Below are 87,898 nucleotides of genomic sequence, written 5' to 3'. Positions count from 1 at the left end.
TCGACTGAAGACCCTCAAGGGCCTCACGCCCTTTGAATACATCTGCAAAATCTGGACAAAAGAGCCCGAACGATTCAGGCTCGATCCAACCCATCAAACCTTGGGACTAAACAGCTAGGGCGATTCCTATTTTGAGAGAATCGTAGGATTCCCAAAGCCGGATGTTTGTGATTCATGTGTGGACGGCCCCCGTTGAGCAAGAAGATTCTAACAATGGCAATACTGAAGCGGTCAGGTTCATTCATGTGTTCGGCCTGTTTTTGTGCGGCCTCAGGCCGCTGGCCATGATGGTGTCGGTGGATCGGGCCCTCATCAAGCTGCCGCGCTGCGATGCGCGTTGAATCACTCAGGTTCTCCCGATCCCCGGCTTGACCGGATCTGCATCACTGATGTCGTTCTCTCCTGCCCAAACTGGATGTTATTTCGCGCGACCGTCGTTACCCTCGAGCCATTGACGGCGTCGCGCGGTAGTTTTCCTCACGCGCCATCACCGCCCAGGCGATCCGCGCTACCTTGTTGGCGACAGCGACTGTGACCAGCCGTGCCGGCTTACGCTCGAGCAACTGGTTCGCCCAGGTGCTGACGGTCGTCGCTTTTCGCCGCGTGTATCGGATGACCGCCGTGGCGCCGACGACGAGGAGATGCCGTAAATAGCGATCTCCCATCTTCGAGATGCCTCCCATTCTATCTTTGCCACCGGAGGAATGTTGTTTTGGAACAAGGCCGAGCCAAGCAGCGAATTGACGACCGGAGCGGAAGACTTTTGCGTCGACGACGGTGGCAGCGAGGGCGCTCGCCGTGATGAAGCCGATTCCGGGAATAGTTGAAAGCCGCCGGCAGACCTGGTTCGTGCGATACCACGCCAGAAGCTCGATCTCGATCTTCCGGATTTGTGCGCCAAGCCCTTCGATCGTTCGGGCGAGGAGGATAAGAACCTGTCGCGCCATCGCGGGGAGCGGCCCATCGCCCTTGTCGAGAGCTTCGATTAGACCACGGACATGGGCCCGGCCCTTCGGTGCGACGACGCCATACTCGGCCAGATGCGCCCGCATCGCGCTGATTTGTGCTGTGCGCTGCCGAACCAAGAGGTGGCGAGCCCGATGAAGCATCAGAATGCTCTGGGCATCCGCCGATTTGACAGCCACGAACCGCATTGTCGGTCGCGTCACCGCCTCGCAGATCGCTTCCGCGTCGGCCGCATCGTTCTTGTTGCGCTTGACGTAGGCCTTTACGTAAGCCAGCGGCATCAACTTGACCACATGCCCGAGTGCAATCAGCTCCCGCGCCCAATGGTGCGCCGTCGCGCAGGCCTCCATGCCGATGAGGCACGGCTGCATATCGCGAAGCAACGGGATAAGCTGATCGCGCCGAACTTTTCGACGGAGCACCGCGTTTCCAGCATTATCGACGCCGTGAACTTGAAAGACGTTCTTGGCGATATCCAATCCAATCGTGATAACTTGCATGCGGACGGTTCCTTCCCTCTGATGGTCCTTTGACAACGCCATCTTGGCACATTGCGATGCCGCTGGGTCGGGGGCCGTCCACCCCATCAAGATGCTGGCTGGATTGGAGGCCAGCATCTGATGACGCGAGCGCTTTCAAATGATCTTCGTGAGCGTGCAGTAGCGGCGGTTGGCGACGGGGAGACCTGCCGTGCGGTTGCCTCGCGCTTTGGCGTTGCGGTTTCCTCTGTAGTGAAGTGGTCGCAGCGTTACCGTGCCACTGGCTCGGTGGCGCCGGGCAAGATGGGCGGACATCGCAAGCGCGTCCTTGAGCCGCATCGGGCCTTCATTATGGAGCGGCTTAATCAGACCTCTGAACTGACGCTGCGTCGGCTGAAGGACGAGCTGGATGCTCGCGGGGTCAAGGTCTCGCACAATACGGTGTGGCTGTTCCTGCGCCGCGAAGGCCTGAGCTTCAAAAAAAACTCTGTTCGCCCTTGAGCAGGCGCGTGCCGATATTGCCCGCAGGCGCCAGCGATGGCGCTCTTGGCAAAGCGGTCTCGATCCACAGTGCCTGGTCTTCATCGATGAGACCTGGATCAAGACCAACATGGCTCCACTGCGAGGTTGGGGGCCGAAAGGCAAACGGCTGCGCGGCTTGGCTCCACACGGCCACTGGCGCACGCTGACCTTCCTCGGTGCACTACGCTGGGACCGGCTCGCAGCACCTTGCGTCTTCGACGGACCGATCAACGGCCAATGCTTCCGTGCTTATGTCGAGCAGCAGCTCATCACCGTGCTGAAGCCCGGCGACATCGTGGTCATGGATAACCTGGGAAGCCATAAGTCGGCGGCCATCAGGCAGACGATCAAAGCTGCCGGCGCCAGGCTTTGGTATCTGCCGCCCTACTCGCCGGACCTCAATCCGTGTATGGATGGCTCCTGCGGGTCAAGGGTATCGGATCGGGTTTGGTGAACAGGTCGGTTGCGGCCATGTATACGGCGTCTGAATGTGCAACGGGATCGCTGCGCGCCCTGATGAATATCCGCTTGGAGAACAGGTCCCACTCAATCGAGCGCGCTCGAGGCGCTTCGGATTGATCGGGGTGTCCTGGTTCTTCGTCTCCGTTTGTTCGCCATCACCTCACTTTGCCCTGACCATTCCGAGAGCCTGTCAGGCTGACTGCGGCTCGTAACGCGATCCGTCCCTCAGGACGGCGAATATTGTTCGTGCCATGCGATGCGCCAAAGCGACGGCGACGATCTTCGTCTTCTTTCGCATCAGCATGCCCGATAGCCAGTCCGAGCTCGGCTCGCGCTTGAGTCTGCATCTGAGCATGATCTGCGCCATGGCGCCCAGATACAGCAAGCGTCGGATATAACGATTGCCCATCTTCGAGATCCGGCCCACCCTCTGCTTGCCTCCGGTGGAGTGCGGCTTGGGAGTGAGGCCGAGCCAGGCGGCATAGTCCCTTGCGCTGCCGAAATTGTCGACATCCGGCGTCGTCGCCGCGATGATCGTCGCCGACAGCATCCCCACACCTGGGATTGTGGCTAGACGCTGGCTTGTCTCGCTTTGCGCGTAGGTCTCTTCGAGCTCGTCGGTCAGCCGCTCGATCCGCTTGTCCGTCTCGGCCAACTGATCGAAGAGCAAACTCACAGGCATTCGAGCTACTTCCGGCAGTTGATCCAGTTGATCCTTCAGTCGATTGACGTTCTGCGCGCCCTTCGCCGCGATGACGCCGAACTCCGTCATGTGGGCCCGGATCGCGTTGCCGATCTGCGTGCGCTGGCGAACCAGAAAGTCTCGCGTGCGGTGAAGAACCAGAACCGACGAGCAGGCTTCGCTCTTGATGGCGACAAACCGCATGGAGGGGCGTGTCACGGCTTCACAGATGGCGGCCGCATCCGCAGCATCCGTCTTCCCGCGCTTCACGTAAGGCTTCACATAGGAGGGCGGCATCAGCCGGACGTCGTGCCCCATCTCCAGAAGCCTGCGCCCCCAATCGTGAGAACCTGCGCAAGCCTCCATGCCGATCAGGCATCGTGGACGCTTCTGGAAAAACACCAGCAACTGGCTGCGGCGAAGCTGACGGCGTACGAGAACCCGACCGTTCCCATCGACACCATGGATCTGGAAGACACTCTTTGCGAGGTCGATGCCAACTGTGGCAAGTTCTGACATGGATGGCTCCTTTGCTCGGGACGACAACATCCCAACTATGGCGCAATGCGACGCCGGGAGCAGGAGCCATCCACACCATCAATCGAGCAGGCCTTCGCCAAGATCAAACACTGGATGCGACAAGCTCAGAAACGCACCGTCGAGGACACGTGGCGCCACATCGGCCACCTCGTCGAAACCATCGAGGCAGCCGAATGCAAGAACTACTTCGAAAACGCAGGCTACGCTTCCGTCAAAATATGAAACGCTCTAACATCGCGTCCCGCGTCTGTTCGAGGCGCTCGCGCTGGCGCGCGGCGACGGGCGCTATGGCCGGCTGCTCAAGACGCTCGGGCGCGTTCAGCTCCTCATCCTCGACGACTGGGGCCTGTCGGTCCTCAACGCCGCCGAGCGCCGCGACCTCCTGGAAATCCTCGATGATCGCCATGGCCGCGCTTCTACAATCGTCACCAGTCAAATCCCCGTGCAGCACTGGCACGACGTCATCGGCGATCCCACGCTCGGTGATGCGATTCTGGATCGCCTCGTTCACAACGCTCACCGCCTTCAACTCACCGGAGAAAGCATGCGAAAACACAACGCTCGCGCCCACGCTCTTGACGCAGCCGCTAACACCTGAATCAATGAACAGGTCGGTCGAAGCGGCCGCTCATGATCGCGTGAAATACCTGCTCACGATCAAATGAAATGAGCGCTCACCATCGCGTGAAATGGCTGCTCACAATCAGCGAAATGCGCACCTGGAACGGCAGATGGCCAGCTTGCGTCGTGGCATCGCCGGCTGATCGACAGCTGCGCCGAAGGCGTCATCGACAAGACGGAATTCGAACCGCGTATCACCGGCCTGAAGCAACGCCTCTCCCAGCTTCAGGGGCGACACCAGGCGGCGGTGGAGGTGGCCGAGAACGAACACGATCTCTCACTCCTCGTCAGCCGTCTGGAACATTTCTCCGCCAAGGTCACAGCAGGGCTCGCCGGCCTTGAGCGGACAGGCATGCGGCAGATCATCCGCACCATGGTTCGCTGGGTCGAAATCGACGACGCGCACATCGAGATCATCTTCCGGGTTCCCCGCTCGATGGCCCGGCAGGCCCAAAATCACCAAGCGAAATGACCATTTCCAGGCAACATTGTATAGCGGTTGACGACCCAGCGGCGGGGCAGGACCTGGAAGCCCTTCTGGTCGTCGCGACGGATGATCTCGAGGACGAAATCCAGATAGGCGGCTTTGTCCATGAGCTTCAGCCGGTCATAGGCGCTGTCGGCGAACAGATGCTTCACCCAGGGCCAACGCTTGCGGATGCCGTCCAGGACCGCCTGAGCCCTGGCATTGTCGGAGATGTCGGCGGTGGTGAGGTTGACCATCAAGAGCCGCCCATCCGTATCGACGGCAATGTGGCGCTTGCGGCCGACAATCTTCTTGCCGGCGTCGTAACCTCTTGTTTCAGCTTGCGGAGCCTTGACCGACAGGCTTCTCTATTAGGCGGTTTGAAGTCAAGCGCCTTCTAGTCTTTTCCGCTTCTCCGGCTTCTGATGTCTTTCGCGGGGCATTGCTTCTCTCCGGGATCGGCGCTTTGGCCCTACCCTCTATGGGGATTCAGAAGAATGAGGTGGAACAATCTGTCGAGCGCCTTGATTGCCGATGCTGGGGCAATCGAGCCAGCCAATCGACGAACTCACCGCATCCTCGTCCCGCGAAGGACAGCTTTTCACCGGTAGGTGGGACTTGGTGTCGGCTCAGTCTATCGGGGGCGATGTTTATCAATTTTTCAGCCGGCGACCCGCTCCGTCCCGAACGCCACGTCGTCTACTCCATCGCCACCATTCGCATTAGCAGGCTGTTGAAAAAGGGGCTCGCGGTTGGGGTAGCTCCGTGATTCACTCATTTCGCGAGAATGCGGAGGGTGAATCGTGCGCGGCGGCGACAATCGAACTGGCGAGTTGTTCAGCTACGTTGATCTCGAGGCGCGGGTTCGGCGCGATCATCCACTGCGCGCGATCCGTCGGATAGTGAATGAGGCGCTGGCAGCGTTAGAGCGGGACTTCGCGGCGCTGTATTCGCCGATCGGGCGACCTTCGATCCCGCCGGAGAAGCTGCTCAGGGCAATGCTGTTGCAGGCGTTCTATTCGATCCGCTCTGAACGGCTTTTGATGGAGCGGCTGGAATACGATCTTCTGTTCCGCTGGTTCGTCGGCATCGGCGTTGACGACGCGGCCTGGGATCACTCGGTCTTCTCGAAGAACCGCGACCGGCTGCTGGAGGGCGACATCGCGGCGAAGTTCTTGAACGCTGTCCTGGCGCAGCCCAAGGTGAAGAAGCTTCTCTCCACGGATCACTTCTCAGTCGACGGCACCTTGATCGAGGCCTGGGCGTCGATGAAGAGCTTCAAGCGGAAGGACGGCTTGGATGAGCCACCGTCGGGTGGCGGGCGCAATGAGGAGGCGGACTTCCATGGCCAGAAGCGCTCGAACGAGACGCATGCCTCGACCACTGATCGTGATGCTCGGCTGTTCCGCAAGGGGAAAGGCAAGGAGGCCAAGCTCAGCTTCATGGGGCACGGGCTGATGGAGAACCGGCATGGTCTTCTGGTTGATGCCTGCCTGACGCTGGCCGACGGGCATGCCGAACGAGTGGCGGCTCTGCACATGATCGAACCCCGCGCCGAGCGACCGCAAGCCATCACCCTCGGCGCCGACAAGGCCTATGACGCGGAGGACTTCATTAACGAGTTGCGCTCGATGAAGGTGACGCCACACGTGGCGCAGAACACGAACGGGCGCCGTTCCGCTATAGATCGTCGCACGACCCGGCACGTCGGCTATGTCGTCAGCCAGCGCATCCGCAAACGCATCGAGGAGGCGTTCGGCTGGATCAAGGTCATCGCAGGTCAAGAGAAGACGAAGTTCCGCGGTCGCGACCGCGTCGGATGGGCCTTCACCTTCGCGGCTGCCGCCTACAATCTGGTGCGGCTGCCCAANTTGATCGCGGTGCCGACATGAGCGCGCCGGCGGACTGCAAGCTGATTGACCGCTGGCATATCGTCGAGGCCGATCTGTGCGATTGCGGCTATCTCAGCCTCTGCGGTCCCGCCATGGTCACCATCGGGGCCGACAACACCGGTGAGATCGCCTTTGGCGCTCTGCAAGCCAGCCTCGATCTCAACTACGGTCCCTCGATGGTATTCTTCACATGGGCCGGCTTCGACGAAATGGACGAAGCCACTGGTGATGGCTCCGCCGAACTACTCGACGACGGCTCCATCGAGATCACATTCGCCTATCACAATGGCGATGAGGCCATCCTCAAAGCCAAACGGGACACTTCTTCAACAGCCTGNGATCACATTCGCCTATCACAATGGCGATGAGGCCATCCTCAAAGCCAAACGGGACACTTCTTCAACAGCCTGCTAGTGCCAGACTCTGGGCATCTTGTGCATATGGCGACGCATATTGACGTGCTTTGCGGCGACTACCACAAAGTCGTGGTGCGCAATCGGCAGGCGGCTCAGGTGGATCGTTCATATTTCGCTCATGCAGGCGGTGAGAACTTTTACACTGTCTACCGCATCCACAACCTTCACTTTCAAATCTACGGGGCCATGTTTCTTGGTCGCCCTTCGGATGCCTTCGAGGCCGCGAGGGCACTGGCAGAAAACCTGCCGGAGCCGGTGGTGCGTTACATGCCAGAGATGTTTGAAGCCTTCGCGCCGATGAAGTTGCACGTACTTATCCGCTTTGGCCGCTGGTCCTGCATCCTGGAAGAGGCCTTCCCTGACGATGCTGAGCTCTACTCGTTCAGCACCGTCCTGTTGCATTATGCCCGCACCGTAGCTCTGGCCAATCTCGGTAAAATCCCCCAGGCAGAGGAAAGCGCTAGCCTTTTCGCGGCCGCGCGCGATGCAGTGCAACCCGAGCGCATGCTGTTCAACAACCCATGCGCCGATATCCTCGAGGTTGCCGAAGCGATGATGCTGGGGGAGTTGCACTACAAGTCCGGTCGCGTCCATGAAGGCCTGGACTTCCTGCGGCGTGCGGTCGATCTCGACGACAATTTGCTCTATGATGAGCCATGGGGTTGGATGCAGCCGACGAGACACGCGCTTGGCGCATTGCTGATGGATGCCGGACTATATGGCGAAGCTGAGGCTGTCTATCGCGCGGACCTTGGGCTTGATGCGACGTTGCCGCGTCCTTGCCAACACCCACGCAACGTCTGGAGCCTACACGGCCTGCTTGAATGCCTTAGCCGACGTGGTGGCGCGGTAGAATTCATCGAGGTCCGACAGCAGTTGAATCAGGCTCTGGCGCATGCAGAGGTGCCGATCATGGCATCATGTGCCTGCCGGAGCGCATCGCAATAAGTGGCAAGCATCCGCTCGCCACGTTGCAGCCTCCTCAGCGCCATAAGAGCCAGCATCGAACAGCGTCTCGCACGCGTCCATTGCGCGCGCGAATCCGGCCGTCACTCTGGGGCTCAGTGAAGGGGTGATAGCGAGGCAGAGCTTACCCGCATGGGGCACTGGAGCAGCATCTGGCCTAGCGGATGCTCGAGATCGCGGACCTGCACTGCCACGGTTCGACAAGGACTTCGTGCAGGGCATGTCTGCCCTGCAGCCCCGGGTCATCCGTATGCATGCAACCCGCCTCAACGTCCGCTCAGACGTCGTCTGCCGAATGGCGGCTATCCGCCGAGCTCGCCCCGATAGCGGACCGACGGGTTCCGGCCCCAAACCTGCCAGTCCGCAATGCGCCCAACGTCGGCCGTTAAGATCAGGCTCGCCGTTTCCTCAAAGGAGACGTTCGGCTTGGGCGACATGATCTCCGGGTTTGGCCCAAAGCGGGCCTTGGGTGGCCTTTCAGGCCAAGCTCAGCTTGTCCGCTCAGCCGAACGACGGCGTGGCGCAATGTCAAACGGGCAGTGGCACAGGAGAGCATCGAGGGATCAGCGAGCCCCAAGGGCTTACGGCATGGCTTTGCCTTGGGCGCCACCCACTCCGGATTTCCCCTCAATCTGCTCCAGCCTAGTCACCCGCGGCGACGGACATCGCCAATTCCGGTGTGCCGTTGAAGGTCGGCATGGCTCCGACCGCCGACAAGACCGTCGCGATGTTCATGCGCTACATCCACAACGAAGACGACCCGGTCCCGTCGCCGATCGATTGTGACGTCCAACGCGCCGGCAATCATCGTGCCCGCGCCGGAGGCTGCCGAAGCCGCGCCGAGCAAAGGCCGGCGTGGCCTGTCAGCACGGAGACGGCGGAATGAAAGCCCCAAACCCATCGCCACACGTCGGGTATGGTCCGACGCGATGGCCGACCGCACAATCGCGCTCGGTCGCCCCAACATTTCGAACGGGCCGGCAATGTCCAAAAGATTGACGCCTTCATAATCAGGAATTCCAAGTTTCGTTGGAGGCCCTTCCTACTCGGCGACGAGCAATTCCCGGATATTGATCGTTGGATTTCCGACTTCGCTTAGGGCCAGCACACGGTCCTTGCCTTTCGCGCCAAGCACCTCGATGCGTACCTCGAGCTTCTTGCCGGCCACGTCCGAACGATTGGCCCTCAGGTCGACGTTAACGGTCTCGCGTTTCACACAGCTTGGGCATTTTTTGGGTTCGGTCCCTTGAAAAAAGGCGTGCCGCGCAACTCTCTTGCCGTCCGCAAGGAGTTGGACTTCAAAACTGCCGGATATGGCCAGGCGTGCTATGTTTTTCACGCGAATGGAGAGCCTGGCCTTGCGCGGGATGCTGAACGACTGATCGGCCGAGATATTGCCTCGCGCAACCCTGGCCAAGGCGCTGAACAGCGACGCCGCCGGATCCTCATAGGCGTACTGCGACGCGTCGATCGCCTGAGCGGCTGTTTCCGTGAACGGTTTCAGTTCGTTAAAGGGAGCTACATCCAGCCAATCCATGTCCGGGATGCTGAGCGTCTTGCGAAAGTCTTCAAGCGACACGGCTTGGTGGCGCTGCTGCCATGCCCACCACATGCGCTCCCAGTTGCAATGGAAGAGCCAGAAAATCGGATCGAAGGCCGCAATATCGGGTGTTTGCATCGCAGGACCGCACGACACGTGCCCGTCGTCGTGCGCTTGCTCGATCTGCTGGGTAAAGCTTTCAAACGTCGGGGAATCTAGCGCGCCCTTTATGGTCCCCTCGACATCGCGATCGACCATCTCGGCATGGATTTTCTTGGCGGAGTGCCGTTTTGTCGCCGTGCCGGCGGGGTACTGTGGCGCAGCGTCGCGTTGCAAAGTGTAGCTGTCGAACGGCGGCTGAAACATCCACGCTGGCGGCTGACGGACGACGTTCCAATAGGGCAGCTTGATATCCTCGCACCCTGGAACCGACTGGAGACCCGCCTCGAAGCGGTCGATGAAAATGCGGTGCCAGGGATTGTATCGCTCTTCATGATGAAGGCAGTTTACCGGTGTCGGAAACCAATGAATATCAGCGAGCGCAAAATAGCTCTGCGGATGGTCTGGCGAACGCTCCATGATCGTCCGAAAGGCTAGTGCGAGTCTTTCAACTTCTTCCTTCGACATGTTCTCGGCATCGCGTCGGAACGCCCCGCGGGCGGTTGCCGCCAAACTGGACATTGTCTTCAGGACCTTCGCTGGCGCGTTTCCCATCGGAAATCCGCCACTGATCCAGTTCTTGAACGTTTTAACGCGGTTCTGCGACCAACGCCTTTCCGGTTCCGGAGGCATCGATCCGGATTTGGTCTGGGAGTAGATTGAGGTGGCGTTTGCCTTTACCCCGTCGTAGGTAGCGAGATCGACGCCACGCGGCGCCATATGATCCACATCTATGGCTTCAAAGAAAAATTTGATGTGTTCCAGGAAAGTTGGATTGTCGACAACTTTGTCCTCACTGTCCGGCATAGTGCATCCCCCATTTTAGAACTCACAATCAAGCGGCCAGCCCGCGGATTGACACTGTCCGATGCAACTGCCTTGTCGATTTTGGCAGCATTGGATTCCGCAGGACAGGCTTCTAGGCTGCCGATTGCTGGATATTGCCCTCCAGGGCCACTTGCGCTAGCAACGCATGAGGCACAAAGCCAAATCAAAGCCGCAAACGCAGCCGTGGTGCGAACCTCACGCATCACGGTCGCCTCTCAATTAAAAGAAATACAAACAATCCCTCCTGCGTTATTTTGCACGACTTACAAGGGATTTGCAATAGCCTTGTTAAGTATAGATGGTTAAACTGTATTTTACATAATTGGCGTCTGCTGTCGTGGAGACGCATGGGAGGATAAACACCGCCAAAGGGGGCATCCACCTCGGGTAAGATGTGGCCATGGGGCAACGTCCGCTTCGGTGGAGTCGTTCCGAATAACGTCTCTGGTAGCCCTGCTGCTGTGAACCAGCCCGAGCGGAAGGGCACGCCGCTCGGCTGTTCCGAGATCGCGTCTTAGATGCCAAATGATGCCAAATGTTACGATCAACGGGCAATGGTCCGCGATTCCCAGCAGTGGCTCAGGGTTGTCTTTATTCGGTACATTGCCGATATTCTTGCAGTCCGCCTGCCAGTTGGCTGTCGCGATCGGGACAGATGAGAGCATATAGGTGGCGGACGATTTCCGCGGACGTGCTCTGGCGCATTAGGGAGCCTGATCTGAGCTTGCGCCTGTGGACCAGATGGCACTATTTCTATTGCGCAGTATCCAAACTATGCGAGGCGTCGCTTGAGTGTAGAATTCGATCACGGACCACCTGATCCATTTGCGCAACACTTTGCAGCGATGCCGGACTACGCGCCCTTCAAGCAATTCTTCTGGTACGATTGGGGGCCGGTGTTCTACCGCGGCCGGCTCGATGGGTCGGCACGGGTGCTGTGCATCGCGTCTGATCCGGGTGCGACCGAGAGGCTGGTCGGACGGACGCTGGTCGGCGACGCCGGACAGCGCGTTCAGGGATTCCTCGCCAAACTCGGTCTCACTAGATCCTATCTCTGTCTCAATGCCTATGCGCTGGCGCTGATACCGAGCCAAGCCGCTGGCGGCGACGATGTGCTCGATGCGCCTGACCACAAGGCATGGCGGAACGCGCTCTACGACATGGCGAAGACGGCCAGGGTGCAGGCGATCATCGGGTTTGGAGTGCAGGCGCAGCAGGCGGTAACCAAATGGCCGGGCAAAGGCACGACTCCGGTGTTCAAGCTGCCGCATCCGAGCAGCCGTGACCCGGCGGCACTGGCCGATGGCTGGCGCGTGGCGATCACGCAATTGCGCGCACTGGTCACGCCGGACGCCGATGGGGATACTACCCTTCCCAATTACGAGGCGCAGGTGGCGGAAGCCGACTACCGGCCCATCCCGAAGCGCGACCTCCCCTATGGTTTGCCGGCATTCGTCGGCGACGATGCGTGGCTCAGGGCGCAGACTCCGGCAAAGTTTGCGAGCGTCAGCAGGCCGCGGCCGGACGACCGGCATACATTGATCTGGACGGCGCCGAAGACGGTCTGAACCAAAGGAGGGGCGACAATGCAGGCGAGCAAGCGGGCCTATCGCGGGCGTGTGGTGCAGATGGACGCGGCGTTCAGTGTGCTCAAGGACGCGGTGATCTGGATCGAAGGCAACCGGATCAAGGCGGTGCTCGACGCCGCGGCGACGCCACCGCAGGGGTTCGAGCACATGACGCCCATCAACACCGGCGGAACATTCTATCCGGGGCTGATCGAGCTCCACAACCACCTGGGCTACGACATATTGAAGCTTTGGGATGTCCCTAAGCTCTATTGCAATCGCGGCCAGTGGCAAGGCTCGCCTCCCTACCAGGCCGGCGTGAGCGGACCAATGGGCGTGCTGGGCAAGACGCCCGGCGTGGCACCGGCGATTGCCCGCTACACGGAGGCCAAATGCCTAATGGGCGGGACGACTACGTCACAGGGCATCACCCTGTTCAGCGCGCCGGGACTGATGCGACAGTACAGAGGAATAGTTCGGAACGTCGAGGAGAGTCTCGACAGCACACTGCCCGATGCCAAGGCGCGCATCCCGGACTATGCCGCCAAAGACAAAGACAATTTCCTCGGCTACCTGAAGGATTTTCCATGCCTCTTGATGCATCTCAGCGAAGGGATCGATGCGAGCGCGCGCAAGCATTTCCTCGACCTAGAGATTAGTCCCAATGTGTGGGCGATCGCGGCGTCGCTGACCGGAATTCATTGCAACGCGCTGACGCGGAAGGATTTCGACCGGTTGGCCGCAGTGCGCGCAGGTATGGTGTGGTCGCCGCTGTCAAACTTCATGCTCTATGGCCAGACGGCCGACATTAAGTCAGCGCGCGCGGCGGGCGTGCGGATCGGGCTTGGCTCGGATTGGTCGCCGAGCGGTAGCAAGAATTTGCTACACGAGTTGAAGGTGGTACGGGTGGTTAACTCGGTACAGGCGCTCGGGTTTTCCGATCGCGATATCGTCGCGATGGCGACCATTGTGGCGGCGGGCCTATTGCGGTGGGACCGCTATCTCGGCTCGATCGAAGCCGGGAAATATGCCGATCTGGTGTTGGTTAGGGGCAAGGCCGGCGATGCCTATGAGCATCTGCTGAAGGCGGACGAGACCAGAATCGACCTCGTCGTGATCGACGGCTTGCCTCGCTATGCGATCAAGAAACTGACGGCGGGGTTTTCAGGAACAGGGGAGGTGATCAGTTTTGCGGGTGAGACGCGTTATCTCAATCTCGACGATGCCAACGCCGACGAGATCGTCGCGGGACTGTCGCTGAAGGTCGCCACCAAGACGTTGAGTAATGCGATGAAGAACTTGCCGACGTTGGCAAAGAAGCAGGCCAAGTTGCCACCGTCGCCACTGATGACGATGGCAATGGACGGCGCGCGACGGAGGGTGTTCGGACAGGGTCCGACCCCGCGGGCCGACTGGACTCTCGTTCTGGACCAAGACGAGCCGCCGGACGAGAACTTGCGCCCACGCTTCGACAGCGAGGCGCCGCTGCCCGGAACGATCCGGATGTCCGCGATGCCGACGGCCACAAAGGCGCCAGCGGTTTTGAAGCCGCTGGAACTCGATGAACTGACCGTCACGGGCGATCCCGGCTATTATCCAGCGCTTGCGGGCCAGCGCAACATTCCTCAGGCGATCAAGGACGGGTTACAGCCTTAAAGTGGGGACGAGGGGAGAACTGAAATTTCAGGCCGTTTATTGAATAAGGGGCTCTTCGGTCCGGCTAGGGTCTCCGAGCGTCCGCCTTGCAAACGTAAAGGTCCTGTATCCCAATCCCTGTCTTTTTCTTCGCGGCTCAGTTTTAGTCAATCCACTCGAACGTCGGGCAGGCCGTCTCCCCACTAGTCGAGTCGGCGATCGGAGCCTCCATGAGATCGCGTGCGATCGACGTCATTTCGTGCATACCGTTCATGATCGCGGTGTAGAGCGCATTGGGCGTGCCGTTGATCGCTTCGCCGAGTTGCCGCAGCATCATGGTGTATCGGTTGTTGAAGGCGTCGTTCAGCGCCGCTATTCTGGAACCCTTGGGATAATCCGTTGTCCGGGCATTCTGTTTTATCGGATACACCGCAGTATAGTCGACAGGCATCGCGATGCCTGTCGGCGGTTTGCCGGGGTTGTCAGTCTTTGAAAAGTGCCGTTCGAAGAAGATTTCGCTGAAGCGGTAGTAGTGACCCATATCGAGCGGGTGGTCGACGCTAGCCGCGAGCCTATCCTGGGTCCAAGGCCACGCGCCTTCACCTTGGTCCACCACCGTCCTCAGGGCGGCCTTTGCGCTTTCAAGGTCGGTCACAATCCTTATTGTTCCACCACCTCCCCAGAAAAAATCGCTCTCGAGTTGGTGGCTGCGATCGCCGCTAAACAGCTTGCCTGGAAGCGCGGCATCGAGTTCCTCCAACAGAGAGACGATCTCACCATAGAACTCCCCAATGGTGGGTGCGGGGACATCTATCACGTCGTGCAACCATGCCGTCTTGGTAACAGGTTGCTGTGGCTGCTCGATCTTCATGAAAGTAACCATCGATGCCTTGGAAAATCGCTCCAGGTTGATCGGAAACGTCCGGTCAGCGAAGGGTCGGCCCTCAAACGTCATCGTTAGAGGGTATCTCGGACAGTTCGACTTTCCGACGAACGGACGACCGCCGACAGCATTCATGACATTTGCGACCAGGGCCAAATGAAGCATCTCTTCCATCGCGACACCACGGATGAGGTCCGCCGCTACCCGGTTAGAACTTCGTTTAATGCTGAGAAGGGCCACGAGGTATGGGGGCAGGGTTGCCCACTCCAGTTCCAAGGCCAGTTGCAGTCGAGCCAGCAGCGTTCGGTGCTTCTCCTCTCTTTCAGCTTCGTTCACTAGACGCCGCCTCCCGCGTTCAAATGATCCCCGAGCCTGATAGCCAGAGCCGTGAGCGTCAGGGTCGGATTTATTGCGCCGATGTTTGGGAATACAGCATTCGAGATCACATATAGATTGTCGATCCCATGAACTCTCAGATCGGCATCGACCACGCCATCTTGCTCCCTCGAACTCATCCTACAGACGGAGGCAGCGTGATCTGCGCGCCATGACAATGATTTCGTCCCCGTGGGGGGTGCATCCATAGCTTTTAGTATTTCGCCGACCTGCGCTTCGACATCCTTCATTCGTTGGTCAAAGTCAGGGTCTTTGGTGTACTCTACTTGGGTCATTGGTATCCCGACCCGGTTGTACTTGACCTTGCCGTTCGCTTCCTTGGCGACAGTTACCCGATTATAGTGGCGTCCAAAGACCTCGATCATTCCGTGGATTTGAACGCCATTTCGACCTGTGAGCGCCGCGTCGATCTCGGCGCGAGATTGACCCTTCTGAAGGCTATCGGCAAGTCGAAATCCGACGGCGTCTGGGGGTGAGACGAGCACGTATTTTCCGGCAGCTTGCTGGGGTTCGCTGTCAAAGTGCCGCGACACGAGGGTTGGAAAATCCATCTCGGCCTGGAGACGAAGCGGATTGGCAGGCAACAGCCCTTCGAAAGTAAAGTAAGGATGCGTAACGAGATACCGACCCACCAGATCATGGTTATTGCCAAGCCCATTTCGCCAATCATCTGAAACAGAGCGCTGGAGCAGCTTGGCAGACTCGATGGTGCCGGCGGCGACAATCACCCGATCGGCCTCAACATCTTGAGAGGCTCCGGTCTCGCGATCCCAAAATGTTACACCTTTGACCCTACGCTTTCCGTCTGTGATGATGCGATCGACGATGGCGCCGAGCCGCACCGACAGGCCAGGCCAATCGTTCCACTCGATGAAATCATCGAGGTAGTTGCAAGCAGCGTAGCGCGCACCGAAAGGACAATATTTGCAGGTTCCGGTTGTTTGGCACGGAGCATGCCTCGACGGTTCACCCGATACGCCGCGCCTGGCTATCGGCAAATGGCCAAAATCGAAATCAAGCTTCTTGAGTCCATCCGCGATCGGGCGATCCATCAACGTGAAAGGAAACTCGCGAAACGGGTAGTCGCGACTGCGCTTGAGCAGAGGATCGCGAGAATCCCCCGATACTGCCAAATGGTGTTCGGCACGGCAGTAGAATGGTTCAAGCTCATCGTAGTCGAAGGGCCAGTCGATGCCTTCGCCGGTATTCGACCTCAAATGGAAGTCTTCAGGCTTCAGCCGGAACGCCCAGCCACCCCAATGCAGGGTCGATCCTCCGTACGCGAAGACTCTGGCACCATTGAGCGGCATGTCCGTGCCACCCGCACTAGTGTTTTCACCTGGAAAATCGCGCTGTGGATATGGCAGATCAGTGTACTGCTCGTACGGCGTCTGGCGGGTCAGCATGTATTGCTCCCACAAGCCAAAATCCTTGGTCTTGACCCGGACGCCGGCCTCAAGAATGAGCACCGACGCTTGCGTGTTATCTGCAAGAAGCCTCTGAGCGACGGCGGTTGCAGCCACACCGGAGCCGACGATGACAGTACCGACTTTCATCGTTTATCGCTCCCGATATGGGGTTGGCTCCCCATCGATATTCGCGCCGCCAAAATAGCCCCGATAATTGATCGCGCCGAAGGACTTGAATCCTCCGAGAGCCAGTCGGAGAGAGATGAATTCATTCACCACGAACCGCTGTACCGCCTCAAGTCGCGTGGCTGGGATCCCCGATTGGACCACTCGCGGCTTCTGGGCAAAGAGGCGTTCGAGAGCTGCCGCCGGTCCAATGTCTGCGGTCAAGCTTTCAAAATATGCCGCACCGTCGACGTAGTAACCCTCATACACGGGATTCAAGTTTGTCCTGTTCTCAAGGAACGTTTCAAAACGAAGTCGATAGCCGGTGGGCTGGTCCTCAAGGGACCAATGCTCACCGATCGCGACGAAAATCGTCCACAATGTCTCTATTGTTTCCCGTGCGAGCGGCTTCAGGGATCTGCTTAATGGGTGCATCGCGCGACGTTGATACATTTGGATGTCCCATCTAAGAGTTTATGTTGGAATGGGTGTCCAGCGAAGATCGTCCTGCAGCCGGCGCCGGTACGGCGTCATAACCTGTGAAGGTGTCTTGCGTACATATGCTTCGGCGTCAGCGTGATCACCACTTTCAATCAGGTCTCTGAAGTGCCTGAGCACAGCAGTGTATTGCGGCACGACGTTGGGACTACCTTTCAGTCCGGGTTTCAGGTTCGTCCACACCACTGCATCAAGGTTGTGGGCCAGGGCCCATGCCGCAATGGTTTGTGCACCTCGCCCATTTGACGCTCCATCTGCTTTCCGCCACCAACCAATTGAATACTGAATGTTCTCTTCTTTTATGTCCTCGCGCGTGGCCAGAGCATCTATTGCGGCGGCCTGACTATCGACCTTCATCAGCGCCCACAAGGATGTCACCGTCTCCGGAACGTTGGCGATCACGAGAGTTATGCGCTTTCGGCCTGATTCACGCGCAAACTCAATTGGTAGTATCGGGCCGTCCTTTTCCCACTCGCCAGACAATGGCAAGTTTCTTGGGTCCCAAACCAACGACCCCCAACCCAAGCAAGCGATCTTCATCTGCGTCTCAATGCCGTTCGAAGGCTGAACCCCGACCAAATCCAGAAGCCACCGCCATAGTCGGTACCACACCCCTATCATCAACACTCCCAATCAAAGGGACCAGAATGAATAGGAGTAGTCCTTCTTAGGGAGACAGCAAAGGGCGCGGCGTCCAAAACCGCCACCGACCGCCAAAAGCGGATCACCTGTTGGCATCTTAGGACGAAGGCCTATCGCCGTTTGTCCGAGGATGGACGCTACAGTCGTCCCCGAATGGTGGCAATATGGTTGCAATCCTCGCCACCTTGGGAATGGCGCATGCAATCTATCTCCGTTGTAATATATTGATTTTATTGTGCCTTCCCGAGAGATGGGTGACAGTTCATTCCGGAGACATGGGTTACACTTTTGGCCCTTTGCAAGGAGACAAGGTGCCTTGGAAGGAGTGTAACGTCATGGAAGAGCGGCTGAAGTTCGTCGCCCGGCTGCTGGACGGCGAGAAGATGGCGGTGCTTTGCCGGGAGTTCGATATCTCGCGCAAGACCGGTTACAAGATCCTCGCGCGCTACAACGATAGTGGCCTGGAGGGGCTGACGGATCGATCGCGCCGGCCCTATCGCCAGGCCAATCAGCTTTCGTTTCAAATCGAGAAGCTGATTGTGCGCCTCAAGCAAGACAAGCCGACATGGGTTGCGCCGAAGATACGCGAGCGGCTGGCGCGGCTGTACCCCGATGTGCACAGGCCCGCGATCTCGACGGTGCATGCGGTTCTGGATCGGCACGGCATGGTCGAGCACCGCAAGCGGCGGCGCAACAGGGCGACCGGGACAGCGCTTTCAAGCGGCTGTCGCCCCAACGCGCTGTGTTGCGCCGACTACAAGGGCGAGTTCATGCTCGCCGACCGGCGCTATTGCTATCCGCTGACGATCACCGACTTCGCCAGCCGCTATCTCATCGCCAGCGAGGCGCTGTCGACCACCAAGGAAGCCTATGCCTTCACAGTGTTCGAAAGCCTTCTCAAAGAATTCGGCCTGCCCAGCGCGATCCGCACCGACAATGGCGTTCCCTTCGCAAGCCCCAACGCGCTGTTCAACCTCAGTAGGCTGTCGGTCTGGTGGCTGCGCCTGGACATCGACATCAAGCGCATCAAGCCGGGCTGCCCGCAGCACATTCGTGGAAGCTCTTGTACGCCGCCTTCGCGTCCAACTGGAAGTGTTTGTCGCCGATATGTTGGCCAAAGCGGAGCCGGTGGACCATACCGAGCTCCCTGGACAATTTGATCAGATCGCGGATCCTAAGTGGGTCGATGATCCTGGGGCAAACCCATTTGCCTTCCAGTTGGATGGAAGGCTTCGCAAGCTTTCCAGGGAACGTGGATCCGTTCGCATAGCGTCGCTGGAACGAGAACCTCAGTCTCCGGCTCGTTCTGCTTAGCTCACGAACGTCTGAAAAGGGTCGGCAGTGGAACGGCGGCTTGCCGACGCGATTGCCCCGAAAGCTGACGGCCCGCTTCCGGCCCCAAACCAACCGTCATCATCCGCTAACCTTAATAGTGTCCTGGAAAGAAAGTTGACCCCTCCGGGCCTACGACTTGGCGACGAGTTTCGGCGTTTTTCGACGGTCAGTATGATTTCCGGCGGTTGGAGATTTGTATCGGCCTTTGATGAACGGCCGCTGTTTGGTTCAAAGTGGATGGTCGCGTTATTGTATGGACAGCAGGGTTGCGGCGTCCCTCGGTTGAGTTCACCCGCGGGTTTTTGCTCTTGAGTTCATCCAGATAATCGGCCCACCACTGCATCATGTTGATGCGCTCCTCCCAGTGCTCTGCCCGGGCATAGGCGCGCCGAACGTCGTTGTTCTCAATGTGGGCCAGCTGCCGCTCTATCGCGTCCGGATGCCACTCGCCGCATTCGTTCAGCAAAGTTGATGCCGTTGCTCGAAAGCCGTGCGCGGTAGCTTCTTCCTTGCCGTAACCCATACGACGTAGTGCGGCGTTTAGCGTATTGTCGGAAATCGGACGTGAAGCCGATCGAACACTAGGAAACAGCAGCGATCCACCACCAGAAATTTCCCTGAGTGAAGTCAGGACGCTGATCGCCTGCTTTGATAGGGGTATGCGGTGCGGCCGTCGCATTTTCATGCGTGCTTCAGGGATGGTCCACACCGAGCTTTCAAAATCGAACTCTTCCCATTCAGCTACGCGAAGCTCCCCGGGGCGGGGAAACAGCAGCGCCATCAGCATCAGACCGACCCGGGTTGTAGGCTGTCCGTCAAATGCATCGATCGCCCTCAGCAAACCGCCCAAGGCCTTCGGATCGGTAATCGCGGCGCGAGACGTTACCGTCGGACTGATGAGTGCGCCTCTGAGGGCGAAGGTCGGATCTGTCTCGGCGCGTGCGGTCGCGATTGCGTATCGAAACACGCTGCCGATCGTGGAGCGCAGTCGCCTGGCCGACTCGTATCGACCGCGAACCTCCACGCGGCGGAGGGCGGTAAGGATGGTGGCCGGGTCGATCTCCCGAATGCACTTGTCGCCGATTATCGGATAGGCAAAGTCGAGCAGCCATTTGACCTTGCTGATCGTCCGGTCGGCACGTCCCTCCTTCTTTAGTTTGTCAACATATTCGTCCGCTATTGAGCGAAAGGAGTCCTTTGCCGAATCGGCCTTCCGCAAGCTGCGTTCCTTTCCAGGGTCGACGCCAGCTAGCAGAAGCCTTTTAGCGTCATCGCGCGCCTCCCGTGCCTCGGCGAGAGAGATAAGGGGATAGCTGCCCAGCGCGAGCAGTTTCTGCTTGCCGTCAAAGCGGTAGGCGAGCCGCCAGAGGCGAGAGCCCGTGGGCTGTACCCATAGCTGAAGCCCGCCCCCATCAGATAATTTCACGAGCTTGGAAGCAGGGCGGGCATTTCGACATTTCACGTCGGAGAGGGGCATTCGTCAGGTCTCCCTTGGCTGTTTCGATACCATCAGGATGTCGAATACCAACGGAAATACCATCCCCCCGCCTCGTTGGACCAAATGCTCCTGAAGCGCTCCGTGTCCCGCTTAACCGCGCAAATGCGACTGCAAAAGACCAACAATTCCAAGCGGTTGCAGAAGCTGCAGCGTAGAAGGTTCGGTGAAAGGGAGTGCCGGGGGAAGGGGGGATGGTGCCCAGAGGCGGATTCGAACCACCGACACGCGGATTTTCAGTCCGCTGCTCTACCAACTGAGCTATCTGGGCCTCGCCGGCAAACGAGACATCGCCTGACCGGATTTCAGGAAAGCGCCGTGGGGCACCCCTTGAAAGCGCGTGGGTTATAGCACGGGAATCCGGCCTGTCCAGCGCCTAAGCGCTGATTTTCCGGGGCAATTGTCGCAGACAATACCGACGCCGGCAAAGCAGCAATTGCGTAAGGTCGGCGAAGTGGAATTGCGCGGCCGGCACCGCCCAAACCCTACTTCGGCTCGTCGCTCTCGTCCTCGTCATCCCGCGCGGTGATGACATAGGCGCCCTTCAGCCAGCGGTTGAGGTCGATGTCCTTGCAGCGCTTAGAGCAGAACGGATAGGTCTCGCGCGCCGACGGCTTGCCGCATTCGGGGCAGGGGCGCTTCGGGCGCAGTGGTGTGACCTTATCGTCCAGGCTCATGGCCGCGCGGTATGCCAGCTGGTGTGGACCTTGAAGCCTTCGCCCGAAAGCAGCGCCACCGTCTCGTAGAGCGGCAGGCCGACAATGTTGGTGTAGGAGCCGACCAGCTTGACGACGAACGAACCGGCGAGACCCTGGACGGCATAGCCGCCGGCCTTGCCGCGCCATTCGCCGGAGGCGACATAGGCGTCGATCTCCTCGCGTGGAAGCCGCTTGAAGCGTACCCTGGATTCAACCAGCCTTTGGCGCAGCTTGCCGCCCGGCGTAATCAGGCAGATGCCGGAATAGACCCGGTGCGAACGGCCCGAAAGCAGTCCAAGGCAATTGGCGGCGTCGTCCAGCGTCTCGGCCTTGGGCAGGATGCGGCGTCCGACCGCGACCACCGTATCGGCGGCCAGCACGAAACTTGGCGCATAGTCTTCCTCGCTTTTCAGCGAGGCCAGCGCCTTCTCGGCCTTTTCCTTCGACAGCCGCTTGGCCAGCGAGCGCGGATGTTCGGCGCGCAGCGGCGTTTCGTCGACATCGGCTGGCAGCACGCGGTCCGGCTCGATGCCGGCCTGTTGCAACAGTTCGATCCGGCGCGGCGAACCAGAGGCAAGCACGAGCTTCTGCAGGATGCTCATCGCGGTTCGCGCCGGACTGTTACTTGAAACGGTAGGTGATGCGGCCCTTGGTCAGGTCATAGGGCGTCATCTCGACCAGGACCTTGTCGCCGGTCAGCACACGGATGCGGTTCTTGCGCATGCGGCCAGCCGTATGGGCGATGATCTCGTGTTCGTTTTCGAGCTTCACCCGGAACATCGCGTTGGGCAACAATTCCGTCACGACACCCGGAAACTCGAGGACTTCTTCCTTCGGCATTCGATACCTTTGCTTGGATTGCAGTTCCGGCGCCCTGGAGCGCCCAGGCCGGAATTTCGGCGGAACCTATATGATAATCGTGCGCTTGTGAACACGCTTAGATCGCGTCATATGCGACGCGCTCCAAGGTTTCGTTTTATGCATGTCGTTGTCTCAAAACCGGGACCGCTTTTGAGCGACATGCATCAATCCGCCGCGTTTTTTACCTCCGGAAGCAGAAAACGTCGGCTGATGCGCGCTTTCAGCCGTTCTCTCACGTCGCGATAGCTGGCCATGATCTGCTCGCGCCTGCCGCCGACATCGGTCGGATCCGGCATCGGCCAGTATTCGACGTCGACGGCAAGCGAGCGGGTGAGTTCGAGCGCGGCGTGGTGGGCTTCCGGCGCCAGGGTGACGATCAGGTCGAAATAATCGTCCTCGAGATCGTCCATCGAGCGCGGCTGGCGCTCGCCCAGCGTCAGGCCCTCTTCGGCCAGCACCGCGTCGACGAACGGATCGCGCTCGCCCCTGTGCACGCCGGCAGAGGCGACGAAAGTGGCCGGCGGCAGCATGCGCCGCGCCAGCTGCTCGGCCATCGGTGAGCGCACGGCGTTCATGCCGCACAAGAACAGGATCGAGCGGGGCGCCCCAGTCAGGTCTAACCCCGCCAGTGCAGCACGCAGACCAGCGTGAACAGCCGCCGCGCCGTGTCGAAGTCGATGTCGATCTTGCCGGCCAGCCGGTCCATCAACGTCTGCGAGCCTTCATTGTGCAGGCCGCGCCGGCCCATGTCGATCGCCTCGATATGGCTCGGTGTCGAAGAGCGGATGGCGTCGTAATAGCTTTCGCAGATCAGGTAGTAGTCCTTGACGATGCGCCTGAGCGGCGTCAGCGACAGGATATGGGTGACGACATCAGCACCATCCTCGCGGGCGACCGCAAACACCAGCCGGGATTCGGCCAGCGAGAGCTTCAGCCGATAAGGCCCGGCGCCGTCATCATTGACCGGCTGAAAGCTGTTTTCTTCGATCAGGTCGAAGATCGCCACCGCGCGCTCATGTTCGACATCGGGCGTCGAACGGCCGATCGACTCGTCGAGCTCGACATCGATCAGCCTTGCGCGGGTTTGATCGCCGTCCGCCATCGCCGCCTACATGTTCAGCCGGATGGCGACGGAGCGGCCATGCGCGTCGAGGCCTTCCGCCTTGGCCAGCGCAATCGCCGCCGGCGCAAGTGCTCTCAGCTGCTCCGGCCCGAGCTTCAGGATCGAGGTGCGCTTGACGAAATCGAGCACCGACAGGCCCGAAGAGAAGCGCGCCGAACGCGCCGTCGGCAGCACGTGGTTGGAGCCGCCGACATAGTCGCCGATGACTTCGGGCGTATGGCGTCCCAGAAACACAGCACCCGCATTGCGCATCCTGGCCAGGAAGCCCTCGGCATCGTCGATGGCGAGTTCCACATGTTCCGCGGCGATGCGGTCGACCAGCGGCAGCGCGGCCTCGATGGTCTCCACCAGGATCACCGCACCGAAATCGCGCCAGCTGGCAGCCGCCGTCTCGGCGCGCGACAGGCTCTGCAGCTGCCGCTCGACCGCCTGTTCGACGGCCTTGCCGAAGGCCGGATCGTCGGTGATGAGGATCGACTGCGCCGACACGTCATGCTCGGCCTGAGCGAGAAGATCAGCGGCAATCCAGTCGGGATCGTTGCTGCCGTCGGCCACGACCAGCACTTCAGACGGTCCGGCGATCATGTCGATGCCGACCGTGCCGAACACCTGGCGCTTGGCGGCGGCGACATAGGCATTGCCGGGCCCGACGATCTTGGCGACCGGCCGGATCGTTTCGGTGCCATAGGCAAGGGCGGCAATCGCCTGCGCGCCGCCGACGCGGTAAATCTCTGAAACGCCTGCTAGATCGGCGGCCACCAGCACCAGCGGATTGATGATGCCGCCCGGCGCCGGCACGACGATGACGATGCGCTCGACGCCCGCCACCCTGGCCGGCACGGCGTTCATCAGCACCGAGCTTGGATAGCTTGCCGTGCCGCCCGGCACATAGAGCCCGACCGCCTCGATCGCCGTCCAGCGCGAACCCAACTCGACCCCGACGGCATCGGTATAGCGATCGTCCTTGGGCATTTGTCGCCCGTGATGGGATCGGATGCGGTCACGGGCAAATTTCAGCGCCTCGACCGTCTGCGGATCGGCGTCTTTGTAGGCCTGCGCGATGGCGTCCTTCGACACGGCGATGCCGAGGCTATTGAGGTCGGCCTTGTCGAATTTCAGCGTGTAGTCGACCAGGGCAGCGTCGCCCTCGGCACGAACCCGCGCAATGATGGCGCGCACGGCAGTGTCGACGTCCTCCGATACCTCCCGCTTGGTGGTCAGGAAGGCGGCGAAACGCTGCTCGAAACCGGCATCGGACTGGATAAGCGTAATGGCCATCGGCTGCGTCTAGATCGTGATGAGACTTGGTTGAAATCTCATCACGATCTGACCCTTTGTTGGAGCATGATCTCTGGACAAACGATTCCCGTTTTGTCCAACAAAAACCGGCACCCACTTTTTGGGATCATGCTCTACACCCTGTGCACCGGACGCGAGGTCGCTTCCCAGGCGCCGCCTATGTCGGCAAGCCGCGCCTCGATGCATTCGACGTCGAGCATGATCGCGCCGCCGCCGGAAAAGACCAATTCGACGATGCCGGCCGGCTTGCTGATTTCGATAAAGCTGATTGCCAGAAGCGACAGCACCTCGGCCGGCCGATCGCGGGCAATGCCGCTGGTCTTGGCACCGAGCACGCGGTCGAAATGCAACACCGCCTGGCGCCGCTCATTGTGCTGGCTGAACAGCCCGGACTTCGCCTCCCAGACGAAGCGGTTCATGGTCAATATGAAACGCTTGGCCGAAGGCAGGTATTCGAGATCCGAGACCTTCATCACGGCGTCCTGGACGTGAGCCGAGACGATGCTCAGATCCTGATCGTCGAGCGCAATGAGTTTGAGGGCTGCCATGCCGAATGCACACCTGAAAGTTGGTTTCAGCCTTCTGTTAGGCGGTCTTTCCGGTCGGTGCAACCGCGACACAAATTCAACCCGAGGCTAGCGCCTCGGGTTTGAAGTGTTGGCGGTGAATGGAGGCAGCACCAGACGCCTGTCTGTCTGAAGCAACTGCCGTGCGGTCAAGCCGAAATCCGCTCGATCACCGCGCCGCAATTGGAGAGCTTTTCTTCCAGCCGCTCAAAACCGCGGTCGAGGTGGTAGACGCGGTTGACCGTCGTTTCGCCTTCGGCCGCCAGACCGGCGATGACCAGCGACACCGAGGCGCGCAGATCGGTCGCCATCACGGGTGCGCCCTTCAGCTTGGCGACGCCGTCGACGATCGCCGTTTGGCCGGACAGCGTGATGTGGGCGCCGAGCCGGGCCAGTTCCTGCACATGCATGAAGCGGTTTTCAAAGATGGTCTCGGTGATGCGCGACTTGCCCTTGGCCATGGTCATCAGGCCCATGAACTGCGCCTGCAGATCGGTCGGGAAGGCCGGAAAGGGCGCCGTCGTGACGTCGACCGGCGAAATGCCGGCGCCGTTGCGCTTAACGCGAATGCCGGAGTTGGTCGGCGTGATCTCGGTACCGGTCTGGGCAATCACATCCAACGCGGTCTGCAGCAGCTCGGGGCGGGCGCCTTCGAGCACGACATCGCCGCCGGTCATGGCCACAGCCATGGCATAGGTCCCGGTCTCGATGCGGTCGGGGATGACGCGCACGCGCGCGCCCGACAGCGATTCGACGCCATCGATGGTGATGGTTGGAGTGCCGGCGCCGGAAATTTTTGCGCCCATGGCGTTGAGGCATTCGGCGAGGTTGACGATTTCGGGCTCGCAGGCGGCGTTTTCCAGCACCGTCTCGCCCTTGGCGAGCGCCGCCGCCATCATCAGCACATGGGTGGCGCCGACGGAGACTTTCGGGAACACATAGCGATTGCCGACGAGGCGGCCGTTCCTGGTCTTGGCCAGCACATAACCAGTGTCGACATCGATGTCGGCGCCCAGCGCCTGCAGGCCTTCAAGGAACAGGTCGACCGGCCGCGTGCCGATGGCGCAACCGCCGGGAAGCGACACTTTCGCCTCGCCCATGCGGGCCAGCAGCGGGCCGATCACCCAGAACGATGCCCGCATCTTCGACACCAGCTCGTAAGGCGCGGTCGTGTCGACGATGTTGCGGGCCGAGAAATTGATGGTGCGCGAATAGCCCTCATTCTGCTTCTCGCGGCGGCCGTTGACCGAATAGTCGACGCCGTGATTGCCGAGAATGCGGATCAGCTGCTCTACATCGGCCAGATGCGGCACGTTTTCCAGCGTCAGCGTGTCGTCGGTGAGCAGCGAGGCGATCATCAGCGGCAAAGCGGCGTTTTTCGCGCCCGAAATCGGAATGCTTCCGGCGAGCTTGTTGCCGCCGACAATTCTGATGCGATCCATGAGAGAATGTCCCCTCGGCCCGAAAGGCCGGTTTTCGTCAGTTTGCGTATCGGCCCGTCTAGACCATTGGCCGGCTTGGTTCAAGATTCCTGAGCCCGTTGGCCAAGTTGGCCGGCCAGTGTGGCCGATATCGGTCAGTCCTTGTGCATTTTTTCAGCAGCCGCCAGGCCTTCCGGGCGCTGGTCAGCGTCACCGGTGCGCCGCGAACGCGCTTGCGTCTTGCGCTTCATGAGATTGGCGCGCAACTGCTCGGCCAGACGGTCCTTGCGGCTAGTCCCGTCCTTTTTTGCCGGATCAGCCTTTTTCGGTGGATTTGTCTTGTCGTCCATCGTTCCGTCCCGCCCGCGACTGGCAGGGCCTGCCGTTCAAGGGATAGCTAGCATTGTGGCGCCGCCATGTCAGCGAAACTTGTCTGGCAAAGCCTTTCACAGACGCCTTGCGCTTGCCGGTTCTATATGGCAGAAGCCCCGCCATCAGCGGCTGCGGTAGCTCAGTGGTAGAGCACTCCCTTGGTAAGGGAGAGGTCGAGAGTTCAATCCTCTCTCGCAGCACCAGTTCATTCCCTTTGATTTTAAAAAGATGCAGTCGCGAAGTCGGGGTCTCGTTGCGGACCAAAAAAGCCGGCTGACGTAAAAGTGCCAATCCCGCGCATCCAACCGTGGCCCCCTCGCCCGGAAACATTGAGAGAAAGAGGCTCTACGGGGCCGGACGACTGCTCAACAAGTCCGGACCTGTCAACTCATGAACAGGCCGGACTGGCCGTATCCGGCATGCTGAACACTACCGCTCGCACGCTGAAAGCCAGCCGCCTCGTACGCATATCCATGACAAGAACACAGCTCGCCCAAGGACTTGCCACCGGCCGGCCATCATGATGCCATCTCGCTTGCGGAAGATAGCGTCGGGATTTGGGGTAGAGAATGCTCTTTGGGCGAACGGCAGGTGCGACAGGGCGCATGTGCGCGGCACTTGCCGCGGCACTGGTGTGCCTATGCGCGTTTGGCCCCGCTTTGGCTGAAGAGCCGAAGGCGCTGAAAGGCGTCGCGCTCATCATCGGTCAGTCCGACTACCAGCATGTCGGCAAACTGCCCAATCCGGAAAACGACGCCCGCGCCATCGAGGAGATGTTCGACAAGCTCGGCTTCGAGACAAATGTCGCCACCAATCGCGACGCACGCAAATTGCGGCGCGATCTCGAAGGCTTCGTCGACGATGCCGAGGGCGCCGATGTCGCCATCATCTACTATTCCGGCCACGGCATCGAAGCCGGCGGCGAGAATTATCTGGTCCCTGTCGATGCCGATATTTCGGCACTCGACAATGCCGGCGAAAAGTTGGTGCCGCTGTCGTCCATCGTCGCCGAACTGAAGGCCAAGGTGCCGGTCACCATCGTTCTGCTGGACGCCTGCCGCAACGATCCGTTCCCGCCGGGCACGCTCTTGAAGCTGGCGCAGGGCGACGAAGGCAAGCCGATCGGCGCCGGCGGTCTCGGCGAAACGCGCGGCGTGGTTTCCCTGAAAGGCGGCGCCGAGGCCAAGGGCTCGGTCGACGACAGCCTCGGCCAGGTCATCGCCTTTGCCGCCGAGCCCGGCAAGGTTGCGCTGGACGGTCCGGCCGATGGCAACAGCCCCTATGCGGCAGCGATCCTGCGCCACATCGACACGGTGGGCGGCGAGGAATTCGGCACCGTTCTGCGCATGATCGGCGAGGAGGTCTATCTCAAGACCAACGGCCAGCAGCGGCCCTGGGTCAATGAGAGCCTGCGCCGGCTGCTCTATTTCGGCACCCCCGCCGAGGCGCCGAAAGGTGATGAGGGCGAAATCCTCAGGGAGCGACGCCAGCTCCTGCTGACCATCTCGACGCTACCCGATCCGGAGCGCCGCCAGATCGAAACCATATCGCGTGACGGCAAGGTGCCGATGGATGGGCTCTACGCCATGCTGAAGGCGCTCGGGGTCGACATACCCAAGGATCCGGCTGAGCTCGACAAGCTGCTGCGTGGCCAGACCGAACGGCTGAAACACGTGTTGGCTGAACGCGAGACTTTGAAAAACCCGGACCCCGAAATTGCCAGGCTATCGAAACTCGCCGAACAGGCGGTTCAGGAAGGCGCGCTTGAAGCGGCGCAGAAATTCAACGAACAGGCCAAGGCCCGCATCGGCGAACTTTCGTCTACGGTCGACCAGGCCGAGGCCGAGCTGAAGGCAAAGCGGCTGGAATTCGCAAAGGTCTTCGCCAGCAGTGCCAGGACTTATGAAATCTCCTTCAACTTCAAGGAGGCGGCGCAAGATTACGCCAAGGCCTTCGAGCAGGCTGCCAAATGGAGCGACGAAGACGCGTTCTACTACAAGGCGGCAGAGGCCAACGCTCTGTCGGAACAAGGGGACTTCTCCGGCGACAATGCGTATCTCGCCCAGGCCCTGACAGCCTATGAACAGGCATTGACCTATGTCACCCGCGAAAAGTTGCCGCTGCTTTGGGCGGCCACCCAGAACAATATGGGCGCCACGCTTGCTACGTTGGGCGAACGGGAAGCCGGCCGCGAAAACCTCGACAAGGCAGCTGCCGCCTATGAGCAGGCGCTGACCGTCTATACGCATGACGCCTACCCCGACGACTGGGCATCGACCTATGGCAATCTGGGCACGGTCTACTGGCGGCTCGGCCAGCGCGAGAACGGGACGGCGCTTCTGGAGCGGGCTGTCGCGGCCTTCCGCTCGGCGCTCGAGGTGCAGTCGTTGAAGAAACTGCCGCTGGAATGGGCGGCGACGCAGAACAATCTCGGCATCGTGCTGTCCGAAATCGGCGACCGCCAGACCACATCGGACAGTTTCCGCGCGGCGATCGAGGCGCATCGTGCGGCATTGACGGAATACAGCAGGGAGCGCGTACCGCTCGACTGGGCGCTGAGCCAGGTCAATCTGGGGGCAGCGCTCTATCGCCTTGGTGAGCGCGAAAAGGATATCGCGACCATGCAGCAGGCGGTTGCTGCCTATCAGGCGGCGACCGGCGAAATGACCAGGGAACGCGCGCCGGCGCAATGGGCGACAATCCAGAATAATCTGAGCACGGCGCTGGAATCGATCGGAACCATTAACGGCGATGTCGCCACGCTTGAGCAGGCGCGCGACGCCGCCCTGGCATCGCTTACGGTTTGGACGCGCGAGCACGCCGCGGCGAGCTGGGCCAACGGCCAGCTGACGCTCGGCAACGCCTTGCAGCGCCTCGGCGCCAAGCAGAAGAACAAGGAACTGCTGATGCAGGCAGCCACCGCGTACCAGGCCGCTCTGTCCGAATATCCGCGTGAGAAACTGCCGCTTGACTGGGCTTCGCTGCAGCAGAATCTGGGATCGGTCAACGACACGCTCGGCGATCTCGATACGGGAACCGATTACTACATGCAGGCGGTGACCGCGTATCGTCAGGCATGGGAGGTCTATACCGCAACCGCCGCGCCGGGCGAGTTCGCTTCGATTGGTTACAGCCTTGCAGGCACGCTATCGAACTGGGGCGAACGCGCGGGGGACATCTCGATCCTGCGGCAGGCGATCGATGTCTACGGTCAGGTGCTCAGGGTTCGCACCCGCGACAAGGACCCAGTCAATTGGGCCAAGACGGAATTCCGCCTCGGCTGCGCGTTGATGATGTCAGGCAAGCTGGCCTCTGACGATCAACTGCTGCAGCAATCGGTCGACGCGCTGCGGGCGGCGCTCGACGGGCAGACGAAAGGCGGTGATGTCACGGAGATCGGCCAGACGCGGCGCGTGCTCGGCCAGACCCTGTCGATCCTGGGCGACAATACATCCAACCTGGACTTGCTGGCGCAAGCAGCCGACATGCTGGAAGCCGCGCTCCCCGCCTACTCCAAGGACGCCGACCCGGAGGAGTGGGCCAATATCAACTACGACCTCGGCTTTGCCCGCTACAGCCAGGGCCGGATTGGTGGCGACGCCACGTTCTACGCCAAGGCCGTGGAGAGCTTCGAGACGGCAGCGCGGATCTACGACGGTTTTCCCGACCGCATGCAATGGGCGCGCACCAAGGGCGATATCGGCAATGCCTTGCTGATGGCCGCGGACGGCAAGGACGTCGAGTTGCTCACCCGCGCGATTGCCGCCTATGACGCAGCGCTCAGCGTGGTAACGCGCGAGAATGCGCTGGCTGTCTGGGAGAACAATCAGAACAATCTCGCCGGCGGGCTGTCGAGTCTTGGTTACTGGGCGAACGATGTCGGCAAGCTGAAACGAGCCGCTCAGATCTACCGCGACCTCGCCACGGTGCGAACGATCGCCCGCGATCCCGATCTCTGGATCACCAACCAGACCAGTCTCGCGCAGACGCTGAGCATGATCGCGGCCCGCGAGCCTTCGGCTGAATTGTACGAGGAGGCGATTGTCGTCAACCGGGCGCTTGCCGAGCAGCTCGGTCGCGACCGCGATCCCGAACGTTGGGCCAATGCGCGCAACGAGATGGGCTATGCCTTGACCATGGCCGGCCGCGCCGAAAACAATGTCGCGCATTTCGAGGAGGCGGTGTTGGTCCTGCGCGAGGCGATCGTGGTGCAAAAGAAGATCAATTCGGTGCCGGCTGTCGCCTTCACGCAGGACAGCCTGTGCGACGTGCTGGTCGATCTGGGCGCCGCCCACAAGGACAAGGCGATGGCACAGGAAGCGATCGCCGCATGCCAGGACGCGCTCGTCATCTTCCGTGACAAGAAGATGGACGATCTCGCCGCCGGTTCCGAAAAGAACCTCGCCGAGGCACAGGCGTTGCTGGCCGAGTTGCATTAATCCGAGCCCGCGCTCCCGGATGCGGGCGAATGGTGGGCACGCCCAGCGTTCACGCTGTTGCGCAAGCAGATGTCACCGGCTCGCCATGGCATGACAGAGATGCGATGTGGCAGTATCGGCTTGTGCGCCGGTCGCCACCCGTCATTCAGGACGACAGGTAATCATATTCCGTTGGAGCGCCAGATGACCCTATTCACCCGCCGCGGGCTTCTGAAAACGGCTGCGGTTGCCGGCGGTGGCGGCGTCGGGCTGGCAGCAATGACCAGGCTCAGCGGTTGGGCAGCTGTCACACCTGAGCCGGTGGTGCTCAAGACGGCAAAGATCCAGGCCAGGTTCATGGATGCGGGCGAGACCCGGGATGTCCTGACGTATGGTGAATCAGGCATGCCGCCTGTACTGCGGATGAAAAAAGGCGAGCCCTTTGCCGCGCGTCTCGTCAACGCCATCGACGACCCGACGACCATCCATTGGCACGGCATTCGCGTTCCAAACAAGATGGACGGTGTTCCCTTCCTAGTTCAGCCTTACGTCTATACCGGCGATCATTTCGACTACGCCTTCACGCCGCCCGACGCCGGCACGTTCTGGTATCACCCGCATTGCAACACGCTGGAGCAGATGGGCCATGGCCTCACCGGCGTGATCGTGGTCGAAAACCCCAACGATCCCAAATTCGACGCCGAGGCAATCGTCAATCTGCGCGACTGGCGCCTCGGCGACGACGCGCAGTTCATCCAGCAATTCCGGCCGCGCGATGCCGCAAAAACCGGAACCTATGGCACGGTGCGCACCGCCAACTGGCTCGACCAGCCGCAATTCGACGCGCCGGCCGGCGGGTTGGTGCGGCTGCGGGTCGCCATCACCGATGTCACCCGCATCTACGCGTTTCGCGTCGAGGGTGCGGAGGCCGCGGTCATCGCGCTCGACGGCAATCCGGTGCCGCAGCGTTTTGCGCCCGATGCCTTGCTGCTCGGACCGGGGCAGCGCATGGAGCTCGCCATCCGCATGCCTGACCAGGAGGGCGCGATCGTCAGCCTGGGCGACATCAGGGGCACCAAACCCAAGGTCCTCGCCACCTTGCGCGCCACCGGCAGCTCGCTCAAGCGCGACCTGCGCGACCTCGCACCGCTGGAAGCCAACCCGGTGCCGGAGGTGGATCTCGCCAGCGCGAAACACATCGCGCTCTCGCTCAGCGCCACGGCGGAAAACGTGCCGAGCGACAGCATATGCGGCACGCTAGGCTACTCCTTCTGGGCCATCAACAAGGTACCGTGGCCGGGCGACACGCCGGACCCGACCGCGCCTTTGGCCGAGCTGAAGCTCGGCAAAAGCTATGTCATCGACATGGAGAATTTGACGCCGCAATCGCATCCGATGCATATGCACGGCATGAGCTTCAAGGTGCTGTCGTCGTCGACACGCCAGGTTCAGCCGGTCATCTCCGACACCTATCTCATGCAGCCCAACGAGAAGGTTCAGCTCGGTTTCGTCGCGGACAATCCCGGCGACTGGCTGCTGCACTGCCACATCATCGAACATCAGAAAACCGGCATGACGAGCTATATCAGGGTGGTTTGACGCCGAGGCGGGTCAATCAGCCTCTACTGGGGTTGGCCTCACCTGCCGGGCCTGTTGCCGGAGAAATTGCCGCCGTCCGCTGGTTTCGTTGGCAAAGCGGGGCCGTTCCCTGCTATTCCCGCCTGCAATCAAGAAGCCGTGGACACGCTTGCATGACCAATGTCGCCCTGACCGGACTGGCCCGCGATCTCGCCAGGCGCGCCGCCGAGGGCCGCCCGGTGCGCATCGGCGTCATCGGCTCCGGCGAAATGGGCACCGACCTGGTCACGCAAGGCATGCTGATGCCCGGTATCGAGATCTGCGCCATCTCGACGCGGCGTCCGCACACGGCGCGCGACGCCATCCGCATCGCCTATGGCGACGAGGCGATGGCGGTCGAGGCCGACATGGGTTCGAAAGTCACCGCGGCGATCGAGGCCGGGAAAATCGCCATCACCTCGAACGAGATGCTGGTCACCAATCCGCTGATCGACGTCGTGATCGACGCCACCGGCAAGCCTGGTGTCGCCGCCGATTTCGACTTGAAGGCGATGGAGCACGGCAAGCACCTGGTGATGATGAATGTCGAGGCCGACGTCACGATCGGCTGCTACCTCAAGCAGCAGGCAGACCGGCTCGGCGTCGTCTATTCGGTCGGCGCCGGCGACGAGCCGTCGAGCTGCATGGAGCTGATCGAGTTTGCCTCCGCGCTCGGCTACACCATCGTCTCGGCTGGCAAGGGCAAGAACAACCCGCTCAACCACGATGCCGTTCCGGATGACTATCGCGAGGAAGCCCTTCGCCGCAACATGAACCCGCGCATGCTGGTCGAGTTCGTCGACGGCTCGAAAACCATGGTCGAGATGTGCGCCATCGCCAACGCCACCGGGCTGGTGCCCGATGTGCCGGGCATGCACGGGCCCAAGGCCGACCGCGACCAGCTGGCCAAGGTGCTGATACCGCGCGCCGATGGCGGCATCCTGTCGAAGAAGGGTGTTGTCGACTACACGATCGGCAAGGGTGTGGCGCCGGGCGTCTTCGTCATCGTCGAGGCGACGCATCCGCGCATCGTCGAGCGCATGGACGATCTGCATATCGGCCACGGCCCCTATTACAGCTTCTTCCGGCCCTACCATCTGACCTCGCTGGAAGTGCCGCTGACGGCAGCGCGTATCATGCTCTACGGCCGCCCCGACATGGTGCCGCTGCCGAAGCCGGTGGCCGAGGTCTGCGCGGTCGCCAAGCGCGATCTCGCCACGGGCGAGACCTTCGATGCCATCGGCGAGACTTGCTACCGCTCCTGGACCATGACCGTCGAAGAGGCGCGCGCCAATCTGGCAGTGCCGGTCGGCCTGCTCGAAGGCGGCAAGGTGCTGAAGCCGGTCAGGAAGGGCGAGCTCATCACCACCGACAACGCCACACCCGACCGCACGACCGGGCTGTTCGCTTTGCGCAAGCTGCAGGATGAGATGCTGTACGGGAGCTGAGATTGGATGACAGGCCAGTCGGGCTGGCCTTGTCATGACAACTCCCTATGTTGTAGTGGCACCGAACGGAGGCTTCCAGGATGAATCTCCAGATCAGAGACCCGCGCGCCCGTGACCTCGCCCGGCAGCTTGCCGAAAAGCGAAAGATTTCAATGACCGAGGCGGTGATCGAGGCGCTCGAATCCGAGCTTCAGCGCGAACGTGAAAGAGTTCCGCTGGCTGAGCGGCTGGCCGCCATATCGAACGATCTGAAGGCCAAGGCGGGAAGCGGCGGCAGGGATTTGACTAAGGATGAGATCGACGAGATGTGGGGACATTCCTGATGTTCATCGACACCTCGGTGGTGATCGCTGTCCTCGCCGGAGAGGAAGACGCCGCCGATTGGAGCCGCCGGATCGGGCAGGCCTCGATACGGATAACATCTCCGCTGGTCGTGCTCGAAGCGGCGATGCGGCTTTCGTCGAAGTTGGTGGTGGAGCCGCTCTCGCCGAAAGGGCAATAGGAGACTTCCTGCGCGAAGCCGCGATCGAGGTGGTTCCGATCGAAAGAGGTGATGCCAAGCTCGCGATCCAGGCTTTTTCGAACTATGGCAAAGGTCGCGGCCACCCGGCTCAGCTCAATCTCGCTGACTGCCTGTCATATGCCTCGGCAAAAAGCCGTGGGATGCCCTTGCTCTACAAAGGGAAAGACTTTTCCCACACCGATCTGGCCTGATCCTACTGCCCCAGTTCCACGATTCGGCCAGCAGCTTCGTCAGCCGCTCCCGCCCAGCAGGCCAAATGCTGCCGCGCTCGCGCCATGGGCTGTTGACCTGCTCGCGCAACACGCCTGATCATTGCGCTCGTGCTGACGACGCAGACCATCGGCTGCCATTGTATGATCCATTCATACAGTCTGTCTCTTTGATCCGGGTTTTTCAAACGATGCCGAGATGCCAATCTCGATCAGTTGAACCCCCATTGAGGATTGAAATCGTGCAAACCATTTGGACAAGACGCGAGGCGATGAAAACCCTTCTGGCAACGGGCATGGTTGCCATGCTTCAGCCTCTGGCTTTTGCAGCCAAGGCCGCCGCCAAGCTGAAATGGACCCATTTTCAGGCTGACGAGAATGGTTTCCGCCGCACGCCGGTGCTGCTGACCGGGGAAAAAGAAGCCATCCTCCTCGACGGCGGATTTACCCTGTCCGATGGCCGTGCGGTCGCGGATGCGATCAAGGCGACGGGCAAGACCCTGACGACGATCTATGTCAGTTGCAGCGACCCTGACTATTATTTTGGCCTCCGTCCCGTCGCGGATGCTTTCCCCGGCGCCAAGATCATCGCGGCCGGCGCAACGGTTGCGGCCATCAAAGCCAATGTGCAAGCCAAGCTGGATGTCTGGAGCCCACAGCTCAAGGACAATGGACCGAAGGTCCTGGCGGATGTCGTCATTCCCGAGGCTTCCGATATCACCTCACTTGAAATCGAAGGAAACAAGATCGAGATCGTCACCGTCGCCGATCTGAAAGACCGGCGGTATCTCTGGGTGCCCAGCCTTGAAGCGGTGTTCGGCGGCGTGCTGATCTCGTCCGGCGTACATGTCTGGGTTGCCGACGAGCCAACCGTAGACGACCGCAAGAAATGGATTGCCGCGCTCAACGAAATCGCGTCCCGCAAACCAAACATCGTGGTGCCGTCCCATCAGGTAGCCGGTGCACCGGACGGTCTGGCGGCCGTGGAATTCACCCGCGCCTACCTCGAAGCTTTCAATAAGGAAGCCGAAAAAGCGAAATCCAGCGTCGAGCTGATTGCAGCGATGAAGCGGCGCTATCCCGATCTTCTTGACGTCTCGTCCCTGGAACTGGGCGCAAAGGTCGCCAAGGGTGAGATGAAGTGGGGCTGATACGGCCCCGCGAGCGCCTCGGCTACTTCCCCAATTCCACCGACCGCAGCCGCGCGGCTTCCACCGCCTCGGTCAGCAGCTTCGTCAGCCGGTCTTCGCCCATCAGCACGGCAAGGGCGGCTGCCGTGGTTCCGTTGGGGCTGGTCACCTGCTGGCGCAGGACGCCGGGCTTCTCGCCGCTTTCGGCAGCGAGTGCAGCAGCGCCATAGACGGTCTGCATGGCCAGCAGCCTGGCGGTCTCGACCGGCAGCCCGGCCTTCTCGGCTGCAACCGTAAGCGCCTCGATGAAATGGAAGATGTAGGCCGGACCGGACCCCGAAACCGCCGTCACCGCGTCCATCAGGCCTTCGTCGTCGATCGTCGTCACCACACCGCTCGCCGACAGCAGCTCGGCAACGAAACGCCTGATGTCGTCGGTCACCAGCGGGTTGGAATAGACCACCATCATGCCCTTGCCGATCGCGGCCGGCGTGTTGGGCATGCAGCGGATAACAGGCGCGAGATGGCCGAGTATGTGCTCGAAGGTGGCGACCGGCGTGCCCGCGGCGATGCTGACGAAGGTGGTCCTGCCGTCGCCGAAGCGCTTGTAGGCGGCGGCGACGTCGCGGATCACCTGCGGCTTGACGGCGATGACGACGAGGTCGGGCTCTGCGTCGGCGGGGATCCCGTTCGCGTCCGCGGCGACACTGCAACCGAGGTGCTCGGCGCGCTTGCGCAATTCGGCATTGGGCTCGACCACGAACACGGCTTGCGGGGCAAGCTTGCCGGATTTCAGCCAGCCCGCAAGCATGGCGTAACCCATATTGCCGCAACCGGCGAGAACAAGCCTGATCGTCATTGAGAGCCCTCCGAGACAAGGGTTCTCCTTAGACGCTAGCGGGCAGACGGGAAAGCCCCTCAAGGGGTGCTCAGGCCAGCCGGTCAAGGTCGCCGGCGCACCGCGATCGGCCGCAGCGACACTTGCCGCAAGCCAAGCACGCCGAGCACGAAGAACAGCCACACCGGGTCGCCGCGATGGAAGAAGAAGCTTTCCAGGAACGCGTTCAGCGCCGTGAACAGCACCACCATCATGAAGAAGTCACCGAGATAGATGTTCTCCTTGCGCGGCGGGATGCGCATGTAGTCGCGCAGCGGCGCGATCACGAAAGTGTAGACGGCAACGCACAGCGCCGGGATGCCCATCAGCACCGCAATGTCGAGATAGCCGTCATGGCCATGCACGATGGTCCGGATGTCCCAGGCCCGGTCGAAGGGCTGGTCCTGACTGAGCAGCAGCGGCGTGCCCCAGAAACTTTCATAGCCGTAGCCGGTCCAGGGCTTCTTCGCCAGCATCTCGCCGGAGAACTCCCACAGCGTCGTGCGTCCGGTATAGGTGAGGTCGGGGAAATAGGTGGCCGCCAGCTCTTTCACCGGGGGGATGAAGACGATGCCTAAGGTACCGATGGCCGTCGCAATGATCGCCAGTGCAAACAGGATCGGCGTGCCGAACCGCATGCCGATCAGGCCCGGCAGCACGACGATCAGGATCGAGAACGGCACCAGGCCGGCCGTCGTCTTGGAGCCGGTGTGCAGCATGAAGATCATCGCCGCGCCGAAGATCGCCACGCCCCAGAACTTCTGGCCGCGCCGGAAGAGATAGAGGCCGGCGAAGCTGAAGCAGGCCATGATTGGTCCGGCAATGTTCTTGTGGGCGAACACACCACGCCACAGGCCGGCATGTTCGGGCTCCTGCGAATCGGCCGTATGCAGGGCCTCATGCGGAAAGACGATGAGGCCGATATAGGACAGGCCGATAACGACGATCGCGCAGAATATGATGACTTTCGAAAAACTGTCGGCGTCGCGCGGCAGCACCAGGACCGTCGCTATCGTCAGAACGCCAAGCAGCGTGAAGAAGGCCGCGCGCATGGCCGAGGACGGGTCGGTCGCGTTGATGACCGAAAGCATGAAAAAGCCGAGCATCAGGATCCAGGACGGGCTGAGCAGCGAGCGCACCATCTTGGGGTCGGCGAACGTCAGCAGTGAGAAGGTCGAAATGGCGCCGAGCGAACTGAAGCCGAGCTGGTTGACGATGTCGCCGCCGTCGCCGGTCAGTTCCGCGCCTGCCGGCTGAAACGGCCGGAACGACACGATGACGACGGCAAACAACAGCGCGGCAATCGCCGTCGCCACGCCGTCGCGGGTGACGATGCCGCCCAGCAGCAGCTCGTCAGTTCTTCTCAGGCTGCCTGTATTGCTCATTGGCGTATCCGAATTCGGCAAGCACGCGGCCGAGCGAGACATAGACGGGGTAAAGCGCCGTCGACAGCGATCCTGTCCGCGCCAATTTGATTGCGCCGCGCACGGGCGAGGCTATCAGCAGCGCCAGGCTTTTTGCAAACACCTTGGCGCCGGCGAATGGCGTGCCGGCGCGCTTCTTCTTTTCGACCAGCGTCGAGATTACACCGTTGCGTAAGGATCGGGCGCGGATCCAGTCAGCCTCGACGCGCCGGGCCGGAACGCCTTCGCGCACCTTTGCCTCGGCGCACCAGCCAAGCACGAAACCTTTCTGCGCCGAGCGGCTGAGGAAGTCGGAATCGCCGCCGCCCATGAAGTTGAACCGCAGGTCGAGGAAGGGTGGCCCCATGATGGTGAGCACATTGCGCCCGACCAGAAGGTTGCCCGAGGAATAGAGTGCGGCCACGCGCCCGGTCTGGCGATAGGGCGGCGCAAACACCGGGTGCTCGGCCCATTTGGCGTGAGCAGGATCGGTAAACACCGGCACTTGCGGGCCACCGACAATGTCGGCGCCAAGCGTCTCCGCCGTCCTGCACATGCGCTCCAGCCAGTCCGCGTCGGCGATCTCGTCATCGTCGATGACCAGCAGGTGGCGGAAATCCGGAAAATGCAGGATCGCCGTCTGCCAGCCAGCATTGTAGGCACTGCAATTGCCCCGCTCATGCGCGATGATGACCATGCCCTTCATATCGTCGCGTTCGAACAGCGGCACGGCCGCCTGGGCGCCCTCACGCGCCTCGGCCTCGTTTTCGATGACGATGACGGCGAAGCGCCGGCTGGTTTGCTGTGCCTTGAGCGACGCCAGCGTTTCGAGCAGCAGTTGCGGCCGCTTGAAGGTCGGCAGCGTGACGACGGCTTCCATCGTCTCTGCGGCGAGCCCCGGAGAGCGTCCCGCAATCGAAACCGAACCGTCCGATGGCAAAGGGATCATCCGCTCCAGCCGCATGTTTTGAATCTGGCTTTCGATAACACCGCGACGATAACGTTTCGTTAATCACCTTTCGCAGCGGCGCCTGCCGGTCCGCGCCTTTCAGCCGTTGCGTTGCGTGATTTAATCAAGGGTTCACCCAGCTTTGCTAGTGGCTGACGCCTGGATAGGTGAGATGCATCTGCTGTTCGCCACATCGATCGTGCCCGACGGCGCTCTCGCTTCGGGCTATGAGATCGCCAATGCTGCGATCATCGCCGCCTTGCGGCGCGCCGGCGTGCGCGTCACCGTCATTGGCTTCATCTGGCCGGGCAAGGCGCCCAGCGACCCCGAAAACACCTTCGTGCTCGGCGCCGTCGACGTGCGCACGGAAAGCGCCTCGGCGCGGCAGAAGCTCGCCTGGCTTGGCAAGGCGGTGCTGTCAGGGCTCACCTTCGCTTCCGTGAAGCTGCGCGCGGTTTCCGACAGCGAAGTCCGTGCCGCGATCGAGCGCGCCGGTCCCTTCGACGGCTATGTCCTGAATTCGGTGCAGTTCGCCGGCGCCTTTGAAAAACTGTTCGCCGACCGTCCCTCGATTTTCGTCGCCCACAATGTCGAACATGGTTCGGCCAAAGAGAATGCGGCAGCAGCAAACAGTCGCTTCCAGCGCCTGCTGTTTGCCCGCGAGGCCAGGCTGCTCAAGACCATGGAGGAGCGGCTCTGCCGCCGGGCTCGCTTCGTCTTCACGCTGGCCGAGGAAGACCGCGCCGCACTCGGCGTTGCCAGCGACGACCGCTCGGCGGTGCTGCCGCTGGTGACCACTGCCACGGCGCCAAAGCCGGTCAAGCCGCGCCGCATCGATTGCGACGCGGCGCTGATCGGCACCTGGACCTGGCAGCCGAACCGCATCGGCCTCGACTGGTTCCTGGAAAAAGTCGTGCCGCATCTTCGCCGGAGCTTTCGCATCAGGGTCGCCGGCAACATGCCGTCGGATATCACCTCTGCCCATCCCGGTGTCGAATTTGTCGGCCGCGTGCCCGACGCCCAGGATTTCGTGCGCGGCGCCGCCGTCATCCCACTGATCAGAACCGCGGGCAGCGGCGTTCAGCTCAAGACCATCGAAACCTTCGAACTCGGCCTGCCGTCGGTCGCCACCAGCCGTTCGCTGCGCGGCATCGATCATCGCCCGGCAAATTGTTTCGTCACCGACGATCCGGCCGCCTTCGCCGGCGCGCTGGAGGCAGCGGCGGCCGATGTCAGGGATGTCGATGGCAGCGCCTTCCATCGCCGGCAGATCAAGGCACTGGATGCCGCCATCAGGCTCGGCCTGGAAAAGCTCGGGCCGGTGGGGGAGGAGGTGTTTGCATGAACATGCACACCGCCCGCGCCGCCTTCGGGCTCGATACGCTGAAGACGATCCTTGGCATTTCGGTCCTTGCCATCGGCTGGGATGACGCGATCGCGCTGCTCACTCGTCTGATTGCCGAGCGGCGCTTCACCAAGGTCAGTTTTCTCAACGCTCACAACGCCAACATCGCCTCTACCGATCCGGTCTTTGCCGAGGCGCTCGACGATTTCCTCATCCTGCCTGACGGCGTTGGCGTCGATCTGGCGGCAAAGCTGCTCTACGGCGCGCCGTTCCCGGACAATCTCAACGGCACTGATCTCATTCCGGCCTTTCTGCAGGCATCGGCGAGGCCGCTGACCGTCGGGTTGCTTGGCGCCACCCGCGCCAACGCCGAGGCGGCGTCGGTCAGGCTAGCCGCTCTGGCGGTGCAGCACGAATTCGTCGTCATCCATGACGGCTATTTCTCCCCCGCCGAAGAGCAGGCGATCGTCGATCGCATCGAGGCATTGCGGCCCGACGTGCTGCTTGTGGCCATGGGCGTGCCGCGCCAGGAATTGTGGATCGCCCGTCATATCGATGCCCGCCACTGCACGCTGCCGATCGCCGTCGGCGCGCTGCTCGATTTTCTCTCCGGCACGGTGCCGCGGGCGCCTCTGTGGATGCGCCAGCTGAGGCTCGAATGGTTGTTCCGTCTGTGCATCGAGCCCGGCCGGCTGTGGCGCCGCTACGTCGTCGGCAATCCGGTGTTCCTGCTGCGTGTCGTCAGGCAGAAATTCTCGCGTCGGCCCGAGCCCGCCGGAGAGTTGCGGTGAACAGCCGCGTCGTGCCGAGCCCTGCAGCCGAGACCGGTGCCCTGCCGCAAACGCCGACGGCGGCGGTGGTGACCGCCAGCTATGCGCCGGATTTCGAACGCTGCCGCCTGTTGTGCGAGACCCTCGACCGCCATGTCTCCGGCTTGGCGCATCATTACATTCTGGTCGAGCACCGCGACGTGGCGCTGTTTCGCCAGTTGGAAAACGACCGCCGCAGCGTTGTCGACGAGCGCGACCTGCTGCCGCGCTGGCTGCGTGTGTTCGACGATCCGATGAGCCTCTTTCGCCGTCGCATCTGGCTCAGTCTCAAGACCCAGCCGCTGCGCGGCTGGCATGTGCAGCAGCTGCGCCGCATCGCCATCGCTGCGCATGCTGGAGAAGACGTGCTGGTCTTCTGCGATTCCGACGTCGCCTTCCTCAAGCCATTCGATCTGAGCGCCTTCTGGCGCGACGGCAAGGTGCGGCTGTTCCGGCGCGACGGCGTGCTGTCGAGCGACGGTCACGACGAGCATCGCATCTGGTCGCGCAATGCGGCCTCGGCGATTGGTATCGATGCATCCGAGGTTTCGAACCACGACTATATTTCGACGCTGATCGCCTGGCGCCGTCAGACCGTGACGGCGATGTGCGCCGAGATCGAGAAGGTGCACGCGCGCGGCTGGGTCGAGGTCATCGCTTCAGTGCGCCGGTTCTCCGAATGCATGATCTATGGCCGCTATGTCGACGATGTGCTGGGGGGCGCCGGCCATTTCCACGGCTCGGAGGAATTCTGCCGCGTGCACTGGACCGGGGAGGCGCTGTCGGATGACGAATTCCGCAGCTTCGTCGCCGCTATGGCACCGGGGCAGGTGGCGATCGGCATGCAATCCTTCATCGGCACCGATATCGGCCGCATCCGCCGCCTGATCGGATTGGCTTAGATTGCCTTGGCGGGCTTGCGCAGCGCCGAATAGGTTAGCAGCGCCGAGGCGAGATAGAGCAGCAGGAAGACGACATTGAGCGATACGACAAGCCTGGGCGTGTCGGCAATCGTGGTCAGCACATAGGTCAACAGCACCGCCTTCAGCCCCGCCAGCAGGCCGAGGTTGAGCGCCCTGAGCGCGGTCTGGCCGCGCGCGAACAGCAGCTCGGCCTGGTATTCGACCAGGTTGCGCAGTCCCGGCACGCCGATTGCCAACGCCACCAAGGGCGCCGCCTCGGCGACATTCCGGCCAAGTGCATTGGGGAAGAAATGCAGCACGATGCCGAGTGCGGCCAGTGCCAATGTCGACACCAGGAACACGCCGGCTTCGATACCGCTCTTGACCCGCAGTCGCGACAACAGCTCCGGCGCCCGCATCATCCTCTGCACCAGCATCATCGAGAAGGTGCGGATCGGGATTGCCGTCAGGTCGACCAGCCGCATGATGATGGCATAGATGCCGGCCAGATGCGGCCCGCCGATCGCCAGCACGAGCAGCTTGTCGAATTCCGACTGCAGGTAGAACAGCACTTCGGCTCCTGCAACATAGATCGAATCGGCAAGCCGCCTGAGATAGAGCTCGGTGCGCAGCCTCAGCCGCTGGCGTGGATAATAGAAGCCGAAGGCCAGCAGCAGCGAGGCGGCGTTGGCGCCGATGTAGAACAACGACCAGATCCAGACGCTGTGCTGGCCCGATAGCATGAACAGCACGGCGCCCAGCGCGCGGAACGCCGTGGCCACGATCGACAGCACGGCGGCGCGGCCGAATTTGCCGAGCCCGTTGTTGACGATCAGCACCACCTCGACCGGCCGCCACAAAAGCGCCTCTGCAAAGACGATTGCGGCAAAGACGGCCAGCGGAACGGTGCTGGCGAAGAAGATCAGGTAGACGCCCCAGGAGGCCGCCGCCAGCAGTGGTAAGGACACGGCGCCAAGCAAAAGGAAGCCGGCGGTGAAGGTGCCGATCAGATTGGGGCGGATGGTGGCTGTGCGGTAAAGCGCCGAGATGAAGCCGAAAGCGAGGATGCGCGACAGCATGACGCCGGCCGCCGAGGCGGTGGCGAACATGCCGAACTCGGCAATCGACAGCGTGTTGGCAAGTGCGATGAAATAGGCAAGCGAGAACACCAGCCGCCCGCCGGCGCCGCTGATGGCTGAAAGATAGTCGCGAACCAGCCCCCGTCTTTCGGCGAGGAAGGTGCCGATGCGGGCGAGTGTCCGCCTTTGCGGTATGTCGCTGGCCTGCGTCATATCGAGGAAAGCCGTAAGCCGCAAAGCTTAACGTGCGGTTCTGACGCCATTTTACAGATCCCGGCAATGCGTGGCGAAGCGAGAAACTTTCACTTGCAGACTTCGGAAATTAACCTTTTGTTTCCCATGCCTGTTTAGCGTGACTTAACGATTGGCCGACCGCCGCTCCTGCGCCGTCGAAGGTAAAGTTTCGAGACAATGGTCGACAGGGAAAACCGTGAAGACTGGAGGCGCGAGCGCTCCCTCCTGGCGCTCGGCAAAGCCGTGCGCGGCGATGAGGCGGCGGATGCGTCGGCGGTCTCGATCGGTGACCGGGTGGATCCGTCATGGCGCGAGGACGCCGCCACGCGTCACCGCATAGCCCGCTCGCAACGCGAGGCGCGGTCGAATCCGGCGCCAACGTCACCGCCCGAGCCGCCGCAGTTCCAGGCCGACGGCGAACCCGTTTCGGCCGCCAGCGCGCGTGAGGAGCCTGTTTCCGGCCGGCGTCAGCAGCACGCCGCCTATGAGCTCCGCTCTTTCCACGAGCAGCGACCGGACCGCGACGACGATGACGGGCAGGAATGGAAGCCGCTGATCGATCCGCTCCAGGTCGTCCGCGGCATTAGTCGTTCCAAGTTGCTGATCGTCTCGACTACGATATTGGGCACGGTGCTCGGCGTCGCCGTCGCCGTTTCGACACCGAAGAAATACGAAGCCACCACACAGATGGTCATCGAGCCAGGCGACCTGAAGCTTTCCGACAACGATCTCACCCAACCGGTCGGGCAGCCCGATGCGGCGCTGGCTGTTGTCGAAACCCGCATCAAGATGGTGACATCCGGCAAGGTCCTCGACAAGGTCGTGGCCGATCTCAATCTCGTCGACGATCCGGAATTCAACGGACAGGGCTCTGGCGGCCTTGGCGTCCTGTCGCTCATTCGCTCGATACTGTCGCGCCAGGATGGCCCTGGCGGCGGCGGTGAAGTGCGCCGCCAGGCGCTGGCGGTCGGCAATCTGGCCAAGAGCCTGTCGGTTGAGCGCAGCGGCAAGAGCTTTGTCGTTTCCATCAGCGCCACCACTCAAAGCGCCGACAAATCGGCGAAGATAGCCAATACGACCAGGGACGTTTTCCAGCAGGAGGCGGCCCAATACCAGTTCGGGATGGCCGGGCGCGCGACGGACCAGCTGACGGCCAAGCTCGATGACCTGCGCAAGAATGTCGAGACAGCGGAGCGCAAGGTCGAGGATTTCAGGGCCACGCATGATCTCGTCGACGCGCAGGGCCATCTGATCAGCGACGACCAGATGCTGAAGCTCAACGAGCAGCTCTCAGTCACCCGGGCCCGTACGCTGGAACTCAATGCCCGGGCCGCGTCGGCGCGTTCGCTGGACGTCAATTCGGTCATCAACGGCACCTTGCCGGAAGAAATCAATTCCAACACGATGAGCGAACTGCGCGCGCAATATGCAGTTTTGAAGCAGGAGGCCGACCGCGCCGCCGTGCGTCTGGGACCGCGTCATCCCGAATACCAGGCGCTCAACGCCCAGCTCGACGGCTCGCGCGAGCGCATCGCAGGCGAACTGCGCCGCATCGCCTCGTCGCTGCAGGTCGATTTGAAGCGCTCGGTTCAGCTTGAGCAGGATCTCGCTTCCCGCCTGGCTCAGGCAAAGGTCCAGAGCGGCGACGTCAACAGCGATCTGGTCAGCCTGCGCGAACTGGAGCGTGACGCCACGGCCAAACGCTCCGTCTACGAACAGTACCTTCTGCGCGCCAAGGAGACCGGCGAACAGCAAAACATCAACACCACCAACATCAATCTGATGACCCCCGCGCAACCGCCGCTCGAACCCAACGGACCGTCGCGGGCTGTAATAGCGATGGCCGGCCTGCTGCTCGGGCTTGCTTCGGGCATCGGTGTCGGCGCCATGCGCGGCGCCTTTGCCAGCCTGCGCGGCGCTGCCAATTCGCGTTCGCGCGGCAGAATGGACGAGCGCCCCCCTCCGGTCGAGGACAAGGTCTATCGCGCGCCGCTGCCTGTGGCGCCGCCACCGGCAGCACCTCCGGTGTTGCCGACCGCGGCCGCTCCCGCCCGGAGCCCAGGTCTGTTCGACGGACTGTTCTCGGCGATGCGCAAAGCCGCGCCGGGTAGCGGGACGTCAGGCGAACCCGTCGAGACCTACCGCGCCCAACCAGCCGCCGAATATACAAGGCCGGTGCAGGAGCCTGTGGGCTATCGCCAGCCGGACTTCCGGAACGAGGTTCCGCACGCCAATTCCCCTGCGCAGCAGCCTGGCTACGCGCAGCCTCGTCAGCCGGCTGACTATGCCTATTCGCAGGCTCAGCCGATGCCCGCGGCGTCCGGGCCGTGGTCTTCTCCGCAGCCCGCTGGGGCGGCGCCGGAAGACCAGCAGGCGCAAATCGACGATATCCGCGCCAGCCTGCGCGAATTTCGCGAAGCGGTGCGCGAACTCACCGAAAGCCGTTCGCACCGCCGCTATTTCTGAGCAATTCCAGGAAAAGTGTGAAACGGTTTTCCCGGGAAAAGCGCGTAGCGCGCTTTCCCTTGGGAATTGCGTCAAAACAAGAAATAGAGCGGTTCAGCCTTTCCGTGAAAGGATGAGTCGCTCTGAGCCCGTCAGCACAGAATAAAAGCTGCCGGTTTCGAGTTTACGGCATGTGACGGCGCTTTGACGGGATTGCTTAGGCCAAATTTCGTGACAATGCCGCGCAGCATGGCGCCCAAAAAACGCTGCCGTCGGGCTTTACCCGAATGGGCGGAACGTTTGGAACAACGACATGCACGAAGCAACGTTCAAGGCGCGCGCCGCGCCTTGGCTGGAATGATGTCGAGGATGGTTCATGGCCGAAGTGATTGACGGAAAGATCGTCGCCGCAGACGTGGTTCAGAAGGTCAAGGCCTTGACCGAGGACCTGGTCGCCAAGGGAAAGGCCCAGCCCGGCTTGGCGGTGGTCATCGTCGGCGAGGATCCGGCAAGCCAGGTCTATGTCGCGTCGAAGTCGCGCACCGCCAAGGAATGCGGCTTTCATTCGCTGCAGCACACACTGCCGGCCGACACGTCCGAAGCGGCACTGCTGAAGATCATCGGCGAACTCAACGCCGATCCGGCCATCAACGGCATTCTGGTGCAGCTGCCGCTTCCCGCCCATATCGATGCCGGCAAGATCATCCAGGCCATCGCGCCACAAAAGGATGTCGACGGCTTTCATTTCATCAATGTCGGCAAGCTCGGCACCGGCGAACTCGAAACAGCCTTCGTGCCCTGCACGCCGGCTGGCTCCATGCTTTTGATCGAACGCGTGCGCGGCAAGGATCTTTCCGGCCTCAACGCGGTCGTCGTCGGCCGCTCCAACATCGTCGGCAAGCCGATGGCAAATCTGTTGCTTGCCGCCAACTGCACCGTCACCATTGCCCACAGCCGCACCAAGGATCTGCCGGCGCTGGCCCGCACAGCCGACATTCTGGTTGCCGCCGTCGGCCGGCCCGAAATGATCAAGGGCGACTGGGTCAAACCCGGCGCCACCGTGATCGATGTCGGGATTAACCGCATTGCCGCACCCGAGAAAGGCGAAGGCAAAACCCGCCTCGTCGGCGATGTAGCCTATGCCGAAGCGGCCAAGGCCGCCGGCGCCATCACCCCCGTGCCCGGCGGTGTCGGACCGATGACCATTGCCATGCTGATGGCCAATACGTTAGCCTCAGCCTACCTTGCGGCCGGCTTGAAGCGGCCTTCCTTCTGACCCAGAAAGCAGCTTCTTTGCCGAACCTTACTATTCCCTCTGAACGGCCGGTCGTGGATGATCCCGTTCAAGGGGGCCGGCAATTCGCGTTCCTGCTGGTCGACAAGTTTTCGATGTTTTCGTTGGCAGCGGCGATCGATACCTTCCGCTCGGCCAACCGCCTGCTCGGCCGCGATTTCTATGGCTGGACGACGGTCTCGGCCGACGGCGATCCCGTCATGGCCTCCAACGGCCTGCCGCTCAAGATCGACTATGCCGTCGCCGATTTGCCGCCGGTCGATATCCTGTTCGTGTCGGTGGGCCTGTCGGTCGAGTTCCCCGGCAAGAGCAAGGTGCTGGCGGCGCTGCGCAGCTGGGGCCGGCGCGGCAATGCGCTCGGCGCGCTGTCGGTGGGCTCTTACCTCCTGGCCGAAGCCGGTCAGCTCGAAGGTTATCGCTGCACCATCCATTGGGAAAACCGCGCCGGCTTCGTCGAGCGCTTTCCCGACATCAATTGCACCGGCAACGTCTTCGAGATCGACCGCAAGCGCTACACATGCGCCGGCGGCACCACCTCGATCGACCTGATGCTGGAGATCGTGCGTGGCGACTTCGGCTCGAACCTCGCCAACGGCGTTGCCAACCAGTTCCAGCATGAGCGCATCCGCTCCGCCGGCGACCGCCAGCGCGTCGGGCCGGAGCGCGACCTGACCGGCAAGTCGGAGAAGCTAAGGCGCATCGTCGAACTGATGGCCGACCATCTCGACGAGCCGCTATCAGCCGTGCAGCTTGCCAAATCGGCGGGCCTGTCGGTGCGCCAGGTCGAGCGCTTGTTCCTGCGCCATTTGAGCGTCACGCCCGGTCGTTACTACATGCGGCTCAGGCTTGAGCGGGCGCGCGAACTGCTGCGCCAGACCAACATGCCGATCCTCGACGTGGCCATTGCCACCGGCTTTACCTCGCACTCCTATTTCGCGCAGAGCTATCGGCTGCAGTTCGGCCGTCCGCCTTCCGAAGAGCGGCGCACCACGTACTGACGCGGTGCTGAGCCGGCCTCGGAACAGGCCTCGGCCGGCGCCGATCCTGTTACACGGCAACCGTTCGTAACCCGCTCCGGGGCTTGTGCCCGGACGCGCCGTCAAATAGCTTCCGGCGCGGATCAGAGGGCGGTCTCAAGGAGATTTCCATGGCGGGACTTTTGCGGAGCGTCGCTGCGGCGCTGCTCCTTTTGTCGATGACTTCGCTCGGCTTTGCCGCCAACAAGGTCATCATCATTCTTGACGCTTCGGGCTCGATGTGGGCCCAGATCGACGGCAAGCCGAAGCTCGAGATCGCGCGCGAATCGCTGAGGACCGTGCTGCAGTCGGTCCCGGGCGACGACGAGATCGGCTTCATGGCCTATGGCCACCGCGAAAAGGGCAGCTGCGACGACATCGAACTGATCGTGCCGCCGCAAGCCGGCTCGGCTAGCGCCATTTCGGCCGCTGCCGACAGCCTGAAATTCCTCGGCAAGACGCCGCTGACCGCAGCCGTCAAGCAGGCGGCCGAAGCTCTGAAATACACCGAGGACAAGGCGACCGTGGTCCTCATCACCGATGGGCTTGAAACCTGCGAAGGTGACCCGTGCGCGCTGGGCAAGGAACTGGAGGCCTCAGGCGTCGATTTCACAGTCGACGTCGTCGGCTTCGGCCTGACCGCTGACGAGGGCAAGCAGATCGCCTGCCTTGCCGACAACACCGGCGGCAAATATATCCAGGCCTCGGACGAGAAGGCGCTGCAGGAAGCACTGGTCGAAACCGTCGCCGCGCCGGCTCCGGCACCTGAACCCGCACCGGCGCCAGCCCCAGCTCCAGCCCCTGAACCGGCAAAGCCCGAATTCAATTTCATCCCGAGCGTGGTCATGGCCGAAGGCGGCGATCCGATCACCGACGGCAATGCCTGGGAGGTCTACAAGGCCAAGGCCGATGGCACGCACGGCGAGGCCGTCACCACCCAGTACAACAACTACGAGGCCAATCTCGAGCCGGGCGACTATGTCGTCGTCGCGCGCGCCGACGAAGCTCGGGCGGAACAGAAGGTCAAGATCGAGGCGGGCCAGGTCTACAAGCCGCTCTTCACCTTGAACGCCGGCACCATGCTCATCCATCCGAAGCCAAGCCAGGGCGCCGAGATCAGTGACGAAGCCCATGTCGATTTCGCCTTCCCGGGCGGCAGCACCACCCACTATGGCGACACCAGGATCATCGTGCCGGCTGGTGAGCAGAAGGTGACGGTTGCGATCGGCAGCGGCTCGGTGACCGAGAACATCCAGCTCGCCGCCGGGCAGACTGTGGAAAAAGACATAGTCGTCGGCGTCGGCCATGCCGCCGTCAACGCCTACTACACTGCAGGCGGCGACAAGGCCGACTCCTCGGGCATCAGCGTCCAGATCGTCAAGGCCAAGAAAAAGATCGACGGCTCGCGTGACGATGTCGCCCACTCCTATGGGCCCGACAGCAAGTTCTGGCTGCCGCCGGACGACTATGTCGCGGTCACCTCGCTTGAGCTCGCAACCGTCGAGCAGCCTTTCAGCGTCAAGGTTGGCGACGTCAAGGACGTCAAGGTGACGCTCGATGCCGGCGTGCTGGTGATGTCGGCGCCGGGCGCCTATTCGATCGAGGTGCTGTCGTCGAAGAAGGATATCCAGGGCAACCGCAAGGCGCTCGGCCTGAACTATGGCGACACCTGGCAGCAGACTATCCCGGCCGGCGACTATGTCGTCCTCCGCCACATGTCCGATCAAGGCCATGACAAGGAAATGCCGGTGACGGTCAAGGCCGGCGAACGGAGCGAGATTACGGTTCAGCCGTAATCGCCATCCATCCCTCACCAAAGGGCGGCCTCAAACCGAGCTCGAGCCGCCCTTTTTACAAAATAGGCAATCTGGTCAGGCTGCTCCGAAAGCACTGGCGCCATGGTCGGCGCGGCCGACCAGCTGGCGGAAACCGGCGAACAGCTCGCGGCCGAAACCGAACTCGTTGCCGATGAGATCGATGTCGGCCGTGCGGCGCAGCGCGAGCTCGGGCCCCGGCACCAGCACTTCCAGCGTGCCGGCATCGGCGTCGAGCCGGATGATGTCGCCGTCATGGATCCTGGCGATCGGCCCTTCCTCGACCGCTTCCGGCGTTACATGGATCGCCGCCGGCACCTTGCCGGAAGCGCCAGACATGCGCCCGTCCGTGACCAGCGCGACGCGCTGGCCACGATCCTGCAGGACGCCGAGCACGGTGGTCAGCTTGTGCAGTTCCGGCATGCCGTTTGCCTTCGGGCCCTGGAAGCGGATGACGGCGATGAAGTCGCCGGTCAGCGTGCCGGCCTTGAAGGCTTCGTTCAGTCCCTGCTGGCTGTCGAACACCTTGGCCGGCGCCTCGATGACGCGGCGTTCCGGCTTCACGGCGGACGTCTTGATGACGGCGTGGCCGAGATTGCCGGCGAGCACTTTCAGGCCGCCGGTCGGCTGGAAGGCCTTCTTGAACGGCGCCAGCACCTTCTCGTCGCCGCTCTGCAGCGGCGAGGCTTCACGCACGACGCCGCCATCTTCGCCGAGCCGGGCCTCGACCGCATAGGGCCTCAGGCCTTCGCCCCATACCGTCTGCACATCCTCATGCAGGATGCCTTCGTCGAGCAATTCGCGGATCAGGAAGCCGAGCCCGCCGGCGGCATGGAAATGGTTCACGTCGGCAAGCCCGTTCGGATAGACGCGCGCGAGAAGCGGCACCGCTTCCGACAGGTCGGAAATGTCCTGCCAGGTAAGCGTGATGCCGGCCGCCGCGGCCATGGCGATGAGATGGATGGTGTGGTTGGTAGAGCCGCCGGTGGTGTGCAGGCCGACGACGCCATTGACGAAAGAGCGCTCGTCGATCATGCGGCCGACCGGCGTGTAGGCGTTGCCGAGCGCGGTGATCGCCAGGGCTCGCCTGGTCGCCTCGCGCGTCAGCGCGTCGCGCAGCGGCGTGCCTGGATTGACGAAGGACGCGCCGGGCGTATGCAGGCCCATGATCTCCATCAGCATCTGGTTGGAATTGGCGGTGCCATAGAACGTGCAGGTGCCCGGCCCGTGATAGGATTTGGACTCCGCTTCGAGCAGTTCTGCGCGTCCGGCCTTGCCCTCGGCATAGAGCTGGCGGACCTTGGCCTTCTCGTCATTGGGGAGGCCCGTCGTCATCGGCCCTGCCGGCACGAACACCGCCGGCAGATGGCCAAAGGTGAGGGCTGCAATCACCAGCCCCGGCACGATCTTGTCGCAGACGCCGAGATAGACGGCGGCGTCGAACATGTTGTGCGACAGGCCGATCGCCGCCGACATGGCGATCACGTCGCGCGAAAACAGCGACAGCTCCATGCCGGGCTGTCCCTGGGTCACGCCGTCGCACATGGCGGGCACGCCGCCGGCCACTTGCGCGATGCCGCCAACTTCCTTCGCGGCTTCCTTGATCAGCGCCGGGAAGGTTTCGAAGGGCTGATGCGCCGACAGCATGTCATTGTAGGAGGTTATGATGCCGAGGTTCGGCACCTTGTCGGCGCCGAGCGCCAGCTTTTCAGACGGGCTGCAGACGGCAAAGCCATGCGCGAGGTTGCCGCAAGACAGGACGCCCCGGTTGGCGGTGCGGCTGGACGCCTCGGCGATGCGGCCGAGATAGCGCTCGCGGCCGGCTTTCGAGCGTTGGCGGATGCGTTCCGTGATGGCTTCGATGTCGCGTCTGGCTGTCATGGTCGGTCCTTTCGAGCCCCGGAAGAACGTCCTCCACCGTCTGCCGGGACTACTTTGCGTGAAATCAGGGTGCCCAGAACACCTCTACCGGGGTGGGTGCCGCTTCGAGCACTTTGCGGATGGGCTTTTTCGCACCCGGTCCCATCGCACCGTCGAAGGCGGTGCGCTTGTCCTCGCCTTCTATATGCAGCGCGATGAAGCCGGCGTCGACGATCCGCGCCAGCGGCAGCGTCAACCGGGGTTCGCCGGCGCTTGCCGCGTGAACCGGCAGCACGATCCTTGATGAGGCCGGGTCGAGCAAATCGCCGAGATTCTCGGCGTCGGGAAAGAACGAGGCGGTGTGGCCGTCGCCGCCCATGCCGAGCACGACGACATCGAGGGGCCAGGGCAGAGCCTTCAGCGCCGCATCGTCGGCCGCCGCGGCGGTCTCGATGCTTGCCGCCTCATGGTAGAGCGGCACGAAGTGCGCGGCAGCCGCCTTGTTCTGCAGCAGGTTGGCCGCGACCAGCCCCGCATTCGAGCGCGGCGAGGAGGCCGGCACGAACCGTTCGTCGACCAGCGTCACCGTCACCTTGTTCCAGGCGATCGGAATGGCCGAAAGTGCTGCAAAGAACTTTGCCGGCGTGGTGCCGCCGGAAACGGCAAGCAGGGCCGTGCCGCGCTCGTCGATGGCCTTGGTCAGGCGCGCCGCGACATTGCCGGCAAGGGCTGCCGCCAGATCCTGGCGCCCGGCAAAGCCGTTCCAGTTATAGACGGGCTCGCTCAATTGCTTTCGTGCCATGTCCGCCCGTCGCGTTCGATCAGCGCAATCGAGGCCGAGGGACCCCATGTGCCGGCCGTATAGCCTTGCGCCTCCTGCCTGGCGCTTTCCCAGGCGTTCTGGATCGGGTCGATCCACTTCCATGCCGCCTCGACTTCGTCGCGGCGCATGAACAGCGTCTGGTTGCCGCGGATAACATCCATGATCAGCCGTTCATAGGCGTCCGGCGCGCGGCCGTCGAAAGATGTTGCAAAGCTCATGTCGAGCGGGATCTGGCGCAGCCGCATGCCGCCCGGGCCTGGATCCTTGATCATGATGAACTGCTTGACGCCTTCGTCGGGCTGCAGCCGGATCACCAGTTGGTTGGCTGAGATCGGCCCGGCGCTGTCGCCGAAGATCGAATGCGGGATCGGCTTGAACTCGATGACGATTTCCGAAACGCGGGTCGCCAGCCTTTTTCCGGTCCTGAGATAGAATGGCACGCCGGCCCAGCGCCAATTGCCGATCTCAGCCTTGATGGCGACGAAAGTCTCCGTGGAGCTGTCTTTGCCAAGTTCCTCGACATAGCCTTTCACCGCGCCGCCTGCAGAGGCGCCGGCGCGGTATTGGCCGCGCACGGTGTGCTTGGGTGCCTCATTGCCGTTGATGCGCTTCAGCGCCCGCAGCACCTTCAGCTTCTCGTCGCGCACGGCATCGGCATCCATCGACGATGGCGCCTCCATGGCAACCAGGCAGAGCAACTGCAGCATGTGGTTCTGCACCATGTCGCGCAGCGCGCCGGCCTTGTCGTAGTAGGTGACGCGGTCTTCAAGACCGACGGTCTCGGCCACCGTGATCTGCACATGGTCGATATGGGCAGAATTCCAAAGCGGCTCATAGAGCGCGTTGGCAAAGCGCAGCGCCATCAGGTTCTGCACCGTCTCCTTTCCGAGATAGTGGTCGATGCGGAAGATCTGGCTTTCGTGGAAGTCGTCTCCAACCACGTCGTTGAGCTTGCGCGCCGAATCGAGGTCGCGGCCGATCGGCTTCTCCAGCACGATGCGCGAATTCGGCGTGATGAGATTGTGGGCTTTCAGCTGGTGCGAGATGTCGCCGAACAGCGCCGGCGCAACCGCCAGATAGAAAGCGCGAATGCGGTCGCTTTCGCCGATCGCCTTTTTCAGCTTGTCGAAGCCGGCACCCGTCGTCGCGTCGGCCGACACGTAGGACAGCCGGGCAAGGAATGTCTTGAGTTCCTCGGCGTCGATGTCGGCCGGCTTCACATGCTGGGAGATCGCCTGCTTGGCGAAAGCCTGGAATTCCTCGTCGCTCATTTTCGAGCGCGAGGTGCCGATGATGCGGGTCGGCTCGGAAAACTGGTGGTCGCGCTGGCGGTGGTAGAGCGAGGGAAGCAGCTTGCGTTCCGACAGGTCGCCGGTGCCGCCGAAAATGATGAAGTCGAAAGGATCGACGGGAATGATCTGGCTGGTCATGGTCTGTCCGCTTTGACGCCGCTCGCTGTGACGCGGCAGGATATAATCTAATCGATTTAAACTATCCAGTGCCATGGTGTCACATCGAGGCCAAATCACTGCATATTGATTCGCTCCAAATGTGCCTTGACACTGGCTGCCACCCGGAGGCTTTTCGTCAAGCGATGGTCCCGGGGCTTTCGCGCCTGCAACATAAAGCGGGAATGTGACGAAAGCTAATGCGTGTCGCCCAGAAGTGCGAAGCGGTTCTGGGAGACAGACACGCATCAAACAAAAAGGAAAATGCGCTTGCGACGTGGGTCTTCAATGAGCGGAAAAAGCATGCGTCTGGAAAACAAGGTTGCCGTCATCACGGGTGCTGCGTCAGGTTTCGGCGAAGGCATGGCCAGGCGCTTTGCCGAAGAGGGCGCCAAGGTCGTCGTCGCCGACCTCAACGCCAAGGGCGCGGAGCGCGTTGCAGCAGAGATCGGCCAGGCCGCGATCTGGACCCAGACCGACGTTTCGCAGCGTTCCGAATTCGACGAGATGGTCTATGCCGCAAAAAGCGCCTTCGGCCGCATCGATATCATGGTCAACAATGCCGGCTACACCCATCGCAATGGCGACATGCTCGACGTCGACGAGGCGACCTTCGACCTGATCACTTCAGTCAACATGAAGGCGATCTATCACGCCGCACTTGCCGTGGTGCCGATCATGGAGCGGCAGGGCGGCGGCGTCATCCTGACCACGGCTTCGACCGCCGGTCTGCGGCCGCGGCCGGGGCTCACCTGGTACAATGCCTCGAAGGGCTGGGCGATCACCGCGACCAAGTCGATGGCGGTCGAACTCGCGCCCAAGAACATCCGCGTGAACTGCCTTTGCCCGGTCGCCGGCGAGACCGGCATGCTGGAGAAATTCATGGGCACTGACACGCCCGAGATCCGCGAGAAATTCCGTGCCTCGATACCGCTCGGCCGTCTGTCGACGCCACTCGATATTGCCAACGCTGCGCTTTGGCTCGCGTCGGACGAAGCCGCCTTCATCACCGGCGTGGCGCTGGAGGTCGACGGCGGCCGCTGCATTTGAGCAATTCGGGAAGTACCTCGCTGTTAGCAATGCATGGCAGACAGAGCCACGTCGGCAAGAGTTCGCATTGGTGCGCCGGCCAGCCGAGGAACGAACAGTTGACGTCGTCACGCCGGACCCCAGTTTGACTTCTCGATCCCCCGAAAGGCATAACGGATCGTGGATAGTGTTGGCGGGTGATGAAGATCAGGCAGCAGAAAAGTCGCTACGATCTGGGATGGCGGCTGCGGCTTTACCTGGCCACGCGTGCGCGGGCACAAAGCAAGGCAATTTTCATCGGCATTACCGGAAGCTCCGGCAAGACCACGGCGGGAAGCCTGCTTGGACACATCCTGGCCGGTCATGGTTCGGTCCATACACAGGTTCTGGCCAACACGATGAAACTGTTGGTCTCGACGCTATCCAGGCGAATGGGAAAGGGCGGCAAAACCGACTACGTCGTCTTCGAGGCTGCTGCATTCGGCCCGGATACAATGAAGCCCATGGCCGAATTGCTTCGCCCCAACGTGGCTGTTGTCACAATGGTCCGGCTGGAGCATCGGGCCAGTTTCAAGACTGTGGAAAACGTCGCTCGAGAAAAGAGCGCCCTGGTCGCGGCGCTGGAGCCGGGCGGCTTCGCGATGCTCAATGCCGATGACCCTCTTGTGATGGGCATGGCCTCGGCGAGCGACTGCCGTTCCGTCACATTCGGCACATCGGAGCAGGCGGATTATCGCGTCAGCGATATCGAGGCCTCCTATCCCAAGCCGTTGCGGTTCTCGCTCCACTGGCGCGGCGGTGTGCTCAATATCGAGACGTCGTTCCCCGGCGAGCATTTCTGGCTGCCGACTTCAGCGGCGGTGGCAACCGCTCTTGAGCTGGGCGTGCCTGCGCAGATGGTCAAGCACAGGATCGCGACGTTCCAGCCTCTGGAAAATCGCGGCCAGGTGCTCGTCCCCGCGGGTGGCCCCCACTTCATCGTGGATGCCGCAAAGGCGCCCTGGCATTCGCTGAGCCTTGCCTTCGACATGGTAGCCGGATCGACATTTGGGCGAAAACGTATCGTTCTTGGCCAGCTATCGGATTTTTCCGGCTCGAATAACAGATATGCCCAAGCTTACAGCAGCGCGCGCGAGATTGCAGACCAGGTGATTTATGCCGGCGATCATGCCCATCGCTCCAAGGCGAACCAGGCAGATCGCGACAGCGGCCGCTTCATCGAATTGCGCACGGCGAGGGAAGTGTCGGACTACATCGCCCAAACCGCGCAGCCTGACGAGTTGATCCTGCTCAAGAGCTCGTCCAATCTGCACCTCGAGCGTGTCGCACTTGCCTGGACCCACAACGTCGAGTGCTGGGTTTCGGTATGCGGCAAAACCGAGGGATGCGAGCAATGCGGCCTCTATGAAGTGCCGTTTGAGCAGCACCGTGAGTTTGTGGCGCAGAGAAAATCGAAGCGCCGCAAGCACAGACTGCTGCGGCTCCTCGGTCGCTAGAACTCTTTGGCTCAAGCACGCCAGCGCCCGTTTGACTCTGGAACTTGGCACGACGCATATTAGGCTGAGCTAAAAGCTGGCGGGGTGTGAAACTGGAATCGCTGAAAATTCGCAAGGACTTGGGCTGGGCGCTGCGACGGCTGCAGGCGCGCTGGGTGCGGGCGCGTAACGAGGCGACGTTCATCGGCATTACCGGCAGCTCCGGTAAATCCACATCCACCAGCCTGCTTGCACACATACTGGGCGCCCAAGGCAAGGTGCATCTACAGGCCCAGGCCAATACAATGCCTGCGCTCATCCGAACGCTTTACAAGCGCCTGAGGAAGGCCGGCAAAGTCGATTACGTCGTTTTCGAAGCCGGCGCTTCCGACTTCGGCACGATCAGCGCCATGGCGCAGATGCTGAAGCCGAGTGTGGCGGTGGTTACGATGATCCGTCTGGAGCATTTCGGCAAGTTCAGGACTCTGGAAGCTGTGGCGGGAGAGAAGCGGGCGCTGGTCGAGGCACTCCAACCCGATGGACTTGCGGTTCTCAATTGCGATGACCCACTGGTGATCGGCATGGCGTCTGGCGCGAAATGCCGGATTGCGACCTTCGGCCAGTCCGGCGAGGCAGACTACCGCGTGAGTGACGTGCATGCCGCGTATCCGGAATTGCTGCGGTTCACCCTTCATTGGCGCGGTGGCAGCCTGAATATTCAAGCGCCTTTTCCCGGCGAGCAATTCTGGCTGCCGACTGCAGCGGCCATGGCCGCCGCCTTGGAACTTGGCGTCCCGCCAGAGCAAGTCGTAGCAAGAACGGCATCGTTTGCACCACTGCCCAACCGCTCTACGGTGCAAGAGGTATCCGCGGGTCCGAAATTCCTGGTCGATACGGCCAAAGCGCCCTGGCATTCGCTCAACATTGCTCTGGAGATGATTGCAAAGGCCAAGGCCGCTCGCAAGCGCATTGTGCTTGGGCAGATATCCGACTACGCCGGCTCGTCGAGGAAATACGGCAGTGCGTACAAGATCGCTCGCGAAATCGCCGATGAGGTCATCTACACGGGCGGCAATGCGCATCGCTCGCGCGCCAGCCAGGCCGACCGCGACAGCGGCCGGTTCATTGAGCTTCGCAGTCCCAAGGAAGTTTCGGATCACATCAAACAGACGGCAGTCCCAGGAGAACTGATTCTGCTGAAAAGTTCGTCCAACCTTCATCTGGAAAGGATCGCGCTCGCCTGGACGCACGATGTGAAATGCTGGACCCCGCTATGCGGCAGGTCAGAAAGCTGCCAAATGTGCGGCCTCTATGAGGTGCCGTTCGAGGAACACCGGGATTTCCTGGCGAAGCGCAAACTTGCTCGCAGGAGACACCGTTTCAGGTGGTTGCTCGGCGGCTGACCAGATCTGGCGGCTTGTGTCTCAAGCCCCGGTCTTGATGTAGCTCTTGTAGATCCAGCCGCGCTTGCCGTTGTAGACGATCTGGCACCATTTCTTGCAACTCACCACCTGCACCGACGACTTGGCGGGCACGGTGCCCATGGCGGCGGCGTTTTTCTGCGGACCGCTGCGCATTGTCACCGTCCTGAGGATGCGTCCGGTGCCGGCGGCAGCAGCCACCTTCTGTGGCTTGGCCTTGGCCTGGGTATCGTTCGTTGCGGCGGAAGATTGCTCGTCTGGAAGTTGCGGTTTTGGCGTCGGTATGGCGGCGGTTTCCGCGTCGTCGTCATTGGCGGGAGCAGCGACCTTTGACAACTGCGTCGTGGCGTCGCCCTGGGCCGCCGGTTCTTCGAATGCCGCGGCATCGGACGGTTTGGCGGCAGCCTGCTCGGTAGGCGCCTGATCGGATGGCGTCGCGGCAGGGTCGCTGTTGGATTGCGCCGCAGTCCAGCGCGGATCGTTGGCCGACAGCGGCGGCATCGCAGCCCCACCCACAGCGACCGTCGATGAAACCGCGTCGCCCTTGCGCGCGGCTTGTGGCGCCGCTACCGCTGCAGCCGTCGCTGCGACCGGGGCAATCTTGGTCGTCTTGACCGGAAAAGTCGGAACGTTCTGCTGTGTGCTGGCGATCGCTTGCCGGTCGTTGGCCGGCAATGCCAGCCAAAGCGCTATGCCTGCCACGCCAAGCAGCGCTGCGGTGCCGACCGCGGCGATCACCAGATGCGAATTCGTGCGCACCCCCTGCCAGAAGGAGGGCCGCATGTCATAACCGAATTGCATGGCGAAGCGCCGACGTTCCGGCGCGCCGAAACTGAAGGGCTCGTTCACTCTTGCCACCTCCAAAAGATGGGCCGGTGTTCTTTCGATCGGCGCCGGCAGCCCGGCATTCGATCGGCATCGGTCCCAACAACAAAGCGGGCAGGCCCGCAGAAATCCCCGTTCAATCGCCCAGAACCGGCATCCTTTGCCCTTGATTGTGGCATCAGTGCGCCCTCAGGGGAATTGTGCGCTCTTGTTAAGGATTCTGCAACGTCTCGCTGCGGCAACCAACAGCTCAATAGAATCAGCTCAGTACCAGCCCCGGCTGATATGAGATACTTTCCCTATATTCGGTCCCTCAGGGCAAACCAGTTCAGTGCGAGGAACAATAATGGCGTTCTAAAGCGCCGGCCACCTGGAAAAGCCGGGATGTTCAGGTCCTCGATCAGCTTCAGTCTTTCGCGGTTGCCCGCGACGGCCTGGGCATAGAGCTTGCCGAAGAAGTTCGACAGCATCACGCCGTGGCCGGAATAGCCTCCGGCCGAGATCACATTGGGCATCACCTCGCGCACGAACGGTTTCCTGGGCATGGTGATGCCGACATAGCCGCCCCAGCCATGGGTGATCTTGACATCGCTCAGCTCCGGATAAAGCTCGGCTATCTGCCGGCGGATATGGACATGGATGTCCTTCGGATTGTTGACGCCATAGACCTCGCGCCCGCCGAACAGCAGCCTTCCATCCCTGGATTTGCGGAAATAACGCACGACGAAACGCGAATCGTCGACCGCCTCGCCGCCCGGCAGCACTTTCGAATCGACGCCCAGCGGCACCGTCGCGCCGATGAAGGAACCGATGGGCAAGATGTGCGCGGCACTCACCGGCTCGAGCGTGCCGCCATAGGCATTTACACCGATCAGGCATTTCTGGGCGGTGATGGTGCCTCTCGAAGTCGTCACCCTGACCTTGCCGCCGCTGGAGGTAACACCGGTCGATAGTGTCTGCTCGAACAGGTGCGCGCCGGCCGCTGCCGCGACCTTTGCCGTGCCGATCACCAGCTTCATCGGGTGGATGTGTCCGGTGCCGGTGTCGCGGGTGCCGCCGAAGTAGCGTGTGGAGCCCAGCCGTTCGGCCGTTTCCCTGGCATCCATGAAGGCGGTGTGCGGATAATTGAAGCGGCCGGCCATGATCTCGGCATGCGCCTTGTAGTCGTCGAGATAACGCGGCTTGTGCGCCACGGACAACTGGCCGGGCATATAGTCGATGTCGATCTGGTTAACGGCGGCGAATTCGAGCAGGTGCGCTTTCGCCTCCTCGGCAAGGTCGAACAGCGCCTTGGCGCGGGAGAAGCCGTATTCGGCCTCCATCTCTTCGGCCCAGGCGCGCTGGCCCGTGCCGAGCTGGCCGCCATTGCGCCCTGAAGCGCCGTCGCCGAAGCGATGCGCCTCGATCAGAACGACGTCGGCTCCCGCCTTCGCCAAATGAGCGGCCGCCGACAGCCCGGTGAAGCCACCGCCGACGACGACGACGTCGCAGCTGCGGTCGCCGTCCAGGGCAGGGTACTCAGGGCGTGGTCCGGCTGTGTCTTCGTACCAGGAGCGACCGGGGGAGATAGGTGATTGGTAAGGCATGGGGACACCAGCCAATGGTGAATGGTGAATGGCTGCGAGACGCACGACGTCTGCGCTCATCCATCCAATATGAAACTACTCACCATTCACTATTCACCATTCACACGACGAAGTCGCCGCTCACACGTTGAGCAACAGATACTCCCGCTCCCACGGGCTGATCACTTCCATGAAGGTCTCGAACTCCGCCCGCTTGATCGCTGCATAGGTTGCGGCGAAGGACTTGCCCAGAAGAGCGCACAGCTCCTCGTCGCCTTCGAAAAGATCGACGGCTTCGAGCAGGCCTCGTGGCAGGTCGATCTCATCGGCGTTTGCGGTGGTCAGCACCGGAGGCTCGGCCTTGATCTTGTTGGTGATGCCGATCAGCCCGCAGGCAAGTGAGGCCGCCAGCGCCAGATAGGGGTTGGCGTCGGAAGACGGGATGCGGTTTTCGACACGCCGCGCCGCCGGATCCGAGCGCGGCACGCGGAACGCCGTGGTGCGGTTGTCATAGCCCCATTTGTTGTTGACCGGCGCCGAGGCCGACTGCGTCAGCCGGCGGTAGGAATTGACGTAAGGGGCAAACATCACCAGCGCGTTCGGCACATGCTTCTGCATGCCGCCGATGAAATGGAAGAAGTGGTCGGTTTCCGAGCCGTCCTTCGCCGAAAAGATATTCAGCCCGGTCTTCTTGTCGATGATCGACTGGTGGATGTGCATGGCAGAACCTGGCTGGCCCTGGATCGGCTTGGCCATGAAGGTGGCATAGATCTCATGCTTCAGCGCTGCCTCGCGGATGGTGCGTTTGAACATGAACACCTGGTCGGCGAGCTCGACCGGATCGCCGTGACGCAGATTGATCTCGAGCTGGCCGGCGCCTTCCTCGTGGATCAGCGTGTCGATCTCCAGGCCCTGGCTTTCGGAGAAATGGTAGATGTCGTCGATCAGTTCGTCGAACTCGTTGACGCCGGCGATCGAATAGCCGGCTCCGCCGCCGATTGCCCGTCCGGAACGCCCGACGGGTGGGGTCAGCGGATAATCCGGGTCGGGGTTCTTGCGCACCAGATAGAATTCGATCTCGGGCGCCACCACCGGCTTCAGCCCGCGCTTGTCATAGGCTGCTACCACGCGCTTCAGGACGTTGCGCGGCGTGAACTCGACCGAACGGCCATCCTGATGGACGAGGTCGCAGATGACGGCGGCCGTCGGGTCTTCTTCCCACGGCACGACGGTCAACGTCGACAGATCCGGCATAAGCTTCAGGTCGCCATCATCCTCCGGATAGTGGAAACCGTTGCCATCCTCGGGATAGCCGCCCGAAATCGTCGTCATGAACACTGCCGATGGCAGCGCCAGCGAGGTGTTGGAAGTGAATTTCTTCGACGGCATCATCTTGCCGCGCGCGACGCCAGCCTGATCAGGCGTGATGCATTCTATGTCTTCGATGCCGCGCCATTCCAGCCAAGCGCTGACTTCCTTCCAGTTCTTCACGCCGCGTTGATTTTTCACGAAGGCAGGCGTTCGGACGCGTCCTCCGCGGGTCGACGGACGGACTTCCTTTTTCGCAGGCGGCATCATTCACCAGTTTGGGTTGCAATTATCACAGTATAGCTGTTGCCGGTGATGGAAGGGAAGGGGAGCCGGCCCGATAGGTGCGGCAACGAGGCTGGACGGCCTCTGTCAGACGGCCTTGCCGGGCAGCGCATTTGCATCCAGCCATCTGCGCAAGGCACCGGCATAGAGCCTGCGCCATCCGCTTTGCGGCGCGGTCAGGAACCAGGATTGGCTGAGGTCCCAGCTGTCTGCGCACAGATCCCTGAGCCTTGTGTTGATGATGCCTTTGCCGGATAGCGGATAGACCGAGAATTCGGAAAAGAAGATCGCGCCGTCGATTTCGTAGAAATCGCAACGCATGTGATCGAACGGCACGGTCAGCCGCTCGGCGATGGCAAGCATGCGCGGGAAGGATGCCGGCAGGTCGATCCGGACCCACTGGGGGCCGCTGCCTGGCGGTGGCGGCGCATAGGTTCCGTCCCGGTCGAAATGACATTTCTGTTCGTTGCCGTGCTCATCCCGACGTGCGGCATAGACATAGGCCGTCGTCCCGTTGGACACGTGGAATTTGTACTCCAAAGCGACAGGCTGACTGTCCTGAAGGAGCATCTCTTCCACAAGGATGCGCCTGCTGGCGTACTTGTAGCCCCATTCGCCGAATTTCCTGCCGTAGCGACGGCGCATCCAGCGAGCTGTACGCCGGCGCAGCCTGGCTCTGTCCACCTCACCGTTGCGCACCATCATGTTCCAGCGGCAGCCATGATTGGCCTTCACCATGACATTGCCGGCAAGAACCTCCGCCGGAATCTTTGTTGCGTCTTCCCCGGACCATAGGACCTCGGCAGTCTTTAGTTCGGGGCAGGTGGACAAAGCGTAGGTTTTCGAGGCGAGCTTGTCGCAAGCTGTCGTGAAAAACGGATTGTGATCGAAAAGCTTTCGCCACAGGAACTTGTCTGCATAGGAAGCCGGTCTCGCCGGATCCGGCAGCATGCCGCTATGGTCGAATGTGCGTTTGCAAATCATGGGATGGCGCACCAGGCACCATGCCCGCGCCAGGGCGAGGATCACTCGATCGCTCTTTCCAAGAGCCGACACGATCAGCCCAGCTGCCGGGTCGAAGATGAACCGTCTCGTCGGGCGACGAACACGTCTCTGGTCATGTTTCGCGAGATGCTCGTGCGGCCGATGACCTCTAGCCGAGGGTCAAGTGTGCGTTCCGCATTTTCAGCCCAAAGCCTGCCTAGCGAAACAGGCTCCCACAAAACGATCTGCACAGTCTCGGCCGCGGTATCGGCGATACGAGACACGACAGCTGCCTTAGGCGAAACCATGCTCGCGACATAGACAACCTGAGCGTCGCTGTAATCATAATCGCATCCGTCGCACAGCTCGGCCCGCATGCGCGCATAGCTGAGCTTGGCGGCGAGCCTGTTTGCCGTTTCGACGGCTTCGGGAACGATGTCGAGGCCGATGATCTCAGGGACAGTTGTCTGGTCGTGAATACGGAACATGGTGAACGGTCGCCCGCCGCAGCCGACCATGACAGCGCGGCGGCAATTATTGAAATCGACATGATCGAAGACTTCGTCGAGGCGGTTATAGGCATCCTTTGATGACAGCACGCCGATGCTTGTTTTCCCCGCTGCGATCTGTCTGAACGATGCCGGACCGCTCAGGTCCTGATCCAGCATCTGCCTGATCTCGGCGGCATCTTGCGCCTGCACCATCTTGCCGAATGCGGCGGTCAGCGCCGGTCGGTGCGAAAGGATCTCCGGGTAGGTTTCAAGCAACGCCTCGCCGGTATCGTGTCCCATGGCGATGCCAAGATCTCGGATGGCATTTATGAGTTCGGTCGGAGCGCGACCTGGCAAGGAGCTCAGAATTTGCTCCAGTTCACGCTTCCAGGCGCCCAATTCCGGCATTGTTGCCCACCATTCCCCTTGCCGTAGCTAGCAGTGCGCGGCGACAACGTCTACATCACTGCCTTCACTTGAAACGGGACAGTCGACCATGCCCCTGACCACCATCGGCTTCGACGCCGACGACACGCTGTGGCAGAACGAACAGTTCTTCCGCCTGACCGAGAAGCACTTTGCAGCCCTGCTCGCCGATCATGGCGAGGCCGAGCACATCTCGGCGCGGCTGCTGGAGGCCGAGAAGCGCAACCTCGCCGTCTACGGCTTCGGCATCAAGGGCTTTACCTTGTCGATGATCGAGACTGCGATCGACTTGACCGAGGGCCGCGTTCCGGCCTCGACCATCGCCGAAATCCTGGCTGCCGGCCGCGATATGCTCGGCCATCCTGTCGAGGCGTTGCCGCATGCGCGTGAGACCGTGGAAAGGCTCGCCGGCGCCTACCATCTGGTGCTGATCACCAAGGGCGATCTGTTCGACCAGGAGCGCAAGCTGGCGGCGTCCGGCCTTGGCGACCTGTTCGATGCCGTCGAGATCGTCAGCGACAAGAGCGCCGCCACCTATGCCAGGATCTTTGGCCGTCACGGCAGCCCGCAGACCAGCATGATGGTCGGCAATTCGCTCAAGTCGGACGTGGTGCCGGCCCTCGAGGCCGGGAGCTGGGGTGTGTACATCCCGCACGAACTGACCTGGGTGCTCGAACATGTCGAACCGCCGGTGGCAGCACCGCGCTTCCGCCAGATTGTCGATCTTGGCGAACTGCCGGCTTTGATCGAGAGCATCGGCAAGGAAGGCTGACCGCCCCGCACGCGTTCGGGCGGATTGCGATCAGCCGCGCCCGAGACTGATCAGCCGGTCGACCACCGGCTGTAGCCTTTCGGTGGTGATCGGCTTGGTTACCACCACATCGACCACGCTCGACAGGCCCAGGCTGTCGGGCGTGCCGGTCTTGGTTGAAAGCAGGATCACCTTGGGGAGCGACCGCCCAGATGTCCGCCGCAAGGCGTCGATGGCCGCCATCAGCGCGCGGCAGTCCTCGTTGTCGGGGCCGCCATCGAGAACGACGGCGCCCGGAATGAGGGTTCGCAATGTCTTGGCCGCCATTTCGGGCGACTCGGAGATCGGCTTCAGTCCGGACTTCTCGACGATCTTCGACACCACCACCCGGTTGATCGGCGATTTTCCAACGACCAGCACGTGGGAGAAATCCGTTGATATCTCGGAGTTCGCGTCCCTGCTTGACGAATTCAGATGTTTGGCGGTGTCGGTCTCGCGGTTCACAGGGCACATGGGCGGGGCGGGCACTCGGCGCTGCTTCAATGCAGGGTTGAAATCCGAGAGCCAATTGGCGTGAGATCGCCCGCCATGTCAAGCTGAAATGACGGACCTGCGAAATATAGCCGGAAATATTAAACCCCCGAGACAAGGTCTGTTTTCGAACTGTAGTTAAGTTTACGCTCAAAATCAAAAGTCACCCGCGCTGAAAACCCGCGGGTGACGTTGAAATCGGCCAGTGAGCGGCGGGGTTCATAGGTTCCACAAGCACAAAGCTTCCGTTAGGGAAGATCAGCCGTGACTCTTCTGCGTGACGATCACCGGGATCAGCAGGTCGCCCCAATTGCCGTCGCCGCCATGATGCCGGGCCGAGCGCACCAGTTCCACCGAGACGCCGGCCTCCACTGCCTTCATCACCGATTGATTGAGCCGGTGCAGGTCGTTGGCCAGCATGCGGATGGTCGCCTGTTGGTCGACACTCATCGTGGTGGACTGCTCTTCTGCACGTTCCTTGACGCGGCTTATCGATGCCATTTTCTTCTCCCTTGCCCTTCGGGCGTTTCCTCTGTTGGTTATGTCGATCGGTTCATTCCGCTGCCGGCTTGAACTGGACGTGCTCGGTCGATTCATGCATGGCGGTGGTCGACGACTGGCCGCCGCTGATTGCCATCGACACGGCGTCGAAATAGCCGGTGCCGACCTCGCGCTGGTGCTTGGTCGCGGTGTAGCCGTGGACTTCGGCCGCGAACTCGGCTTCCTGCAACTCGGAATAGGCCGCCATCTGCCGCGCCTTGTAGCCGCGGGCCAGCTCGAACATGCCGAAATTGAGCTGGTGGAACCCGGCCAATGTGATGAACTGGAACTTGTAGCCCATGGCGCCGAGCTCGCGCTGGAACTTGGCGATCGTCGCGTCGTCGAGGTTCTTCTTCCAGTTGAACGACGGCGAGCAATTATAGGCGAGCAGCTTGCCCGGATGATGCCTGCGCACGCCTTCGGCGAATTTCTTGGCCTGCGCCAGATCGGGCTTGGATGTTTCGCACCAGATCAGGTCGGCATGCGGCGCATAGGCAACGGCGCGCGCTATGCACGGTTCGATGCCGTTCCTGACCTGGTAGAAGCCTTCAACCGTGCGGCCGGCATCGTAGTCGACGAAAGGCTGGTCGCGCTCGTCAATGTCGGAGGTCAGAAGCTTTGCCGCTTCCGCATCGGTGCGTGCCACGACTAGCGTCGGCGTCCCCATCACGTCGGCCGCCAGACGCGCCGCGTTGAGGTTGCGGATATGCGCGGCGGTCGGGATCAGCACTTTGCCGCCGAGATGGCCGCACTTCTTCTCAGAGGCCAGCTGGTCCTCATAGTGGACGCCGGCAGCGCCGGCCTCGATGAACGCCTTCATGATCTCGAAGGCGTTGAGCGGTCCGCCGAAGCCGGCCTCGGCATCGGCGACGATCGGCGCGAACCAGGTGTCGACCGACAGGCCGTTGCCTTCCGAGGTCTCGATCTGATCGGCGCGCTGCAGCGTGCGGTTGATGCGCTTGACCAGTTCGGGCGCCGCATTGGCGGGATAGAGCGACTGGTCCGGATACATGGCCGACGCGGTGTTGGCGTCGGCGGCGACTTGCCAGCCCGAGAGATAGATTGCCTTCAGCCCGGCACGCACCTGCTGCATCGCCTGGTTGCCCGACATGGCGCCGAGTGCATTGACGAAGTCTTCCTCGTGGATGAGCTTCCACAGCCGGTTGGCGCCCATTTCGGCAAGACTCTGGCGTATCTGGACCGACCCGCGCAGCCGCTTCACATGGTCCGGCGAATAGGCTCGTTCGATGCCGTCGAAGCGGCCTTCGGGCGCGGATGGGACAAGATTGTAAAAATCAGTCATTGGTCACTCCAGATCAATCGATGCCAGTGTCTTGAAACGCCGCGCCCTGGGATGGTGTGCGTCGTCTGTGTGTGACATCATTTACATTGCGCCGCGACGAGAGCGAGGAAAACCGCCATTTCCGATAGAAAATAAAAGAAAACCTGTGTTGTGTTTGACTGCTTGCCGCTGTAAATCTGTTATGATTGTAAAAAGATGGTGCGCCGTTCATCGCTCGCAAGCCGTGTAAATTCCTGTCAAAGAAAGCCGATGGCCGACCAGAAGATATTCGCCGGGCCGCGCATCCGCCGCATCCGCATCGCCAAAGGCCTGACCCAGACGGCGATGGCCGAGGGGCTCGGCATCTCGCCGTCCTATCTCAACCTGATCGAGCGCAACCAGCGGCCGCTGACGGTGCAGCTGATCCTGAAGCTGGCCTCTGTCTACAAGGTCGACCCGCATGAATTGCAGGGTGAGGCGAGAGGGTCAATCTCGGCCTTGAAGGAAGTGTTCGGCGACCCGCTGCTTGCCGGTGAACTGCCGGGCGACCAGGAATTGATCGAACTGGCCGAGGCAGCCCCCAACGCATCGGCTGCGATGATAAAACTGTTTCGCGCTTACCGCGAGCAGGCCGAGCGGCTGTCCGATCTCAACGAGCTTCTGGCGCGCGAGGGCCGCGCCACGGCGGCGTTCGGTGCGCGGCTGCCGATCGACGAAGTGCACGAGATTTTCGAGCGCCGGGCGAACCATTTTGCAGCACTCGAGGAAGAGGCCGAGGCCTTCACCTCGGTGCTCGACCCCGGCGACGATCTGTTCGGCGCGCTGAAGGCGTGGCTGAAGCGCGAGTATGGCATCGTCGTCAAAGTGCTGCCTGTCGCCACCATGCCGAACTGGCGCCGCCGTTATGACCGTCATTCGCAACGCCTTTTCCTGTCCGAGCGGCTGTCGCCGTTCGACCAGTTGCGCGAAGTCGCCATGGAGGCCTGCCTGATCCGCATGACGGTCGCGATCGCCAGCGAAATTCAGGCGCTGAAGCTCGGTACGGACGAAGCCCGCCGGCTCGCCCGCTTCGAGTTCGGCCGCTACGCCGCCAATGCCTTGATGATGCCCTATCAGGCATTTCATGCCGCCGCCGTGCGGGCTCGTTACGACATCGATGTGCTGCGCTCGCGTTTCGGCGTCTCCTTCGAACAGGCGGCGAACCGCCTGACCATGCTGCAGCGTCCTGGCTTGTCCGGAGTGCCGTTCTTCATGCTCGAGGTCGACAATGCCGGCAACCGCTTCCGCAAGGCCGGCGGACAGGGCTTTCCGCAAAGCCGCTTTGGCGGCGGCTGCCCGAAACTGCCGGTCCATGCCGCTTTCGCTTCGCCTGGCCAGATCCTGGTCGAGGCGGTGGAAATGCCCGACGGCGCCGAGTTCCTCTGCATCGCACGCACGCTCGAGGGGCCGCAGGGTTCGTTCTCTGAGCGCCCGCGCCGCACCGCGCTGCTGTTGGGCTGCGATATCGGCTTTCGCGACGAGATCGTCTATGGCGCCGGGCTGCCGGCAAAGGCCGGACAGGGCGCCGCCACGCCGGTCGGTCCCGCTTGCCGGCTGTGCGAACGCATCGGCTGCCTCGCCCGCGCCGAGCCGCCGGTGACCCGCCCGCTGGGCCTCGACGAGATGGTGACGGGCCTGAGCGCCTTCGATTTCCAGTGATGCTTCTCGGGCTGGAGGTCGCGGAAGACTGCAGCTGTTTGCGCTAAGCAATAGAGCGCGGCCCGAACCATCGCCGAACCAAATATTGATTAAGCATCGGCGCTGCGCTATCGAAGGTGAGCTGCAGGGCAGCCAAGGGGGGACGGCTTATGAACAGGAAAGCTTTGTGGCTTGGCGTGGCGCTTGCCCTTTTGGCGGGGCCTGTTCTGGCAGAAAAATCCTCGGAATTCTTCAAGGACTATCAACAGTATAGTGACGACGGCAAGGCATTCCTGGACAAGATCGATCCAAAGACCGGCGCGGTCGACCTTCCCGAAGGCATCCATCTCGATCTCAAGGACAAGTTCTATTTTCTGGGCAAGAAGGACGCGACGTCCGTCCTGACCGAGGCCTGGGGCAATCCGGCTGATACCGCGTCCGAAGCAATCGGCATGATCTTCCCGGCCAAGTACGAGCCCATCGCCGGCAACGGTTGGGGCATCGAATTGCGCTATGAAAAGATCGGCCATGTCGATGACGCGGACGCCGCATCCATCGACTACACCGAATTGCTGAGCAGCATGCAGGCGGACACATTGTCGGCCAACGATCAGCGGGTGAAGGACGGCTTTCCCCCGATCAAGCTGATCGGCTGGGCCTCGCCGCCGGTCTATGATTTCGTCCACAAGCGGCTGCACTGGGCCAAGGAACTGCAGTTCGGAGACGATACCGTCCACACGCTCAATTACGACGTCCGTTTCCTCGGCCGGGAAGGCGTCTTCGTGATGAGCTACATCGCTACGGTCGAACAATTGCCGGAGATCAAGCAGAGCCTGGACGAAGTGCTGGGCGTGGCGGACTTCAACACCGGCAAGAAATACACCGATTTTCTGCCAGGCACCGACACGGTCGCCGCGGTTGGCATTGGCGGCCTCATCGCCGGAAAACTCGCGGCAAAGGCCGGCCTGATTGCGGTCGCGCTCATCGCCCTGAAAAAGTTCGGCATTCTGCTGCTGGTACCGTTGGCCGGTCTTTGGCGCTTTATCCGCGGCAACAAGGGCACGTCCTAGAAACGGCGGTGTTTGCCCGTATGGCTGCCGGTTGGCGGTGCGCCAAAGGGAATGCCGGGCTGGATCACGTCCGGCGGTAGCCTATGCGCTAGGCGAATACGGCACGTTTCTGTCGTCCATTGTGCATTATGCCACCCCGAGATAGCCGACAGTCGCACCCCATGACCGATACCGCATCTTCTCCAATCGCCGCACCGCCGATCGTCTCGCCGCGCGAAGAGCGGGTCGGCTTGCTGCTGGTGTTCCTGTCGGCGCTGATGTGGAGCTTTGGCGGCACCATCGCCCGCTTCATCGACACCGCTGACAGTTGGACGGTGGTGTTCTGGCGCTCGCTGTGGGCGGCTGTGTTCCTGATTTGCTTCATGGCCTGGCGCGACGGCTGGCGCGGCATGTTGCGGCTGTTTCGCGACATGGGCCTGCCCGGCCTTGCCGTGGCCGTCTGTTTCGCCACGGCGTCGACGTGCTTCGTTGTCGCGCTCGCCTACACCACCGTTGCCAATATCCTGTTGATGCAGGCCGGTGTGCCGCTGCTGGCGGCATTGCTTGCCTGGGTGCTGTTTCGCGAACGCGTCGCCGTCGCGACCTGGGTGGCGATCGCCGCCGTCATCGCCGGCGTCGCCATCATGGTGTCGGAATCGCTCGACGGCGCCGTATCGCCCATCGGCGACGGGCTGTCGCTGCTGATCGCCGTCATGTTCTCGATTGCCACCGTCATCACCCGGCGCTTCGCCCATGTGCGCATGACGCCGGCGACGTGCCTCGGCACGATGCTGGCAGCGGCTTTCGCCGCATCGCAAGCCACGCAGTTTGCCACGTCGGCCCACGACATGGCTTTCCTGTTTGCCTTCGGCGTCATCAATCTCGGCCTGGGCCTTGCCTTCTTCGCCACCGGCGCGAGGCTGGTTCCGGCGGCGATCGCAGCACTCCTCGGCACGTTCGAGCCGATCCTCGGACCGATCTGGGTCTGGCTCGTTCATGGCGAGGTGCCCTCGGTGCGCACCATCATCGGCGGCGCGGTGGTGGTCGCCGCGCTGCTCGTCCATATCGCGCTTGAATTCAAGCGCCAGGCGAGGCCTGCACGGCCGGGGACCACCGGCCTGCCATCGCCTAATTGACCTGCCTTTCCCTTAGTTGAGCCCGTCTTCCCTAATTACGCCCGTCTTTCCCCAATTAGCGAAGCCGCACGCCCTATTGACCGAGCTTCCCCGCGCGGGCCATTGACAACCTTGCTGCGGCACGGGCAGGCTGGGGGCACGGCAACAACAAGACAGGCTTATCTTGCCAAGTGTCCCCGCCGGTCGGACCAAGACCGGACCACAGCGTCGTATCCCTGCCCGCGCCACGGCGAAAGCCTCTGACGGCGTCAGCGCGCCCGCCATGCGGGCACACAGAGCCATGATCTGCCGCTTGTCGAACCGCCCGGATGGCGCCGGCAGTTCACGCTTGTGGCTGCCCGGAAAGCTCAATACTCTGAAGCAAATGCCCAATCGCGCTCGAACAGCGACGACTTGGCGAAGGAACACTCATCAAAGGAGAACAGCATGATCCGCAAAGCGCTCTGGCTTTCGGCAACCTCGGCATTTCTGACGCTTTTCGCCGTCGGCGGCCATGCCGAGGATCGCGTCGTCAACGTCTTCAACTGGTCGGATTACATCGACAGTTCGATCATTGACGACTTCACCAAGGAGACCGGCATCAAGGTCGTCTACGACACCTTCGATTCCAATGAAATCCTCGAAACCAAGCTGCTTGCCGGCGGCAGCGGCTATGACGTCGTCGTGCCCAGCGGCAACTTCCTGGCCCGCCAGATCCAGGCCGGCGTGTTCCAGAAGCTCGACAAGTCGAAGCTGCCCAACATTTCCAACATGTGGGACACGGTTTCGGAGCGCACCGCCAAATACGATCCGGGCAACGAATATTCGATCAACTACATGTGGGGCACGGTCGGCATCGGCTACAACATCAAGAAGGTGAAGGCAGCACTCGGCACCGACAAGATCGACAGCTGGGATGTGTTCTTCAATCCCGACAGCCTGGCCAAGCTGAAGGACTGCGGCGTCTATGTGCTGGACTCGCCGGCCGACATCATCCCGGCGGCGCTCAAATATCTCGGCCTCGATCCGAACAGCACCTCACCTGACGACATCGCCAAGGCCGAGGAGACGTTGCTGAAGGTGCGGCCGTATATCCGCAAATTCCATTCGTCCGAATACATCAACGCGCTCGCCAACGGCGATATTTGCCTGGCGGTCGGCTGGTCGGGTGACGTCTTCCAGGCGCGCAACCGCGCGGTCGAGGCCAAGCAAGGCGTCGAGATCGGCTATTCCGTGCCCAAGGAAGGCGCCCAGATGTGGTTCGACCAGATGGCGATTCCCGCCGATGCGCCGCATGCCGCCGAGGCACTCGAATTTCTCAACTACATGATGAAGCCGGAAGTGATCGCCAAGTCGTCCAACTATGTGCTGTACGCCAACGGCAACAAGGCTTCGCAGCAGTTCGTCGACAAGGCACTGTTGGATGACCCGGCTGTCTATCCGGACGCCGAGACCCTGAAGAAACTCTATACGGTCCAGCCCTACGATCCCAAGACCCAGCGCCTGATCACGCGCAGCTGGACCAAGATCGTCACCGGCCAGTAAGCAACGCGACTGGTCCCGGCAGTCATCTGCCGGGACCATTCTTCTCTGGGGCAAGAAGCAAAAAACAGGACGGAGTGGGACATGAAATCGCTTGGCAGCATCCGCAGGGATTTTGCGCCTTGGACTGATCCGAATGCCAAGCCATATATTCAATTCGAGAACGTCACCAAGAAGTTCGGTGACTTCACAGCCGTCAACAATCTATCGCTGACCATTTTCGAGCGCGAGTTCTTCGCCCTGCTCGGCGCGTCCGGTTGCGGAAAGTCGACTTTGCTCAGGATGCTTGCCGGCTTTGAGGAGCCGACCGCCGGCCGTATCCTTCTCGACGGCCAGGATTTGCGCGGCATCCCGCCCTATCGCCGCCCGGTCAACATGATGTTCCAGTCCTATGCGCTGTTCCCGCATATGACGGTGGAAAAGAACATTGCCTTCGGCCTCAAGCAGGAAGGCATGCCGGGACCGGATATCGAAAAGCGCGTCGCCGAGATGCTGAAGCTGGTCAAGCTCGAGCAGTTCGCCAAGCGCAAGCCGCACCAGCTCTCCGGCGGGCAGCGCCAGCGCGTCGCACTCGCCCGCTCGGTCGCCAAGCGGCCGAAAGTGCTGCTGCTCGACGAACCGCTCGGCGCGCTCGACAAGAAGCTGCGCGAGGAAACGCAGTTCGAGCTGATGGACCTGCAGCAAAATCTCGGGCTCACTTTCGTCGTCGTCACCCACGACCAGGAAGAGGCGATGACCATGGCCGACCGCATCGCCATCATCGACAAGGGCGAGGTGATGCAGGTGGCGACGCCGGCGGAAGTCTATGAAGCCCCCAGTTCGCGCTTCGTTGCCCACTTCGTCGGCAATGTGAACATGTTCGAGGGCAAGGTCGCCGAGCGTGCGGCAAACACCACGCGCATCACCGGCGCGACAGGGGCCCAGATCGTGGTCGAAAACAGCACCGATACAAAGGCCGGTTCCGACATCGTCTTCGCCATCAGGCCGGAGAAGATCAAGGTGTCGTCGACGAAACCGGCCGACGCCGTCAATGCGCTTGAGGGCGAGGTCTACGACGTTGCCTATCTCGGCGACATGACCGTCTACCACATCCGGCTGGATGACGGGCAGATCATCAGGGCAAGCGCGCTCAACGCGGCGCGAGTCACCGAGGACCCGCTGACCTGGAACGACCGCGCCTGGGTCTCCTTCCGGCCGGATGCCGGCGTCGTGCTGACACGGTAGGGGGCGGCCATGTCCAACATTGCACTCACCGACGCCGGTCCATCGGCCGCGGCCAAACCGTTCCTGATGCGGCTCGGTGCCGGCTTTGTCAGCCGGCTCGTCATCATCGTGCCTTATCTCTGGCTGCTGTTCTTCTTCTTCATCCCGTTCATCATCGTCTTCAAGATTTCGCTGTCGCAGTCGGCGATCGCCATGCCGCCCTACACGCCGGCGCTCGATTTCAGGGACGGCGTGTCCGGGTTCTTTGTCCGCTTCCGCGAACTCAGCGTCGACAATTATGTCTGGCTAACGCAGGACGCGCTTTACTTCAAAGCCTATGTGACCAGTGTTATCATCGCTGCTGTCTCGACGATCCTGACCTTGCTCGTCGGCTTCCCGATCGCCTACGGCATGGCCCGCGCGCCGGCGACGATCCGTCCGACCTTGCTGATGCTGGTTATCCTGCCGTTCTGGACGTCGTTCCTGATCCGCGTCTATGCCTGGATCGGCATCCTCAAGCCCGAGGGTCTGCTCAATCAGATGCTGTTGTCGCTGCACATCATCAATCAGCCACTGATCATCCTCAACACTTACACGGCGATCTTCATCGGCATCGTCTATTCCTACCTGCCATTCATGGTGCTGCCGCTCTATTCGTCGCTGGAAAAGATGGATTACTCGCTGATCGAGGCGGCAAAGGATCTCGGCTGCCCGCCGACATCAGCCTTCTGGAAGATCACGTTCCCGCTGTCGCTGCCCGGGGTCATCGCCGGCTGCCTGCTGGTGTTCATTCCAGCGGTTGGCGAGTTCGTCATTCCCGATCTGCTCGGCGGCTCGCAGACGCTGATGATCGGCAAGACCTTGTGGAATGAATTCTTCGCCAACCGTGACTGGCCGGTGTCGTCGGCCGTCGCCGTCATCCTGCTGCTGCTCCTGATCGTGCCGATCATGCTCTTCCAGCAGGCCCAGGCACGCGCCCAGGAGCAGGACAAATGAACGCCACCTGGAGCCGCTTCAACGTCACCTCGGTCGTGCTGGGCTTTGCCTTTCTCTATCTGCCGATCGTGCTGCTCATCGTCTTCTCCTTCAACGAGTCGAAGCTGGTCACCGTCTGGGGCGGCTTCTCGACCAAATGGTATGCCTCGCTGTTCCACAATCAGGGGCTGATGGACGCCACCTGGGTGACCGCGCGTGTGGGTGTCATCTCCGCCACTGTGGCAACCGTGCTCGGCACGCTGGCAGCACTGACCTTGACCCGCTACACCCGCTTCCGCGGCCGCATCCTGTTTTCCGGCATGGTGTTTGCGCCGCTGGTCATGCCGGAAGTCATCACCGGCCTGTCGCTGTTGCTGCTGTTCGTTGCCGTCGGTCTCGACCGTGGCTTCCTGACCGTGACGCTTGCTCACATCACCTTGACCATGTGCTTCGTGGCTGTCGTCGTGCAGTCGCGCCTGGTGTCGTTCGATCGTTCGCTGGAAGAAGCTGCCTTGGACCTCGGCGCAACGCCGGTAAAGACCTTCTTTCAGATCACGCTGCCGGTCATCATGCCGGCCATCGTCTCCGGCTGGATGCTGGCCTTCACCCTGTCGCTTGACGACCTGGTCATCGCCTCCTTCACCTCCGGGCCTGGCGCCACCACGCTGCCGATGAAGATCTACAGCCAGGTGCGTCTCGGCGTGACGCCGGAAATCAACGCCGCCTGCACCATCCTGATCGCCGTCGTGGCGGTAGGCGTCATCATCGCTTCGGTCGCCAACAAGCGGCGTGAGGTGCAACGCCAGCTCGACGAACAGGCCGCGCAGCGCGGTTGATTGCGTCAAACGAGGGATAGGGCGGTCCCGGTAAGGGTCCGCCTATTCGCCTGAGACGCCGCGGCTGATCGGCGAGATGAACGGCGTGCTCCAGGTGCCGCCGACGAAGAATGACGACTGGTTGGATCCCTGCTGGCCATTGACCGGTGCCGCTGCCGGGTCGGCCTGGGTGACACCCCCCGAAAGCGCCAGCCCGCGTCCGCCGTAAGAGGCGATGCCGGACAGCCAGACCTTGTATTTCGCCGAATTGGCCTCGGCCTTGTCCAGCCTTGCCACACCCTTCGAGATGGTGGCCTTGAGCTCGGCGCCGTCCATCGGCAGTGTCCCGTCCGAGACGTCGTCGAGCGCGAAGAAGCCGCCCTGTTCCGTGTGCTTCAGAAATGCCGGCAAATTGAGCCCGCTCAGCGCGCCCGGCCCGAACGTCGCAGAGACCGAGCCGTCCGCGTTCTCGAAGATCGAGTCCCAGGATTTGCCCGGCCCTTTGAGAATGACCGAGACAGTGCCGGTGCTGGCCGGCACCAGCCGCGTCATTCCGGCCGCGGTGCCGAAAGCGGCGCCGTCAATGTCGGAGGCGAGCAGCCGGATCTCGACCTGCGAGCCCTCCGGTTTGCGGTCGAAACGCAGGCTACTTTGCACGTTGCCGCCAAAGGCCGACGCATCGGAGATATCGAAGACGGCAAGCCCGTTCTTCACCTGCGCCGTAGCGGCGACGTCGGCAAGCTGGATTGCGCCGGCCGAGGCATGTGCCGCTGACAGCCTCAGATCGAGATTGATCCGGTCGGCGAAGCTGGTGTCGATTTCGCCGGGACCGGTCTCGCCGGTCGGCGCCAGCGGCGTGAAGGCCGAAAACAGCGACCTGAGGTCGAGCGTATCGAAGGCGAGTGTGCCTGATATCACCGGCAAGGCGTCGCCGAACGAAAAATCCAGGGCCCCCATTCCCGGGTTGCTGTCGAGCGTCACCGCGGTGTTTTCGAATTTGACGCGGCCGGCGGTCGCCGTGATCTTGCTCGAAATCGAGACCGAACCGATCGCCGTACCAGGGGCAATGCCGGCCTGCGACCATTCCAGCACGCGCCGCAGCGAGGGCGCGGCGAATTTCGCCTGGCCATCGAAATAGGCGTTTTGCGACATGCTGGCCGTGCCATCGAACGAGAAGCTGGCCGGCGCTGCCTTGAACGAAAACGTGACCGGTGCGGCGCCGCCGGCAAACAGCACCAGCGGCTTGGGCGAGGCGGCATCGACGGTGACGCTCTCGCCGCGCCAGATTCCGGTCGCCGACAAGGTCGCGTTGCTGTTCATCGCTGCCCAGCTCGCCTGGCCGGACAGGCTGGTCAGCAATTCGACGTCCTTGCCGCCGATGGAGGCGACCATGCGGCCGTCCCTGAATTCCACTGTGCCGAACGGATCGGCGGGCAGCTTGCTCAGGTCCGGCTTCGTCGGATCGGCGTTGACTAGGCCGCGCGCCGTGTCGATGGAGCGGGTGATGCGTCCGCCCGTTGGTATGGCGGGCAGGAATATGCCGTTTGCGGCGCGCTGGACCCGGATTGTCGGCCGCACCAGCCGCGCCGTCGAAAACACCACATCGCCCTGCAGCGCCGCCATCGCCGAAAGGTCGACCTCGACCCGTTCGGCCTCGATCACCGGCGGCGCGTCGGTCTCGGTCCACTGGGACAGCGTGACGTCGCTCAATATGGCGCGGAACTTCGGCCACACCTCGATGCGCGGCGAACCGGCGATGGTGACCCTGAAACCGCTCCACGCGCTCATCTCCCAGGCGATGCGATCGCGCACGATCCGGGTCGAGGCAAACAGCGGCAGAGCGGCGACGACCAGCGCGATGACGAGCACGGCAACGCCGATCGCCCATATTCCGCGCCGGATCAAAGGTGATGGCATATTGCCCCGGTTGCTTTCATTCCGATAAAAATCGCCTGACGGGTGTAACCGCCAGTTGTCACCACGCCTTCCAGTCGTCACTACGACTTAGGGCTGAGGCATTTCAAGTCTTTATGGCCCGGCGATGGCAATTGCGAACATATGGCCGAGTTTTAGCGGAACAAAATCTTGCTCTGCCGCACGGTGGTAGGCATAAGCGATGCAGCTTCAGCCTGCTACGAGGCGCGGCGTTTTTGGGACAGCGGCGCCTGTAAAGCTGAGGCTAGTGCATGTCGCCCGGAAGAGTGCAGCGGTTCCGGGACAACGACGTGCATCAAAACAAAAGCATATCTATCTTGCGACGCGACGGGCTTCAAGGAGGATCGATCATGGCTGCCGAAGCACCGCTCTGGACCCCGCCGCAAGACCAGATCGACGCAGCACCACTGACCGCGTTCATGAAGGCAGCAGCGGCCAAAAGCGGCACATCCTTCGCCTCCTACGCCGACCTGCACCGCTGGTCGGTCGAGGATCGCGAAGGCTTCTGGAGCCTGCTGTGGGACTTTTGCGGCATTGTCGGCGACAAAGGGACCGATGCGGGCGAGACCGTGCTCGTCGATGGCGACAAGATGCCCGGCGCATCGTTCTTTCCCGATGCGACGCTGAACTTCGCCGAGAACCTGCTGAAGAAGATCGGTTCCGGCGACGCGATCGTCTTTCGCGGCGAGGACAAGATCGAGCGGCGGCTGTCGTGGAGCGAACTGCACCAGCTGACCTCGCGCTTTCAGCAGCTTTTCCTGTCGCTCAAGGTGAAAAAGGGCGACCGCATCGCGGCGATGATGCCCAACATGCCGGAAACCGTCGCCGCCATGCTGGCGGCCGCCTCCATCGGCGCGGTCTGGTCGTCCTGTTCCCCCGATTTCGGCGAGCAGGGCGTGCTCGACCGTTTCGGCCAGATCGAGCCGGTCATATTCATTGCGCCGGACGGCTATTGGTACAATGGCAAGGCAATCGAGGTAGCCGACAAGATCGCTGCCGTTGCGGCGAAGCTCGAAACCGTCCGCAAGGTCGTGATCGTCGACTATCTCGGTACCTCGCGCGATATCGCAGCGATCATCGACAAGGCCGTGGCGCTCGAAGAGGCGCTGTTACCCTTTACCGCCAAAGCGGTCACGTTCGAGCGGCTGCCGTTCGCGCATCCGCTCTACATCCTGTTCTCGTCAGGTACCACCGGCATTCCCAAATGCATCGTCCATTCGGCCGGCGGCACGCTGGTCCAGCATGTCAAGGAACACCGGCTGCATGCCGGACTCATCGAAGGCGACCGCTTCTTCTACTTCACCACCTGCGGCTGGATGATGTGGAACTGGCTGGTGTCGGGCCTGGCCTCGGGCGCCACGCTGCTGCTCTATGACGGCTCGCCCTTCCACCCCGACGGCAATGTGCTGTTCAGCTTCGCAGATGCCGAGAAGATGACCTTTTTCGGCACTTCGGCCAAATTCATCGATTCCGTACGCAAGGCCGGGCTCAAGCCGATCCGCAGCCATGATCTGTCGTCCGTGCGGGCGATTTCCTCCACCGGCTCACCGCTGTCGCCGGAGGACTTCCGCTTCGTCTATGACGGCATCAAGAAGGACGTGCATCTGGCCTCGGTTTCCGGCGGCACCGACATCGTCTCCTGTTTCGTGCTCGGCGTACCGACGCAACCGGTCTGGACCGGCGAGATCCAGGGTCCCGGCCTCGGCCTTGCCGTCGATGTATGGGACGATGACGGCAAGCCGATCCGCGAGCAAAAGGGTGAGCTGGTCTGCACAAAAGCGTTCCCGTCGATGCCGATCGGCTTCTGGAACGATCCTGAGGGCAAGAAATACCAGGCCGCCTATTTCGAGCGCTTCGACAATGTTTGGTGCCACGGCGACTTCGCCGAATGGACCGCGCATGGCGGCATGATCATCCACGGCCGTTCCGACGCGACGCTCAATCCGGGCGGTGTGCGCATCGGCACGGCGGAGATCTACAATCAGGTCGAACAGATGCCGGAGATCCTTGAGGCGCTGTGCATCGGTCAGGATTTCGACAATGACGTCCGCGTCGTGCTGTTCGTGCGGCTGGCCGCCGGCGTGACGCTGGACGAGGATCTGGAAAAGCGCATTCGTTCCAAGATCCGCAGCGGCGCCAGCCCGCGCCACGTGCCGGCAAGGATCGTCGCCGTCAGCGACATTCCGCGCACCAAATCGGGCAAGATCACCGAGCTTGCAGTGCGCGACGTGGTGCATGGCCGCGCCATCAAGAACAAGGAAGCGTTGGCCAATCCAGAGGCGCTGGAGCTGTTCAGGAACCTGCCGCAGCTGGCTGAGTGACGCGGCCGGGATGGTTAACCAGACATGTCGGTCGAATTTACCTAGATTTCATGAGTGGTACACATTCGTAAATTTTTTGGACGGCCGGTAAGGAGTTGTTAAGGCCCGGCGTCGATAGTCGCACGTAACTTGAGGGAGAAATCCCGTTCCTCGTCCCCTGAGGATCAGATTCGCTCAAGCCCCGTTGTGACAGCAAATCCCATTTAAGGCGTCCTGTTGGACGCCTTTTCTTTGTCCGGGATTCTCGCCCGGAAATCGCCGGCCTATTCGGCCAGCACCCGCGTCGACGGGAAGGCGACCTCGACCAGCGTCCCTTCGCCCGGCGTCGAGGTGATGGTGAAGCGGGCGCGGTTGGCTTCCACCATCGCCTTGGTCAGCGGCAGGCCGAGACCGGTGCCGTCGCCACGCCCGCGCTTCAGCGCATTGATCTGCTTGAATGGCTTCAGCGCCTGCTCGATCTCGGCATGGCTCATGCCAATGCCGGTATCGCGCACCCGCATGACAACGTCGCCGGACGTTTCATAGGCGGTCGACACGATCACCTGTCCGCCGGCTTGCGTATAGCGAATGGCGTTGGACAGGATGTTGAGCGCGATCTGGCGCACGCTTCTGAGGTCGGCGACGACTTCCGGCAGTCGCGAGGCGAAGCTGGAGCGAATGATGACACGCTCGCGGTTGGCCTGCGGCTGCATCATCGCCACCGTCTCGGCCAGCGTATCGTTGAGCGACACCGCCTCGTAGTCCATTTCCTGCTGGCCGGCCTCGATCTTCGAAATGTCGAGGAGGTCATTGACGAGATCGAGCACATGGTTGCCCGAGCGGTTGATGTCTCTGAGATAGTCGCGGTAGCGGTCATTGGCTACCGGGCCGAACTTCTCGTCCACCATCAGCTCGGAAAAGCCGATAATGGCGTTGAGCGGCGTGCGGATCTCGTGGCTGATGCGGGCGAGGAAATCGGTCTTCTGCGAGGAGGCGCGCTCGGCCACCGCGCGCGCCTGGGTCAGATCCTCTTCAGCCCGCTTCCACTGCGTGATGTCGCGCACCACGGCGCAGAAGCCGCTGTCATTGGGCAGCCTGCCGATGGTCATGAACAGCGGGATGAAGCGCCCTTGCGCCTCGCGCCCGATCACCTCGCGGCCATCGTTCATCACACTCGCCACGCCGGGCTCGGACAGGCCGTTCAGATAGTCGCGCGCCGCGCGCTGGCTTTCGATGGCAAACAACGAGGCGAACGGTTTACCGGTGACGTCGTCGCTGTCGAAGCCGAACAGCGCCTCGGCCGGCCGGCTGATCGAGCGGATGTCGCCGTCGCGGCCGATCAACACCACACCATCGGTCGCGGTGTCGATGATGGTGCGCATCTCGGCAATGCGCGCTTTGAGTTCGGAGACATCGGGCTGCGTCTGCTCCTCGGCTGCGAGATGCGCAACCATCGGCGGCTCGTTATCGCCGGTACGTCGCACCACCAGCATCAGCGCCTTGCCGGCGCGCCACGGCACCGAACGCAAAATGGCTTCGATCGGAAATTCCTGGCCCTCGCGCGTCTTCAGTTTGAGTGTGTGGTCGCTTTCGCCGGCCGTTTCTGAATAGGGATCGGCAAACAGCGCGTCGAGCCCGCCGGCGTCGCTCAGATCCTCAAGCGTGTCATAGCCGGTCAGGCCGAGGAATTCCTCATTGGCGTAATGAAGCTCGTCGCCCGAATGGATGAGCAGCGGCACCGGCAGCTTGCCGAGGATCGACGTGTCAGGGGCCTTGTGTTCATCTCCGGCCGAGAATGCCGAAGGCATGAACCCCTCAAGCTTGAGCGGCGGCACTTTCAGGCGCTGTGGTTCTGCCGGCACTGTGTCCGCATCGCCGGCCTTGTTCCCGTCTTCCACGGCGGAATCGGTCGCCTCGTCGGACGGCGCCCAATCCTCATTGTCCTCGGCATCGCGGAAGTCGGCCGACGTCATGCTGTCGTCTTCACCGGCATTGGCCGGCGTCTCGGCAACAACCGGCTGTGGCTCTGCGGCCTCGACGATCTCTTGGGCTTGCGTATCATCCGGTTCGGAAGCCGGCGCAAGTTCGTCGTTGGACGACGTTGCTTCCGTACTGTCTTCGGTGACGGAGCCTGGTTCGGGATCGGCATAGTCGAGCAGGGAGCGCGACACTGTCGGCGCCTTCGCCTCGCCTGCTTCGCTGTCCGCAAGGCCGTCGTCCGGCTGCTCGCCGTCAAGCCGCGTCAGGTCCTTTTCGTCCTCGGCATCGCTTTCCGGCGGTTCGGCCTCAGCCGTTTCGCTTTCGGGTGCGGCTGCCGATGGTTCAGCCACGGCAGCCGGGCCGGCTTCGTCCGGACTCGAGACCTCGGCGGGTTGTCGGGCTGGCGCGGCTGTTTCAGCCTGGTTCGCCTCGACATGATCCGGCTTGAGCTCATCTGCCTTGGCCTGGTCTGGCGTTACCTGATCCGGATTGGCCGGTTCGGCCTGCTTGGCAGTCTCCGGCTGCTCCGGCGGGGGATTGTCCTTCTTCAGCCGCTCGCCGATTTCGCGGAAAGCGCTGCGCTCCAGCGTCGACAGGCCCCTCTCGCTTGTCGGCTGCTTGTCGTTGGCGGGCTGCCGATGCTCGGCCAGCCGGATGACCTTGTCGGCAAAACGACGTTCCTGCTTCGGCACGATGGTCAGCGCCGGCACTTCGCCCTCGAACGGATCGGCCGCCTTGGGAGCTTCCGCCACGGGCTGTTCCGGGGCCGGCTCAGCTGCTGCCGCTGGCGCGCCATTGGGGACCAGCGCCATGCCGATTGCTTCCGGATCGACCACCGCATCGCCGGCGCGGGCGACGCCGAAACCACGAAAACCTTCGAAGGCGCGGCTGCGGCCATAGACAGGCAGTGCTGCCAGATCGACCGGTATCTTCAGGTCGGAGCCGGCAACCGGCCACAGTACCGAGCGGCCCGACCAGGTGTCGCGCCGTTCAAGCAGGCCCGCGATCTCGCCCGAGGCGTCGAGGCCGAAAGTTGTCGCGACGTCCTTGAAGCGGCGGCCGATCACGTCGGCGGCGGCTTTGCCGACAATGTCGCCGAATTCCGGCGACAGCGCGCTGAACTTGCCGTCGGCGTCGGTGCGCCAGACGAAGCGCAGCGGCGGCGCCGAGCGGTCGACCTCACGTTTGGCGGGAGGCGTTGCCGGTAGGGCTGCGTCAGACGGCAGGGCGGGCGCAGCGGCACTGCTGTCCAACTGCGCACTCTCGGCCGGGGAAACAGAGTCCGGCTCGGCCTGCGCCGGGCTGTCCGGCTCGCCCGCCTGCGGCTCTTCGCCGGCATGGAAGTACCAATGATCATGTTGCGCCGGCGCGCTGTCATTCGCCGCCTGCTCGCGGCCGGTCGTCTGCTCGCGATGGTCCGCCTTTGTATCGGTTGACGCCGAAGCATCATGCTCGGTGGCAGCCGGACCTGTCTCCCCAACATCAGGCGCGGCCGCGAGTGGGGCGCCCTGATTCCCGCTTGCGGTGGGGTGGTCAGCCACCGCATCCACCGTTACCGCGTTCTCCGCGGCGGCTTGCGCCGGGCCATCGTCGAGCTGCGCTGCAGCAGGTTCGGCATCCAGCTCGCCGACAGGATTTTCCTCACCGAGCTGATCCTCGTCGATGACCACCAGCAGATGCCTGGACTCGGTCAGGCGCGCGAAGCCGGCCGGATAGGACGTGGCGCCGCCGGGGACCAGGCGCTTGACGATGCGGTCGTCCTGGCTCGCCACGTCGGCGACAAGCGCGGCCAGCGTCTCAGGCCGGATGGCGAGCGCGCCAAAGCCATCCGAAGCCGCCTCGACAGTGCCGGCGGCGTCGACAAAGGCGATGAAATGGCCGTCTTCGGTAAAGCCGCTGATGGCGCGGGCCGCAATGTCGGCAGCACTGCGCGAGCCGGCCTGCGCTGCCGGCACCACCAGCATAATGGCGCTTTCGCCGTCCGGCATAGTCACCGCACTGGCCAGGAAGCCGACGGCGCGGCTGGTGATGCCGGTCGCCAGCCGTACCGTAATGGCGCGGTCGCTGCCGATCTGCGGGAAGCCCGCGGTCGCCATGATCTGGCGCCTGGCGATCAGCGGCAGCTGAGCCGAGGCGCCGATGATGGCCTCGATATCGGGATAGCCGAACACCGCAGCGCCCGGGCCGTTGGCCCAGATCACCTGTTCGAGGTCGGCCGACATAATCGCGATCGCGTCGCCGGCGGCGAAGCGCTGGCGAACCGCATCAAGCACGGCGACATCGAGGAAAGAGTAGTTCTCGGAAGGCATGCGCTTGGCGGACCCTTTCGGTGAAACCTCTTGGCGAACCCCTCTTGGCGAACCTACAAGGCGGGCAATTTGCAGTTAACGCTTTGTTAATAAAAGCCCGCGCGGCGAAGGTCCACAAGCCATGGCGGGAAGCAGGTGGAATCTCTGGCCACTTGGTTAACAGCCTCTCGGAATGTCCCTGGATAACCTCTTGGGTGACGCATGGGAAGAAATTTATGGTGCACTGCAACAAAGATATTGCATCGCACAAAAAAACCGCTATATTGCCATCATACATGAACGAGACGGCTTTTTGTCAAAGCCGCTACCACGAAAGGATGGAAAATGACCAAGGCCAAGACCGCTGAGACCATCGAAAACGTCGAATTCCCGAGCTTCGACGCTTCCAAGGCAACCGACCAGATCCGCGCTTTCGCCGAAAAGGGCGTCGAGCAGTCGAAGGAAGCCTACTCCAAGCTGAAGACCGGCGCCGAAGAGACCCAGAAAGTCCTGGAATCGACCTTCGAGACTGCCAAGACCGTTTCCAGCGACCTGTCGCTCAAGACCATCGCCGCTCTGCGCGCCAATGCCGAAGCCGGCTTCTTGCATCTCGAGGCCCTCATCGGCGCCAAGTCGCTGTCGGAAGTGGTCGAACTGCAGACCGCCTTCCTGCGCAAGCGCGTCGAGACCACCGTCGAGCAGGCCAAGGACTTCCAGGCTGTTGTGTCGAAGGCTGCCGAAGACGTCTCCAAGCCGGTCAAGACCGCTTTCGAGAAGGCCCTGAAGGACATCAAGGCCGCCTAATAATTGCGCACAACTCTGCGATGCATCAAAACGTCGCATTTCGTCAGACAAATAGGTGTGCGATAGAGTTGTCCAAATGAATACCCGGCGAGTGGAACCTCCTCCCTCTGCTCTCCGGGGTGACCAGCCAGCACCTTCTCCCGCTGGCTCGTAACAGGAAAAGGCCGGCACCTCCTCCCGCCGGCCTTTTTCTTTTGCCGAAGAAACCAGCGTCTGTTGGCAGACCGGCTTTGCCTTATCAAAGGCCTTGAATTAGTGTCTGATAGACCGTATTGGACGCATCGCCGAACGACAGAGCGGATCTCGGAGAATGAATTTTCACCACGATCTGGCTCAGGCGAACGTGCCGTTGTAGCTCAGATGGTTAGAGCGCCGGATTGTGGATCCGGAGGTCGCTGGTTCGATCCCAGCCAACGGTACCACCGAATTTCCCGCTAAGTATTGATTGCCGATCCCGCGATCCACGAGAGATCAAGACCTGTGTGCGCTGTCGGCAGGGCAGGAAGACCCTGACTGCACACACACCGCGGTGCGGATACCCGCGCCGCAGCTTAGGTTTCATTTTACTCCAGCGGTTCGTCGGTCGGCCGAGGCGTCGTGCCTGCCTGATGAGGACGGCCGGCATTGCGATTTGCAACGCGGCTGTCGAGCGGCGATCTGGACGCTTGCTGGGCGCCAGCGGTCTTGGGCGCCGTCGGCCTGGCGCCGGAATCGCTGTCTTCAGCATCGCGAGGGGGATGTGGCAGGCCGGCGGCCTCAGGCGATCTGACCGAAGGTGTGGCGGCCGGGTTTGTCGATGCGGGTTTGTCCTTGGCCATTTTCAACTCTCGCCTTTTCAGCATGCAGACGGCCGGACAACAAAGTCGGGCCATTGGACAGAACGGTCAGCCGTGCGGGCGCATCACGACTTTGATGCAGCCGTCCTCCTTGTCACGGAAGGTTTTGTAAAGTGCGGGCCCGGCCTTGAGGCCAGCCGATGGGTGATCACGAATGACGGGTCGATATCGCCGTTCCGAACTTTCTGCAGCGATGTCGCGTTCATCCTGGATCGTCGGATCGGCCACCTGTTCGCAACGTATGTCGCATTTGCCGTGCCATGTCAGGGCCTTCATGTGCTGTTCCTTGACGACAAGCTCTGCGAGCCCGAACTTGGCTTGATGTGAAATGTTCCCGCTTCGAACGAGCATCCGGCCTCAACCCTTGGCGGCCGAGCCGGGTTCGGCCATGCCGCAATGCTGCTCGGTCAGGGTGCCGGCCGGCGTGCCATGCGCCGCTGCAACCTGCAGCTTGTTTTTCCAGCCGCTGATCGCCTGCTGCCACGACCGCATCCCTGATCGCTTCGCAGGGCAGAGGTTTGGCGCAAGCGCAGGATCTGCTATCGCGCCAGAATCGCGGCGACAACGAACACGACGGCGGCAACGACGACAAGCGCGACAATGGCCAGCACCGGGCCGTTTTTACTCGGGGCCGGGGCGCGCTCGTCGTCCGGCCGCCGCATCGCATTGGCGAAGCTTGCTTGATTAGCGAAAGCCGGCGTGCCCGTCGCTGCGGGAACCGGCACGGCGCAGGTGTCTGCTGCTTCGGCATCGGTTTCCATAGGCGCCGCCGCCGGGTCGAATCCCGGCGTCTTGTCCTCTGTCACCCCAGACTGAATATCGCCTCTGTCTTCGGCCGGGTTACGTTCGACGTTCATGATGATGCTCCTGCCGCTGGCCCGGGCTTCCCCAACCGCGAGCGGATCAGGATGTTCCATCGGGCGGAATCGCCAACAACGAGGAGCAAATTCAGATAGCCTTCAAACAGATGTCCCTGGTGGCAACGCGGGCCTTGCAACCGGTCAGCACCGGATTGGTGGTCTCGTTGTAGTCGGCCATGGTCGGCAACGCGGCAGATTCGGCAAAGTTCCAGTCTGGCTCGCAATGCCCGCTTACGCACACCGCCGCTCGTTGACCTTGAGCTGGCTCGTTCCAGCCACTCCAACCCAAATTGCCAGTCCGGCTCCCGGCGGCGCGCTGTTTGGATTCCGTGGGAACATCAACAGCGCCAGCGAGTTCGGTATGTGCAGCGAGTTCCCTGTTCGCCGCATGGCCAACATCCGGAGCTCTTGACTGCCCGCGTCTTCGCTCCTGGAGCGCGGGCCACTCCTCTTAGCCCAAGGTTGCGATCATGAGCAGAAACATTCCGGAAAAGCGGGCCAGGCAGGGTGGCTTGGGGCGACCGGTCCTTGGCGTGCTCTTGGCAGGCCTTGTCTTGGCGCTCGTCGCCTGGGGGATCGCTGAAATCTATGGCGAGCAGGCTAAGACACCGGCGACACAGCAAAACAGCCGGGTTCCATCGCCAGATACTTACAGCCCAAATCCTGGCCAAACGGACCCTGCAAACTCCAAGGCCGACGATGTGAATGGCGAACCGGTGGACCGGAATCCCAAGCTCGACAAGGATCCCACGCCGCGATCAAGCACTGGCGGGGATCAGCCAGGAACGCCGCCAGCTCAACCTGCTTCGCCATAGCGTTCGCACTAGTTGATAAACACAATTCAAACAGATGCGGAAATGTGGAGCGGCGATTTCAGCCAATTTCAAGAGCCGGGTCTGTCAATAATCGCCGGCGCTCTCTGATAGCTGGGGAGCCACAAAACCTGGTTGTGTGCGTCAAGTTCTGCAAAATGGGGCAGCCACGATGCTGGTCATGCGGCTTGGCGCAGAGCGAGCTTCTTGTGCTCGCGCAGGTCGTCCATGTTGATGTATCGGTTG

The 87,898-nt window shown here is 61.9% G+C and carries 71 protein-coding genes, 3 tRNA genes and 9 pseudogenes; 43 read left to right on the top strand and 40 right to left on the bottom strand.

Going from position 1 to position 87,898, the window contains the following annotated elements; genetic code table 11:
• Together X728_RS1000000170570 and X728_RS141035 are read left to right on the top strand one after the other, a co-directional pair.
• Positions 1–118 (top strand): annotated as a pseudogene (locus tag X728_RS1000000170570) (IS481 family transposase); the annotation flags it as partial.
• A gap of 43 nt (positions 119–161) precedes the next feature.
• Positions 162–341 carry a hypothetical protein gene (locus X728_RS141035; RefSeq protein ID WP_023832786.1) on the top strand — a complete coding sequence of 60 codons (180 nt, stop codon included), beginning with the start codon at positions 162–164 and terminating at the stop codon, positions 339–341.
• 96 nt (positions 342–437) lie between these two features.
• On the opposite strand, the gene X728_RS141040 is transcribed toward X728_RS141035, so the two are convergent.
• Positions 438–1,466, bottom strand: a complete 1,029-nt coding sequence (locus tag X728_RS141040) for an IS110 family transposase (RefSeq protein WP_023832785.1) — start codon at positions 1,464–1,466, stop codon at positions 438–440.
• Positions 1,467–1,586: 120 nt separating this feature from the next.
• On the opposite strand from X728_RS141040, the pseudogene X728_RS1000000169520 reads away from it, so the two are divergent.
• A pseudogene (locus X728_RS1000000169520) lies at positions 1,587–2,373 on the top strand (IS630 family transposase); the annotation flags it as partial.
• Positions 2,374–2,619: 246 nt separating this feature from the next.
• Here X728_RS1000000169520 and X728_RS141055 read toward each other — a convergent pair.
• Complete coding sequence (locus X728_RS141055) at positions 2,620–3,630, bottom strand: IS110 family transposase (RefSeq protein ID WP_023832783.1); 1,011 nt, start codon at positions 3,628–3,630, stop codon at positions 2,620–2,622.
• Between the two features lie 81 nt (positions 3,631–3,711).
• Between X728_RS141055 and X728_RS1000000170565 the strand changes: the two are divergent.
• Both X728_RS1000000170565 and X728_RS1000000169515 read left to right on the top strand, forming a co-directional pair.
• Positions 3,712–3,873, top strand: a pseudogene (locus tag X728_RS1000000170565) (IS630 family transposase); the annotation flags it as partial.
• Between the two features lie 13 nt (positions 3,874–3,886).
• Positions 3,887–4,249 (top strand): annotated as a pseudogene (locus tag X728_RS1000000169515) (ATP-binding protein); the annotation flags it as partial.
• 105 nt (positions 4,250–4,354) lie between these two features.
• Here the strand turns inward: X728_RS1000000169515 and X728_RS1000000171115 are convergent.
• Positions 4,355–4,543: a hypothetical protein gene (locus tag X728_RS1000000171115; protein WP_196815108.1), complete on the bottom strand. Its 189-nt coding sequence runs from the start codon at positions 4,541–4,543 to the stop codon at positions 4,355–4,357.
• Between X728_RS1000000171115 and X728_RS141065 the strand changes: the two genes are divergently transcribed.
• Positions 4,526–4,744 (top strand): hypothetical protein, encoded by a 219-nt coding sequence (locus X728_RS141065; RefSeq protein ID WP_155924032.1) that lies wholly within the window; start codon positions 4,526–4,528, stop codon positions 4,742–4,744. The genes X728_RS1000000171115 and X728_RS141065 overlap by 18 nt on opposite strands.
• A gap of 29 nt (positions 4,745–4,773) precedes the next feature.
• Here the strand turns inward: X728_RS141065 and X728_RS0136125 are convergent.
• Positions 4,774–5,097, bottom strand: a pseudogene (locus X728_RS0136125) (transposase); the annotation flags it as partial.
• A gap of 444 nt (positions 5,098–5,541) precedes the next feature.
• On the opposite strand from X728_RS0136125, the gene X728_RS141070 reads away from it, so the two are divergent.
• The 4 genes and pseudogenes from X728_RS141070 to X728_RS1000000172305 all read left to right on the top strand — a co-directional run.
• The gene (locus X728_RS141070; RefSeq protein ID WP_023832777.1) at positions 5,542–6,630 is read left to right on the top strand and encodes an IS5 family transposase; all 1,089 of its coding nucleotides are present in this window, start codon (positions 5,542–5,544) and stop codon (positions 6,628–6,630) included.
• Positions 6,627–6,998, top strand: a complete 372-nt coding sequence (locus tag X728_RS141075; RefSeq protein WP_023832776.1) for a hypothetical protein — start codon at positions 6,627–6,629, stop codon at positions 6,996–6,998. The genes X728_RS141070 and X728_RS141075 overlap by 4 nt, the downstream gene beginning before the upstream one ends.
• 72 nt (positions 6,999–7,070) lie before the next feature.
• The gene (locus tag X728_RS141080) at positions 7,071–7,994 is read left to right on the top strand and encodes a hypothetical protein (RefSeq protein ID WP_050589966.1); all 924 of its coding nucleotides are present in this window, start codon (positions 7,071–7,073) and stop codon (positions 7,992–7,994) included.
• A gap of 670 nt (positions 7,995–8,664) precedes the next feature.
• A pseudogene (locus X728_RS1000000172305) lies at positions 8,665–9,022 on the top strand (hypothetical protein); the annotation flags it as partial.
• Positions 9,023–9,054: 32 nt separating this feature from the next.
• On the opposite strand, the gene X728_RS141090 reads toward X728_RS1000000172305, so the two are convergent.
• On the bottom strand, positions 9,055–10,518 hold the full coding sequence (locus tag X728_RS141090) for a tyrosinase family protein (RefSeq protein ID WP_023832773.1): 1,464 nt from the start codon (positions 10,516–10,518) through the stop codon (positions 9,055–9,057).
• A gap of 866 nt (positions 10,519–11,384) precedes the next feature.
• On the opposite strand from X728_RS141090, the gene X728_RS1000000167960 reads away from it, so the two are divergent.
• Together X728_RS1000000167960 and X728_RS141095 are read left to right on the top strand one after the other, a co-directional pair.
• Positions 11,385–12,107 carry a uracil-DNA glycosylase family protein gene (locus tag X728_RS1000000167960; RefSeq protein WP_023692419.1) on the top strand — a complete coding sequence of 241 codons (723 nt, stop codon included), beginning with the start codon at positions 11,385–11,387 and terminating at the stop codon, positions 12,105–12,107.
• An 18-nt stretch (positions 12,108–12,125) separates the two neighbouring features.
• Positions 12,126–13,763: an amidohydrolase family protein gene (locus X728_RS141095; RefSeq protein WP_023692418.1), complete on the top strand. Its 1,638-nt coding sequence runs from the start codon at positions 12,126–12,128 to the stop codon at positions 13,761–13,763.
• Positions 13,764–13,905: 142 nt separating this feature from the next.
• On the opposite strand, the gene X728_RS141100 is transcribed toward X728_RS141095, so the two are convergent.
• Genes X728_RS141100 through X728_RS141115 form a run of 4 tightly spaced genes read right to left on the bottom strand, consistent with a single transcriptional unit; the run spans position 13,906 to position 17,495 of the window.
• Positions 13,906–14,961 (bottom strand): ferritin-like protein, encoded by a 1,056-nt coding sequence (locus X728_RS141100; RefSeq protein ID WP_031195911.1) that lies wholly within the window; start codon positions 14,959–14,961, stop codon positions 13,906–13,908.
• Positions 14,961–16,577 carry a GMC family oxidoreductase gene (locus X728_RS141105; RefSeq protein ID WP_023832771.1) on the bottom strand — a complete coding sequence of 539 codons (1,617 nt, stop codon included), beginning with the start codon at positions 16,575–16,577 and terminating at the stop codon, positions 14,961–14,963. Before X728_RS141105 ends, X728_RS141100 begins: the two co-directional genes overlap by 1 nt.
• 3 nt (positions 16,578–16,580) lie before the next feature.
• Positions 16,581–17,048 (bottom strand): hypothetical protein, encoded by a 468-nt coding sequence (locus X728_RS141110; RefSeq protein WP_023692415.1) that lies wholly within the window; start codon positions 17,046–17,048, stop codon positions 16,581–16,583.
• 21 nt (positions 17,049–17,069) lie between these two features.
• Positions 17,070–17,495 (bottom strand): hypothetical protein, encoded by a 426-nt coding sequence (locus X728_RS141115; protein WP_155924030.1) that lies wholly within the window; start codon positions 17,493–17,495, stop codon positions 17,070–17,072.
• Between the two features lie 575 nt (positions 17,496–18,070).
• Here X728_RS141115 and X728_RS141120 point away from each other — a divergent pair.
• Positions 18,071–18,781, top strand: a pseudogene (locus X728_RS141120) (helix-turn-helix domain-containing protein); the annotation flags it as partial.
• 455 nt (positions 18,782–19,236) lie between these two features.
• On the opposite strand, the gene X728_RS141125 reads toward X728_RS141120, so the two are convergent.
• The 11 genes from X728_RS141125 to X728_RS141175 form a co-directional block, all read right to left on the bottom strand.
• Positions 19,237–20,547: an integrase arm-type DNA-binding domain-containing protein gene (locus X728_RS141125; RefSeq protein ID WP_023832770.1), complete on the bottom strand. Its 1,311-nt coding sequence runs from the start codon at positions 20,545–20,547 to the stop codon at positions 19,237–19,239.
• Between the two features lie 213 nt (positions 20,548–20,760).
• Positions 20,761–20,836 (bottom strand) — tRNA-Phe (locus tag X728_RS141130).
• A gap of 214 nt (positions 20,837–21,050) precedes the next feature.
• Positions 21,051–21,242 (bottom strand): DNA gyrase inhibitor YacG, encoded by a 192-nt coding sequence (yacG, locus tag X728_RS141135; RefSeq protein WP_023669280.1) that lies wholly within the window; start codon positions 21,240–21,242, stop codon positions 21,051–21,053.
• On the bottom strand, positions 21,239–21,865 hold the full coding sequence (locus tag X728_RS141140) for a Maf-like protein (protein ID WP_023681911.1): 627 nt from the start codon (positions 21,863–21,865) through the stop codon (positions 21,239–21,241). The genes yacG and X728_RS141140 overlap by 4 nt, the downstream gene beginning before the upstream one ends.
• 19 nt (positions 21,866–21,884) lie before the next feature.
• Positions 21,885–22,103: a translation initiation factor IF-1 gene (infA, locus tag X728_RS141145; RefSeq protein ID WP_006200926.1), complete on the bottom strand. Its 219-nt coding sequence runs from the start codon at positions 22,101–22,103 to the stop codon at positions 21,885–21,887.
• 185 nt (positions 22,104–22,288) lie between these two features.
• The gene (locus X728_RS141150) at positions 22,289–22,753 is read right to left on the bottom strand and encodes a low molecular weight phosphatase family protein (protein WP_081725519.1); all 465 of its coding nucleotides are present in this window, start codon (positions 22,751–22,753) and stop codon (positions 22,289–22,291) included.
• Positions 22,741–23,226, bottom strand: coding sequence for a UPF0262 family protein (locus X728_RS141155; protein ID WP_023669283.1), 486 nt, complete (start codon positions 23,224–23,226; stop codon positions 22,741–22,743). Before X728_RS141155 ends, X728_RS141150 begins: the two co-directional genes overlap by 13 nt.
• 6 nt (positions 23,227–23,232) lie before the next feature.
• Entirely contained in the window at positions 23,233–24,525 is a 1,293-nt protein-coding gene (gene hisD / locus X728_RS141160; protein WP_023832769.1) for a histidinol dehydrogenase, read from the bottom strand.
• A 134-nt stretch (positions 24,526–24,659) separates the two neighbouring features.
• A complete protein-coding gene (locus X728_RS141165) occupies positions 24,660–25,094 on the bottom strand; it encodes a DUF2948 family protein (RefSeq protein WP_023692404.1) in 435 nt (144 codons plus the stop codon).
• Between the two features lie 167 nt (positions 25,095–25,261).
• Positions 25,262–26,554: a UDP-N-acetylglucosamine 1-carboxyvinyltransferase gene (gene murA, locus X728_RS141170; protein WP_023727782.1), complete on the bottom strand. Its 1,293-nt coding sequence runs from the start codon at positions 26,552–26,554 to the stop codon at positions 25,262–25,264.
• A gap of 134 nt (positions 26,555–26,688) precedes the next feature.
• Positions 26,689–26,883: a hypothetical protein gene (locus X728_RS141175; protein WP_023832768.1), complete on the bottom strand. Its 195-nt coding sequence runs from the start codon at positions 26,881–26,883 to the stop codon at positions 26,689–26,691.
• A gap of 150 nt (positions 26,884–27,033) precedes the next feature.
• Here X728_RS141175 and X728_RS141180 point away from each other — a divergent pair.
• The 8 genes from X728_RS141180 (at position 27,034) to X728_RS141200 (ending at position 36,271) form a co-directional block, all read left to right on the top strand.
• Positions 27,034–27,108, top strand: a tRNA-Thr gene (locus X728_RS141180).
• A 402-nt stretch (positions 27,109–27,510) separates the two neighbouring features.
• On the top strand, positions 27,511–31,344 hold the full coding sequence (locus X728_RS1000000167955) for a caspase family protein (RefSeq protein ID WP_023834061.1): 3,834 nt from the start codon (positions 27,511–27,513) through the stop codon (positions 31,342–31,344).
• Positions 31,345–31,527: 183 nt separating this feature from the next.
• Positions 31,528–32,922, top strand: coding sequence for a multicopper oxidase family protein (locus X728_RS141185; protein WP_023832766.1), 1,395 nt, complete (start codon positions 31,528–31,530; stop codon positions 32,920–32,922).
• Between the two features lie 152 nt (positions 32,923–33,074).
• Complete coding sequence (locus tag X728_RS141190) at positions 33,075–34,388, top strand: NAD(P)H-dependent oxidoreductase (RefSeq protein ID WP_023832765.1); 1,314 nt, start codon at positions 33,075–33,077, stop codon at positions 34,386–34,388.
• 80 nt (positions 34,389–34,468) lie between these two features.
• Positions 34,469–34,711, top strand: a complete 243-nt coding sequence (locus X728_RS141195; protein ID WP_023669292.1) for a type II toxin-antitoxin system VapB family antitoxin — start codon at positions 34,469–34,471, stop codon at positions 34,709–34,711.
• Positions 34,711–34,890, top strand: a complete 180-nt coding sequence (locus X728_RS1000000172130) for a type II toxin-antitoxin system VapC family toxin (RefSeq protein WP_245261319.1) — start codon at positions 34,711–34,713, stop codon at positions 34,888–34,890. Before X728_RS141195 ends, X728_RS1000000172130 begins: the two co-directional genes overlap by 1 nt.
• Positions 34,891–34,919: 29 nt before the next feature.
• Entirely contained in the window at positions 34,920–35,102 is a 183-nt protein-coding gene (locus tag X728_RS1000000172125) for a type II toxin-antitoxin system VapC family toxin (RefSeq protein WP_280792065.1), read from the top strand.
• 269 nt (positions 35,103–35,371) lie between these two features.
• Positions 35,372–36,271 carry an MBL fold metallo-hydrolase gene (locus tag X728_RS141200; RefSeq protein ID WP_023832764.1) on the top strand — a complete coding sequence of 300 codons (900 nt, stop codon included), beginning with the start codon at positions 35,372–35,374 and terminating at the stop codon, positions 36,269–36,271.
• Between the two features lie 22 nt (positions 36,272–36,293).
• Here X728_RS141200 and proC read toward each other — a convergent pair whose 3' ends face one another.
• The 3 genes from proC to X728_RS141215 all read right to left on the bottom strand — a co-directional run bounded on the left by proC (position 36,294) and on the right by X728_RS141215 (position 39,479).
• Positions 36,294–37,109 (bottom strand): pyrroline-5-carboxylate reductase, encoded by an 816-nt coding sequence (gene proC, locus X728_RS141205; RefSeq protein ID WP_023832763.1) that lies wholly within the window; start codon positions 37,107–37,109, stop codon positions 36,294–36,296.
• Positions 37,110–37,192: 83 nt separating this feature from the next.
• Positions 37,193–38,512, bottom strand: a complete 1,320-nt coding sequence (locus X728_RS141210; RefSeq protein ID WP_023746238.1) for an O-antigen ligase — start codon at positions 38,510–38,512, stop codon at positions 37,193–37,195.
• The gene (locus tag X728_RS141215; protein WP_023692395.1) at positions 38,481–39,479 is read right to left on the bottom strand and encodes a glycosyltransferase; all 999 of its coding nucleotides are present in this window, start codon (positions 39,477–39,479) and stop codon (positions 38,481–38,483) included. Before X728_RS141215 ends, X728_RS141210 begins: the two co-directional genes overlap by 32 nt.
• 172 nt (positions 39,480–39,651) lie before the next feature.
• Between X728_RS141215 and X728_RS141220 the strand changes: the two genes are divergently transcribed.
• The 3 genes from X728_RS141220 to X728_RS141230 are packed head-to-tail and all read left to right on the top strand — an operon-like array spanning position 39,652 to position 42,535.
• Positions 39,652–40,824 carry a glycosyltransferase family 4 protein gene (locus tag X728_RS141220; RefSeq protein ID WP_023832762.1) on the top strand — a complete coding sequence of 391 codons (1,173 nt, stop codon included), beginning with the start codon at positions 39,652–39,654 and terminating at the stop codon, positions 40,822–40,824.
• Complete coding sequence (locus X728_RS141225; RefSeq protein ID WP_023715617.1) at positions 40,821–41,615, top strand: WecB/TagA/CpsF family glycosyltransferase; 795 nt, start codon at positions 40,821–40,823, stop codon at positions 41,613–41,615. Before X728_RS141220 ends, X728_RS141225 begins: the two co-directional genes overlap by 4 nt.
• On the top strand, positions 41,612–42,535 hold the full coding sequence (locus tag X728_RS141230; RefSeq protein WP_023669299.1) for a DUF6492 family protein: 924 nt from the start codon (positions 41,612–41,614) through the stop codon (positions 42,533–42,535). The genes X728_RS141225 and X728_RS141230 overlap by 4 nt, the downstream gene beginning before the upstream one ends.
• Here the strand turns inward: X728_RS141230 and X728_RS141235 are convergent.
• A complete protein-coding gene (locus X728_RS141235) occupies positions 42,532–43,827 on the bottom strand; it encodes a lipopolysaccharide biosynthesis protein (RefSeq protein ID WP_023669300.1) in 1,296 nt (431 codons plus the stop codon). The genes X728_RS141230 and X728_RS141235 overlap by 4 nt on opposite strands.
• A gap of 198 nt (positions 43,828–44,025) precedes the next feature.
• Between X728_RS141235 and X728_RS141240 the strand changes: the two genes are divergently transcribed.
• The 4 genes from X728_RS141240 to X728_RS141255 all read left to right on the top strand — a co-directional run bounded on the left by X728_RS141240 (position 44,026) and on the right by X728_RS141255 (position 50,399).
• Positions 44,026–46,314, top strand: coding sequence for a GumC family protein (locus tag X728_RS141240; RefSeq protein WP_023692390.1), 2,289 nt, complete (start codon positions 44,026–44,028; stop codon positions 46,312–46,314).
• Positions 46,315–46,669: 355 nt separating this feature from the next.
• Complete coding sequence (gene folD / locus X728_RS141245) at positions 46,670–47,569, top strand: bifunctional methylenetetrahydrofolate dehydrogenase/methenyltetrahydrofolate cyclohydrolase FolD (RefSeq protein ID WP_023669302.1); 900 nt, start codon at positions 46,670–46,672, stop codon at positions 47,567–47,569.
• Positions 47,570–47,586: 17 nt separating this feature from the next.
• On the top strand, positions 47,587–48,585 hold the full coding sequence (locus X728_RS141250; RefSeq protein ID WP_032888631.1) for a GlxA family transcriptional regulator: 999 nt from the start codon (positions 47,587–47,589) through the stop codon (positions 48,583–48,585).
• Positions 48,586–48,734: 149 nt separating this feature from the next.
• Positions 48,735–50,399 (top strand): VWA domain-containing protein, encoded by a 1,665-nt coding sequence (locus X728_RS141255; RefSeq protein ID WP_023832761.1) that lies wholly within the window; start codon positions 48,735–48,737, stop codon positions 50,397–50,399.
• A 75-nt stretch (positions 50,400–50,474) separates the two neighbouring features.
• Here the strand turns inward: X728_RS141255 and edd are convergent, their stop codons facing one another.
• The 3 genes from edd to zwf all read right to left on the bottom strand — a co-directional run bounded on the left by edd (position 50,475) and on the right by zwf (position 54,530).
• On the bottom strand, positions 50,475–52,298 hold the full coding sequence (edd, locus tag X728_RS141260; RefSeq protein WP_023832760.1) for a phosphogluconate dehydratase: 1,824 nt from the start codon (positions 52,296–52,298) through the stop codon (positions 50,475–50,477).
• 64 nt (positions 52,299–52,362) lie between these two features.
• Positions 52,363–53,079 (bottom strand): 6-phosphogluconolactonase, encoded by a 717-nt coding sequence (gene pgl, locus X728_RS141265; protein ID WP_023669306.1) that lies wholly within the window; start codon positions 53,077–53,079, stop codon positions 52,363–52,365.
• Positions 53,061–54,530, bottom strand: coding sequence for a glucose-6-phosphate dehydrogenase (gene zwf, locus X728_RS141270; RefSeq protein WP_023681884.1), 1,470 nt, complete (start codon positions 54,528–54,530; stop codon positions 53,061–53,063). The genes pgl and zwf overlap by 19 nt, the downstream gene beginning before the upstream one ends.
• Positions 54,531–54,851: 321 nt before the next feature.
• Here zwf and X728_RS141275 point away from each other — a divergent pair, with 321 nt between their 5' ends.
• The 3 genes from X728_RS141275 to X728_RS141285 all read left to right on the top strand — a co-directional run bounded on the left by X728_RS141275 (position 54,852) and on the right by X728_RS141285 (position 58,455).
• Complete coding sequence (locus X728_RS141275) at positions 54,852–55,598, top strand: SDR family oxidoreductase (RefSeq protein WP_027049416.1); 747 nt, start codon at positions 54,852–54,854, stop codon at positions 55,596–55,598.
• 179 nt (positions 55,599–55,777) lie between these two features.
• Positions 55,778–57,073 carry a Mur ligase family protein gene (locus X728_RS141280; protein WP_023832759.1) on the top strand — a complete coding sequence of 432 codons (1,296 nt, stop codon included), beginning with the start codon at positions 55,778–55,780 and terminating at the stop codon, positions 57,071–57,073.
• 86 nt (positions 57,074–57,159) lie between these two features.
• Complete coding sequence (locus X728_RS141285; RefSeq protein ID WP_023832758.1) at positions 57,160–58,455, top strand: Mur ligase family protein; 1,296 nt, start codon at positions 57,160–57,162, stop codon at positions 58,453–58,455.
• Positions 58,456–58,476: 21 nt separating this feature from the next.
• Here the strand turns inward: X728_RS141285 and X728_RS141290 are convergent, their stop codons facing one another.
• From X728_RS141290 to X728_RS141310, 5 genes are all read right to left on the bottom strand, one after another.
• Positions 58,477–59,322, bottom strand: a complete 846-nt coding sequence (locus tag X728_RS141290; RefSeq protein WP_023832757.1) for an SH3 domain-containing protein — start codon at positions 59,320–59,322, stop codon at positions 58,477–58,479.
• A 275-nt stretch (positions 59,323–59,597) separates the two neighbouring features.
• Positions 59,598–60,884 carry an FAD-binding oxidoreductase gene (locus tag X728_RS141295; protein WP_023832756.1) on the bottom strand — a complete coding sequence of 429 codons (1,287 nt, stop codon included), beginning with the start codon at positions 60,882–60,884 and terminating at the stop codon, positions 59,598–59,600.
• Between the two features lie 120 nt (positions 60,885–61,004).
• Positions 61,005–62,441 carry a glutamine synthetase family protein gene (locus X728_RS141300; RefSeq protein ID WP_023689329.1) on the bottom strand — a complete coding sequence of 479 codons (1,437 nt, stop codon included), beginning with the start codon at positions 62,439–62,441 and terminating at the stop codon, positions 61,005–61,007.
• 102 nt (positions 62,442–62,543) lie between these two features.
• Positions 62,544–63,485 (bottom strand): ATP-grasp fold amidoligase family protein, encoded by a 942-nt coding sequence (locus X728_RS141305; RefSeq protein WP_023832755.1) that lies wholly within the window; start codon positions 63,483–63,485, stop codon positions 62,544–62,546.
• Between the two features lie 29 nt (positions 63,486–63,514).
• Positions 63,515–64,339 carry a class I SAM-dependent methyltransferase gene (locus X728_RS141310; protein ID WP_023711778.1) on the bottom strand — a complete coding sequence of 275 codons (825 nt, stop codon included), beginning with the start codon at positions 64,337–64,339 and terminating at the stop codon, positions 63,515–63,517.
• A gap of 88 nt (positions 64,340–64,427) precedes the next feature.
• On the opposite strand from X728_RS141310, the gene X728_RS141315 reads away from it, so the two are divergent.
• A complete protein-coding gene (locus X728_RS141315) occupies positions 64,428–65,129 on the top strand; it encodes an HAD family hydrolase (protein WP_031195901.1) in 702 nt (233 codons plus the stop codon).
• A 30-nt stretch (positions 65,130–65,159) separates the two neighbouring features.
• Here the strand turns inward: X728_RS141315 and X728_RS141320 are convergent, their stop codons facing one another.
• The 3 genes from X728_RS141320 to aceA all read right to left on the bottom strand — a co-directional run bounded on the left by X728_RS141320 (position 65,160) and on the right by aceA (position 67,482).
• The gene (locus X728_RS141320; RefSeq protein ID WP_023669317.1) at positions 65,160–65,621 is read right to left on the bottom strand and encodes a response regulator; all 462 of its coding nucleotides are present in this window, start codon (positions 65,619–65,621) and stop codon (positions 65,160–65,162) included.
• Between the two features lie 276 nt (positions 65,622–65,897).
• The gene (locus X728_RS141325) at positions 65,898–66,140 is read right to left on the bottom strand and encodes a hypothetical protein (protein WP_023669318.1); all 243 of its coding nucleotides are present in this window, start codon (positions 66,138–66,140) and stop codon (positions 65,898–65,900) included.
• Between the two features lie 52 nt (positions 66,141–66,192).
• The gene (gene aceA / locus X728_RS141330; RefSeq protein WP_023832754.1) at positions 66,193–67,482 is read right to left on the bottom strand and encodes an isocitrate lyase; all 1,290 of its coding nucleotides are present in this window, start codon (positions 67,480–67,482) and stop codon (positions 66,193–66,195) included.
• 249 nt (positions 67,483–67,731) lie between these two features.
• Between aceA and X728_RS141335 the strand changes: the two genes are divergently transcribed.
• The 7 genes from X728_RS141335 to X728_RS141365 all read left to right on the top strand — a co-directional run bounded on the left by X728_RS141335 (position 67,732) and on the right by X728_RS141365 (position 75,858).
• Complete coding sequence (locus X728_RS141335; protein WP_023832753.1) at positions 67,732–69,159, top strand: helix-turn-helix domain-containing protein; 1,428 nt, start codon at positions 67,732–67,734, stop codon at positions 69,157–69,159.
• A gap of 149 nt (positions 69,160–69,308) precedes the next feature.
• Positions 69,309–70,208, top strand: a complete 900-nt coding sequence (locus X728_RS141340; protein WP_031193251.1) for a DUF2167 domain-containing protein — start codon at positions 69,309–69,311, stop codon at positions 70,206–70,208.
• A gap of 161 nt (positions 70,209–70,369) precedes the next feature.
• Positions 70,370–71,323: a DMT family transporter gene (locus tag X728_RS141345; RefSeq protein WP_023751980.1), complete on the top strand. Its 954-nt coding sequence runs from the start codon at positions 70,370–70,372 to the stop codon at positions 71,321–71,323.
• Positions 71,324–71,749: 426 nt separating this feature from the next.
• Positions 71,750–72,847: a polyamine ABC transporter substrate-binding protein gene (locus tag X728_RS141350; protein WP_023681872.1), complete on the top strand. Its 1,098-nt coding sequence runs from the start codon at positions 71,750–71,752 to the stop codon at positions 72,845–72,847.
• Between the two features lie 81 nt (positions 72,848–72,928).
• Positions 72,929–74,068: an ABC transporter ATP-binding protein gene (locus X728_RS141355; RefSeq protein ID WP_023729070.1), complete on the top strand. Its 1,140-nt coding sequence runs from the start codon at positions 72,929–72,931 to the stop codon at positions 74,066–74,068.
• Between the two features lie 9 nt (positions 74,069–74,077).
• Positions 74,078–75,043, top strand: a complete 966-nt coding sequence (locus tag X728_RS141360) for an ABC transporter permease subunit (protein WP_031195899.1) — start codon at positions 74,078–74,080, stop codon at positions 75,041–75,043.
• On the top strand, positions 75,040–75,858 hold the full coding sequence (locus X728_RS141365) for an ABC transporter permease subunit (protein WP_023669326.1): 819 nt from the start codon (positions 75,040–75,042) through the stop codon (positions 75,856–75,858). Before X728_RS141360 ends, X728_RS141365 begins: the two co-directional genes overlap by 4 nt.
• Positions 75,859–75,900: 42 nt before the next feature.
• On the opposite strand, the gene X728_RS141370 is transcribed toward X728_RS141365, so the two are convergent.
• Positions 75,901–77,754 (bottom strand): AsmA family protein, encoded by a 1,854-nt coding sequence (locus X728_RS141370; protein ID WP_023692376.1) that lies wholly within the window; start codon positions 77,752–77,754, stop codon positions 75,901–75,903.
• 368 nt (positions 77,755–78,122) lie between these two features.
• Between X728_RS141370 and X728_RS141375 the strand changes: the two genes are divergently transcribed.
• Positions 78,123–80,093 carry an acetoacetate--CoA ligase gene (locus X728_RS141375; RefSeq protein ID WP_023832752.1) on the top strand — a complete coding sequence of 657 codons (1,971 nt, stop codon included), beginning with the start codon at positions 78,123–78,125 and terminating at the stop codon, positions 80,091–80,093.
• A gap of 263 nt (positions 80,094–80,356) precedes the next feature.
• Here the strand turns inward: X728_RS141375 and X728_RS141380 are convergent, their stop codons facing one another.
• Positions 80,357–84,361, bottom strand: coding sequence for a PAS domain S-box protein (locus X728_RS141380; protein ID WP_023832751.1), 4,005 nt, complete (start codon positions 84,359–84,361; stop codon positions 80,357–80,359).
• Positions 84,362–84,685: 324 nt separating this feature from the next.
• On the opposite strand from X728_RS141380, the gene X728_RS141385 reads away from it, so the two are divergent.
• Positions 84,686–85,144 (top strand): phasin, encoded by a 459-nt coding sequence (locus tag X728_RS141385; protein ID WP_023832750.1) that lies wholly within the window; start codon positions 84,686–84,688, stop codon positions 85,142–85,144.
• Positions 85,145–85,489: 345 nt separating this feature from the next.
• Positions 85,490–85,566: transfer RNA gene (locus X728_RS141390), tRNA-His, on the top strand.
• A 462-nt stretch (positions 85,567–86,028) separates the two neighbouring features.
• Here the strand turns inward: X728_RS141390 and X728_RS1000000169510 are convergent.
• The 3 genes and pseudogenes from X728_RS1000000169510 to X728_RS141405 all read right to left on the bottom strand — a co-directional run.
• Positions 86,029–86,171, bottom strand: a pseudogene (locus X728_RS1000000169510) (glutathione-dependent formaldehyde dehydrogenase); the annotation flags it as partial.
• Between the two features lie 166 nt (positions 86,172–86,337).
• Positions 86,338–86,451 (bottom strand): annotated as a pseudogene (locus X728_RS1000000171815) (oxidoreductase); the annotation flags it as partial.
• A gap of 68 nt (positions 86,452–86,519) precedes the next feature.
• Positions 86,520–86,837: a hypothetical protein gene (locus X728_RS141405; protein WP_031195897.1), complete on the bottom strand. Its 318-nt coding sequence runs from the start codon at positions 86,835–86,837 to the stop codon at positions 86,520–86,522.
• A 473-nt stretch (positions 86,838–87,310) separates the two neighbouring features.
• Here X728_RS141405 and X728_RS1000000169500 point away from each other — a divergent pair, with 473 nt between their 5' ends.
• Positions 87,311–87,655, top strand: a complete 345-nt coding sequence (locus X728_RS1000000169500) for a hypothetical protein (RefSeq protein WP_081727320.1) — start codon at positions 87,311–87,313, stop codon at positions 87,653–87,655.
• Positions 87,656–87,898 lie beyond the last annotated feature (243 nt).

It is taken from the genome of Mesorhizobium sp. L103C119B0 (genome assembly GCF_000502235.1).
Classification (GTDB): Bacteria; Pseudomonadota; Alphaproteobacteria; order Rhizobiales; family Rhizobiaceae; genus Mesorhizobium.
The sequence above is the reverse complement of the archived record's forward strand: the minus strand, read 5'-3'. Positions and strand labels throughout refer to the sequence as shown.

What these genes read in the sequence shown, in the direction of transcription:
- X728_RS141035 (WP_023832786.1), top strand. Translation starts at nt 162, where the DNA reads ATGTTTGTGATTCATGTGTGGACGGCCCCCGTTGAGCAAGAAGATTCT.
- X728_RS141040 (WP_023832785.1), bottom strand. Translation starts at nt 1,466, where the DNA reads ATGCAAGTTATCACGATTGGATTGGATATCGCCAAGAACGTCTTTCAA.
- X728_RS141055 (WP_023832783.1), bottom strand. Translation starts at nt 3,630, where the DNA reads ATGTCAGAACTTGCCACAGTTGGCATCGACCTCGCAAAGAGTGTCTTC.
- X728_RS141080 (WP_050589966.1), top strand. Translation starts at nt 7,071, where the DNA reads ATGGCGACGCATATTGACGTGCTTTGCGGCGACTACCACAAAGTCGTG.
- X728_RS141090 (WP_023832773.1), bottom strand. Translation starts at nt 10,518, where the DNA reads ATGCCGGACAGTGAGGACAAAGTTGTCGACAATCCAACTTTCCTGGAA.
- X728_RS1000000167960 (WP_023692419.1), top strand. Translation starts at nt 11,385, where the DNA reads ATGCCGGACTACGCGCCCTTCAAGCAATTCTTCTGGTACGATTGGGGG.
- X728_RS141095 (WP_023692418.1), top strand. Translation starts at nt 12,126, where the DNA reads ATGCAGGCGAGCAAGCGGGCCTATCGCGGGCGTGTGGTGCAGATGGAC.
- X728_RS141105 (WP_023832771.1), bottom strand. Translation starts at nt 16,577, where the DNA reads ATGAAAGTCGGTACTGTCATCGTCGGCTCCGGTGTGGCTGCAACCGCC.
- X728_RS141110 (WP_023692415.1), bottom strand. Translation starts at nt 17,048, where the DNA reads ATGTATCAACGTCGCGCGATGCACCCATTAAGCAGATCCCTGAAGCCG.
- X728_RS141125 (WP_023832770.1), bottom strand. Translation starts at nt 20,547, where the DNA reads ATGCCCCTCTCCGACGTGAAATGTCGAAATGCCCGCCCTGCTTCCAAG.
- yacG (WP_023669280.1), bottom strand. Translation starts at nt 21,242, where the DNA reads ATGAGCCTGGACGATAAGGTCACACCACTGCGCCCGAAGCGCCCCTGC.
- X728_RS141140 (WP_023681911.1), bottom strand. Translation starts at nt 21,865, where the DNA reads ATGAGCATCCTGCAGAAGCTCGTGCTTGCCTCTGGTTCGCCGCGCCGG.
- infA (WP_006200926.1), bottom strand. Translation starts at nt 22,103, where the DNA reads ATGCCGAAGGAAGAAGTCCTCGAGTTTCCGGGTGTCGTGACGGAATTG.
- X728_RS141155 (WP_023669283.1), bottom strand. Translation starts at nt 23,226, where the DNA reads ATGGCGGACGGCGATCAAACCCGCGCAAGGCTGATCGATGTCGAGCTC.
- hisD (WP_023832769.1), bottom strand. Translation starts at nt 24,525, where the DNA reads ATGGCCATTACGCTTATCCAGTCCGATGCCGGTTTCGAGCAGCGTTTC.
- X728_RS141165 (WP_023692404.1), bottom strand. Translation starts at nt 25,094, where the DNA reads ATGGCAGCCCTCAAACTCATTGCGCTCGACGATCAGGATCTGAGCATC.
- murA (WP_023727782.1), bottom strand. Translation starts at nt 26,554, where the DNA reads ATGGATCGCATCAGAATTGTCGGCGGCAACAAGCTCGCCGGAAGCATT.
- X728_RS141175 (WP_023832768.1), bottom strand. Translation starts at nt 26,883, where the DNA reads ATGGACGACAAGACAAATCCACCGAAAAAGGCTGATCCGGCAAAAAAG.
- X728_RS1000000167955 (WP_023834061.1), top strand. Translation starts at nt 27,511, where the DNA reads ATGTGCGCGGCACTTGCCGCGGCACTGGTGTGCCTATGCGCGTTTGGC.
- X728_RS141185 (WP_023832766.1), top strand. Translation starts at nt 31,528, where the DNA reads ATGACCCTATTCACCCGCCGCGGGCTTCTGAAAACGGCTGCGGTTGCC.
- X728_RS141190 (WP_023832765.1), top strand. Translation starts at nt 33,075, where the DNA reads ATGACCAATGTCGCCCTGACCGGACTGGCCCGCGATCTCGCCAGGCGC.
- X728_RS141195 (WP_023669292.1), top strand. Translation starts at nt 34,469, where the DNA reads ATGAATCTCCAGATCAGAGACCCGCGCGCCCGTGACCTCGCCCGGCAG.
- X728_RS1000000172130 (WP_245261319.1), top strand. Translation starts at nt 34,711, where the DNA reads ATGTTCATCGACACCTCGGTGGTGATCGCTGTCCTCGCCGGAGAGGAA.
- proC (WP_023832763.1), bottom strand. Translation starts at nt 37,109, where the DNA reads ATGACGATCAGGCTTGTTCTCGCCGGTTGCGGCAATATGGGTTACGCC.
- X728_RS141210 (WP_023746238.1), bottom strand. Translation starts at nt 38,512, where the DNA reads ATGAGCAATACAGGCAGCCTGAGAAGAACTGACGAGCTGCTGCTGGGC.
- X728_RS141215 (WP_023692395.1), bottom strand. Translation starts at nt 39,479, where the DNA reads ATGATCCCTTTGCCATCGGACGGTTCGGTTTCGATTGCGGGACGCTCT.
- X728_RS141220 (WP_023832762.1), top strand. Translation starts at nt 39,652, where the DNA reads ATGCATCTGCTGTTCGCCACATCGATCGTGCCCGACGGCGCTCTCGCT.
- X728_RS141225 (WP_023715617.1), top strand. Translation starts at nt 40,821, where the DNA reads ATGAACATGCACACCGCCCGCGCCGCCTTCGGGCTCGATACGCTGAAG.
- X728_RS141235 (WP_023669300.1), bottom strand. Translation starts at nt 43,827, where the DNA reads ATGACGCAGGCCAGCGACATACCGCAAAGGCGGACACTCGCCCGCATC.
- X728_RS141240 (WP_023692390.1), top strand. Translation starts at nt 44,026, where the DNA reads ATGGTCGACAGGGAAAACCGTGAAGACTGGAGGCGCGAGCGCTCCCTC.
- folD (WP_023669302.1), top strand. Translation starts at nt 46,670, where the DNA reads ATGGCCGAAGTGATTGACGGAAAGATCGTCGCCGCAGACGTGGTTCAG.
- X728_RS141255 (WP_023832761.1), top strand. Translation starts at nt 48,735, where the DNA reads ATGGCGGGACTTTTGCGGAGCGTCGCTGCGGCGCTGCTCCTTTTGTCG.
- edd (WP_023832760.1), bottom strand. Translation starts at nt 52,298, where the DNA reads ATGACAGCCAGACGCGACATCGAAGCCATCACGGAACGCATCCGCCAA.
- pgl (WP_023669306.1), bottom strand. Translation starts at nt 53,079, where the DNA reads ATGGCACGAAAGCAATTGAGCGAGCCCGTCTATAACTGGAACGGCTTT.
- zwf (WP_023681884.1), bottom strand. Translation starts at nt 54,530, where the DNA reads ATGACCAGCCAGATCATTCCCGTCGATCCTTTCGACTTCATCATTTTC.
- X728_RS141275 (WP_027049416.1), top strand. Translation starts at nt 54,852, where the DNA reads ATGCGTCTGGAAAACAAGGTTGCCGTCATCACGGGTGCTGCGTCAGGT.
- X728_RS141280 (WP_023832759.1), top strand. Translation starts at nt 55,778, where the DNA reads ATGAAGATCAGGCAGCAGAAAAGTCGCTACGATCTGGGATGGCGGCTG.
- X728_RS141295 (WP_023832756.1), bottom strand. Translation starts at nt 60,884, where the DNA reads ATGCCTTACCAATCACCTATCTCCCCCGGTCGCTCCTGGTACGAAGAC.
- X728_RS141300 (WP_023689329.1), bottom strand. Translation starts at nt 62,441, where the DNA reads ATGATGCCGCCTGCGAAAAAGGAAGTCCGTCCGTCGACCCGCGGAGGA.
- X728_RS141310 (WP_023711778.1), bottom strand. Translation starts at nt 64,339, where the DNA reads ATGCCGGAATTGGGCGCCTGGAAGCGTGAACTGGAGCAAATTCTGAGC.
- X728_RS141315 (WP_031195901.1), top strand. Translation starts at nt 64,428, where the DNA reads ATGCCCCTGACCACCATCGGCTTCGACGCCGACGACACGCTGTGGCAG.
- X728_RS141320 (WP_023669317.1), bottom strand. Translation starts at nt 65,621, where the DNA reads ATGTGCCCTGTGAACCGCGAGACCGACACCGCCAAACATCTGAATTCG.
- X728_RS141325 (WP_023669318.1), bottom strand. Translation starts at nt 66,140, where the DNA reads ATGGCATCGATAAGCCGCGTCAAGGAACGTGCAGAAGAGCAGTCCACC.
- aceA (WP_023832754.1), bottom strand. Translation starts at nt 67,482, where the DNA reads ATGACTGATTTTTACAATCTTGTCCCATCCGCGCCCGAAGGCCGCTTC.
- X728_RS141335 (WP_023832753.1), top strand. Translation starts at nt 67,732, where the DNA reads ATGGCCGACCAGAAGATATTCGCCGGGCCGCGCATCCGCCGCATCCGC.
- X728_RS141340 (WP_031193251.1), top strand. Translation starts at nt 69,309, where the DNA reads ATGAACAGGAAAGCTTTGTGGCTTGGCGTGGCGCTTGCCCTTTTGGCG.
- X728_RS141345 (WP_023751980.1), top strand. Translation starts at nt 70,370, where the DNA reads ATGACCGATACCGCATCTTCTCCAATCGCCGCACCGCCGATCGTCTCG.
- X728_RS141350 (WP_023681872.1), top strand. Translation starts at nt 71,750, where the DNA reads ATGATCCGCAAAGCGCTCTGGCTTTCGGCAACCTCGGCATTTCTGACG.
- X728_RS141355 (WP_023729070.1), top strand. Translation starts at nt 72,929, where the DNA reads ATGAAATCGCTTGGCAGCATCCGCAGGGATTTTGCGCCTTGGACTGAT.
- X728_RS141360 (WP_031195899.1), top strand. Translation starts at nt 74,078, where the DNA reads ATGTCCAACATTGCACTCACCGACGCCGGTCCATCGGCCGCGGCCAAA.
- X728_RS141365 (WP_023669326.1), top strand. Translation starts at nt 75,040, where the DNA reads ATGAACGCCACCTGGAGCCGCTTCAACGTCACCTCGGTCGTGCTGGGC.
- X728_RS141370 (WP_023692376.1), bottom strand. Translation starts at nt 77,754, where the DNA reads ATGCCATCACCTTTGATCCGGCGCGGAATATGGGCGATCGGCGTTGCC.
- X728_RS141375 (WP_023832752.1), top strand. Translation starts at nt 78,123, where the DNA reads ATGGCTGCCGAAGCACCGCTCTGGACCCCGCCGCAAGACCAGATCGAC.
- X728_RS141380 (WP_023832751.1), bottom strand. Translation starts at nt 84,361, where the DNA reads ATGCCTTCCGAGAACTACTCTTTCCTCGATGTCGCCGTGCTTGATGCG.
- X728_RS141385 (WP_023832750.1), top strand. Translation starts at nt 84,686, where the DNA reads ATGACCAAGGCCAAGACCGCTGAGACCATCGAAAACGTCGAATTCCCG.
- X728_RS141405 (WP_031195897.1), bottom strand. Translation starts at nt 86,837, where the DNA reads ATGAACGTCGAACGTAACCCGGCCGAAGACAGAGGCGATATTCAGTCT.
- X728_RS1000000169500 (WP_081727320.1), top strand. Translation starts at nt 87,311, where the DNA reads ATGAGCAGAAACATTCCGGAAAAGCGGGCCAGGCAGGGTGGCTTGGGG.